Annotated in this window: 129 protein-coding genes, 2 other RNA genes and 1 riboswitch (2 of these 132 cut by a window edge); of the genes, 34 read left to right on the forward strand and 97 right to left on the reverse strand. The window is 40.5% G+C overall.

The features are described 5' to 3' along the window. Positions 1-127: the 5' portion of a DUF420 domain-containing protein gene (locus ACTJJD_RS00230; RefSeq protein ID WP_008346516.1), read on the reverse strand. Its footprint begins 413 nt before the window's first position; only the first 127 of its 540 coding nucleotides appear in the window; it begins with the start codon at positions 125-127; its stop codon lies beyond the left edge, outside the window. Between the two features lie 204 nt (positions 128-331). Here ACTJJD_RS00230 and ACTJJD_RS00235 point away from each other — a divergent pair, with 204 nt between their 5' ends. Beyond that, on the forward strand, positions 332-838 hold the full coding sequence (locus ACTJJD_RS00235; RefSeq protein WP_008346514.1) for a GNAT family N-acetyltransferase: 507 nt from the start codon (positions 332-334) through the stop codon (positions 836-838). Between the two features lie 152 nt (positions 839-990). Here the strand turns inward: ACTJJD_RS00235 and ACTJJD_RS00240 are convergent, their stop codons facing one another. From ACTJJD_RS00240 to ACTJJD_RS00275, 8 genes are all read right to left on the reverse strand, one after another. Continuing rightward, entirely contained in the window at positions 991-1782 is a 792-nt protein-coding gene (locus ACTJJD_RS00240; RefSeq protein ID WP_007500712.1) for a LysM peptidoglycan-binding and 3D domain-containing protein, read from the reverse strand. Positions 1783-2038: 256 nt separating this feature from the next. Further along, complete coding sequence (recQ, locus tag ACTJJD_RS00245) at positions 2039-3820, reverse strand: DNA helicase RecQ (RefSeq protein WP_048002894.1); 1782 nt, start codon at positions 3818-3820, stop codon at positions 2039-2041. A 135-nt stretch (positions 3821-3955) separates the two neighbouring features. Beyond that, a non-coding RNA gene (gene ssrS / locus ACTJJD_RS00250) (6S RNA) lies at positions 3956-4141 on the reverse strand. A gap of 133 nt (positions 4142-4274) precedes the next feature. Then, the gene (locus ACTJJD_RS00255) at positions 4275-4775 is read right to left on the reverse strand and encodes a TraR/DksA family transcriptional regulator (RefSeq protein WP_017359489.1); all 501 of its coding nucleotides are present in this window, start codon (positions 4773-4775) and stop codon (positions 4275-4277) included. 89 nt (positions 4776-4864) lie between these two features. Then, entirely contained in the window at positions 4865-5512 is a 648-nt protein-coding gene (locus tag ACTJJD_RS00260; protein WP_110487746.1) for an SDR family oxidoreductase, read from the reverse strand. A gap of 177 nt (positions 5513-5689) precedes the next feature. Further along, entirely contained in the window at positions 5690-6031 is a 342-nt protein-coding gene (locus ACTJJD_RS00265; RefSeq protein WP_008346505.1) for a PH domain-containing protein, read from the reverse strand. A gap of 260 nt (positions 6032-6291) precedes the next feature. Then, positions 6292-6435 (reverse strand): DUF4025 domain-containing protein, encoded by a 144-nt coding sequence (locus tag ACTJJD_RS00270; protein ID WP_440608013.1) that lies wholly within the window; start codon positions 6433-6435, stop codon positions 6292-6294. 49 nt (positions 6436-6484) lie between these two features. Continuing rightward, complete coding sequence (locus ACTJJD_RS00275) at positions 6485-6697, reverse strand: DUF6501 family protein (protein WP_017367443.1); 213 nt, start codon at positions 6695-6697, stop codon at positions 6485-6487. 209 nt (positions 6698-6906) lie between these two features. Here ACTJJD_RS00275 and ACTJJD_RS00280 point away from each other — a divergent pair, with 209 nt between their 5' ends. The 4 genes from ACTJJD_RS00280 (at position 6907) to ACTJJD_RS00295 (ending at position 12484) form a co-directional block, all read left to right on the forward strand. Beyond that, the gene (locus ACTJJD_RS00280) at positions 6907-8391 is read left to right on the forward strand and encodes an aldehyde dehydrogenase family protein (RefSeq protein ID WP_019743300.1); all 1485 of its coding nucleotides are present in this window, start codon (positions 6907-6909) and stop codon (positions 8389-8391) included. Between the two features lie 299 nt (positions 8392-8690). Continuing rightward, positions 8691-10568 (forward strand): terpene cyclase/mutase family protein, encoded by a 1878-nt coding sequence (locus ACTJJD_RS00285; protein ID WP_440608014.1) that lies wholly within the window; start codon positions 8691-8693, stop codon positions 10566-10568. Then, positions 10561-11382, forward strand: coding sequence for a superoxide dismutase (locus ACTJJD_RS00290; RefSeq protein WP_440608015.1), 822 nt, complete (start codon positions 10561-10563; stop codon positions 11380-11382). The genes ACTJJD_RS00285 and ACTJJD_RS00290 overlap by 8 nt, the downstream gene beginning before the upstream one ends. A 151-nt stretch (positions 11383-11533) precedes the next feature. After that, complete coding sequence (locus ACTJJD_RS00295) at positions 11534-12484, forward strand: bile acid:sodium symporter family protein (RefSeq protein ID WP_440608016.1); 951 nt, start codon at positions 11534-11536, stop codon at positions 12482-12484. A 31-nt stretch (positions 12485-12515) separates the two neighbouring features. On the opposite strand, the gene odhB is transcribed toward ACTJJD_RS00295, so the two are convergent. The 7 genes from odhB to cdaS all read right to left on the reverse strand — a co-directional run bounded on the left by odhB (position 12516) and on the right by cdaS (position 22761). Beyond that, on the reverse strand, positions 12516-13772 hold the full coding sequence (gene odhB, locus ACTJJD_RS00300) for a 2-oxoglutarate dehydrogenase complex dihydrolipoyllysine-residue succinyltransferase (RefSeq protein ID WP_007500721.1): 1257 nt from the start codon (positions 13770-13772) through the stop codon (positions 12516-12518). 14 nt (positions 13773-13786) lie between these two features. After that, positions 13787-16621: a 2-oxoglutarate dehydrogenase E1 component gene (sucA, locus tag ACTJJD_RS00305; RefSeq protein ID WP_017359494.1), complete on the reverse strand. Its 2835-nt coding sequence runs from the start codon at positions 16619-16621 to the stop codon at positions 13787-13789. Positions 16622-16845: 224 nt separating this feature from the next. Next, a complete protein-coding gene (locus tag ACTJJD_RS00310; RefSeq protein ID WP_242730576.1) occupies positions 16846-18762 on the reverse strand; it encodes a vWA domain-containing protein in 1917 nt (638 codons plus the stop codon). A gap of 11 nt (positions 18763-18773) precedes the next feature. After that, the gene (locus ACTJJD_RS00315) at positions 18774-19652 is read right to left on the reverse strand and encodes an ATP-binding protein (protein WP_017359496.1); all 879 of its coding nucleotides are present in this window, start codon (positions 19650-19652) and stop codon (positions 18774-18776) included. A gap of 89 nt (positions 19653-19741) precedes the next feature. Next, a complete protein-coding gene (locus ACTJJD_RS00320; RefSeq protein WP_242730577.1) occupies positions 19742-20320 on the reverse strand; it encodes a superoxide dismutase family protein in 579 nt (192 codons plus the stop codon). 77 nt (positions 20321-20397) lie between these two features. Then, positions 20398-21729 carry a C40 family peptidase gene (locus ACTJJD_RS00325; protein WP_342494162.1) on the reverse strand — a complete coding sequence of 444 codons (1332 nt, stop codon included), beginning with the start codon at positions 21727-21729 and terminating at the stop codon, positions 20398-20400. Positions 21730-22134: 405 nt separating this feature from the next. Continuing rightward, on the reverse strand, positions 22135-22761 hold the full coding sequence (gene cdaS / locus ACTJJD_RS00330) for a sporulation-specific diadenylate cyclase CdaS (protein ID WP_024718575.1): 627 nt from the start codon (positions 22759-22761) through the stop codon (positions 22135-22137). Between the two features lie 81 nt (positions 22762-22842). Between cdaS and ACTJJD_RS00335 the strand changes: the two genes are divergently transcribed. Together ACTJJD_RS00335 and ACTJJD_RS00340 are read left to right on the forward strand one after the other, a co-directional pair. Then, positions 22843-22968, forward strand: coding sequence for a hypothetical protein (locus ACTJJD_RS00335; RefSeq protein ID WP_003215647.1), 126 nt, complete (start codon positions 22843-22845; stop codon positions 22966-22968). 59 nt (positions 22969-23027) lie between these two features. Then, entirely contained in the window at positions 23028-24395 is a 1368-nt protein-coding gene (locus ACTJJD_RS00340; protein WP_019743266.1) for an MATE family efflux transporter, read from the forward strand. A 21-nt stretch (positions 24396-24416) separates the two neighbouring features. On the opposite strand, the gene bshB2 is transcribed toward ACTJJD_RS00340, so the two are convergent. From bshB2 to rarD, 4 genes are all read right to left on the reverse strand, one after another. Then, positions 24417-25082, reverse strand: coding sequence for a bacillithiol biosynthesis deacetylase BshB2 (gene bshB2 / locus ACTJJD_RS00345; RefSeq protein WP_007500738.1), 666 nt, complete (start codon positions 25080-25082; stop codon positions 24417-24419). 17 nt (positions 25083-25099) lie between these two features. Beyond that, on the reverse strand, positions 25100-25450 hold the full coding sequence (locus ACTJJD_RS00350) for a YojF family protein (protein ID WP_008346474.1): 351 nt from the start codon (positions 25448-25450) through the stop codon (positions 25100-25102). Continuing rightward, positions 25447-25728 carry a hypothetical protein gene (locus ACTJJD_RS00355; RefSeq protein WP_008346472.1) on the reverse strand — a complete coding sequence of 94 codons (282 nt, stop codon included), beginning with the start codon at positions 25726-25728 and terminating at the stop codon, positions 25447-25449. Before ACTJJD_RS00355 ends, ACTJJD_RS00350 begins: the two co-directional genes overlap by 4 nt. 78 nt (positions 25729-25806) lie before the next feature. Then, positions 25807-26718: an EamA family transporter RarD gene (gene rarD / locus ACTJJD_RS00360; RefSeq protein WP_039165518.1), complete on the reverse strand. Its 912-nt coding sequence runs from the start codon at positions 26716-26718 to the stop codon at positions 25807-25809. Positions 26719-26804: 86 nt separating this feature from the next. Between rarD and ACTJJD_RS00365 the strand changes: the two genes are divergently transcribed. Further along, positions 26805-27278, forward strand: a complete 474-nt coding sequence (locus tag ACTJJD_RS00365; protein ID WP_326377957.1) for an Hsp20/alpha crystallin family protein — start codon at positions 26805-26807, stop codon at positions 27276-27278. A 40-nt stretch (positions 27279-27318) separates the two neighbouring features. Here the strand turns inward: ACTJJD_RS00365 and ACTJJD_RS00370 are convergent, their stop codons facing one another. Together ACTJJD_RS00370 and ACTJJD_RS00375 are read right to left on the reverse strand one after the other, a co-directional pair. Next, positions 27319-27537, reverse strand: a complete 219-nt coding sequence (locus ACTJJD_RS00370; protein WP_003215921.1) for a hypothetical protein — start codon at positions 27535-27537, stop codon at positions 27319-27321. 75 nt (positions 27538-27612) lie between these two features. After that, positions 27613-27945, reverse strand: coding sequence for a winged helix-turn-helix transcriptional regulator (locus tag ACTJJD_RS00375; protein WP_008346466.1), 333 nt, complete (start codon positions 27943-27945; stop codon positions 27613-27615). Between the two features lie 141 nt (positions 27946-28086). On the opposite strand from ACTJJD_RS00375, the gene ACTJJD_RS00380 reads away from it, so the two are divergent. From ACTJJD_RS00380 to ACTJJD_RS00390, 3 genes are all read left to right on the forward strand, one after another. Continuing rightward, the gene (locus tag ACTJJD_RS00380; protein WP_017359679.1) at positions 28087-28704 is read left to right on the forward strand and encodes a nitroreductase family protein; all 618 of its coding nucleotides are present in this window, start codon (positions 28087-28089) and stop codon (positions 28702-28704) included. A 237-nt stretch (positions 28705-28941) separates the two neighbouring features. After that, complete coding sequence (locus ACTJJD_RS00385; RefSeq protein ID WP_017359680.1) at positions 28942-29160, forward strand: DUF3311 domain-containing protein; 219 nt, start codon at positions 28942-28944, stop codon at positions 29158-29160. After that, the gene (locus tag ACTJJD_RS00390) at positions 29145-30638 is read left to right on the forward strand and encodes a sodium:solute symporter family protein (protein WP_098680955.1); all 1494 of its coding nucleotides are present in this window, start codon (positions 29145-29147) and stop codon (positions 30636-30638) included. Before ACTJJD_RS00385 ends, ACTJJD_RS00390 begins: the two co-directional genes overlap by 16 nt. Positions 30639-30883: 245 nt before the next feature. Here ACTJJD_RS00390 and ACTJJD_RS00395 read toward each other — a convergent pair whose 3' ends face one another. Next, positions 30884-32269 (reverse strand): S41 family peptidase, encoded by a 1386-nt coding sequence (locus tag ACTJJD_RS00395; RefSeq protein ID WP_142155298.1) that lies wholly within the window; start codon positions 32267-32269, stop codon positions 30884-30886. Positions 32270-32420: 151 nt separating this feature from the next. Between ACTJJD_RS00395 and ACTJJD_RS00400 the strand changes: the two genes are divergently transcribed. After that, positions 32421-33119 (forward strand): class I SAM-dependent methyltransferase, encoded by a 699-nt coding sequence (locus ACTJJD_RS00400; protein ID WP_272511633.1) that lies wholly within the window; start codon positions 32421-32423, stop codon positions 33117-33119. A gap of 92 nt (positions 33120-33211) precedes the next feature. Further along, positions 33212-33463: a hypothetical protein gene (locus tag ACTJJD_RS00405; RefSeq protein ID WP_047946638.1), complete on the forward strand. Its 252-nt coding sequence runs from the start codon at positions 33212-33214 to the stop codon at positions 33461-33463. Between the two features lie 49 nt (positions 33464-33512). Here the strand turns inward: ACTJJD_RS00405 and ACTJJD_RS00410 are convergent, their stop codons facing one another. The 5 genes from ACTJJD_RS00410 to ACTJJD_RS00430 form a co-directional block, all read right to left on the reverse strand. Next, on the reverse strand, positions 33513-34343 hold the full coding sequence (locus tag ACTJJD_RS00410) for a M15 family metallopeptidase (protein WP_017367458.1): 831 nt from the start codon (positions 34341-34343) through the stop codon (positions 33513-33515). Positions 34344-34411: 68 nt separating this feature from the next. Next, positions 34412-35107: a purine-nucleoside phosphorylase gene (gene deoD / locus ACTJJD_RS00415; RefSeq protein ID WP_007500754.1), complete on the reverse strand. Its 696-nt coding sequence runs from the start codon at positions 35105-35107 to the stop codon at positions 34412-34414. A 110-nt stretch (positions 35108-35217) separates the two neighbouring features. After that, the gene (locus ACTJJD_RS00420; RefSeq protein WP_007500756.1) at positions 35218-35535 is read right to left on the reverse strand and encodes a YodL domain-containing protein; all 318 of its coding nucleotides are present in this window, start codon (positions 35533-35535) and stop codon (positions 35218-35220) included. Between the two features lie 54 nt (positions 35536-35589). After that, positions 35590-36198: a phosphatase PAP2 family protein gene (locus ACTJJD_RS00425; RefSeq protein WP_052320724.1), complete on the reverse strand. Its 609-nt coding sequence runs from the start codon at positions 36196-36198 to the stop codon at positions 35590-35592. A gap of 51 nt (positions 36199-36249) precedes the next feature. Beyond that, positions 36250-36420, reverse strand: a complete 171-nt coding sequence (locus tag ACTJJD_RS00430) for a YozD family protein (protein WP_008346445.1) — start codon at positions 36418-36420, stop codon at positions 36250-36252. A 119-nt stretch (positions 36421-36539) separates the two neighbouring features. Between ACTJJD_RS00430 and ACTJJD_RS00435 the strand changes: the two genes are divergently transcribed. Continuing rightward, positions 36540-36674, forward strand: a complete 135-nt coding sequence (locus ACTJJD_RS00435) for a hypothetical protein (RefSeq protein ID WP_268745397.1) — start codon at positions 36540-36542, stop codon at positions 36672-36674. Here ACTJJD_RS00435 and ACTJJD_RS00440 read toward each other — a convergent pair. The 7 genes from ACTJJD_RS00440 to cgeC form a co-directional block, all read right to left on the reverse strand. After that, the gene (locus ACTJJD_RS00440) at positions 36671-37351 is read right to left on the reverse strand and encodes a hypothetical protein (protein WP_008346441.1); all 681 of its coding nucleotides are present in this window, start codon (positions 37349-37351) and stop codon (positions 36671-36673) included. The two genes, ACTJJD_RS00435 and ACTJJD_RS00440, sit on opposite strands and share 4 nt — an antisense overlap. 147 nt (positions 37352-37498) lie before the next feature. Next, on the reverse strand, positions 37499-37723 hold the full coding sequence (locus ACTJJD_RS00445) for a YozE family protein (RefSeq protein WP_008346438.1): 225 nt from the start codon (positions 37721-37723) through the stop codon (positions 37499-37501). 79 nt (positions 37724-37802) lie between these two features. Beyond that, on the reverse strand, positions 37803-38084 hold the full coding sequence (locus tag ACTJJD_RS00450) for a YokU family protein (protein ID WP_024718564.1): 282 nt from the start codon (positions 38082-38084) through the stop codon (positions 37803-37805). Positions 38085-38086: 2 nt separating this feature from the next. Then, complete coding sequence (gene ablA, locus ACTJJD_RS00455) at positions 38087-39487, reverse strand: lysine 2,3-aminomutase (protein WP_008346434.1); 1401 nt, start codon at positions 39485-39487, stop codon at positions 38087-38089. A 116-nt stretch (positions 39488-39603) separates the two neighbouring features. Then, positions 39604-40980 (reverse strand): sigma-54 interaction domain-containing protein, encoded by a 1377-nt coding sequence (locus tag ACTJJD_RS00460; RefSeq protein ID WP_024718563.1) that lies wholly within the window; start codon positions 40978-40980, stop codon positions 39604-39606. Between the two features lie 155 nt (positions 40981-41135). Further along, complete coding sequence (locus tag ACTJJD_RS00465) at positions 41136-42431, reverse strand: glycosyltransferase family 2 protein (RefSeq protein ID WP_050827306.1); 1296 nt, start codon at positions 42429-42431, stop codon at positions 41136-41138. 18 nt (positions 42432-42449) lie between these two features. Continuing rightward, entirely contained in the window at positions 42450-42770 is a 321-nt protein-coding gene (gene cgeC / locus ACTJJD_RS00470) for a spore maturation protein CgeC (RefSeq protein WP_050827307.1), read from the reverse strand. A 208-nt stretch (positions 42771-42978) separates the two neighbouring features. Between cgeC and ACTJJD_RS00475 the strand changes: the two genes are divergently transcribed. Next, the gene (locus ACTJJD_RS00475) at positions 42979-43380 is read left to right on the forward strand and encodes a hypothetical protein (RefSeq protein ID WP_007500770.1); all 402 of its coding nucleotides are present in this window, start codon (positions 42979-42981) and stop codon (positions 43378-43380) included. A gap of 183 nt (positions 43381-43563) precedes the next feature. Next, positions 43564-44358 carry a CgeB family protein gene (locus ACTJJD_RS00480; protein ID WP_440600044.1) on the forward strand — a complete coding sequence of 265 codons (795 nt, stop codon included), beginning with the start codon at positions 43564-43566 and terminating at the stop codon, positions 44356-44358. 28 nt (positions 44359-44386) lie between these two features. Here the strand turns inward: ACTJJD_RS00480 and ACTJJD_RS00485 are convergent, their stop codons facing one another. After that, entirely contained in the window at positions 44387-45109 is a 723-nt protein-coding gene (locus ACTJJD_RS00485; protein ID WP_017367462.1) for an acylneuraminate cytidylyltransferase family protein, read from the reverse strand. Positions 45110-45362: 253 nt separating this feature from the next. On the opposite strand from ACTJJD_RS00485, the gene ACTJJD_RS00490 reads away from it, so the two are divergent. Then, on the forward strand, positions 45363-46391 hold the full coding sequence (locus ACTJJD_RS00490; protein WP_050827309.1) for an SDR family NAD(P)-dependent oxidoreductase: 1029 nt from the start codon (positions 45363-45365) through the stop codon (positions 46389-46391). 52 nt (positions 46392-46443) lie between these two features. On the opposite strand, the gene msrB is transcribed toward ACTJJD_RS00490, so the two are convergent. Together msrB and msrA are read right to left on the reverse strand one after the other, a co-directional pair. Then, positions 46444-46875 carry a peptide-methionine (R)-S-oxide reductase MsrB gene (msrB, locus tag ACTJJD_RS00495; protein ID WP_050827310.1) on the reverse strand — a complete coding sequence of 144 codons (432 nt, stop codon included), beginning with the start codon at positions 46873-46875 and terminating at the stop codon, positions 46444-46446. Further along, positions 46875-47408: a peptide-methionine (S)-S-oxide reductase MsrA gene (msrA, locus tag ACTJJD_RS00500; protein ID WP_017367464.1), complete on the reverse strand. Its 534-nt coding sequence runs from the start codon at positions 47406-47408 to the stop codon at positions 46875-46877. The genes msrB and msrA overlap by 1 nt, the downstream gene beginning before the upstream one ends. A 138-nt stretch (positions 47409-47546) precedes the next feature. Between msrA and ACTJJD_RS00505 the strand changes: the two genes are divergently transcribed. From ACTJJD_RS00505 to ACTJJD_RS00515, 3 genes are all read left to right on the forward strand, one after another. Next, the gene (locus ACTJJD_RS00505; protein WP_007500780.1) at positions 47547-47978 is read left to right on the forward strand and encodes a MarR family transcriptional regulator; all 432 of its coding nucleotides are present in this window, start codon (positions 47547-47549) and stop codon (positions 47976-47978) included. A gap of 52 nt (positions 47979-48030) precedes the next feature. Then, positions 48031-48291, forward strand: a complete 261-nt coding sequence (locus ACTJJD_RS00510) for a hypothetical protein (protein ID WP_008346413.1) — start codon at positions 48031-48033, stop codon at positions 48289-48291. Positions 48292-48408: 117 nt separating this feature from the next. Next, positions 48409-49077 carry a DUF4397 domain-containing protein gene (locus ACTJJD_RS00515; protein ID WP_286108367.1) on the forward strand — a complete coding sequence of 223 codons (669 nt, stop codon included), beginning with the start codon at positions 48409-48411 and terminating at the stop codon, positions 49075-49077. Between the two features lie 188 nt (positions 49078-49265). Here ACTJJD_RS00515 and ypmT read toward each other — a convergent pair whose 3' ends face one another. From ypmT to ilvA, 7 genes are all read right to left on the reverse strand, one after another. Continuing rightward, positions 49266-49463 carry a protein YpmT gene (gene ypmT, locus ACTJJD_RS00520; RefSeq protein ID WP_008346409.1) on the reverse strand — a complete coding sequence of 66 codons (198 nt, stop codon included), beginning with the start codon at positions 49461-49463 and terminating at the stop codon, positions 49266-49268. A 24-nt stretch (positions 49464-49487) separates the two neighbouring features. Continuing rightward, positions 49488-50054, reverse strand: coding sequence for a YpmS family protein (locus tag ACTJJD_RS00525; RefSeq protein ID WP_024718556.1), 567 nt, complete (start codon positions 50052-50054; stop codon positions 49488-49490). A gap of 9 nt (positions 50055-50063) precedes the next feature. After that, positions 50064-50825 (reverse strand): SGNH/GDSL hydrolase family protein, encoded by a 762-nt coding sequence (locus ACTJJD_RS00530; RefSeq protein WP_025207511.1) that lies wholly within the window; start codon positions 50823-50825, stop codon positions 50064-50066. Between the two features lie 69 nt (positions 50826-50894). Beyond that, positions 50895-51485 (reverse strand): SCO family protein, encoded by a 591-nt coding sequence (locus ACTJJD_RS00535; protein WP_440608017.1) that lies wholly within the window; start codon positions 51483-51485, stop codon positions 50895-50897. Positions 51486-51507: 22 nt separating this feature from the next. Next, on the reverse strand, positions 51508-52350 hold the full coding sequence (locus ACTJJD_RS00540) for a DegV family protein (RefSeq protein WP_135227108.1): 843 nt from the start codon (positions 52348-52350) through the stop codon (positions 51508-51510). Positions 52351-52534: 184 nt separating this feature from the next. Further along, on the reverse strand, positions 52535-52786 hold the full coding sequence (locus ACTJJD_RS00545; protein WP_008346400.1) for a YpmP family protein: 252 nt from the start codon (positions 52784-52786) through the stop codon (positions 52535-52537). 36 nt (positions 52787-52822) lie between these two features. After that, entirely contained in the window at positions 52823-54091 is a 1269-nt protein-coding gene (gene ilvA / locus ACTJJD_RS00550; RefSeq protein ID WP_008346398.1) for a threonine ammonia-lyase IlvA, read from the reverse strand. A gap of 180 nt (positions 54092-54271) precedes the next feature. On the opposite strand from ilvA, the gene ACTJJD_RS00555 reads away from it, so the two are divergent. Further along, entirely contained in the window at positions 54272-55240 is a 969-nt protein-coding gene (locus tag ACTJJD_RS00555) for a sigma 54-interacting transcriptional regulator (RefSeq protein ID WP_047946650.1), read from the forward strand. A gap of 13 nt (positions 55241-55253) precedes the next feature. Then, entirely contained in the window at positions 55254-55889 is a 636-nt protein-coding gene (trhA, locus tag ACTJJD_RS00560) for a PAQR family membrane homeostasis protein TrhA (protein ID WP_025207512.1), read from the forward strand. 38 nt (positions 55890-55927) lie between these two features. On the opposite strand, the gene ACTJJD_RS00565 is transcribed toward trhA, so the two are convergent. The 12 genes from ACTJJD_RS00565 to ACTJJD_RS00620 all read right to left on the reverse strand — a co-directional run bounded on the left by ACTJJD_RS00565 (position 55928) and on the right by ACTJJD_RS00620 (position 66785). Continuing rightward, on the reverse strand, positions 55928-56551 hold the full coding sequence (locus tag ACTJJD_RS00565; RefSeq protein ID WP_035703293.1) for a lysophospholipid acyltransferase family protein: 624 nt from the start codon (positions 56549-56551) through the stop codon (positions 55928-55930). 19 nt (positions 56552-56570) lie between these two features. After that, positions 56571-57059 (reverse strand): type 3 dihydrofolate reductase, encoded by a 489-nt coding sequence (folA, locus tag ACTJJD_RS00570; protein ID WP_281201271.1) that lies wholly within the window; start codon positions 57057-57059, stop codon positions 56571-56573. Continuing rightward, entirely contained in the window at positions 57056-57850 is a 795-nt protein-coding gene (locus ACTJJD_RS00575) for a thymidylate synthase (protein ID WP_017367468.1), read from the reverse strand. Before ACTJJD_RS00575 ends, folA begins: the two co-directional genes overlap by 4 nt. A 103-nt stretch (positions 57851-57953) precedes the next feature. Next, on the reverse strand, positions 57954-58481 hold the full coding sequence (locus ACTJJD_RS00580; RefSeq protein WP_008346387.1) for a phosphatidylglycerophosphatase A family protein: 528 nt from the start codon (positions 58479-58481) through the stop codon (positions 57954-57956). 18 nt (positions 58482-58499) lie between these two features. Continuing rightward, positions 58500-59117: a YpjP family protein gene (locus ACTJJD_RS00585; RefSeq protein ID WP_007500816.1), complete on the reverse strand. Its 618-nt coding sequence runs from the start codon at positions 59115-59117 to the stop codon at positions 58500-58502. 266 nt (positions 59118-59383) lie between these two features. Then, positions 59384-60181, reverse strand: a complete 798-nt coding sequence (locus ACTJJD_RS00590) for a class I SAM-dependent methyltransferase (RefSeq protein WP_025207514.1) — start codon at positions 60179-60181, stop codon at positions 59384-59386. 65 nt (positions 60182-60246) lie between these two features. Then, entirely contained in the window at positions 60247-60681 is a 435-nt protein-coding gene (locus ACTJJD_RS00595) for a BrxA/BrxB family bacilliredoxin (RefSeq protein WP_008346384.1), read from the reverse strand. Positions 60682-60762: 81 nt separating this feature from the next. Continuing rightward, positions 60763-62439, reverse strand: coding sequence for a dihydroxy-acid dehydratase (gene ilvD, locus ACTJJD_RS00600; protein ID WP_007500822.1), 1677 nt, complete (start codon positions 62437-62439; stop codon positions 60763-60765). 310 nt (positions 62440-62749) lie between these two features. Continuing rightward, the gene (locus ACTJJD_RS00605) at positions 62750-63889 is read right to left on the reverse strand and encodes a conserved virulence factor C family protein (RefSeq protein WP_210552085.1); all 1140 of its coding nucleotides are present in this window, start codon (positions 63887-63889) and stop codon (positions 62750-62752) included. Between the two features lie 30 nt (positions 63890-63919). Further along, entirely contained in the window at positions 63920-64543 is a 624-nt protein-coding gene (locus ACTJJD_RS00610) for an HD domain-containing protein (protein WP_281201273.1), read from the reverse strand. A 2-nt stretch (positions 64544-64545) separates the two neighbouring features. Beyond that, entirely contained in the window at positions 64546-65028 is a 483-nt protein-coding gene (locus ACTJJD_RS00615) for a glutathione peroxidase (protein ID WP_007500827.1), read from the reverse strand. 74 nt (positions 65029-65102) lie between these two features. Then, positions 65103-66785: a formate--tetrahydrofolate ligase gene (locus ACTJJD_RS00620; protein WP_311754226.1), complete on the reverse strand. Its 1683-nt coding sequence runs from the start codon at positions 66783-66785 to the stop codon at positions 65103-65105. Between the two features lie 138 nt (positions 66786-66923). Here ACTJJD_RS00620 and metA point away from each other — a divergent pair, with 138 nt between their 5' ends. Both metA and ACTJJD_RS00630 read left to right on the forward strand, forming a co-directional pair. Next, positions 66924-67832 (forward strand): homoserine O-acetyltransferase MetA, encoded by a 909-nt coding sequence (gene metA / locus ACTJJD_RS00625; RefSeq protein WP_008346374.1) that lies wholly within the window; start codon positions 66924-66926, stop codon positions 67830-67832. Positions 67833-68059: 227 nt separating this feature from the next. Next, the gene (locus ACTJJD_RS00630; protein ID WP_007500831.1) at positions 68060-69211 is read left to right on the forward strand and encodes a diglucosyl diacylglycerol synthase; all 1152 of its coding nucleotides are present in this window, start codon (positions 68060-68062) and stop codon (positions 69209-69211) included. 35 nt (positions 69212-69246) lie between these two features. Here the strand turns inward: ACTJJD_RS00630 and ACTJJD_RS00635 are convergent, their stop codons facing one another. Then, positions 69247-69948 (reverse strand): AIM24 family protein, encoded by a 702-nt coding sequence (locus ACTJJD_RS00635; protein ID WP_216894589.1) that lies wholly within the window; start codon positions 69946-69948, stop codon positions 69247-69249. Positions 69949-70215: 267 nt separating this feature from the next. Between ACTJJD_RS00635 and cspD the strand changes: the two genes are divergently transcribed. Next, positions 70216-70416, forward strand: coding sequence for a cold-shock protein CspD (cspD, locus tag ACTJJD_RS00640; RefSeq protein ID WP_003215784.1), 201 nt, complete (start codon positions 70216-70218; stop codon positions 70414-70416). Between the two features lie 51 nt (positions 70417-70467). Here the strand turns inward: cspD and ACTJJD_RS00645 are convergent, their stop codons facing one another. The 3 genes from ACTJJD_RS00645 to ACTJJD_RS00655 form a co-directional block, all read right to left on the reverse strand. Next, positions 70468-70650 (reverse strand): hypothetical protein, encoded by a 183-nt coding sequence (locus ACTJJD_RS00645; RefSeq protein ID WP_008346368.1) that lies wholly within the window; start codon positions 70648-70650, stop codon positions 70468-70470. Between the two features lie 171 nt (positions 70651-70821). Further along, complete coding sequence (locus ACTJJD_RS00650; RefSeq protein ID WP_008346366.1) at positions 70822-71004, reverse strand: zinc-finger domain-containing protein; 183 nt, start codon at positions 71002-71004, stop codon at positions 70822-70824. A gap of 1 nt (position 71005) precedes the next feature. Next, complete coding sequence (locus ACTJJD_RS00655) at positions 71006-71677, reverse strand: ribonuclease H family protein (RefSeq protein ID WP_440600042.1); 672 nt, start codon at positions 71675-71677, stop codon at positions 71006-71008. Between the two features lie 94 nt (positions 71678-71771). Here ACTJJD_RS00655 and ACTJJD_RS00660 point away from each other — a divergent pair, with 94 nt between their 5' ends. Genes ACTJJD_RS00660 through ACTJJD_RS00670 form a run of 3 tightly spaced genes read left to right on the forward strand, consistent with a single transcriptional unit; the run spans position 71772 to position 73026 of the window. Beyond that, the gene (locus ACTJJD_RS00660) at positions 71772-72461 is read left to right on the forward strand and encodes a queuosine precursor transporter (RefSeq protein ID WP_007500834.1); all 690 of its coding nucleotides are present in this window, start codon (positions 71772-71774) and stop codon (positions 72459-72461) included. 1 nt (position 72462) lies between these two features. Continuing rightward, a complete protein-coding gene (locus tag ACTJJD_RS00665) occupies positions 72463-72858 on the forward strand; it encodes a reverse transcriptase-like protein (protein ID WP_017359712.1) in 396 nt (131 codons plus the stop codon). A 42-nt stretch (positions 72859-72900) separates the two neighbouring features. Next, positions 72901-73026 carry a hypothetical protein gene (locus ACTJJD_RS00670; protein ID WP_008346357.1) on the forward strand — a complete coding sequence of 42 codons (126 nt, stop codon included), beginning with the start codon at positions 72901-72903 and terminating at the stop codon, positions 73024-73026. Positions 73027-73063: 37 nt separating this feature from the next. Here the strand turns inward: ACTJJD_RS00670 and ACTJJD_RS00675 are convergent, their stop codons facing one another. The 7 genes from ACTJJD_RS00675 to ACTJJD_RS00705 form a co-directional block, all read right to left on the reverse strand. After that, positions 73064-73951, reverse strand: a complete 888-nt coding sequence (locus tag ACTJJD_RS00675) for a 5'-3' exonuclease (RefSeq protein ID WP_440600041.1) — start codon at positions 73949-73951, stop codon at positions 73064-73066. A 275-nt stretch (positions 73952-74226) separates the two neighbouring features. Continuing rightward, entirely contained in the window at positions 74227-74490 is a 264-nt protein-coding gene (locus ACTJJD_RS00680; protein ID WP_008346351.1) for a YpbS family protein, read from the reverse strand. Positions 74491-74531: 41 nt separating this feature from the next. Further along, a complete protein-coding gene (locus ACTJJD_RS00685) occupies positions 74532-78125 on the reverse strand; it encodes a dynamin family protein (RefSeq protein ID WP_440608018.1) in 3594 nt (1197 codons plus the stop codon). A gap of 131 nt (positions 78126-78256) precedes the next feature. Beyond that, positions 78257-78364: a Fur-regulated basic protein FbpC gene (gene fbpC / locus ACTJJD_RS00690; protein WP_306172627.1), complete on the reverse strand. Its 108-nt coding sequence runs from the start codon at positions 78362-78364 to the stop codon at positions 78257-78259. A gap of 64 nt (positions 78365-78428) precedes the next feature. Continuing rightward, on the reverse strand, positions 78429-78938 hold the full coding sequence (locus ACTJJD_RS00695; protein ID WP_440608019.1) for an isoprenylcysteine carboxyl methyltransferase family protein: 510 nt from the start codon (positions 78936-78938) through the stop codon (positions 78429-78431). Beyond that, positions 78938-80035 (reverse strand): type III polyketide synthase, encoded by a 1098-nt coding sequence (locus tag ACTJJD_RS00700; protein ID WP_375805743.1) that lies wholly within the window; start codon positions 80033-80035, stop codon positions 78938-78940. The genes ACTJJD_RS00695 and ACTJJD_RS00700 overlap by 1 nt, the downstream gene beginning before the upstream one ends. Before the next feature lie 317 nt (positions 80036-80352). After that, positions 80353-80859 (reverse strand): GrpB family protein, encoded by a 507-nt coding sequence (locus ACTJJD_RS00705; RefSeq protein ID WP_178896910.1) that lies wholly within the window; start codon positions 80857-80859, stop codon positions 80353-80355. A 784-nt stretch (positions 80860-81643) separates the two neighbouring features. On the opposite strand from ACTJJD_RS00705, the gene ACTJJD_RS00710 reads away from it, so the two are divergent. After that, positions 81644-82498 carry a polysaccharide deacetylase family protein gene (locus ACTJJD_RS00710; RefSeq protein WP_440608020.1) on the forward strand — a complete coding sequence of 285 codons (855 nt, stop codon included), beginning with the start codon at positions 81644-81646 and terminating at the stop codon, positions 82496-82498. Positions 82499-82562: 64 nt separating this feature from the next. On the opposite strand, the gene pbuX is transcribed toward ACTJJD_RS00710, so the two are convergent. From pbuX to ACTJJD_RS00770, 12 genes are all read right to left on the reverse strand, one after another. After that, entirely contained in the window at positions 82563-83882 is a 1320-nt protein-coding gene (gene pbuX, locus ACTJJD_RS00715; RefSeq protein ID WP_212360130.1) for a xanthine permease PbuX, read from the reverse strand. Beyond that, the gene (xpt, locus tag ACTJJD_RS00720) at positions 83879-84463 is read right to left on the reverse strand and encodes a xanthine phosphoribosyltransferase (RefSeq protein ID WP_008346333.1); all 585 of its coding nucleotides are present in this window, start codon (positions 84461-84463) and stop codon (positions 83879-83881) included. The genes pbuX and xpt overlap by 4 nt, the downstream gene beginning before the upstream one ends. Positions 84464-84581: 118 nt before the next feature. Further along, positions 84582-84681: riboswitch (purine riboswitch) on the reverse strand. Between the two features lie 341 nt (positions 84682-85022). Beyond that, positions 85023-86528, reverse strand: coding sequence for a carboxypeptidase M32 (locus ACTJJD_RS00725; protein ID WP_440608021.1), 1506 nt, complete (start codon positions 86526-86528; stop codon positions 85023-85025). 127 nt (positions 86529-86655) lie between these two features. Then, complete coding sequence (locus tag ACTJJD_RS00730) at positions 86656-88593, reverse strand: ATP-dependent DNA helicase (protein WP_440608022.1); 1938 nt, start codon at positions 88591-88593, stop codon at positions 86656-86658. Between the two features lie 75 nt (positions 88594-88668). Next, on the reverse strand, positions 88669-88866 hold the full coding sequence (locus ACTJJD_RS00735; protein ID WP_017359721.1) for a hypothetical protein: 198 nt from the start codon (positions 88864-88866) through the stop codon (positions 88669-88671). Positions 88867-88971: 105 nt separating this feature from the next. After that, the gene (locus tag ACTJJD_RS00740; protein ID WP_440608023.1) at positions 88972-90126 is read right to left on the reverse strand and encodes a THUMP domain-containing class I SAM-dependent RNA methyltransferase; all 1155 of its coding nucleotides are present in this window, start codon (positions 90124-90126) and stop codon (positions 88972-88974) included. Between the two features lie 108 nt (positions 90127-90234). Beyond that, an RNA gene (gene rnpB, locus ACTJJD_RS00745) (RNase P RNA component class B) lies at positions 90235-90616 on the reverse strand. A 60-nt stretch (positions 90617-90676) separates the two neighbouring features. After that, positions 90677-90982 (reverse strand): cell division regulator GpsB, encoded by a 306-nt coding sequence (gene gpsB / locus ACTJJD_RS00750; protein ID WP_008344631.1) that lies wholly within the window; start codon positions 90980-90982, stop codon positions 90677-90679. A 75-nt stretch (positions 90983-91057) separates the two neighbouring features. Further along, positions 91058-91600 (reverse strand): DUF1273 domain-containing protein, encoded by a 543-nt coding sequence (locus ACTJJD_RS00755; protein ID WP_235701361.1) that lies wholly within the window; start codon positions 91598-91600, stop codon positions 91058-91060. 49 nt (positions 91601-91649) lie between these two features. Next, a complete protein-coding gene (gene cotD / locus ACTJJD_RS00760) occupies positions 91650-91886 on the reverse strand; it encodes a spore coat protein CotD (protein ID WP_072368252.1) in 237 nt (78 codons plus the stop codon). Between the two features lie 314 nt (positions 91887-92200). Beyond that, positions 92201-93448 carry a ribonuclease H-like domain-containing protein gene (locus ACTJJD_RS00765; RefSeq protein ID WP_440608024.1) on the reverse strand — a complete coding sequence of 416 codons (1248 nt, stop codon included), beginning with the start codon at positions 93446-93448 and terminating at the stop codon, positions 92201-92203. Positions 93449-93472: 24 nt separating this feature from the next. Beyond that, entirely contained in the window at positions 93473-95719 is a 2247-nt protein-coding gene (locus ACTJJD_RS00770; protein WP_440600036.1) for a DEAD/DEAH box helicase, read from the reverse strand. Between the two features lie 160 nt (positions 95720-95879). Here ACTJJD_RS00770 and ACTJJD_RS00775 point away from each other — a divergent pair, with 160 nt between their 5' ends. Further along, on the forward strand, positions 95880-96998 hold the full coding sequence (locus ACTJJD_RS00775) for an NADH-dependent flavin oxidoreductase (RefSeq protein WP_024718533.1): 1119 nt from the start codon (positions 95880-95882) through the stop codon (positions 96996-96998). 48 nt (positions 96999-97046) lie between these two features. On the opposite strand, the gene ACTJJD_RS00780 is transcribed toward ACTJJD_RS00775, so the two are convergent. Next, the gene (locus ACTJJD_RS00780) at positions 97047-97553 is read right to left on the reverse strand and encodes a PTS sugar transporter subunit IIA (RefSeq protein ID WP_008344623.1); all 507 of its coding nucleotides are present in this window, start codon (positions 97551-97553) and stop codon (positions 97047-97049) included. 168 nt (positions 97554-97721) lie between these two features. On the opposite strand from ACTJJD_RS00780, the gene ACTJJD_RS00785 reads away from it, so the two are divergent. Beyond that, on the forward strand, positions 97722-98141 hold the full coding sequence (locus tag ACTJJD_RS00785; RefSeq protein ID WP_007500867.1) for an Hsp20/alpha crystallin family protein: 420 nt from the start codon (positions 97722-97724) through the stop codon (positions 98139-98141). A gap of 21 nt (positions 98142-98162) precedes the next feature. Here the strand turns inward: ACTJJD_RS00785 and ACTJJD_RS00790 are convergent, their stop codons facing one another. The 3 genes from ACTJJD_RS00790 to ACTJJD_RS00800 form a co-directional block, all read right to left on the reverse strand. Then, entirely contained in the window at positions 98163-98615 is a 453-nt protein-coding gene (locus ACTJJD_RS00790) for a YppG family protein (protein ID WP_440600035.1), read from the reverse strand. Positions 98616-98723: 108 nt separating this feature from the next. After that, positions 98724-99104: a YppE family protein gene (locus ACTJJD_RS00795; protein ID WP_225310452.1), complete on the reverse strand. Its 381-nt coding sequence runs from the start codon at positions 99102-99104 to the stop codon at positions 98724-98726. Positions 99105-99153: 49 nt separating this feature from the next. After that, the gene (locus ACTJJD_RS00800; protein ID WP_231131595.1) at positions 99154-99387 is read right to left on the reverse strand and encodes a DUF5446 family protein; all 234 of its coding nucleotides are present in this window, start codon (positions 99385-99387) and stop codon (positions 99154-99156) included. A gap of 196 nt (positions 99388-99583) precedes the next feature. On the opposite strand from ACTJJD_RS00800, the gene sspM reads away from it, so the two are divergent. Continuing rightward, positions 99584-99688: an acid-soluble spore protein SspM gene (gene sspM / locus ACTJJD_RS00805; protein WP_017359731.1), complete on the forward strand. Its 105-nt coding sequence runs from the start codon at positions 99584-99586 to the stop codon at positions 99686-99688. Positions 99689-99711: 23 nt separating this feature from the next. On the opposite strand, the gene ACTJJD_RS00810 is transcribed toward sspM, so the two are convergent. Then, complete coding sequence (locus tag ACTJJD_RS00810) at positions 99712-100668, reverse strand: DUF2515 domain-containing protein (RefSeq protein ID WP_144610237.1); 957 nt, start codon at positions 100666-100668, stop codon at positions 99712-99714. A gap of 46 nt (positions 100669-100714) precedes the next feature. On the opposite strand from ACTJJD_RS00810, the gene recU reads away from it, so the two are divergent. After that, a complete protein-coding gene (gene recU / locus ACTJJD_RS00815) occupies positions 100715-101350 on the forward strand; it encodes a Holliday junction resolvase RecU (protein WP_057079360.1) in 636 nt (211 codons plus the stop codon). A 19-nt stretch (positions 101351-101369) separates the two neighbouring features. Then, positions 101370-104054, forward strand: coding sequence for a PBP1A family penicillin-binding protein (locus tag ACTJJD_RS00820; protein ID WP_242730598.1), 2685 nt, complete (start codon positions 101370-101372; stop codon positions 104052-104054). A 35-nt stretch (positions 104055-104089) separates the two neighbouring features. Here ACTJJD_RS00820 and ACTJJD_RS00825 read toward each other — a convergent pair whose 3' ends face one another. From ACTJJD_RS00825 to ACTJJD_RS00880, 12 genes are all read right to left on the reverse strand, one after another. Beyond that, positions 104090-104599 carry a YpoC family protein gene (locus tag ACTJJD_RS00825; protein WP_025207533.1) on the reverse strand — a complete coding sequence of 170 codons (510 nt, stop codon included), beginning with the start codon at positions 104597-104599 and terminating at the stop codon, positions 104090-104092. After that, positions 104596-105258 (reverse strand): endonuclease III, encoded by a 663-nt coding sequence (nth, locus tag ACTJJD_RS00830; protein ID WP_008344602.1) that lies wholly within the window; start codon positions 105256-105258, stop codon positions 104596-104598. Before nth ends, ACTJJD_RS00825 begins: the two co-directional genes overlap by 4 nt. Positions 105259-105275: 17 nt before the next feature. Beyond that, positions 105276-105980 (reverse strand): DnaD domain-containing protein, encoded by a 705-nt coding sequence (locus ACTJJD_RS00835; protein ID WP_007500879.1) that lies wholly within the window; start codon positions 105978-105980, stop codon positions 105276-105278. 97 nt (positions 105981-106077) lie between these two features. Next, a complete protein-coding gene (asnS, locus tag ACTJJD_RS00840; RefSeq protein ID WP_024718525.1) occupies positions 106078-107370 on the reverse strand; it encodes an asparagine--tRNA ligase in 1293 nt (430 codons plus the stop codon). Between the two features lie 116 nt (positions 107371-107486). Further along, positions 107487-107972, reverse strand: a complete 486-nt coding sequence (gene tseB, locus ACTJJD_RS00845) for a cell wall elongation/penicillin-binding protein regulator TseB (RefSeq protein WP_035391675.1) — start codon at positions 107970-107972, stop codon at positions 107487-107489. A gap of 12 nt (positions 107973-107984) precedes the next feature. Continuing rightward, entirely contained in the window at positions 107985-108155 is a 171-nt protein-coding gene (locus ACTJJD_RS00850) for a YpmA family protein (RefSeq protein WP_008344594.1), read from the reverse strand. Between the two features lie 132 nt (positions 108156-108287). Beyond that, the gene (gene dinG, locus ACTJJD_RS00855; protein ID WP_440608025.1) at positions 108288-111080 is read right to left on the reverse strand and encodes an ATP-dependent DNA helicase DinG; all 2793 of its coding nucleotides are present in this window, start codon (positions 111078-111080) and stop codon (positions 108288-108290) included. A gap of 115 nt (positions 111081-111195) precedes the next feature. After that, positions 111196-111579, reverse strand: coding sequence for an aspartate 1-decarboxylase (gene panD, locus ACTJJD_RS00860; RefSeq protein WP_017359738.1), 384 nt, complete (start codon positions 111577-111579; stop codon positions 111196-111198). Further along, positions 111572-112438: a pantoate--beta-alanine ligase gene (gene panC, locus ACTJJD_RS00865; protein ID WP_440608026.1), complete on the reverse strand. Its 867-nt coding sequence runs from the start codon at positions 112436-112438 to the stop codon at positions 111572-111574. The genes panD and panC overlap by 8 nt, the downstream gene beginning before the upstream one ends. Beyond that, the gene (gene panB, locus ACTJJD_RS00870) at positions 112435-113274 is read right to left on the reverse strand and encodes a 3-methyl-2-oxobutanoate hydroxymethyltransferase (RefSeq protein WP_008344587.1); all 840 of its coding nucleotides are present in this window, start codon (positions 113272-113274) and stop codon (positions 112435-112437) included. Before panB ends, panC begins: the two co-directional genes overlap by 4 nt. A 199-nt stretch (positions 113275-113473) precedes the next feature. Beyond that, positions 113474-114457, reverse strand: coding sequence for a biotin--[acetyl-CoA-carboxylase] ligase (locus tag ACTJJD_RS00875; RefSeq protein WP_272753742.1), 984 nt, complete (start codon positions 114455-114457; stop codon positions 113474-113476). Then, on the reverse strand, positions 114430-115343 hold the 3' portion of the coding sequence (locus ACTJJD_RS00880) for a CCA tRNA nucleotidyltransferase (RefSeq protein WP_440608027.1). Its footprint extends 289 nt past the window's final position; the window shows 914 of its 1203 coding nt (coding positions 290-1203); its start codon lies beyond the right edge, outside the window; its stop codon occupies positions 114430-114432. The genes ACTJJD_RS00875 and ACTJJD_RS00880 overlap by 28 nt, the downstream gene beginning before the upstream one ends.

Below are 115343 nucleotides of genomic sequence, written 5' to 3' on the forward strand. Positions count from 1 at the left end.
TATCCAGATGACTAAATTTATCTGTTTTTGGCATGAAAAATAATAAAGCAATTAAGCCGTTTATGGCAATTGTTAAAAAGACAACAATGCCGGTGAAATTTTTCGGTTTTTGATTCTGTTCGTTCATGTTTGAAAACCTCTCTTTATTAGTTCCGACTAAGAGTATGTTATTTAACTTTCTCTCTAAAGTCAATGAATTCGCTGTCTTCGTCGAATTTTAGACAAACTTGCCGATTGCCTGCCTTCTAGCGGCTTGAAAGATCCACTCACTTCCTTTAGAATGGGAATTTGTGTGGTTTTTATCAACTCTTCTATGAAAGGAGCAATAGACTTGTCAATCTTACAGGAAACAACAAAAGATGTGAAGACATTAGAGCAAGAATTACAGCAGTTGCAGTTCCAAATGTATCGAATGCAAGAAAATATAAAAGATATTTCAAAAAAAGCAAAGATTATTGGCATTGATCAAGCGAAGGAAGATGAATGGATGATCGTCTCTGCAATTGAGAATGCAGATACGTGCAAAATCATGTTAAGCGATTGTGAAAAAGCTTTTCGCGGACAATCTGATTTTTCCTTGATCGCGGAATATCCTGAAGAAGGAAAGATTCACATTGCCGATATTAAAGGCCCGCCTGATAATGGCTATGGATCCATCTGTATGAAGCATTTAAAAGAAATCGCAAGAGAGCAAAACATTCCAGTCATTACTGGGGATCTCGTCAAAAGAGATTGGAACCATGTGGACCGCCTGATTCATTTTTATGAAAAACACCATTTTGATGTCCAAATTAATTGGAAAGAGCAAAGCGGAGAAATTTATTGGGTGGACAGCTAACGACACAAAAACCAGCGTTGAGATGGGCTTATACGCTGGTTTTTGTCGAAAATGCGAATTTTTCAGAAAAATATGTGTATTTCCGGCCAAAAAAAGGTATAATAAAAGCATCAGGCCGCCACCTGATGCTTTCTTCCAAAAACAATAGACTACTAGTTAAGTACTTTCACTTTGACTGATTTTACGCCCCAATTTTTAGCTTGGGATTTGCTTGGTACGTGTACATCAATTTTGTTACCTTTAATTGCGCCGCCAGTATCTGCTGCGATGGCTTCACCGTAGCCTTCAACATAAACCTTACTTCCTAATGGAATGACATTAGGATCTACTGCGATTACTTTTGCATTTGGGTTTTTGTTTAAGTTTACCCCTGTTGCAGTGATACCTGAGATGCCACCATCATTTGCTGTATAAGCCGTAGCCGTTACAGTCATTTCTTTTTGAACACTTTGACTAGCAGAAGATGATTCTGCTTTAGCTGTTTCCTTTTTAGGAGCAGCTTTTTTCGTTGTTTGCTCTTTTTGGACAGGTGCCTGTTTTTGAACAGGTTCTGAGCTTACCGGAGCTGAGCTTTGACCAGCAACACTTAGTGTTGAACCAATCATAATTATATCTGAGTTTAAGTTATTCCAAGACTTAATATCGCTAATTGACACATTGAATTTTTGAGCGATTTTCCAGAGGCTGTCCCCCTTCTGGACTTTGTACTGCTCCTGAGTTTTCTCTTTTGAAGAGATTGTCAATTTATCTCCTACATAGATCATGTCTGTAGATAAATTGTTCCAACCCTTTAGGTCCTTTAGAGACACATCATTTTTTTGAGAGATTCCCCAAAGTGTATCACCTTTCTGTACAGTGATTTCCTTTGCAGAAGCTTGCTGTGCTCCTAATGCTGTTGTTGAGATTGCTGCAACAGCAACCAAGGACATAATAGTCTTCTTCATAAAGTAAATCCTCCCTTGTTAGCTTTTTATGGCGGCTAACGAGTGCTATCGTAACATATGTAAATGTCATTTCAATAACAAAACGATATGTTTTAGATTACAGTTCCTTTACATGAAACATCTCTCTCCATTGGTAAATCAGCCCACTAAATGGCTCAATTCCGCATCATATCAAGGTTTTGTAGGGATGGAAATCATCATGATGAAAACGCGTCCAAATGAAACGAAAAAAATTTATTTTCCTTCTTCAAACTCTTTATTTTTTCTCTTTTTCTATAAATAAACGAATTTCTTCTAAAAAAACATCTCCATATTTCTCTCTTTTTTGTGCACCGACACCTTTAATATTTAAAAGTTCTTCTTCTGTTTTAGGCTCTACTGCTGACATTTCCTTCAATGTTTGATCAGAAAAGACAACAAATGGCGGAACGCCCTGCTCTCTTGCCAACTTCATTCTGACCATTCTTAACTGCTCAAATAATGCACCATTTTCTTGAATAGCCTCTGCCTTAATCGCCTGCTTTTTATAGACGGTCTCCTGCCCCACTAGCACTTTCTTTCCTTTTTGTGTCACTTTTAGTGTTGGAAAAGCTCCTTCAGACATGTGTAAATACTCTTCTGTAATTAAAAATTCAATGAAATCACTGATATGTTGGGCTGAATGCTGTTTCATTAAAGCATAAGTAGGAAGCCGGTCGAAACCAAAATCAAGCACTTTTTTATTTTTAGAGCCGGCTAATACTTGAGCTATCATCATTTTTCCGAATCGTTCGTTCATTCTAACGGTACATGACAAAACCATTTGTGCTTCTCTCGTGACGTCTTCACGCTCTCTCTCGTCTAGACAGTTGCTGCATTTTTGACAAGGGGCACTTGATGATTGGTCAAAGTAATCCATCACAAATTGCTGAAGGCACTGTTCCGTATGACAGTAGTCTACCATTTGTCTCAACTTGAGCAATTCATGCTGATACCGCAATTCATCTTCTGTTGATTGTTCAATGAGAAAGCGCTGCACGCGTACGCCTTGCGGTGAAAACAGCAAAATGCATTCACTTTCAAGCCCGTCTCTCCCGGCACGTCCTGCTTCTTGGTAGTAACTTTCAATATCTCTTGGAATTTGATGATGAATGACAAAACGTACATTAGACTTATTAATCCCCATACCAAATGCAGATGTAGCTACCATTACTTGAATATCATCATTTAAAAAAAGATTTTGCTGTTCTTCTCTGACTTCATCATCTAATCCTCCGTGATAAACACCCGCTTTGATTTTTTGCTTTTTTAGACGATGATAAATTTGATCTGCTTCTTTTCGTGTGGCTGTATAAATAATGCCTGACTCAAGACTGTTTTTCTTCATATATTGTGTGATGAATTGGTCGCTGTTTTGCCCTTTCACCACTTGAAAAGACAAATTTTCTCTAGCAAAACCAGTAAAGATTGTTTCTTCTTCGTCCATGCCCAGTTGCTCACATATATCCTGTTGGACCTTCTTTGTAGCAGTGGCTGTTAATGCTACAATAACAGGCCTTTTTGAAAGCTTGTTTACACATTCTTGTATAAAGCGATAGCTCGGTCTAAAATCATGTCCCCACTCAGATATACAGTGCGCTTCATCAATAGCCATTAAAGGAATCGTCAATCGATCAAGCAGCTGGAAAAAACGTTCATTTTGTAAGCGTTCAGGGGTGATATAAAGCAAATCATACTCCCCCTGTTCACATTTTTTCAGCCTTGTATTCATTTCACCTGCTGAAAGTGTACTATTTAAAAAGGACGATCGTATTCCCATCTCATTTAACGCATCAACCTGATCTTTCATTAAAGAAATAAGCGGAGATACAACGATTGTCGTTCCTTCCATCATAAGAGCAGGAATCTGGTAGCAAACCGATTTCCCTCCGCCTGTCGGCATAATGCAGACCGTATCCTTCCGTTTATTCACAATCGATTCAATGGCTTGTTTTTGTCCTTGTCTAAAAGCATCAAAGCCATAATATTGTTTAAGAAGTGCTGCTGCTTGTTGTAACATCCAATTCCCTCTCCGTCGTTTGTTTTGTCTATTTTAACATACATTTGTACATGCACATTCGGTCTGTTCAAAATCGTCTTTTGGACAAAATAAAAAGCCATTTTCCAAAAATGGAAAATGGCTTGAATCATCCTAGGAAAAGCTGCGGATGCCGTAATCTAAGTAAGAAAGTTTTAAACCACCACTCCTCAAAGTGGGTGTTTGCAGAAACGTTCCTGTCTTCCTCTCGAAGGAGGCGTGACATTCCGGCTTCAATATAAAACTCCCTATTACAGCTTAAAGGTTAAAACTTAATTAACATTACGCGCATCGCAGCCTTTAAACTATATTACACGAAAGTTTATTAAATTTCAAGATATGTTTTTTCTAAAAAAATACTCATGTATACAAGATTTTTGTCCATGTAGACGTAGGAAAACATTATGTTGAGAAAACATAAATTCCTCTCATCATGTTATTTTTCCTCATCTACATCAACATCTTGCTCTTCTTCTAGCCTTTCATACGTATCTGAATGTAATTGATCCATTGTTTCTCTATTTGTTAAATCACGCATTTGCTCAGAGAACGAACGGTCAAATTCATTTGGATCTTGATTGGTTTCTTCATTTTTCTTTGCATCAATTGAATAACGAGTATAGGGTACTGCTTTCAAACGTTCATATGGAATGTCTTTTCCTGTTTTTTCACAAATTCCATATGTTCCGTCTTCCATCCGCTTAAACGCCGCATCAATTTCACCTTCGAGCTGATCGTCGACTTGATCCAGCGTCTGTTCGGTCATGCGATCTAAATAGATGCTTCCGTGATCTGCGATATGGTTTCCAACACCATTTGAAATCTCATTCGATTCGACCAGCATGGATTCTTCTTTCTTTTTTGATCCTTTCACATCTTCTTTTAATTGAATAAGTCTTTCATATAAATCAGTTTTTTGCTCTTTCGTTAAGCTCACGGTCAATCACTCCTTTCTCTTTACCTTCCCGCTCCATGCGAAATGAAAACATCAAAAAAGCCGCCGCCTTTGGCAGCAGCTTTCTTCATTTAAAGATTGCGAAGTGCTTCTTCTACTGGTGTATCACCTTTGATTAAGTCAAAGGCTTTATTTTTCACATTGGATTCCGTTAAGCTTTCCACTAAGACAGTGGCTACATCTTCTCTTGAAATCTCAATGTCACGATCGTCTGGAATATGAGCCGCCGCTTCTATTTTCCCTGTCTTTTCCTCATGCAGCAGTGCTCCTGGCCGCACAATGGTGTAAGAAAGACCAGACTGTTTTAAATGTTCATCGGCTTTTCTTTTCGCTTCATAATAAATTTCCATACTGCCTTGTCCTTTTCCTTGATGAGGATCGTCGGCATTATAAGAACTCAGCATCACAAAATGCTGAATATTTTCTTTTTTGGCTGTATCAACGAGGCGTTTTGCCCCCTCTTGATCAACAGCGATGGTTTTATCTGCACCTGTTTTTGAGCCTGAACCAGCTGCAAAGATGACAGCTTCTGCTTGCTTCACAGCATCTGTCACATCCTTTTCAAGATCACCGATGACAGGCTCTGCCCCAAGTTCTTTTAGCGCATCTGCTTGTTTTTCATCTCGAATGAGAGCAAGCGGCTCATGTCCTTTTTCTTTTAAATATCGAATGACAAGTCTCCCTGTATGTCCGTTTGCTCCAGCAACTAATACTTTCATTGTTCATTCTCCTTTCTGTATCTGTTTCATCTTTATCCTTTTTTGTTGTGATTCAAACACATGAATAGAAAAAAGCCTTCCCCACTGTAGTGGGAAAAGCTTAAGGGATATGCGATAGATAAAAATAAGAACAAAGAATGAGAAAAGTGCATGTGATCTATGTAATCGCATCGTTGATCAGCAAAGATGTTTTGTTAAAATGGCCTGCACGTCACTCAAATCTGTATCTTTAGAAAAATCGAGTTCAAATACTTTTGAGCTTGTAACAAGCAGCATACCAGTGTCCTGATCAAACACGCCAGCTTCTTGAATGGCAAAACTTTCTATTGATCGATACGGCAAGGAGACCCTGACTTTCTTTTTAGAAAATACGCGGTTATCGCCAAAGATCAGTCGTTTATTGGTGAAACAAATTTGGTCGTGACGCAGTCTGTAAACAGCCTCAATTCTTTCTCCTTCAATTAATAAGGATTCGAATTTTTTATGATCATTTTGTTTACTGACAGAAAAAATACCCACGTAAACCCCCTCTTCCTGCATCAAATTCCTTTATGACAAAACGGCCACACGGCTCTGTGGGTACGTTTTATTCTCACTTATAGAATACGCTATAAATCGTCGTTATTCCATTACGAATAGATTAAATTTCATTTAACTTTTTCTTTTTGATCCGATGCTCTTTCCTCTACTTATTTAGACTGTTAAAGCAGGAAAAAAGTTTCAGTTTTTTCAAGAAATCATTCGTTATGAGACCATAAAAAAACAGTGATTATGTAAAATCACTGTTTTAATTCTTTCGGGGTATCAATCGTTCCTTCGGCATACACATCAGAAATCTGCTCAAGCGTAATCGCCATATCAGCATCTTCATTGTCATGCCAAGCATTTTGATGTTTCTGCTCTTCTTGCTGCTGCTTTTTCATCATCATCACCCTTTACTGTTTTTCTTAGTATGAGTGATGACCCTCAAAATCATTCAGCAGAATTGTCTTCGAAATACTCTTTGTAATACCCGCCTACTTTACCCGTATTATCAACGACAAAGAGAAATTCCTCTGTTTCATTTTTCACATCATATGTGTGTCCAACCGTTAATGCCCGGTCAACCATATATTTTTTCGCATTTGTATGTACACATTTTACTTGTTTTACCGTTTCAGCCGTTTGCCAGTTTTGATGGATCATGATTTAAAAACTCCTTTTTTCATCTATACATTTATTGTAGCCAATTTTTCGTGAAATGCAATGAGTGTTATCGATTGCTTTCAAAGATGTCGTGTAATATGATAAATGTATACGTTTACATATGTGTGCGTATAAAAATTGCTTCATGTCCACTTTTTCCACCTAGAACTCGCAGAACAACCCATATCTTTAAGGAGGTTTGTTTATTTATGAGCTCTACAACACTTCAAATCAGTTCAAAACTCGAATCTTTTCTCCAAGGGACGAAAAAACTCTACATTAACGGTCAGTTTGTCACAAGTCATGATAACAAAACATTCTCTACGCCTAACCCTGCCACAGGAGAAACCCTTATTGATGTATATGAAGCAGGTGCAGCCGACATTGATGAGGCAGTAAAAGCTGCTAAAAAGGCGTTCCATGGACCTTGGCGTTCTATGTCTGCAGCCGAACGTGCCCGCTTGATGTTTAAGCTGGCAGATTTAATGGAAGAACACCAAGAAGAACTGGCCCAGCTGGAAACACTTGACAATGGAAAACCAATTAATGAAACAACCAATGCGGATATCCCTCTTGCCATTGAGCACATGCGCTATTATGCAGGGTGGACCACGAAAATGACTGGACAAACCCTTCCTGTCAGCCAGGGATATTTTAATTATACCCGCCATGAGCCTGTTGGCGTTGTGGGACAAATCATTCCTTGGAACTTCCCGCTGCTCATGGCCATGTGGAAAATGGGTGCTGCACTAGCAACAGGCTGCACCATCGTTTTAAAACCAGCCGAACAAACACCGCTATCTGCTTTATATTTAGCTGAATTAGTGGATAAAGCCGGATTCCCAGAAGGCGTGATTAACATCGTTCCTGGATTTGGTGAAACAGCTGGTGAAGCATTAACCGATCACCCTGATGTCAACAAGCTGGCTTTCACTGGATCAACAAGTGTTGGGAAATTGATCATGGAGAAAGCAGCCAAATCCATCAAGCGTGTTACTTTAGAGCTTGGCGGAAAATCGCCGAATATTATTTTACCAGACGCCGATTTAAAGAAAGCCATTCCAGGTGCATTAAACGGCGTGATGTTTAACCAAGGCCAAGTGTGCTGTGCAGGATCAAGGGTCTTTGTGCACCGGAGCCAATATGATGAAGTCGTCGATCAAATGGCTAAATATGCGACATCCTTAAAACAAGGAGCTGGTCTTCATCATGATACCCAGATTGGGCCTCTAGTGAGTAAAGAGCAGCATGAACGTGTGTTAGGTTATATCGAAAAAGGGAAGTCAGAAGGTGCAACAGCCGTAGTCGGTGGTGACTGCCCTTATGAAGCAGGCTATTTCGTCTCCCCTACTGTCTTTAAAGATGTAGAAGATGAAATGACAATCGCAAAAGAAGAGATTTTCGGCCCAGTTCTATCTGCGATTCCTTACGATTCCATTGATGAAGTGGTCGAACGTGCCAATCAATCTGACTATGGGTTAGCGGCAGGACTTTGGACAGAAAACTTAAAGCATGCCCACGATATCGCTGCACGCCTAGAAGCAGGAACCATTTGGGTCAACTGCTATAATGTCTTTGATGCCGCCTCCCCGTTTGGCGGATATAAACAGTCAGGTCTTGGCAGAGAAATGGGATCATATGCCCTTAACAACTATACAGAAGTCAAAAGCGTGTGGATTAATCTGCAAGACTAATCATTTAAGAAAGCCGATGACGATGTCATCGGCTCAGATTGTTGACAAAGGGCTAAAATGAACTTGATTTTAGCTTTTTGTCTTCTTTTCAGCGTGATAGAAAACCTTTGCAGCCCTAGGAAGGACGAGTACTGGCGCGGAGCGAATTTGACATTCGTGAGCACCGGAACGCAGGACTGCGGGTGAATGCGAGGGTTTGTCTACACGCTAAGCCGGTGACGATGTCATCGGCTTTTTTTGTGCTGGCATGTGACAGGCCGACTCCTGAATATAGTGATAAAGGAAAGGAGCATGGCCGAATGCAAGATTTAAAAACGAGAGTCAACGAATATATCGATGAACTGCACATGCAGGTAGAACGCAGACAAAGAGAAGATGGCGCATTTGTTTTCTGCTTTGAAGGACCTATGATGACAAATTCTTTTTTCATTATGCTACTAAAAGCCGTTGGTGACCCTGATCAGCAATTGATCCATCAATTGGCCGAAGCAATACATGCCAAACAAAATGAAGATGGTTCCTTTTCTTTGTATCATGACCAGTCGGGACATCTCACAGCTACAGTACAAGGTTATTGCGGAATGCTCGCATCTGGCAGATTTCAAAAAGACGAGCCTCATATGGAAAAAGCAGCACAATATATTCGCTCAAAAGGTGGCCTAAAGAACGTTCATTTTATGACAAAGTGGATGCTTGCCGTAAATGGCATGCACCCTTGGCCCTACTTCTATGCACCTCTTTCCCTTTTACTCATCCCTACGTCTTTTCCGCTGCACTTCTACCACCTTAGTGCCTATGCAAGGATTCATTTTGTACCCATGATGATCGCACTGAACAAACGGTATACCTCTCATGCTACGTTTCCATCATTAGCCCATCTTGATGAAAACATGTCTAAAAATCCATTTGACTGGTTTATGGCAAGAGAAGAACGTTCGACTGATCACTTCCTCATGTATATGCGGTCATATACAGCCCTCGACAGCCGGCTCGACTTTTTCGGATATGAAGCGGCAAAGCGATACATGTTTGACCGTCTTGAAAAAGATGGGACGCTGTACAGTTACTTAAGTGCAACCATCTTTATGGTCTATGCCCTCATGAGCCTTGGATACTCCCCTGGACATCATCTCATCCAAAAAGCAGTCAGGGGTATGAAAAAGCTCGTCACCTCCTGTCAAGGCAAGATATATGCTGAGAATTCCACCTCGACTGTGTGGGATACAGCGCTTGTCAGTTACGCTTCTCAAAAATCAGGAAGAAAACGAGAAGATCCCATGATCATGAATTCCTTCATCTATTTGCTGGACCGGCAGCAAATGAAGAAAGCGGATTGGGCAGTTCATAACCGGCATGCTGCTCCTGGTGGCTTTGGTTTCTCACATATCAATACGAATAATCCTGATTGTGATGACACGCAAATTGTGTTAAAAGCGATCCCAAAGGAATACACTCCACTTCAGTGGAAACGAGGATATGACTGGCTTCTCTCCATGCAAAACCGTGATGGCGGCTTTTCTGCTTTCGAAAAAAATCAAGATCACTTTCTGCTTCGTCACCTTCCGCTTGAATCTGCGGAGGATGCGGCGATTGACCCGTCAACTCCTGATATTACTGGCCATGTCCTCCATTTGATTGGTTTAGAAGAAAAAGATACTGCTTCACCCACGATTCTCAGGCAAAAAGATCGATGTGTAAAATGGCTCATTGACCACCAGGAGAAAAACGGATCATGGTTTGGCAGATGGGGTGTTTGTTATATTTATGGAACTTGGGCAGCGTTAACAGGACTGAAAGAGGCCGGCATCCCCTCCTCACACCCTGCTGTGCAAAAAGCGTGCCGTTTCCTAAAGCAGATTCAGCTTGAAGATGGCAGTTTCGGAGAATCGTGTAAAAGTGCAGAACTGAAAACCTATGTCCCGCTTCCCTTTGGCACAGTGGTTCAAACCGCATGGGCGACAGAGGCGCTCCTCCAATATGAGAAAGCAAATAACGCAGCCATTTTGAAAGCTGTCTCCTTTTTAGTGAACCATCACCATACTGAAGAAGCCATGTACTATCCAGTCGGCATTGGACTACCAAAACAATTTTACATCACCTATCATACCTACCCATTTGTGTTTCCGATGATGGCTTGTTCTACATTTTTAGAGGAAATGAGGCGTATACATGAATAAAGAAGAATATCGCTCACAGCTCAAAGAGTGGCTTAGCACGATTCAACATGTTTGGCAAGATGATGAAATTCATCGAAAAGTGGAACATTTACGACTCAAAATGGAGGATGACCATTCGAGTGAACAAGAATGGTACGAACTAGCCGAAAGGATTGCAGAAGACATGCAGCCACACGAAGAAGTGCGCGATGTAGCAGCTGGAAATCATCAGTTACCACCACTGCCTTATCGGTATGACGCGCTCGAACCTTATATTTCAAAAGAAATTATGTACTTGCACCATCAAAAGCATCATCAAACTTATGTTGATGGGCTAAATCAAGCTGAACTTGCGCTAAAAAAAGCAAGAAGAACCAATGACTTTACGATGATCAAGCATTGGGAACGTGAGCTTGCCTTTCATGGGGCAGGACATTATTTACATTGTATCTTTTGGTTTTCAATGAGTCCTTCAGGAAAAAGAAAACCTACTGGTCAAATGCTTCGTCTCATTGATCAATCATTTGGCAGCTATGAAGCGTTCAAGTCACATTTTTCAGCTGCTGCCAAACAAGTAGAAGGTGTCGGATGGGCGATCCTTGTATGGTCTCCGCGATCTCAGCGTTTAGACATTTTACAAGCAGAACGCCATCAGTTCCTCTCGCAATGGGACGTCATCCCCCTTCTTGCTCTTGATGTGTGGGAGCATGCCTATTACCTCCAATATCGAAATGAAAAGGCGCAATATGTAGACCGGTGGTGGAATGTCGTTGACTGGCGTGAGCCAGAAGCAAGACTAAAACAGGCTCAACAAGTGAAATGGACACCTTTTTGATCGCATACTCCACATAGTTCATTTACTATGTGGGTTTTTATTAGTTTACATAATAATATTATAAGCACCTGATGCAAAATCATAGGTTGTTTTTTCAGAAAATTCATTTAAAATAGAAAAGATATGAAAAGAAAGAGAGTTGAAAGATAGTATGAACATCCTTTTACACATTAGTCATTTTGCAGGAAGAACATTTGCTATATGGGTCATTGTCTTTGCTTGTCTAGGTTTTACTTTTCCTGCGGCATTTTCTTTGATTGGACCTTATATCCCTTTTTTACTTGGCATTATTATGTTTGGTATGGGGCTGACGCTGTCTTCTGAAGATTTTAAAGAGCTTTTTAGAAAGCCTCTTTATGTATTGATCGGGGTTTTAGCGCAGTATACTCTGATGCCACTCATTGCATTTTTATTGGCCTATGGGTTACATTTGCCTTCTGAAATCGCTGTTGGTGTCATTCTCGTCGGCTGCTGTCCAGGCGGGACTGCATCCAATGTAATGACCTTTTTGGCGAAAGGAAATACGGCCTTATCCGTTGCCGTGACAACGATCTCGACACTACTTGCTCCCATTTTGACCCCTGTTTTCATTTATATCTTTGCAAAATCTTGGTTATCTGTATCACCGGGTGCTTTGTTTTTGTCGATTGTCCAAGTTGTCTTAATTCCGATTATTTTAGGGGTCATCGTCAAATTGTTTTTTAAAAAACAAGTGACGTATGCTGTACAAGCACTCCCACTTGTATCTGTTACTGGCATTGTCGCCATCATTGCAGCTGTTGTCAGCGCAAATAAAGAACAGATTCTGCAATCTGGACTGCTTATTTTTGCCGTTGTTGTTTTACATAATGCTCTTGGTCTATTATTGGGTTACCTCATTGCAAAATGGTGTAAAATGGACATTCCTTCTCAACGAGCAATTTCAATAGAAGTAGGGATGCAAAACTCTGGACTTGGCGCAGCCCTTGCAACCGCACATTTTTCTCCACTTGCCGCCGTTCCCAGTGCCATTTTTAGCGTATGGCATAATTTATCTGGCTCTTGGCTGGCAACATTTTGGTCAAAAAGAGGCTACCCAGAAAATAAAGACCAAAAAAGCTAGTACCCTCATCGGTACTAGCTTTTTCTTTCGATTATCCTTCAAGCAATAGCTGTTCAGGATCTTCAAGTAGATTTTTAATCGTGACAAGGAACCCAACAGCTTCTTTACCATCGACAATACGGTGGTCGTATGAAAGAGCTAAATACATCATTGGACGGTTTTCAAAGCGTTCTTCATCAATTGCAACAGGACGAAGCTGAATTTTATGCATACCTAAAATTCCAACTTGAGGACTGTTTAAAATTGGTGTTGAAAGCAGAGAACCAAATGTTCCTCCGTTTGTGATCGTGAATGATCCACCTTGTAATTCATTGAGCGATAATTTGTTATCTCTTGCTTTTTTCGCAAGATGACCGATTTCTTTTTCAATTCCAGCAAATGATAGTCTGTCTGCATCACGGACAACTGGTACCACAAGCCCTTCATTGGCGGCTACAGCAATACCGATGTCATAGAATTTTTTAATGACAAGCTCATCACCTTGAATTTCTGCGTTGAGAAGTGGATATTTTTTAAGTGCTGCTACCACTGCTTTTGTGAAGAAGGACATGAAGCCCAGTTTCACATCGTTTTGTTCAAGGAAGGCATCTTTGCGACGCTTTCTTAGATCCATGACAGCTGTCATATCGACTTCATTAAATGTTGTCAGCATCGCTGCCGTTTGTTGAACTTCAACTAAACGTTTTGCAATGGTTTGTCTGCGGCGTGACATTTTTTCACGCTCAACTGGTTTCCCTGCTTGATCATTTTGCACCGCAGCATTTGCTTTTGGCGCGGCTTTCGGTGCACTTGCAGGAGCTTCATTCTTTTGGTAAGAAGCTACATCCTGCTTTCGTACCCTGCCCAGCGGATCTGCGGTTGGAATCTCAGATAAGTCTAAACCCTTCTCTCTTGCTAGTTTTCTAGCTGCTGGAGAAGCGATCGTTCTGCCATTACCAGATTTCGGCTCTTCTTTTGCTGCCTCTTCTTTTTGTTCAGCTGCTGGTTCTTCTTTCGAAGCTGGTGCAGAATCTTGCTCAGGTGCTGGAGCTGCGGACTCGCTTCCGCCAGCTTCACCTGCTGCAATCGTTCCGATGACTTCTCCAACTTGGACAGTGTCACCAGAATCTTTCAGTACTTCTTTTAGAACACCAGATTCTTCAGCTGTCAATTCGACATTGACTTTATCTGTTTCAAGTTCTAACAGGTATTCCCCCTGCTCAACATAATCGCCCGGCTGTTTTAGCCATTGAGCAATTGTTCCTTCCGAGATTGATTCCGCTAGTTCAGGTACTTTAATTTCCGCCATTTTTCATTTCCCCCTTAGTTTTTGCGAGTCAAGCTATCAGATACAATTCGTTCTTGTTCTTTTTTATGAACAGTTGGATCACCCTCAGCCGTACTTGAACGTCTTCTGCGGCCGATGTAACGTACTTTTACTTTTTCAGATGCAATTTCACGTAAATATGGCTCAATATATCCCCAAGCGCCCATATTTTGCGGTTCTTCTTGCACCCATACGATTTCTTCTAAGTTTGTCAGTTTTGATAAAATGGCTTTAATATCTTTGGCTGGGAATGGATATAATTGTTCCACTCTCGCAATATGAAGCCAATCTTTTGAGTCTTCCATTTGAGTAAAACGATCACTAATATCGATCGATACCTTCCCGCTCGATAGCACAAGGCGTGTTACTTTTTCATGATCATGCACAAGGCCCGGCTGTTCAAGAACTGGACGGAACTGTCCATCTGTTAGTTCTTGGACTTCGGATAATGTGTTCGGGTTACGAAGCAGACTCTTCGGTGTCATGATGACAAGAGGACGAATCTCTTCACGAAGCAGCATTTTCGCCTGTCTTCTAAGAATATGGAAGTATTGAGCTGCACTTGTCAGGTTCGCAACTGTCCAGTTATTCTCAGCAGCTGATTGCAAGAAGCGTTCTGTTCTTCCACTAGAATGTTCTGGACCTTGTCCTTCATATCCATGTGGCAAGAGCATCACAAGCCCTGACTTTTGTCCCCACTTGGCGCGGCCTGCTGAAATAAATTGATCAAAATACACTTGAGCCGCATTTGCGAAGTCTCCAAATTGAGCTTCCCAAATCACTAATGTTTCAGGAGAATAGACATTATAACCATATTCAAACCCGATGACAGAGCCTTCTGACAGTGGACTATTATGGACTGTAAATGATGCATTTGCATCACTCAGTTCATGAAGAGCAATGAATTCATCTCCCGTTTGACTGTCGTGAAGAACAAGGTTTCTTTGAGCAAATGTGCCTCGCTCAGAATCCTGTCCGGTCATTCGAATCGGCGTACCGTCTTTTAATATAGATGCAAATGCCAGTGCTTCACCAAGTGACCATTCCACTTTGCGATCATCTGTAAACACTTTTGCACGTTTTTCAAGGATCCGCTTTAGCTTACCGAATACTTGGAAGTCTTTCGGCCAGCTAATTAATTCTTCATTCAGCTTTCTTAATACATCAAACTCTACAGATGTATCAACTGCAGGGAAGCCGTTAGATACAGGCTCTGGCAGTTCGATTTCTTGAATCGTATGTTCTTTCTTTGAAGGCACTTTTTTATAAGCTTCTTCAATTTTTGCCGTGACAGCCTGCTCAATTTCTTCTCTTTGTTCTTTTGACAGAAGGCCCTCAGTGACAAGCTTATCTGCGAAGATATTCTTGACCGTTTTGTGCTTTCTGACCGCATCATACAGCATTGGCTGAGTAGTAGATGGCTCATCCATTTCGTTATGGCCATATCTGCGGTAGCCAATCAAGTCAATTAAGAAATCCTTTTTAAAGCGTTTACGGTATTCTACCGCCAGCTGAACAGCTGCTAAACAAGCTTCTGGATCGTCTGCATTGACGTGAACAATTGGAATCTCGAAACCTTTTGCAAGGTCACTAGCGTATTTTGTTGAACGAGATTCATTGCTTTCTGTGGTAAATCCAATCATATTGTTGGCAATGATATGGATCGTTCCTCCCACTTGATAGCCGACTAATTGACTTAAATTTAATGTTTCTGCGACAATTCCTTCACCAGGAAATGCAGCATCCCCATGAATTAAGATGGCTAACGCTTTTTCAACGTCTTGAACTGGATAGCCTTTTTGAGTACGCGATTCTTGAGCTGCACGAGTGCTTCCTTCAATAATCGGGTCAATAAATTCCAAGTGACTTGGGTTATTGGCAAGTGTGACTCTTGCACTCTTTGTATCTTCATCTTTGATTTGGCGGTCAGCACCGAGATGATATTTTACATCCCCTGTCCATCCGTAGCTGATGCCGATAGAGCCTTCTGATGGTACAAGCTCTTTATTAGGCGCATGCTGGAATTCTGAAAAAATGATCTCATATGGCTTTCCTAACACATGTGCTAATACATTTAAACGGCCTCTATGTGCCATTCCAATGTTAATATTTGAAGTCCCTTGTGTAACAGACTCGGATATAATTTCATCAAGTACTGGAACAAGTGCGTCTAATCCTTCAATAGAAAAACGCTTTTGTCCAACAAATGTTTTATGAAGGAACTGCTCAAATTGCTCGACTTCTGTTAATCTTTTGAATACAGAAACTAGTTTATCTGCTGGTTTTTTCTTAAATAATTCGCCAGACTCAATAGATTTAGAGAGCCAATTGCGCTCTTCGAAGTCATGTACGTGATCAAACTCAAATGAAATGGTACGCTTATACGTATTTCTCAAATGGTTAATGGCTTCTATGCCGTTTGAAATGTGTTTAGGTGCATCTGGGCTAATAATTGATATTGGAATATTCTTAACGTCTTCTTCAGTTAAACCGTATTCCTTTAATGGAAACAGCTCTTGTAATTCCTTTTCTTTGCGAAGAGGATTGACGGAAGCATTTAAATGGCCATACGTTCTGATGTCTTCTGCCAGTTTAACGACTGATGCTATCTTTTGGATTTGTTCAGAAGTAACTACGCTATTTTCTTTTTTCCCAATTTCCTCCTTCATTTCACTCGGTGGTGCACCAAGTTCATCAAATATGCCTCTTATGTCTTCATCAACACTAGTAGGATCCTGGACATATTGATCGTAGAGCTCGAGCACGTAGCCGAGGTTCGGACCATGAAATTCTTCCCAACTCAACGGTTGTTTCACATCATTTTGAAACATTTTGAACACTACCCCCAACTTTGATCATCAAGTGATTGAACACTATCTCGATATAACTTCCAGAACACAATGACCAAATTTATGTAATAAAACGCTTCCAATCATATTCTACCACTGTTTCGGATTACTTTCTACATTCTTTGTTCAATTAAAGATAAAAAATTCAAAGAAAAACAAAAAATTTAAATCATTCCGAAAAATATTTTAAAGAAAGGGGCAAAACCTTATGCCCCAATGCTTTTATGCAGCAATTTCTTGAGTAATGGATATAGCACATCTGGCAATGTATCGACATCCGGTACAAAAATGCTGAACTTGCCATACATATCTTGGATCGTTTTCATCTGCGCCTCTTCAATCGGAGAATTGGATAAAAACACATTGATCACTTCAATTCCCTTTTTTCTCGCTTCGAGAACCGCTTCATGTGTATCCACGATCCCATTTTGTTCGTAGCTGAATGCAGCCGGCTCTCCGTCTGAGAAAACAATGAGGAATTTTTGCTCTTCTCTTCGTTTTAAAATCATTTTTGTCATTTGGCGAATCGCATATCCATCCCGGTTATCCTCTTCTGGCTCAAGTGACATAATGGATGGTCCTGCGTCAAATAAGGAATCTTTGAACGATACGACGGTGTTAAAGTAGTTCGGCTGACTTGTTTCAGTTGCGTCATTTGTATCTTCCCAGAACCCTACAATTTGATGAGGTACCTGAACTGATTTTAATGCTTCATGAAACAGAACAATCCCTTTTTTTGTCTCATCCATCTTGTCAAACATACTCGCAGAACAGTCAACTAATAAAGTGAACACAGCATCAATTTGAGAAGATGGCGCTTGTTTTTTATAAAATAGTCGAGGATTGGACTCTGTAAAATAACGAATGAGCTTTTTACTGAGACGTCCTGCATGAAGATCTGTTTTTGGCCATGTTTTTTTATGCTCAAGTGTTTTTTGAATCATTTGTTTTAAGCGTTTCTGATAAGGCTCGATTGCCTTTGCGTGCTGCTTGTACACATCTATTTGCTCTGGTGAAGGAGGTTCTGGTGAAATCATGACTGGAAATGCATATTTGTTTTCTTTTCCATTCTCATGCGCATCTGCCCCGCTTTCTTCTCCTTCTGCCTCTTCTAGTGCTTCAAGCTTTGAATAGTCTTTTCGATGGGTTTGTTTGGCTGAACCTTGAACCGTTCCAAGCGCCTGATCTCCATCGTCACCTTCTCTTGCCGCATCTTTACCGAGATCGCTTTTACCACCGTGTTCTAAATCAAATTGAAGGAAACTTTTAGATGGTGCTTCCGTTTCTCTATGCCATACTTCCATATATTCATTATGGATGTCTTCATCCCCCTCTTTTTCCCGATCAACTTTTATATCCTCACTTAATTTAGGCTTTCTTTTGAGGTCATGGAAAAGCGGTTCTTTTGCCGCTTTTTCATAGTCCAATTCTGGGAAGAAAAAGTATGTGTTCAGCATATCCTTTTCAAGGAGCTCATCGAAGCCTTCTGTCAATTCCTTCACAATGATGGCGATATCAGATGTCGAGCGTGCGTCATATACGCGTTCAAGACTTGACTCAATAAACGGAATCATTGGATCTATCCGCTCATGAAGGGGTGGAATTTCTTCAAGCGGAGATTCGGCTGTCAGCTTCACGTATATCGCACAAAAGAGTGCATCTGTTAAAATACTGCGCTCTTGGTTAATCGTTAATTGTGTTTTAAAGTGACGTCTGTAAAGCTCTCTTCTCCGTTTAAACACCTTTTTTGTTCCTGGGCGGTCACGTTTAATACGCTCTTCAATGCGGACATCTTCAAGCAGCATAAACAATTGTTTGCACACATCAGGAATGGATAATGTGTGGGCATAGCGAATGATGTCTTCAAATACTGTAAGATCGCTATACACTGTCCCTACTGCTCGCAGGAACACATCACTTTTTAGGCCTGCCATCATATCCTCTTGATGACGATCATCCCAAAAATGGCTGATGAAAATTTTCTTTTCAAACGGTTCATAGTATGATTGAACACCGTATTCAAGCTCCACATCATCACTTTTGGCAAGTGTTTTGGCTAAATCCGTTAATTCCATAAATAGAAATGAATCGATTCTGCTGTCATTAAATTTGATGAATTTCAAAAGTCAGAACCTCACTCGAATAATGTTTGAGCGATATTTCTTACCGCTGCTTTTTCCCGGTCATCTTCTAGCTTCTCCACAATTCCTCGTTCAATTGCACGAAGCGGCGGGATATATTGCGCAAGATCACATGTATCTAACAGTGCGCGAATGGATGCGGCTTCTTCACTGACCTGTCCATTGTGTGCTTGGACGATGAGATCTGATGAGAGCTGTACGAATTGATCGATTAACCGCTCATCCTTTAATACGGATTGAGTGTGCAGTACTTCTTTTAAAATGCCGCCGCCAATGTAAGGAACTTCAATGACGACAAAACGGTTTTTCAGCGCTTCATTGAGCGGCACTGTCCCCACATATCCCTCATTGATTGCTGCAATCACGCCAAAACCTTCTTCTGCTCTAACGACTTCACCTGTAAATGGGTTTGTCATCATTTTTCTGTAATCAAGCACACCGTTTAAAATAGGTAGTGTTTCTGGTTTTGCCATGTTGATTTCATCAATATATAAAAGGTGTCCTTTTTTCATTGCTTTTGTAACGGGTCCTTCAATGAATTCTATAGAAGCAACTTGTCCATCATTATGGATGGTTTTATAGCCAATAAGACTTTCTGCATCAAGGTCAACGGAGCAGTTTACACTGTGCATCGGCTGCTGAAAAAACGCGGATAAAGTTTCTGCTAGTTTTGTTTTACCTGATCCCGTCGGTCCTTTTAACAGAACATTTTTTCCTAGGGCAAGTGCAATCATGGCATCTTGAATAATAGACGTATCTTGTGATTCATAGCCGCCTGTTCCGATAAGCGGACGAAATTCTTCTTCGAGAACTTTTCCTTTTGCTTCGATCATTGCTTGAATTTCTTCTGGGAGTGCTGGTTGGTTAAACATATATGATTAATTCCTCTCTTCGATCATTTTCCTCACCAAGTATACTAAAAAAACCTTTATGCACTCAATACATAAAGGTTCGTCTTCTGTTATTTTACCATTTCTTTTGTGATGGCTCCGCAAGCAATGCGTTTCCCTGAGTTGCCAGAAGGGTTGCTTAAGTAATCATCTGCTTCTGCATGGATGATGAAACTTCGCCCGTTTTGATCAACCAATTGATTCGGGCCTCCTTTGACCGTCACATTCGGAACATTCACAACGACGTCAATTTGACCATCTGCCCCTACTTCTAAATTAGGCATATCTCCAGCATGATGCCCCTTTGGGTTGTCGAAGCCATGCTCTCTATGGGTCGGATTATAGTGAGCCCCCGCCGTTTCAAAATCTGGCGTTTCACATATTCCTGTTTCATGAATATGAAAGCCGTGAGGACCTGGTGGCAGTCCTTTCGCTTTCACATGCAGATCCAGCCCATTTTCTGATGATTCTCTTATTTCAATGCTCCCTATTTTTTGCCCGCTTTCGTTTATGAGTGACGTTGTGACTGGTGCTTGTTTAGGTGCGGCAACTTCTCTTGTTTCTTCTGTCGTTTCTTTTTTTGGCGGTGCATGACATGCTGATGCGGTAAAGATCAAACATATCATGATCATCCACACTGACTTTTTCATTTATGACTGCCCCCTTTTGTTATCAGTATGGACAATCACAGCATTGGGCAAACAAAAAAAGCCGAAAATCGGCTTTTTTAGAAGAAACGTTTCGCACCTAGGTACGCTTTTTTCCAATAAGGATTGCTTAAGTTTGAAATTCCTACTCCGCTGTCACTTGCATGAAGGAAATCTCCTCCACCTAGGTATAGTCCCATATGAGAAGGACCTGCTTTGTACGTTGTGAAATAAACAAAATCTCCAACTTGTGGTGTGCTGACAGGCGTCATCATATTCCAGTATCCTGCTGTACTCAATCTAGATACTGATGAAACCTTATTAATGAGATAGTAAACAAAGCCGCTGCAATCAAATCCAGCTGGTGTATTGCCGCCCCATCTGTAAGGAATGCCTGTGAGTTTTTTACCTTCTTGAATCATTGTCGTGATTTTTGCATTCATTGGAACGTCATTTTTATTATTGTTGACCGGTGTTGTTGAACCGTTTGACGTAGAACCATTAGATCCAGTTGAACCGGAAGCTGTTCCGTTGATTTTTAATACTTGTCCAATTCTAAGCACATCACTTTTCAAGCTGTTTGCTGCGCGGATTGATTGAACCTGCACCTTAAACTGATTCGCAATTTTCCATAATGAATCACCTGATTTAACCGTATAAGATGTTGTTTTACTACTTGAAGACTGATTGCTGTTTGAAGGCGTGCTAGGTTGAGCAGGTGCTTTCGGCTGACTTGGTTTTGACGTCACCGTTCCTTTTACCTTCAATACTTGATTTGGATAAATCATATCAGATTTTAGCGAGTTCAATGTTTTAATTTCACCAATCGACATGTTTAACGAATTGGCAATTTTCCAAAGTGAATCGCCTAATTTTACTTTATATGTACTAGATGCTGATGACGAACTATTAGAATTTGTTGATTTGTTACTTGAGCTGGAATTAGATGTTGAGTTTGAATTTGAGGACTGGCTGCCGCTCGTTTTCGTCGTTCCAGACACTTTCAGCTTTTGTCCAGGACGAATGAGGTCACTGTTTAAGCTGTTCAAACTTTTCAAACTTGCAACTGACATTTTGTGATTCTTCGCAATCAGCCATAATGAATCCCCAAGCTTGACTGTATAGCTAGATGTTGTTGAAGCACTTGATTTCGTTGCTTTTGAACCTGTTGATGAGCTGGATTTTGAACTTTTTGCACCAGGAATCTTTAAGCTTTGTCCTGCAAAAATCATCGTCGTTTTTAATTGATTAAGAGATTGAAGTTCCGAAATACTTGTGTTGTACTGTTCGGCAATCTTCCAAAGTGAGTCACCGCTTTTCACCTTGATCGTCTGTGCTTCTGCCGGTGCAGCAATAACAGCTGAGCCTGCGATCGCTGAAACTGTGAGGCCGGTTACTACTTTTTTCTTCATAGATGAATCTCCGCCTTTCATGATTTCGTACCGTAAGACTTATGTACTAGTTTTGAGTTTAGCATTTAATGGTTCTGCTTCTCTTGCACTATTTTATCTTTATTTCTATAATATTACTCGACATGAAGACGTTGGGCAATACTAAATAGGTTTTAGAGCAGCAAACTCAAAATGCTAAAACAAAGCCATATCGTTTCTATCGGCTGTTTGCTGTATTTATAAACAATTTTTAAGGAATTTTTAAGTTGACGTTTAGAAATTTGTCAAAACAAGCACGTTGCTAGTTTCATAGTTCTATTCTACATGACAAATTTTTCTGTATCAAATGACTTTTTACTTAATTGCCTGTTTTTTCTCCTCAATAAAAAAAAGCACCCTTCCCCATGAAGAATGCTGTGTTCATGTTTACTTTCTGATTTCTTGATCTTTTACAGTTAACGGATAGAGGACGCCTTCTTTCGCAAACGACATTTTTCCTGTTTCTTCTGATACCACAAGAACAAGGGCATCAGTCATGCCAGAAAGTCCAATGGCTGCCCGGTGTCTTGTGCCTAGAGAAGGGCTGACTTTTTTCGAGGTGAGCGGTAGGACATTTGCAGCGGAAACAAGCGTATTTTCTTTTACTAAAAGGGCGCCATCATGAAGTGGGTTTCCAGGATAGAAAATGCTTTCTATTAATGATGCGCTAATTTTTGCATGGAGGTTTGTCCCTTTTTGTATATAATCCTCCACCTCATCTCTCCTTTGAATCACAATCAGTGCGCCATGCTTTTGTTTTGATAAGTTCTCAATGGCTAAAGAAAATTGAGCAAAACCTGGTGTGAATTCTTCCATATATGCTTGTAAATAAAACGAGGAAGCCTCTGCATGCATTTCATTAAACTGATCATGCAATGATTCGAGTTCACAAAGAAGGCATTGTTCCGTCTGGTCAAGCGAATCGACGATTTTCCTTGCATCCATCATAATTTGCGTTAAATGAGATTTCATTTCTAACTTAAACATCGCTTCTTCATTTGTGCGATTGATCATCTCACCATGTCCCTCCTTCTTTCGCTTGTGTCATAAAATAACAAATTGTGCACATTCTATTTGTATGGAGGTGAATTCAATATGACCATTCAAAAAGTGATTCAATATGCTTGCAGCATTTTAGGTGTTGTCAGTCTTTCTTTTATTTATGCCCAAATGTTCAAAAAAACGAAGCCCTCAAAGAAAAATAATCCGACGGAGAATTGATTTTTTTACATAGCGTGATATAATTCCTCTCGTTATTTCTGTTCAGAGAGGAACTTATGATGAGAGAAACGAATAGTATTCGAGCAAAGTTGGCACAATTTTTAACCATATTGATTCCGATTTTAATTACACAAGCAGGTCTTTCGCTCATCACATTTTTAGACACGGTGATGTCTGGAAAAGTGAGTGCAGAAGACCTAGCAGGTGTAGCGATCGGTTCGAGCATTTGGACACCTGTTTATACTGGTCTCGCTGGCATTTTAATGGCTGTTACCCCTATTGTGGCTCAGCTGATGGGTGGCGGCCGCAGGGAAGACGTTCCTCGTGCAGTCTTCCAGGCCATTTATTTATCTTTTCTTTTAAGTATCGTGGTGATTGTTATTGGATCGTTGTGTGTTCCTTTTATTTTAGGGAGACTTGGGCTTGAACCATCCGTAGAAACTATTGCCCGTCATTTTCTCAGCTTCCTTGCTATTGGGATCATCCCGCTTTTTGGTTATTCAGTCATGAGATCGTTCATTGATGCATTAGGAAAAACACGTGTGACGATGTTCATTACGTTAACCGCACTTCCTATTAATTTTGTTTTAAATTATCTCTTTATTTTTGGAAACTTTGGGTTTCCAAAGCTTGGCGGTGCAGGGGCTGGTCTTGCATCTGCGCTGACGTATTGGGCGATTTTCATCATGAGTATTTGTATTGTCATCAAAGCCGAACCGTTTGCATCCTTTCGGTTGTTTCAGACATTACCTCGTTTTAACGTCTCCCGAATGGGTCAAATACTGAAAATCGGTATCCCTATTGGGTTTGCGATCTTTTTTGAAACAAGTATTTTTGCAGCTGTCACGCTCTTAATGGGTCACTTTGATACCGTGACAATCGCCAGTCACCAAGCAGCGATGAACTTTGCTTCTATTTTATATATCCTGCCGCTTAGTATCTCAATGGCTTTAACGATTGTTGTAGGTTTTGAAGCCGGTGCCATGCGGTATAAAGACGCAAAAAGCTACAGCTATATTGGCATTGCAACAGCTGTTTTGTTCTCATTATGTACTGCAGCACTCATCTTGTTATTTAGACCTGAGATCGCTGGTTTATATACAACTGAATCAGCTGTTTTACAAATGACACAGCACTTTTTGATGTATGCGATCTTTTTCCAGCTGTCTGATGCGATCGCTGCACCCATTCAAGGGGCTCTGCGCGGCTATAAAGATGTGAATTACACACTGATTGCTGCGTTTGTCTCTTACTGGGTCATCGGCCTTCCAGCTGGCTACTTGATTGGCACGTATACCTCATTTGGAGCGTTTGGTTATTGGGTTGGGCTGATTACTGGGCTTGCCGCAGGTGCCATCGTCCTATTTGTTCGTCTTAGGTTGATTGAAAGACGTATGCATTCTGATACAACAGGAAAAGGCAGCTGACTTCAGTCAGCTGCCTTTCATTTAGTCATTCCATTGATACGTCCAGAAAATTTCTTCATCAAACCATTTTTGAACGACTGGTTCTTTGTTTTTCAGCTTTTGTTCAAGCTCTCTTAGCATGCCTTCTGTTTGTGTTCTATGCGCTCTTAGTGCATTTAATTTGATATCGGCTACATCCGTAATATCAATCACAATATCGGCATTTCCTAGCACTTCTTCTCGATTTTTCGTAATGGCCATGCAGTATGTGACAGGACGGTCTTCTTTTTTCTTGCGGTATAGAGCACGAATGACCGCTTCACCTGTCGCATCATGATCAGGGTGTACGCCATGACCTGGATAAAACGTGACAATAAGAGTTGGTTTCACTTCATCAATTATGCGTTCCATCACATCCGCTAAATACTCATCATCTTCAAATTCCAACGTTTTATCTCGAAGACCAAGCATTCGCAAGTCTGTGACATCCATTTCTTTACATGCATTGATTAATTCCTGTTTTCTTAATTCAGGAAGTGTCTCACGGTTAGCATAAGTTGGACTTCCCATATTTCTTCCCATTTCTCCAAGTGTCCCGCATGCATACGTCACTGGAATTCCACGTTTTCTGCTTTGCGCGATGAGCCCTGCGACCCCGAAGGATTCATCGTCGGGGTGAGGCAGCATCACAAGTACATGTTCGTTCATCACTGTTCCCCTCTCTCCTACACCTGAAATGGTGTTTCACTAATTTGTAATGAGATCGCTAGTTTTCCGTCTGGCAGGTGTCCTGCTAACAGCAGGCGACCTTGTTCATCAAACACGTAATCGGTTAAACCTTCTGCGTAAATCCAGCCATCTTCTGTTTTCATTCCGACACGGTATGGACCTTGTCCTTTTATTTTTGCCTGTGAATAGACGACTTTTGCGTTGCGGATATACGCCACGACCGTCATATTTTGCTCATTCACATGAGCTGAATAAGAACCAGTTGTCGTTTCAAGATGAACGAAGACTGGCCGATTTAAAAACGATTCAAGATGTGCTGTGACATCTTCCGTTTGAATTGGTTTCATGAGTGGTTCCTTCCTTCATTTTGAATTAGTTCTCGCAGCTTTTTCGTATGTAAGCTGATCAGCTGTAGTTGATGACCCTGTTCAATCGTGCTTTCTAAAATTCTTTCCACAGCGAGTACATACTTTTGATGCAATGACTTTCTTGCGCGAGGATGGGTGCGTGCATCAAGCAAATCATCTCGTATCGCCTCGTGTAATGAAGTCATATCCACTACATCAAGCTGCCGATTTTTCCATAAAGATTGATAAGCGTGTGCAAGCTCATCGACTGATGACATGTGATCACCTCTACAGTTTTGGTAACAACTTATTATGACATGATCCGCCTGCAAAAAAAAGCAAACTGCTTCGTCTCTTTAATGAGAATTCGCTGTTTTTTTCATTCGCAGTTGAGAGGTTGTAAATAGTAAAATCGCCACCCAAATACAGAGGAATGTCACGATTTTTGCTGCAGATAAGTGTTCGTGATACACAAATAGCCCCAAAAAGAGTGTAATGGTCGGTGCAATATACTGCAAAATACCAACTTGGTATAAAGGAATTCTTTTGGCTCCTTCAGAAAATAAAAGAAGCGGTACAGCTGTAAAGACACCTGCAAAAAATAATAGCCCAAGAGAGCCGAAGCTGCTCGGATTCATCGTGACAACAGGTTCTTTTAAGAAGAAGAATAAGTAAACAAGCGCAGCTGGTGCAAGAAGCAGTGTTTCAATGGTTAATCCAATGGCACTCGTAAAACTCATTCTTTTTTTAATCAGTCCATAAAACCCAAAACTAAAAGCCAATACGAAAGCCACGACAGGAAATGAGCCGTACTGAACAGTTGAGATGATGACCCCAGCTGCAGCAATGAGAATGGCGGTGGTTTGCATTTTATTCAGTCGTTCTTTTAAGAAAATGATGCCTAGTAAAACTGATACAAGCGGATTAATATAATACCCTAAACTCGCTTCCAGCATAAGATCGTGATTTACAGCCCAAATGTATACATACCAGTTGACCGAAATTAAAATAGCCGATAAAAGTAATGAAAAAAGTGCTTTTCCATCTATCATCAGACCTTTCACAGTCTGCATCGCTGGACGGACTTGCTTTAAATATAAAAGAATACCGCACATAAAAATAAAGGACCATACGATTCTGTGCGCTAAAATTTCGCCTGACGAAATATGCTCCATCAGTTTCCAATATAATGGGAACAATCCCCATAATGTAAAAGATGCAGCCGTATATAAGACACCTTTTGATTGTTGTTCGTTCAATCTAACCATTCCTTTCTAAACCTATCGTATATTATAGCACGCACATCACTTTATGGGCATATACTAATTCAGGGCATTTAGAAAGGATGATTTGCATGTTTGACTGGAACCGATTATTTCCTTTTCAAAAGCAATTTTCAAAAGAAGCGTTAAAAAATTCAGATCCTAAAGACGTTGAGCAATATGTCAATCAAGTCATGGAAAGTGTTTTCGGCTCCAATTATTCTGCTCAATTCCCCTTTCAGGATCCGCTGTCTCAGCAGCAGAAAACAAGAGAGACAGACGATAAAAAAAAGAAAGAGTCGAATGTTGAAGTATTTGAGACGACAGATCACGTGTTTGTCAAAATAGAGCTCGATCGTCCGAACACGGAAAAGGTAAAAATCAAACATACAGCCAATCTGCTGTTTATTGATCATTTTCCTGAAGAGAATAAACAAAAGAAGGTTGTCCTGCCTGCTGCTGTGAAAAGAAAAGGAACGAAGGCTTCGTATCAAGATGGTATTTTAGAAATTATGTTTTTAAAGCATGATGATCCAGGCATTTCTGAAATTGATATTCCATTATAAAAAGCCTGCTTTGAAATGGAAGCAGGCTTACTCTTTTTTCTTAATAATATGGTGGATATCCGCCGCCATAAGGTGGTGGAACAGGCGGTGGTGGTGGCGGGTAATATGGACGAGGATAATTAAAAATCGCACTTCCTAGAAATCCGCCAAGCAGTCCGCCGACTAAAGGAGCGCCAAAACCAAAAAACAAAGGGACTCTAGATTCATATGGCGGAATGCCAGGGGCACCGCCTCGAAAATACGGAGTATGAGGGTACATGCTTTTCTCCTCCTTTGTCATGTGCCTAACATCAGCATATTCATTAGGAGACAAAACGTTTGGGCAAACCTAAAACTAGGCTTGCTCCTTTTTTACATGAGATCCAGCATACTCCCCTGCCCAGCGCGATACTTCTCCGAACACACCATGTAATGCACTCCCTTTTTCGGTTAGACAATAGATGACTTTGACTGGCGTTTCAGGAAGTACAGTGCGCTTTATGATTCCTTCTTGCTCAAGCTCTTTTAAGCGTTCTGCGAGCATTTTTTGACTGATGGATGGAATAATGTCCGTCAGGTCTTTAAACCGCTTCGGACCGTCAAGCAATACATGAATGATGAGACCATTCCACCTTTTGCCAAGAAGCAAAAAAGCTTGCTGAATGTTTGGACATAATTGAAATTCCATATATTTCAGCCTTTCTTTTCATAATCGTTTGACAAACTAACGGTATACAATTTAAAATATATCTCTAGTTACAATAAGTAAGTTTCTCACTTTTTTATTTATTGTACCATACTATTTGCAAAAACGGGAGGAAATATCCATATGGCGAGCGATCAAAAAACGATTGACATTTTAAAAGAAAGAGCTTCAGTAAAAGAGTATGATACAACTCATGAAATGACAAAAGAAGAGTTAACAGAGCTTCTTGATATCACAACAAAAGCACCATCTGCTTGGAACCTTCAGCATTGGCATTTCACTGTGTTCCATAGTGCTGAATCAAAAGCAAAGCTTCTTCCAATTGCTTACAACCAAAAACAAGTCTCTCAAGCATCAGCTGTGATTGCTGTGCTAGGTGACCTTGAAGCCAATCTAAAGGGTGAAAAAATCTACAGTGAGCTAGCAGAACAAGGCTTCATCACAGAAGATATTAAAGAAACACTGATGACGCAAATCAATGGTGCTTACCAAAGCGAGCAATATGCACGTGAAGCTGCGTATTCAAACGCTTCGTTAGCTGCTATGCAGTTAATGATTGCGGCGAAAGCAATGGGATATGATACATGCGCAATGGGCGGTTTCAGCAAAGAAGCGTACGTGAAAGAATTCAATGTGAGTGGTCGATACGAACCAGTGATGTTGATTTCTGTCGGGAAAGCAGCAAAAGAAGCTCACAAAAGCAATCGTTTTGACATCGAAGAAGTATCTGATTTCCTATAAAAAACGGCACAGTCTCAGCGTCATGCTGGGGCTTTTTTATTTGCTCTAAATATTATTTTTCCATACTTATTTTCAAGTCTTCCTTTCTCATTCTTCAGTATTTACCTCTTTTTAAAAATGAAAGCGTTATATTAGTATGATATTCATAAAAATGATTGTTTTTTCTGAAAATGGTCTTGTGATCTAATCTGACAACTGCTATTATTATGAAATTACAAAATATTAGAGGAGGAAAACATGAACAAAAAACTGATACTGGCGCTACTTATTGCGATTCCATTCATTGGACAGCTTGCACTGCTCCCCTTTGTGAATCGTATTCATCCATTTGTCATCGGGCTGCCTTTTTTCCACTTCTGGCTCTTACTATGGATTGTACTCACACCCGTTTGCACATTTATCATTTACAGGATGCAACATTCAAATGGAGGAACTGACGAATGCAAGGAAACTTAACAGCTTTATTGATAACTGCAAGTATCATTTTCATCGTCGTGGTCATCGGTTTTGCCGCTGGTCGTGATAAATCATCAAGACAATCAGTCGAAGAATGGTCTGTTGGCGGGAGAAAATTTGGCGGGCTTCTCGTCTGGTTCCTTGTTGGCGCAGACTTATATACTGCTTATACCTTTTTAGGGCTCACAAGTACAGCTTATACAGCGGGAAGTGTTGCTTTTTTCGCTATCCCCTATTCAGTTCTTGCTTATTTTATTGCGTATTTCTTCTTACCAAAACTTTGGACGGTTGCAAAAAATCACAAGCTGACAACACTTGCTGATTATGCACGTGAGCGATTTGACAGTAAACTGTTATCTAGTTTGATTGCCATTGTTGGTGTACTCATGCTCATTCCATACATTTGTCTTCAGCTAAGCGGGATTCAAGATACGTTAACTGTCGCTGGAACGAGTTATATTAATGTGAATGCAGTTGTTATGATTTCATTTATTTTAGTTGCACTTTATACATTTTTCAGTGGTATTAAAGGTCCTACATATACAGCCATTATTAAAGATATTCTTGTTTGGGTGATCATGCTCTTTATGGTCGTTTCCCTCCCGATTATTCATTTTAACGGCTGGACACCAATGATGAATACGTTAGCTAAGGAGGCCCCACAGCTTCTGACGATTCCTGAAAGCGGCCCTAAAGGCATTTTGTGGTTTATTACCGCATCAGGTGTTTCTGCACTCGCATTATTTATGTGGGCTCATGCAGCAACTGGTGTTTTCACAGCCAAAAGCGCAGATGCCATCCGTAAAAACAGTATGTTTTTACCTCTTTACAACATTGTATTGATTTTGGTCATCTTCCTTGGCTTCATTGCCTTTTTAGTCTTACCGGAAGATACAAATCCAAGATTTGCTCTTCTTCATTTAATTCAGACGTCATATGGCGGCGTGATGCAGGGGCTTGCGTATTCAACGATTGCACTTGCTTCTCTCATTCCATGTTCGATCATGGCCATTGGGGCGTCGAATTTATTTGCCAATAATTTGTACCGTGATTTAATCCATCCAAATGTGTCACCTAAACGGTTAACGATCATTACACGTTCGATGGTATTTATCGTGATCGGGCTTGCTCTTTTATTCGGTATGCTGTTCCCGACTGCGCTTGTCACGCTTCAGCTGATCGGTGTTTCTGGAATGGTTCAAATTTTCCCAGCCATTGCCATCAGCTTGTTCTGGAAAAAACAATCGAGAGAAGCAACGATCGCAGGGCTCATCGTAGGAATTATCGTTACCTTTACAGCGAATATGACACAAATGACATTCGGCCTTTATGAAGGCTTTCTCGGCTTACTAGCAAACGTTGTGGTCATCTTGATATTGAATCCATTCTTCCAGAAGAATGTCGCATCTAATTCTGTGACAAGTGATTTGTTTGAAAAGAATGGGAAAACAACGGAACCTGTGGCTAACAAAGCGTAACACAAGAAAAAAGCAGTCCCCTGATAAGGACTGCTTCAGCGTGTAGACAAACCCTCGCATTCTTTGTCAGTCCTGCGTGCTGGTGCTCACGAATGTCAAATTCGCTCCGCTCCAGTACTCGTCCTTCCTAGACTTCAAAGGTTTTCTATCACGCTGAGCTGAAAAGAAGACAAAGGGCTAAAATAAAGTTCATTTTAGCCCTTTGTCAACAATTTGAAGCAGTCCCCTGATGAGGACTGCTTTTTCTATTTCATTTCTTTTTTCAACACTTCAATGGCTTTTTTCATTTGCGTGTCATTTTTCTTGAGCTTATCTTGGATGTTTGTCATCAGTACCGTCGTTGTGTCCCCTGTCAGAATACCATCAGCCTTTAGATCGTGATCTGATTGGAAACTTTTCACGATCGACTGGAATGCTTGATCATATTCTCCATTGGCTTTTGCTTTGTAGCCAAGCGCTTGGAACATTTTTTGAGCTGCTTTGACTTCATCTCCATGATCATTCAGTTGATATGTCTTTTTCGGACTTAAGTATGGCAGCTTCGCATAACTCGGCAGAGATGCTTTTACCTGTGGCTCAATTCCTTTTTTGTGAATCCAAGACCCGTCTGGTGTCAGCCACTTGGCAATGGTTAATTTCACACTAGAGCCATCATTGTAGCTTTGCGCATTCTGAACAGTTCCTTTACCAAATGTCTTTTCTCCAACAAGTTGAATGCTAGAGGATTGGTGTAGAGCCGCCGCCATAATTTCAGCAGCACTAGCTGAACCACCGTTTACAAGGACAACTGCCGGCTGATGAACTTTACGTTCTTTTTCCGCTTTGTACACTTGTTTCTTCCCTTTTTCCTCAACTTGCATAATGACTTTTCCTTTATCGATAAAGTCATTGCTCATTTCAATCGCTTCTGTCATAATGCCGCCTGGATTATCTCTCAGATCAATGACAAAACCTTTTGCCCCTTTTTTCTCGAGGTCATCAATCGCTTTATCCAATTCTTTAGACGTGGTTTCAGCAAAAGAAGTGATTTGGATTTCGCCTATTTTATCTTTTGTTAGTTTTGCATACACCGTTTCAAGCGGAATGGTATCTCTTGTGATCGTGACATCCACATTTCCAACACCTTGTCTGTTCAAATGCAGTTTGACATCCGTTCCTTTTTTCCCTCTGATAAGAGAAACGGCTTTATTCACTGACATGCCTTTTGTACTTTTACCATCCACTTTTAAAATACGATCATGAGGTTTCAAACCAGCTTTTTCAGCAGGAGAGCCTTTAATCGGTGCGACAATTAAAATTTGTCCATCCTTCTCTTCTACTTGTGCACCAATTCCTTCAAATGAAGATGAAATCGTGTTGTTAAATCCTTCGGCTTCCTCCTGATCCATATATGTAGAGTATGGATCATCAAGTGATGCAATCATTCCTTGAATCGCACCGTCTACTAGTTTTTGATCATCCGTTTTTTCGTAATACTCGTTTTTTACCTTCGTATATGCAGCCATGAGTTTACTAAACTTCTCATCTCCTGAAACGCTGACAGCACCTTGTTTTGTCATAACAAATGTAATCGCTGAGGAAAGCGCTGCTGTCACCAGAATGGCTATCACGAACTTGAATTGTTTTTTCAAAAAAACACCACCTTTATCTCCTTTCATTATTATCAAGGACGATTCTTCATCCGTCAACCAAAGGATCAAACTTCTATTTGAAAAGATAAGCCATTTCGCCCTGCAATGCATAATCTTTAGAGAGAAACATGATAAGGAAAGAAGGGATTCCATGAGTGACTATGTAGAAATGCTTGCCTATTTTGGTGTATCAGGTGCCCATCCTGGTGGAATTGAGCTAACAAAAACGATGATTGAGCAACTCAACTTGACGTCTGAAGATCGTATACTGGATGTTGGATGCGGCACAGGACAAACAGCCGCATATTTAGGACATTTAGGTTATGAAGTAGAGGCGATTGATACACACCCTTTGATGATTGAAAAAGCCAATCTGCGATTCGAGCGGGAACAACTACCTTTCCGTGCACAGCAAGCATCGATCGAACACCTGCCATTTGCGGATGACTCGTTCTCTCTACTGATCAGTGAATCTGTTTTAAGCTTCACCCATTTACCTGCTGCGCTTGCTGAGATGAAACGGGTACTTGCTCCTGGAAAACAATTGATCGCTAATGAGGCTGTGTTAAAAGTGCCGCTTACCTCAAAAGACCAGGCAGCCATTCGGGAGTTTTATGGGTTTCACTCCCTCTTTTCATTTTCTGAATGGCAAAAGCAGTTAGCGTCCGCAGGATTCCGTGAGATTCGGATTCTCTCATTCGATGAGCACATGGTGCAAGAGGAGCCGACCGAAATGGAATTATCAGATCAAATACCACCTTCTCTTTATGATACATTGCAGACACACTATGACCTGATTCAAACACACCGAGAACATCTGAGTCACCTTGTATTTGAATGTACAGTATAAAATGAGCGAATCTCCTATATGTTTTGTCCAAACTCTATGAAGTCTTTCGCATAGGATAAGAGTGAAAAGAGTTTGTCATAAGGAGGAAAAACATGGAGCGCTACTACAAACTTTGTCAGCAGCATATGGGGAAAGTAGCTAGAATTACTGATCGAAATGGCAGAGTACATGTTGGACGTATTGAGCGGGTGACAAACCGCAAAGTTTATATTCGTCCAGTCGGCGGGTCCCGCGGGGGCTTTGGTTATGGATATTACGGAGGTTATTATGGCTGGGGTGCAGCTTATGGCATCGGTCTCGGTTTTATTACCGGCTTCGCTTTAGCAGGTTTGTTCTTTTTTTAAAACGGCGTATAAAAGAAGGCCTCCCAGCTTCGGGAGGCCTTTTATTTGTTTATATTTTCTTCACTTTGTTCATGTATTCTTCGAATGTTAAATCATGATCATGCATCGCTTTTGCAGCTTCTTTCCCTACATAGCGCAGGTGCCACGGCTCATATTCATATTTCGTGATGTCTTCTTTCCCTTTTGGATAACGGATGATAAAGCCATATTTGTAAGCATTTTTGGCTACCCATTTACCATCAGGTGTTTCACCAAATTTTTCAGAGATTTCAAAGCCGGCACTTTTTGAGGAAATATCCATGGCAAGACCTGTTTGATGCTCACTTTCGCCTGGTAAGGCTACGGCTTCTTGGGCTTTTTCTTTCCCTTTTAGTTTCACTTCACTATCAAAAATGACTTTTTGACGATCATAGGAACGATAGCCAGATACTGCAGCAAGCTCAAAGTTTTCCTTTTTAGCACCTTTGAATAACTTCGCAAGTGCCTCCGCTGCTTCTTTTCGAATATATCGTTTTTCTATATCCTCTGAAAAAGAGAATTCCACTTTTGGTACAACGAGATCAGAAGGTTTATAGGTTCCTGGCAGTGCATATTCTTTGTTCACTAAAGCAAGCACATTTTCAGGGTTTTGAATGGTCTTCAGTCCGCTCACTACCTTGATGTCATTGAAATATTCACTCTTTAACGTCAGCTCTTGATTAGATGAATCTGCCGTATCGTTTGAGTTTTGCTGGGGTGATGAACTTGCTGCGTTCTTTTGTTCGTTTGTTTTGTTAGATTCAGTGGTACCGCTTTTCTGATCCAGCAACTGGCAGCCTGATAATGCGGCCGTCAAACCAAGAATCGATGCGATTGAGAGTATTTTATAGCTTTTCTTCATGACATACCTTCCTTTTGCTCTACTAAAAAAATAAAGATGCGCTACATCGTAGCACACCCTTTATACTATTATAAAACAGAATCTAGTGCAATTAAGATCATTTCGTCAAATGTCGTTTGACGCTCTTCAGCAGTTGTTTCTTCTCCTGTTAGGACATGATCACTCACTGTCAGAATCGACAACGCTTTTCTGCCAAATTTTGCAGCAAGCGTATAAAGAGCCGTTGTCTCCATTTCGATCGCTAGAATTCCATATTGGTCCATCAGCTCAAGTGGTTTTTCATTATAAAACTGGTCTGCTGTAAATACATTCCCAACACGCACAGCTACATTTTTCGCTTCTGCTGTGTCGTAGGCTTTTTTCAGTAAACCAAAATCAGCACATGGTGCGTAATCAATCGGTCCAAATGCCACACGATTCATTTGAGAATCTGTTGATGATGTTTGAGCTAAGATGACGTCACGTACATTGACATCTTTTTTGATCGCTCCGCAAGAACCAACACGGATTAAGTTTTGAACATCATAGCTTTGGATCAGCTCATTCACATAGATCGAAATAGACGGTACGCCCATTCCAGTACCTTGTACAGAAATGCGTTTTCCTTTATATGTTCCAGTATAACCATACATGCCGCGCACTTCGTTATAGCACACAACATCTTCTAAATATGTATCTGCAATATATTTCGCACGAAGCGGATCGCCTGGCAGCAATACCGTTTCTGCAATTTGTCCTTTTTCTGCTCCAATATGTACACTCATTTTTTAGCCTCCACTTACGTTTAACATGTGTTTAGTCCCATTTATTATAAACGATTGAGATCAAAAAAGAAAATACCAGCTGAAAGTAAAGCTGGCATCGTCGTTTATATTTAACTCATCGTCATTAGGCGTTCACTGCGTTTCCATCCTGCCGGAAAGAGCTGGTAGTAGCACTTCCCTTTTTTCTGGTCATCAATCACAACGATATCTCCTGTTGTGATAAACCGTGCATTGTAATCATTAGGGACTGTATCTTGTACATTAAATGTCGAGAATGCTTTTTCTAGTACATCAAGGTGTGTCCTGCCGCCAATCTTTGTCCGGTATACAGGTTGATGCCCGCTTTCTGCACCATATTCAGGTGTTTGATAAATGGTTAAGTGATAAGCTGAAGGTTTCTTTTGAAAAAATCTCAACGTCAATTGCATTCAAATCCCTCCCCTTTTATATAAAATTGGCTGGGATCTATGAATTTCCTTCTTCTATTTTTGTCGAATGACGGACAATTTTTCGTCAATCTTTTTACATATGAGAAATAAAGCTAGTCCTATCGCAAAGCCCCCTGCTACATCAGTGACATAATGAACACCGATATACATCCTGCTGATACCGATCATCAGCACACAACACCCTGTCACCATGTAGACTGCTTTTTGTCTCTTTTTCAGCCACGGAACCATTTCAATGAATAGATAGGCGATAAATGGATAGATCGTTGCTGCATTCATAGAATGACCGCTCGGAAAGCTATAATAGGTCTCATTCACTAGATGATCAAAGGCTGGACGCTCTCTAGCAAACAGTCCTTTCAGTTCATGATTGACCGTTTTTTCTGCTATATATAGTAGAAAAAGCAGCATAATAGAGTGGTAGCGTTTATACATAAACAGCACCACGCTAAAGATGAGCATGATTGGGACAAGCAGCGCACTGATACCAAAGTCAGTCAAAGTCAGCATGACATCATTTAAAAAAGGAAGTCTGATGTTTTCAAACGATAAGATGATCTGGTTGTCCAACTCCTGGAACATGCCAGACACCATAAGCGCTGCGATGGCGCCAAACAAAAGGAAAAAAATGATGACATACACGCGAAACAATTCCCCTCCCTTTCTACTCAGAATCTCTTCAAAGTATAGTGCCTACCGCGCCTCTTCTTCAACTATCATTGCTTTCCTCAGCATATATTCAAATGTAATATCGGCAAGCTCAAACGTTTCCAGCTCAGATGGTATGTACCCTCTTTTGACCAGCTCCGTGTAGAAGAATTCTGCAATTTCCTCTGTATCAATCACCAAATCTGCTTCTTTCATTGCTTTCCGCCTCCTTTTTTATGATGTATGAACACTGCCTTATTTTTATTACAGTTTGTCATAATGGCTTATTCCATACATATAAATGCAGTAAACGAAAAGAAAAGGGGCATGAGGCAATGAAATGGTTAAACATTTTAGATGGACATACTTTTGATCAGGTGATGGGCCGTATCTTGAGGGGTTGGTTTTATGTGATTGCTTTTTTCTGTGTTCCTTACTTTTTATTCGTGTTAGGACAAGTCTTCTTTTAACCAAAATGCTCGTTTAAACTTTCCAAAATAAAGTCCATCATATCCTTATATTCTGGGTCTTTGAAAAATTCATAGAGAATTTTATAATCATTGTAAATATCAAGAAGCTCATCCACTATAGATACAGCTAGAAATTCTAGTGATGCTTCGCTTTCTTGTTTCTCTTCTAACTGTAATAGAGCGGTTTGCACCATATCTTCCTCTATTTCTTTTGAGGTTTCTCCAACGTAATGCACAAAAAGAAGCTGATGAACAAACTGATCCATCTCATATTTCCTTAGGACAAGCGTCAAGTCTTCTTCTTCTGTTTCCAGCCATTCTCCGTCTTTTAACCTTGTCAGTTCATAAATGACATCTTCCCAGCCATCTTCAAGGTAGCGCCATATCTCAGTCCGATGGCCAATGATTTTAAATAGCTCTTTCCCGTAATCCTTTACATATACAACATCGCCAATGAGGAACTCATATTCAATGTCCAGCTTTTCTGTATCTACAATCACCCCGTCGTACTCATCGTAAAGCTGAAGTGATGTTTCAAAATAAAGCACCTCATTATGATTGACCTCATATAGATAATGTTGGTCAATTTGATGGACTTTTGTTATCGTTCCAACTGTGCCGTACATGACAACGACGACAATATCCCCTACTTTATATTTTGGTGCTTTCGCCTTCATTCTGTCTCCCCCTTGCCCGACTTTTGGTCTTAACGTATCGTATGCCGGCGCAAGGAATTCTGCATGGGCAACCACACCATGCAAAACGCCATTTTATTTCTTCATGAAAAAACCGCTTCTTCCATACGGAACAAGCGGTTGTGTGTGTTATTTTTTTTTGACTTCTACTTCGTATTGCTCAAAAGCCTCATCAAATGTCGTCATGGAGCTTAAATAGTCCCCATTTAACTCTAAATAGGCACATAGCTCATGATAATCAGTGGATGCTTTAGGAAAGCTGTGATCTTCATAAGCAGCATTTGCAAAATGACTGATGTCATCCTTCGGTTTTGGATGTCTGTACTTCATTAAATAATGGTAAAACGACTTCACCTGTTTTTCCCTCCGCGACACTCTATTTTGTTGTTATATTATACAGGAATTTGATGACTTGTATAGGCGGAGGTACAACTTATGAAGAAAAATCAAAGTAATTACGCTTTAATAACCGCTCCATGCTCATTAATTCTTCATATGAGATTTTTTCTGGAAGCTTTGTTTGATCGACTAAAATTAATTGATCTTCTATCTCTTTTACTGTCTCATCCTTCTGATACGTCATCCCGCAATGCGTGCAAGAAATCGAAGGCGTTTCCAAAATCTCAATCGATTGTGTGCCCGTGATGAGTTCCCAATAGACTGTGGTCTGTCCTGCGTTCGCTTTCTTCTCCTCACACCAATCACATGTCAGCAACGTTATTTCTCCTCCTTTACGGTTTGTTCTTTTTTGAGCTGGGCTTGATATTTCTTCTCTTTTAATTCATCTCGTTTTTCACGTTTGTTTTTGAGCGTATCATGTTCAGGATTCGTTTCATAAGACTCTCTTCGTTTCATTCGGCTTAAATTTTCAGGCGTAAAGGATCTTGCTTCGTCCTCAAATAGAGCTGTTATGCCAATGGCGGGTTCTTTCTTTTCTTCATAGATTTCATTAAAATACGCATCTGCTTGGCCGGCGACGTAATGTTCCGGCTCTGGATAAGAGGTGATCACACCTTCAAAGTTACGCAGGACCACTTTCTCTGGGCTTTGAGATAATAAATAATTTGGCTGTAAGGTGATCTTACCTCCTCCGCCTGGTGCATCTACAACAAAGCTTGGCACAGCATAACCACTCGTATGTCCTCTTAAGCCTTCAATGATTTCAAGGCCTTTTGAAACAGGTGTTCTAAAGTGGCCGATCCCCTCAGATAAATCACATTGATAAATATAATAAGGTCTGACGCGAATCATGACGAGATCATGCATCAGCTTCTTCATAATTGGAACACTGTCGTTAATTCCTGCTAGGATCACCGCCTGATTACCAACAGGGACGCCAGCATTGACAAGTCGCTCACACGCTTCTTTCGCTTCTTTTGTGATTTCAATGCTTGTATTAAAGTGAGTGTTCAACCAAACAGGATGATATTTTTTTAAAATCTCACACAATTCATCTGTAATTCGCTGCGGAAACACGACCGGTGCACGTGTTCCAATTCGAATGATTTCAACGTGAGGAATGTCTCGTAAGTTTTTCAAAATGTATTCAAGCACTTGATCATTAATTAACAGCCCGTCACCGCCTGAAATTAACACATCCCGCACTTCAGGGGTTTCTCTAATATATCCAATGGCGGCATCTAATTGCTTTTTCGGCACACCCATCCCGATCTGACCAGAAAAACGCCTTCTCGTACAATAGCGGCAGTACATGGAGCACTGATTTGTGACAAGAAACAGCACACGATCTGGGTAGCGGTGCGTTAAACCTGGAACAGGTGAATCCTCATCTTCATGGAGCGGATCTTCGAGGTCATATTTTGTTTTATGAAGCTCTTCTGCAATCGGTACAGACTGCATACGGATTGGGCATCTTGGATCGTCTGGATTCATCAGTGAGGCATAGTAGGGTGTAATGTTGAGTGGAATGGTCTTCGTGGAAATCTTCACCCCTTCTTTTTCCTCTTCTGTTAAGTTCACGACTTTTTCTAAATCTTCAAGCGTTTTGACCGTATGCGTCAGCTGCCAAATCCAGTCGTTCCACTTTTCCTCGGGTACGTCCTTCCAAAGTTCGATGTCCTTCCAATGTCGCGCAGGTTGATACAGTTTTTGATTCATATCCATTCCCCCTATCAGCATTCACTTTATACTATGCAAGTTATGTGCCAACATGGGAAAATGCCCCTATTCTTTACAAAAGGAGCTTTTCCGTCACATTCACATGTTTGAAGTGCCTACTTTTCGGCATCTGTATATTTTTTTAGTTTATACTGCAATGTTTGTCGAGGAATTTTTAAAGCGGCTGCCGTTTGCTTAATATTCCCTGCGTGCTGTCTTAAAGCTTCTTGAATCAGCGTTTGTTCAAATGACGTCACTTGACTTTTTAATGAGGACTCTGGCGGATGACTTTCTATCTGATGCGTCCGCAAATGGGCAGGGAGATATGCTGGGGTGATTTCTTCTGCTTCCTTTGGCATCATCAAGACGGCATGCTCGATCGTATGTTTTAATTCTCTGACATTCCCTGGCCACTGATGGGCCATAAATACTTGGACGGTTTCTTCAGAAAGGCGGTTGACGTTTTTAGAAAATTGCTGATGATACGTTTGAATAAAGTGGCGGGATAACAGCTGGATATCATGCTTCCTTGTGCGAAGCGGCGGGATATGAAATGATGACACATGCAGTCTATAAAATAAGTCTTCTCTTAACATTTGTTTTTTAACGGCTTCAAATGGGTCGATATTGAGGGCAGTAATCACTCTGACATTTACTTGAACCGCCTTTGCATCACCTATCCGGCGGACAACACCATCCTCTAACACACGCAGTAATTTTGTTTGAAGCGTAAGCGGCATCGCTTGCAGCTCATCAAGAAAAAGCGTACCGCCATCTGCTAACTCAAACAGCCCCTTGCGATCTATTGCGCCCGTATAACTTCCTTTGACAGACCCGAATAAAAGACTTTCAAGCAGCGATTCTGGAAGAGCAGCGCAGTTTTGCGGGATAAAGACTTGATCTTTCCGATCAGATGCATGAACAATCGCTTGTACGAGTACCTCTTTTCCTGTCCCAGTTTCCCCGAAGACCATAACCGATGAAGGATATGCAGCAGCTTTTTTCGCTTTCTCCAGCATCTCTTTTAAGTGTGGATCATTTGTTAAAAATGAAGAAAAATCGAGCATTTGAGTGGTCTCTGCGGCACCATCCGTTCGTTTTTTTTGATCTAAACGATTCGAAAGCGCCGACAGCTTCGACACATCCTTCGCTACTTCTACCGCCCCAATTAACTTGCTGCCTTCCATAATGGGCAGTGTGGTGTTGACGGTCTCAATTTTTTCTCCATTTTTATTCAAATAGGTTTGCAACGAATGATAAATGGGTTTTCCTGTTCTAAGTACATGCATGAGTGTACTTGTCTTTTCAGTTAATGAAGGATACACATCCAGTATGTACTTGCCAATCACCTCTTCTTTCGCTAAACAGTCGAACTTCGCTGCATTATGATTATAAAAGATGGTGACCCCTTGATCGTCTACAACGTGAATCGCTTCATCGATGGCTTCTAAAATTAATTCAAACCAATCCGCTCTTTCGACAACCTTCCCCACTATTTCCCCCTCACTTTCTATGCCGAAAATCCGGCACTGTATTGCCCAATTTTCAGCGGCTTGATGATGTTCAACGTGTTCCCCTATCCTTTTCACGTTTCGCTTTTTCCTGTCGATCTCCTGCTTTTTTCGTCAATTCTAAAAAAGCACCCCTCTTAGGAGGAGTGCTTTCGCCCTGACGTTTGATAAAGAGACAAGTCAAATTCCTGAAGTGACTCCATATACAGCGGCACAATTGGCTTTCCTTCTTGAAAAAATGTAAACTGAGAAGGTTGTAGTTTGATTGGCTGATGGTAAAACGCAAATATTTTCACTACCTCAGGGACAATTCGGCAAAAGGTATCATGCACAAATAAATAGACATCTTGTTTCCATTTAAACAGCCGTCTATTTGGCGGGCTGAATATAGGAGATACTTGAATGATCTTGCCATCCTTAAACGTCTCCAGCTGCTGTTTTGTGACCGTGTATATCTCCTTTTGATGAAACTGAAAATATTGCACATCACGTCTTGAAGCAAACCGTCTTTTTGTCTGATGTTCAATATAATAAAATGTTCTGCCGTTATCTGCGGTGACGACTGTATAATTCGGGACTGTCAGCGGCTCGTTCATTTCATATTTCATCGTACATAAGGAAGGAACACGAATTGCACGCCTGTTCTTTTCATTCACCCAACGCTTGTCAATGCGATGAAGATATCCGTGAGCGATTTGATAATAATCGCCTTCTCTTTCAATCACAGCTCCGTCAATTAAATCGTAGGGCATACTCGCAAACATATGATGGAATGATTGTGGCGTTTTATATGTGGTATCTAGTACTTCTTGTAATGGAAAGAACGCAGCAAAATGATTCAGTCTCATCCAAAACACAGAGTCAGCATGATGCCAATGTTTTGGTTCGTCGGCCCAGTATTGTCCGTATTTTTCATGAATAAGCGAAAGCAGCCGGCTTCTATGCATAACAGAGCAATGGTCGACTTGAAAGGATGCATGCTCCAACACTTGATCTGCTTCTCGAACGAAGCTCGCCGTTTCCACCAAATGCTGATTCACATGCACGACACGCTGCGAGGAATAGACGATATCTATGTGAGGCTTCGATTGAAAAACCTCGACCATTTTCTCTAAACGATCTTTTCTGTAGACTGTATCATCAGTTACATAACAAACCAGCTCACCTGTTATACGTGTTAATGCTTCATTAATTAGCGTTGCATAACGTACAGTCTTCAGCCGGTTTGCAGGATGAATTTGATGAGAATACAATTGAATGCGCTTATCCACTAAATAAGGCTGCATCTTTTGGATCGTTTCTTGTTCAGAGCCATCATCCATGATCAAAAGCTCCCAATGCTGATACGTTTGTTCTACCACACTCTTTAGCACACGTTCAATGAAATCAGGTTTGTTGTAGCTTGTTAATATCACTGATACTTTCATGACCATTATCCTTTTTTAAATAGATTAAAAAGCCCCCCAGCTGACAATGTTCACATAAGGAACACTTACTCTTAGCTGATTTGTCGCATTTTTAAAGACTGCTACTGAGTCAAACAATTGTACGACAACCACGTTTTGCAGCACATCTCCATTGACTAAATGAACACGCGGCAGCGGAATGCCGAGCTCAAGCCACGGGCGCAGCAATTCTTTAATCTCTGACGCATTCCCTTCCTCACTTTCCTCTAAAAGATGAAGAAGAAGTATTATCAACACAACTTCAAGTATTCCTTCTGTTTCTAGTAATTCTTCGTTCCAGCCATTTAATAGTTGTTCAAATTCCATTCAGATTCCCTCTTTCTTCTCGTTTGATCTTTACTAGAGTATGAGGATCACTTCATTTAGCATCAGCATTTGAAAACATTTTTCAAAAATGTGTGAAGTCATTAAATGAAAAAAAGAACAAGGAATGAGCATTATGCTTATACCAAAAAAAGAGAACGGCATATACATAGTGGTGTGTTTGAATGGATGAAGAAAGGATGGGGAAAACATGAGCGAAAAGCGTGCCGAATTAAAAAAAGAGCTATTAAAGCTGTTTTTCAAACCGCTTAGTCATGCGTTAACAGTTAATCTCGAAGAAGGAGGAGTTCAAGTGGAAGAAAAATTGAACGATTTATTTAGTGAGGTAGCTGCTGAAGCATCACCTTCAGATTCTGCTACAACACTCGACGTATCTCAACCAGCAAGATGGATTTTCGCAAGACTTGCACCTGGAACAGTCATTAGCATTGTCATGGACTCAGGTGACTTAATCGGACCCGTTCAATTCGTATCATTCGATGCTTCAACAGGTGTTGTTTTCGTCACACAAGAAAGCTCTGTGACACCTACAGGCTCTGCAACGACTCTATTAGATGTAGATAAAGTAGAAAGTGTTACGTTCACATCTTAATGTGAGAGGGCCATCATGAAGCTTCTTTATATCAGCTCTGGCTACGGTGGAATCTATCGGATGTTCGATCAATGGATAGAAGATAGCTTCATTGATTCCCCCTTTTCATGCGTCAAGGTGGAAAGGGAAACTCTACCCGCTCATATGCACAAAATCCGGACATTTTCTCCGGATTTTGTTTTCATGATGATCGGTGATCATATTCCAACAGAACTGCTTCATCAATTCAAACAAGAAAAGGTCCCCGTTGTACTGTGGATGACAGAAGACCCTTTTTATATAGATGTGTCAGCTGCATGCGTAAGTGATGCACAGCTGATCTTAACGATTGACGAAGGTGCTTTGTCATTTTACAAACAACTAGGCACTAATCACACGCACTACTTTCCCATTCCGACCAATACACACGTATTTCAGAAAAAAGAATCACCACATGAGTCGTGCATCTATGACATTGCACTCATTGGCTACCCTTATCCAAACCGCATCAAAGCCATCAATACACTCTTACATCAAAACAAATGGCGCATTCTCGTAGCAGGAAAAGAGTGGCATCGCGTGTTGAATAAATCACGCAGACGATATCGTGATCTCTCACTGATGACCCACTGGCTGAGTCCCGAGCAGATGGCAGACATCTATCAAACATCAGCCATTGTTCTGAATCCGCACAGGCCCGCGCAATTTGCCTATAATCAAAACAAAGCCAATGTTCAAAATATGAGCCTCAACAACAGAGCATTTGATATCGCTGCAAGCGGAGGCTTTCAGTTGACAGATCTACAACCGTCACAGGCATTTTCAAGCTTCGCTTTTTACACACATGAAAACGATTTGATTAAAAAGGTCGAGCACTATGTAACAAACCCTCAACAAAGACAATCGGTTGCAGAGAACAATTACGAGCAAGTCGTTCGCTGGAACACATTTGATACGCTGCCTTACAGACTTTATGAAATAGTCAAAAGCGCCCTATGACCGGGCGCTTTTTTTAATTGCCATCATCTTATGCCGTTCCTTCTGCATCTTGTCGAGCCAATAAAATCTTCTCTGCCTTTTTCCGATCTTCCTCACTTTTTACAACAAGCGATTGCGCATGATCCATCATATATGCACCAACAGATCCTTCTAAAAAGGAATGAATGCATTCTTTTGCATATGGAACATGAAACGCATAGACAGCTCCATTTAAACGTCCATACGTATAAGGGTGCTCCTGAGTTGGTACAAAAAAATAATGATTGTCCTTATACAGGCTGGCTTCATTGGTGTCATGAAGTGTCCAAGTTTCATTTGGATTTTCTAATGCCTCTGTAAAAGAAGCCGCACAATCATATCCCCCCTCTACTAGAAGCTGCAAGCAGTTCTCAATATCTGCCGTCTGCCTTAGTGGTGATGCTGGATGCAAATACAAAACAATATCAAACGTCTTTCCCTCTCGTTCTAAATAAGCAAGCGCATGCTTCACAGCTACTAAAGAAGGTGTTTGTTCTGTCACATGTGTGCTTGGCAGTTCAATCACATTTGCTCCGTAGTGAGATGAAATGATTTGAGTATTCACATCCTCTGAAGATACGATGACTTCATCTAATTCAATCATTTGTAATAGTGGCTGAATGGTCCAATAGATCAGCGGCCGCTCCGCCAATACGCGAATGTGTTCAGCATGATGTCCCTGCTTGCTGCTAAAAGCTGGTATCATGGCTAAAATACGATTTCCCCTATACATGTATGATCTTCTCCCCTCGCGCAGCTCAGTATCAGTGAATAAATTCTGAGAGCTGAACTGATCGCCGTACTGAAGTCTTCAGGTGCCTCGCTATTCTACTTAATCTTCTATCTCTACATATTCTATTAAGTCGTCAAGCAGATGGTTATAATTGGTTCACCTAATTTATGCATGAAGTGGTTCTTTTCCTCAAACGTCTTCCTCTCTTTCACATATGATGCAAAGTAGAGAAATGAGAGTTGGGGGATTAGATATGTCCAAACAAATAGAAACGAGTTTGAAGACCTTTTTTCGTGACAAAATCATCTTGGTCACAGGCGGTACGGGTTCGATTGGCCGGCAGATTGTGAAAAAATTAACAGCATGCTCTCCTAAAAAGGTCATTGTCTTCAGTAAAGATGACAGTAAACAATACATGATGAAAAATGAATATGCGGCAAATCCAGAGGTTGTATTTGCACTTGGAGATGTGAGGGATGCCAGCCGCGTCAGGCAGCTTGTCAAAGGGGTAGATATCATCTTCCATGCAGCTGCACTCAAACAAGTACCCACCTGCGAAGATAATCCGTTTGAAGCTGTCCAAACCAACATCATCGGCGGACAACATGTCATTGAAGCAGCACTTGAACATGAAGTCAGTCATGTTGTCAACATTTCAACTGACAAAGCGGTTTCTCCGACAAATGCCATGGGAGCTACAAAATTAATTTCAGAAAAATTGTTTTTTCAAGCGAATGAAAGTATTTCAAATCAGAAAACGAGGTTTTGCTCTGTCCGGTTTGGCAATGTGCTTGGATCAAGGGGTTCCGTCATCCCCATCATGCTTCAACAGTTGTTAAATGAACAACCTCTAACTGTAACTGATCCTAAGATGACACGCTTTTTTATGTCTATCGAAGAAGCTGTATCTCTCACGCTTGAAGCAGCTATCATGATGAAAGGCGGCGAAACATTCATCCTCAAGATGGAGTCATTACAGCTGGCTGATCTATTGAAAGCATTTCATGAATATGCCGGTCTGATCAATGTTCCTTCTCCTGATATTCTCGTTGTCGGAAAAAGACCTGGAGAAAAACTTCACGAGGAGCTCACATTCCCTCACGAGGCAGATGCACTGTTTGAACATGAACAATTTTATGCCATTTTACCAAGACCACATCTTCACCCTCATTTTCAAAAAGTTCATTTGACCCATTACACATCAAACGAAGCACCGCTCATTACAAAAGAGAAGCTGTTTCACATCATTGAACAATTACATCATACCCATCATAAAAAATAAAAAAATCGTCACACGGAAGCAGCTGACTTCCATGTGACGATTTTTAAATCAATTATTGAAAGATGTGTTTCAAATGACCATAGCCTTCTTTTTCAAGATCATCCTTCGGGATAAACTTTAAAGCGGCAGAATTAATACAATACCTTAGACCGTTTGGCCCTGGGCCGTCAGGGAATACATGACCAAGGTGAGAGTCGGCCGTCTTGCTGCGAACTTCAGTCCGCACCATGCCATGGCTCGTATCTACTTTCTCTTCTACCTCTTGATCTTCAATCGGTTTTGTAAAACTTGGCCAGCCGCAATGGGCATCAAATTTATCTAAAGAAGAAAACAATGGTTTGCCTGAAATGATATCTACATATATGCCCTCTTCCTTATGATCCCAAAATTCATTTTGAAATGGCGGCTCAGTGCCATTATTTTGCGTCACTTCGTACTGCATTCGGTTTAATTCTTTGATGCGCTGCTCTTTTTCGTTAACCATTATTTATCACTCCAATGAGATTGAATAAAACCTGCTCTGCCCGAACCGACATGGTATCGTTCGTAGTGCATTTTGTTCTTTTTATAATAATGCTGATGATATTCCTCAGCAGGATAAAAAGGACCAGCCTCTAAAATTTCTGTCACGATTGGCTTTTGGAAAATTCCGCTTTGGCTCAGCTGCTCTTTTGATGTTTCTGCAAGTTGCCTTTGTTTTTCATTGTGGACATAAATCCCTGTACGGTAGGACTCTCCTCTATCACCAAATTGTCCTCCATCATCTGTTGGGTCTATTTGCTGCCAATATAGTTCTAATAGCTTCTCATACGGAAAAACGTCTGGATCAAAGGTAATTTGAACGGCTTCTCTATGGCCTGTCGTATTTGTACATACTTCCTCATAGGTTGGATTCACTGTATGTCCGCCAGTATACCCTGATTCAACTTTGATAATGCCTGGCTGTTCATCAAAAGGTTTAACCATACACCAGAAACAGCCTCCAGCAAATGTGGCTAATTCTTGTTTTTCAGACATATTAGTGCCCCCTTCATTTAAAAAATGGTATCATCATATTATAACATGATAAAAAATAATGAAAATGATACGACTTGTATACCTAAAAACAAAAGAAAGCATTCTGTCGTATCTTAAAATATAATGGGGGTTTAATGATTGGAACAAAGAAAACAAATGATGTATGAAATGGATACTTTACTGAGAACCGTATTTAAGCAAATACGTTATGAAATTAACAGCTTGCTTGAAAACGAATTATCTCGGAATGAATTTCTCATTTTAAATCTGCTGCGTGAACAAGGCGCAAAAAAAGTAACGGAATTCGCCTCAATTCTCGGTGTATCAGCAAGCCATATTACAGCTGTAACCGACACACTTGTAGAAAAAGGCTGGATCACTCGTATCCGTTCAAAAGAGGATCGACGCATCATCAAAATTCACTTAACCGATAAGGGTAAGGAAATTACTGAGCATTTTGAGAAAAAGAAAACAGAATACTTCATGGAACGATTTGAATCATTTGATGATGAAGAACTGAAAACGATGATCAAATTATTTAAAAAGCTGGATAAAAGTCAAAAGGATTAAGCATAGATTTTAGCGTGGAGGACATGCTACGGATAAAAAGGTGGAATGAACCATGACAAGTCCATATCTTTGTCCGAACTGCAAGACCAACAGAACGCGTTTTAATCTCATCGAGCAGCATTCAGAACCCGTGAAACTTGATCCAGCAACTGGAGCCATTGTCGAAACATATGAAGGAGATCAGCTTTCTCCTTTTCACATGAACTATCAAGGACCGAAAATCAAAGTCCAGTGCGGCGTTTGCGGATTAATTGAGGATGAAAAAACGTTCATTAAGCTGGCTGAATATCATCAATATTCATCTCCTTCTTAATACGAGAGCCTGACACTTTTTGTCAGGCTTTTTTCTATGTTTCTTTTGCCTATACAGATCGTCCCTTTCTTGCATACGCTACAAAAAACACATTGCAGAGAAAGAAGGGATAAAGACGTGCAGCAGCTCTACGAGATGAATCAATTTCAATATCGTCCATTAGCTACCTTCCCCCCATACCATCCGAGAAACACCATTTCCAAAGCTGTTATTCGATTATTTCACGCTGCACCGGATTTAAGTGAGCTTGCTGTATTTGTAAATCAGCAGCCAATCCAAAAAAAGCTGCCATACGGTCAGCTGTCTGCTTATATGGAATGGGATGAGGGTGTTTATGAGATAGAAGTATTCAAGCTGGCTACAAAAGAAAGAATTCTTTCTTCTCGTATGATGATTAATGGAAACGAGACTTACACGCTATGTATCACGGGAGCTCGTACCGGCTTTGCGCTGCTCACAGAAAAGCAAGACTCGCTGATTAAGCAAGATGAGCTATCAGCACTCACGTTTATCCAGCTGTCACCAGACCTCCCTTTCATTGATATATATGAACGAGATCAAGGCATGTTATCAAAGGAGCTCGGATATGTGAACGGCACCCAAACCCACCACTTCTCTCCGAATAAGTATCACTTTGAATTAAAAGCTGCCGGTACTCAAAGTGTACTGCTTGATATTCCGAAAGTTCACCTGCAAACAAAGCGGGCCTATCTTATTTTACTTCATGGATTTGCAAACGGAGAGCCAGAGCTAATGGCAAAAGTCGTCTTGTCTCACCAAATGTAAAAAGAGCCTTTCCAAATGGAAAAGGCTCTTAGCGTGTAGACAAACCCTCGCATTCGGTGTCAGTCCTGCGTGCCGGTGCTCACGAATGTCACATTCACTCTGCGCCGGTACTCGTCCTTCCTAGAATGCAAAGATTTTCAATCACGCTGAAAATAAGATAAATAGCCTTTCCAAATGGAAAAGGCTATTTACGAGACATCTTCAGCTTTTTCTTGTTTTTGAAAATCAAAAGCAAGAATCATGGTACCTAAAAATAATGCACAATAGGCGATATTTAAGTAAAACTGGTCGATATTTTCTGCTTTTAAATGAGAGGCAGCTGTCATGCCAAAGTATGCAGCAAATAAGAGCGACAGTAAACTAAAATATTGATAGACTCGCTTCATAGTTTCACTCCTGACTTACACGTTCTATTGCTTTGGATGATAATATGAGAATTCAATTTCATCATTCTCAAGATCAATTTTGTTCGCTTTGACATACATATCATTCGTCAGCGGCATTTCTGAAAGGCGCACTTCCACCGTTTTTTGGTCTGGTTTCACATGAACGAAATCAGGCAGTTCATAGAATTGACCCATGTAGCTTAAAACAAAACTGATTGGGATGCTTAATTGTCCAATTGAAAAGTCATCTACTTTCAGCAGAACATCCCCATTATCTTCAACAGATGGTGTAAATGATACATTTGCATTAATCGTTGAAGAAAAAGCTTTGATTGCACCTGTTACTTTCACATCTTGGTCAATCGCAACATGAAAGTCGGGCATATCGCTTGATCCTTGGTTTTTCAAATAATCATTGACAAAGCTGGTAAGCGACTCTTTTGAACTAGAAATGTTAAAAGCATACTCGCTGTTCACTTCTTTTTTCGAAGCGGATTGATCGCTCGGCAGCAGCATAAAAATACCGCATACAAGAACAATCAATAGATTAATTGACAGTAAAATAAAAAATAAACTCTTCCATTTTTTCATCTTTTCACCCTATTCCTTCGGCAGTCCTTCTTTTTTCACTTCTGAGAATAAACGATTTGCCATAAGAGAGTACCCCTTTTGGTTTGGGTGGAAATCATCATCTGCCAGTAATTTTTCATCTTGATCATCTTCAAATAAATCTGCTACATCGATCATATCAGCATTGCCGTCTTTTTTTAGTTCTTTTTCGGCAGCAGCATTCCAGTCTTTGACGACCTCATCAATATCTCTCAGCTCAGACAAGCTGAATTTAAAAGGATTGTACATACTGACATACATGATCTTTGCATGGTCATTATGCTCTCTTAATTGAGCAAGAATGGTCTTAAAACGCTCTTCAAAAGGACCTTGCTCTTTTTGAAAAGGAGCAAATGTCAAGTTGAGCACATTTTGACGGACGACATGCATTAAGTCATTTCCGCCGATCGTAAAGAAAATATAATCAGCGTCTTTCAGTCCATCCTGCACTTTTTTTTCTTTTAATCTTTTTAATAAATCTACCGTTCTACTGCCTTTAATGGCATAGTTTTTTAATGTAACAGACTGTACACCGTCCACCGCTTCTATCTTGTCACGGGTGATGCCGGCATACCCTTTTTTATTTTGATCTCCGATTCCTTCTGTTAAGGAATCTCCAACCGCTGCAATTGTAATATGTTCTTTTACGTTTTGTGTGTCTTCTAGTTTATCCTTTATGCCAGCCTCTTGCGCGGAACATGCAGAAAGAACAAAAGCTAGAGACATCACAATCAAAATCAAACGAGCCTTCAAACGATGATGTCCCTCCTTTTTCTGATTAAAAAAGTGTATCATGTTTTCGCTCATTTGAACATCCTTATGCTAGCTTCGATTCAGTGTTTTGATGTCCTTGATGATTTCATCATATGGCGTATTTTGAACACCATCATAGTTTTTCATCACTTTTCCTTCTTGATCAACGAGGAAAAACAGAGATTGATGTATCACTTGGTCTTCGTCTTCAGGTTTTTTCACAATCGTCTTAAAGCTTTTCATTGCAAATTTTTCAATCGCTGACTGCGAGTAACCAGTGAGAAAATCCCAATTTTTAAAGGATAATGGATATGCTTTTGCAAATTCCTTTAGCTTTTTCGGTGAATCCACCTCTGGGTCGACGCTAAATGAAATGATGTGCGCATCCAATTTTTCTTCTTTTAACCGTTTTTGTAGCTCTGTCATATGTGCCGTCATCGGCGGGCAAATCGTTTCACAGCTTGTGAAAATAAAATCTGCCACCCAGACTTTCTCCTTTAAATCGTCGAGCGACACCTTTTGACCATCCTGGTTTTGATACTCAAACGGCTGGATTTGATAATTTAATGCATCCTTGATTTGTCCATTTGAACATGAGACTAAAAGAAGCACGCTTATGATCGTAAGCGCACCAAATAAGGCTCCCCTTTTTGTATACATGACAATTACATCCCCTTTTCAATCAATCGGTATAAAAAGTAAAGCCTATAGCGCCCTTACCAGTATGACAGGAAATAATCGGAGTTGTATAAGCAATGTCAACTAGTGCATCAGGTGTGTGATCAAGCAGTGCTGCTTTAAGCTTTTCTGCAAGTTCTAATGCGTCTGCATGTGCAATCCCAATTGCCTGAACGGTTTTCCCTTTCACCGCCTGTACATACTGTTTTGTCAAATAGCGGACAAGAGCGGAGTAACTTCTCACATTCGCTTCTGGTGTGTATATGCCGTCTGTTAAGCTGGCAATTGGTTTAATATGAAGAAGTGAACCGATCAGCGCCTTTCCTCTTCCAATTCGTCCACCTTTCACGAGATTTTCTAATGTATCGATTGTGACAAATAGCTTTGTTTTAAGACGAATTTTGTCCATTTCTTTGAGGATGTCATCACGGCTTGCCCCTTTGTTTGCAAGCTCTGCTGCTTTGGTGACTTGAAACCCTAAACCATAGGAAATAAAATTCGAATCAATGACAGTGATATTCCCGTCTACCATTTTAGAAGCGCTTTCAGCAGTTTGAACCGTACCACTCATCCCACCAGTTAAATGGATACTAATGACTTCGCTTCCATCTGCCGTCAGTTTTTCATATAATTCGACGAATTGACCGATCGCAGGTTGAGACGTTTTCGGCAGTTCCTCAGCGGCCTCCATTTTTTCAATAAATTCATCTGGCTGTATGTTCACTCGGTCAATATAATCAACCCCAGAAATGGAGATATTGAGCGGAATGACATGAATGGAAAGATCATTGATTTTTTCTTGCGGAAGGTCCACAGTTGAATCTGTTACAATTTTAATTTGTTTCACTATCGTCTCATCCTTGCTGTCTTAGTCTTTACTTAAGATATTACCTTATTTCCTTCAATCTTCAAAACAACTGTCAGAACGTTTTTGAAATTGTCACATTTTCTTCTTTTCATGTAAAAAATCCTTGCCAAACTGAGCAGGCGCACTTGAAGCGGCCTTTTACTCCTTTGACAAAGATTCTTATTTACGCATTGTGTTTCAATGTAGGCTCTTGATAGATCTGTTCATATGTGCTCCACTTGACGTTACGTTTCACATCCTCCCTGAAAGAGTACACATGCCTCTTTCCCTTAGATACATAGACTTTTTTCAAGAAAGCTTCAAGTCTAAAGGTGAGCATGAAACCATAGGATTCATCTCCCTTTAAAACAGGGACTTCTGTTACCTTGATCTGAGCTCCATCCATCCGTCTAAAACATATTGTTTTGAGCAGCACAAACGATCAATCCTCTTTTCCAATTATCTGTTAAGCCTAAATAAATAGGTGGAATAAATCTTGATCTTTATTCACTTCAACATAGTGAAAGCCTTTTTTATTCATTCGGTCAATCAGCGCTGCATAGTCATCTCTTTCTTTCAATTCGATACCAACAAGCGCAGGTCCTTTGCTTCGGTTATTCTTTTTCGTATATTCAAAGCGTGAGATATCATCATTTGGCCCTAACACTTCATCTAAAAATTCCCTGAGAGCACCTGCTCTTTGCGGAAAATTAACGATGAAATAATGCTGGAGCCCTTCATAAATCATGGAGCGTTCCTTGATTTCTTGCATTCGGCCAATGTCATTATTGCCTCCGCTAACAATACAAACGACATTTTTCCCTTTAATCTCCTCACGATGTGCATCTAAAGCCGCGATCGGTAACGCACCCGCTGGCTCAGCTACAATTGCACATTGATTATACAGCTCTAAAATGGTTGTACATACTTTTCCTTCTGGTACAAGACTAATCTTATCGACAACAGACTGAAGCGACGTAAACGTCTTTTCGCCAATCCGCTGAACCGCTGCTCCATCTACAAACTTATCGATTGAATCAAGTGTGACAACCTCCCCTTTCTCGTGGGAAGCATGAAGTGAGGCGGCACCAAGCGGCTCGACTGCAATAATTTCTGTTTCTGGTGCGATATTTTTCATATACGTGCCAACGCCAGATAACAAACCTCCGCCCCCAACACTTGCAAATAAAAAGTGAGGCTCCACTTCGATATCATTTAATATTTCTACAGCAGTTGTTCCTTGTCCTGCCATGACATCTAAATCATCAAACGGATGGATAAATTCCCGCTTTTCCTTATCTCCGCATTTGACTGCTTCATGATACGAATCATCAAAGGTATCTCCGGTTAAGATAATGTCAACATATTCTTTTCCGAACAGCTCCACTTGAGATACTTTTTGCCTTGGTGTGGTAGCAGGCATAAAGATTTTCCCGTGGATACCTAAATATTTGCAAGAATAGGCAACGCCTTGTGCGTGATTTCCTGCACTGGCACAAACAATGCCATTTTCTAGTTTTTCTTTTGGCAACTGGCTCATTTTATTAAAAGCGCCTCTTAATTTAAAAGAACGAACAACTTGCAAGTCCTCTCTTTTTAAGTAGACATTACATTCATATCGTTCAGAAAGTCGCTCATTTTTTTGAAGTGGTGTATGAATCACTACATCCTTCAAATTTTGATGGGCTTTTAAGATGTCTTTCACTTGAATTAGCGTGTTTTCTTTGAGCAACGGTTTCATGTACAAGATCCTTTCTCTTTAACCTTATTTAATTTGTCATTATAACATGAATATTCAAAAAATAAACCAATAGATCATGGATCGGAGATAAATTTCATGAACTTTTTCGTTTTTCTATACATTTGTTCTAATTGGGTGTTATAATAAAACCAATTAGAACCAAAAGAAAGGAATCGCTCGATGACCACACATCCGTTTGCCAATATATATGGAGAACACCAAGATATAAAACACGCCATTCATTTGGCAAAACAATTCACGAAAAACGATCAGCCTGTGTTGATCACAGGTGAAATTGGAACAGGCAAATCACGCTTTGCACAAGAAATGGCCCATTCATTTGCTGCGCAGGCTTCGATGAAATATATCTATTGCCCCATTGTAGATGAAGTGACTTTGCAGGAAGCATTTACTCATGCGGCAAATCATGTGCTTTATTTAGACGAAGTCAGCGCATTTAGTATTCCTATGCAGCATCAGGTCATTCGTTTTCTCGAAGATTCTCCTGCAACAAAAATCATTGCTTCTTCGTCTTTATCATTAGAGGCGATGAGCGTTTCGTCCAGTTTTTTACCTGAGCTGTTTTATCGGCTCAATGTGCTTCATATCCCTCTCCCGCCTTTGGAAGATCGAAAAACAGATATTCCTATTTTAACTGCTGCTTTCTTTCGAGAACTGAACATGACGCCTGACATCGACTCAAGTGTGTGGGAAGTCTTACAGCAATATTCGTTTGAAGGGAATGTCCAGGAGCTCAAAAATATCGTTCATTATGCAGCCGCGATTCTCGAAGGGCAAACAGTTTTCTTGCATCACTTGCCACCTTTTGTATTATTACCTCAACAAACAGCTGGTAAAGGAAAAAAAGAAGAACACCAGCTCACGCTTATGGAGAAACAAGAATTTGTTTTCTTACTCGAAGCCATTAAGTCTCTAAATGAAAAAGGAGAAGCAGCCAGCAGACGTATCTTGTCTGAGTTAAGCAAACAAGGCGACATCCCGCTGACCCCTCAGCAAGTCAGGAGTCGATTAGATGATCTTGAGAAAAAAGCCTATGTGACGAAAGGGAAAGGCAGAGCTGGAACGAAGATTACACTTGAAGGTCTCTCATTTCTGAAGTCGCTTGATGGTTATATACCGGTTCAATAAAGGAGGACATCCATTGTTTACTGTAAAAGAAGAAATTGCCAACGCAATTACACATGGCATTGGCGTCATTTTATCCATTCCCGCCATTGTTTTTCTCGTTTTATTCGCTGTTCAATACGGTACTGTCACTGACATTATTAGCTTTTCGATATTTGGCGCGTCGATGCTGCTGCTTTATTTAAGCTCTACTTTGCTTCATAGCATTCGGCACAAAAAAACAAAAGATATATTTGAAATCCTTGACCACTCTGCGATTTATGTATTGATTGCTGGTACATATACGCCATTTTTGCTTGGCCCATTAAAAGGCGCACTGGGCTATACTCTTCTTGCAATCGTATGGGCGCTTGCTGCAGGCGGTATCGTTTTTAAAATCTTTTTCGTCAAACGGTTTATCATTGTATCCACCCTTGTTTATTTATTAATGGGCTGGATGATTATCATCGCAATTAAACCTCTGTACATTCAATTAACAGGAGCTGGATTCAGCCTCTTACTATTAGGCGGTATTTTGTATTCAGTCGGAACGATCTTTTATATTTGGCGGAAAATTCCCTATCATCATGCGATTTGGCACAGCTTTGTTCTCGGCGGAAGTGCATCCATGTTCTTCTGCATTCTATTTTATTGCGTCAACATCCCAGCATGATCAAAAAACCAGCATCCGAATGTGGATGCTGGTTTTTTCTATGCGCGCTTTTGTGCGTAATCACTCATCTTGACCGGTGCTTTGATATGGATATCGACATTAACTGGACGAAGTCTTTTGACGATCTTCCCTGTTAAAAGACGGTCTGTGCCGCTTGTTTCAACCGGAACAAGTGAGCAGTTACATTCTTCAGCAAGCGTTTCTGCCATGACACGATACTGTTCAGAAAGCAACAGACTCTGGCCAGATAGAACTCTTTCTCTAGCTTCTTCTAATAACGCCTCATCAGATTGATTCTGCTTGATCACCGCCATCTTCTTCAACCATTGTTTTAAGATGGGATAGCGAAACAGATGCGGTTTTGCCATAAAAGCAAATGGCTTCTCTAAGTGACCAATCAGCAATGTCGTCGTCACTGGATGATGTGCTTCTGTGACATAAATAACAGGACCATCTGGCAGCTTTTTTTGCTGATGAATGGTCATGACCGATCCTGATTGATCAATACACCCTCTGGCAAACCTTTTTGCATGCTCATGGATGAGATGCATTCGTTTCGTATAGGAAATGCGTGGATCCGTTAATTCATGATCATACAAATGCCTTATACTTTTAAAAAAGGATACAACAACATAAATCGTTAAAAACCAATAACGAAACAACCGTACTCCTCCTACTCACTTATCCTTCTTTTCTGTCATAGACGACAAATTCATAATTGTAGGGGTTCTTTTCGTCACGTTGGCCTTTTTCACGTGATACAACCGTCCAATTCTCTTCATCGTAATAAGGGAAGAAACGGTCGCCTTCAAATGAATGATGAATGTGCGTGATATATAGACGATCTGCGTATGGCATCATTTCCTCATACAGCTTAGACCCGCCAATGATCAATAATTCTTCCTCGGTCTTCGCAATGTTTAAAATATCATCGATTGAATGAACTACCTCGCATCCTTCAGCTTGAAAAGAAGAACTTGTGGTTAACACGATATTCCGGCGGTTAGGCAGTGCTCGTCCAATTGATTCAAACGTTTTTCTGCCCATGACAATGGTATGGCCACTTGTGACTTTTTTAAAATACGCTAAATCAGCGGGTAAATGCCAAGGCATTTGATTATCTTTGCCAATGACTCTGTCTTTTCCTGTCGCCACTATCATGGAAATCATACACTGACTTCTCCTTTAATATGCGGATGTGGATCATAGTTCTCGAGCACAAAATCATCAAACGTAAAATCAAAAATACTTTTGACATCTCTAGTGATGCGAAGCTGCGGAAGTGTGCGCTCCTCACGCTCTAACTGCATTTTGACCTGCGGAAGATGATTTTGATAAATATGAGCATCTCCTAGCGTATGAATAAACTCTCCTGGCTCAAGGTTTGTCACTTTGGCAATCATCATCGTTAGAAGTGCATACGAAGCAATATTAAAAGGCACACCTAAAAAGATATCTGCCGAACGTTGATAGAGCTGGCACGATAATTTACCGTTTGATACGTAAAATTGAAACAAGCAATGACAAGGAGGCAGCGCCATCTGATCAATTTCTCCTGGATTCCACGCACTGACAATCAATCTTCTCGAATTAGGATGATTCTCAATATCATGGATCAGCTTGCTGATCTGATCCACTGTCTCTCCGTCTCCGCTCGCCCATGATCTCCACTGCGCACCATACACACGCCCTAGCTCTCCATTTTCATCTGCCCATTCATTCCAAATACGGACACCATTTTCTTGAAGATATTTGACATTTGTATCACCTTTTAAAAACCACAGTAACTCATGAATGATTGATTTCAGGTGTAATTTCTTTGTTGTTAATAGAGGAAATCCTTCCTGTAAATCAAATCTCATTTGGTAACCGAACGTGCTGATAGTGCCTGTTCCTGTTCTGTCACCTTTTTCATCCCCGTGCTGTAATACATGACGGCATAACTCTTTGTATTGTTTCATTTTTTTCATCCTTTATTTATGTTCTTGTTGTAGTTTACCTTATTTCTGCTTTTGTTGAAACCAAAAAAACATGTCTGCAAGATGAGCAGACATGTTTTTCTTTTTATGCTTGATTCACTCGATCCTGCTCTTCGTCCTTAATATCTTGGTGAGAGTGAGCTATGCGACTTGCGGCGGCGGCGGCAAGCGCAGCGACAAGGTCATCAAGGAAGGTGTGTACTTCACCAGGACGACCTTCATCTAATTCTCTAATAATACCAAATTTCTCTTTGTCTAGATAACCGAAGTTGGTCAAACCGATTGATCCATATACATTGACAATGGAAAGCGGAATAATCTCATCAATTCCATATAGCGGTTCATCTGTTTCAACTAAATGCTGCAAAGGTTCTGGCAAAAGCTTTTTTTCTGCCAGCTGATCAAGAGCAAGTCCTGTCAAAACTGCGTGGACAATTTCCCTTTTATTCAGCACTTTTTCAACATTTTCAATGCAGACACTAAGTGGAAGATTTGGGTTGTATTTCTCTTGGAGTTTCAGCACAATGTGTGCAATATCTTCTATTTTCACTCCACGCTCGTTTAACATCTGTTTTGTAATGCGAACCATTTCGTTCATTGTATACTTTTTCAATTGGCATGACATCTCCTTCTAGTGGCTCATCCAGCTCGGCGGGGTGTTTTTATCCCAGTAAATATTACCGAGTTCATGATGCGTCTGGAATCCATCTTCTGCTGTATGGTAGTGAAAATTAAACCAATATCCGCTGTGAGGCGGCTGATCTCTCCTGACATGAAAACGAAGCAAATCTTCTCCAGTCTTTCTATTATAAATGTGGAAGATTTTTTCCCCATTTCCGCTTGAAGGTTGATCAGTTAAAACAACATCTTGAAATTTTTCGTCATCTTTGAAATTTGTTAAAAAGTCGGTTAACACTTGTTCAATTTTTGGTTGAATCTCTTCTCTATACTCGTCCTCAATGACAGGTGTGATTTTACGACCAAATTTGAGAAAGGATTGGTTTTCTGCACTTGATAGAACCTCTTGCTTATATTGCTCAAAGGGGTCTACCCGCTCTTTGTTGTCTTCTTGCGATAATTCCCAGCTGCGCGTATCATCTGATGTATCATAAACTGCTGTATAAGGTGCTTTATCAGATGAAGAAAGTTCAGATGGCTTGTCTGTCATCAAAGCCGATGGAGGAGAGATTAAACCAAAAGTCGCAATCGTAAAGAGTGCAACAAGCGTTTTTCTCATCCACATTTTCATGATATCTAATTCCTTCCATAAGTTATCATACTGCTATTCTAGCATATAATGAATTTTCAGTCATTCAATTTGGTCATTGAGTTGAGACTTTCTTTTTCATGATAAAACGTTTACAATGACAGTAACGACGACTAAAATTTGGGAGGAATGGATATGCTTGAAGGGTTTTTCATCACAGCTTCCTTGCTGACGTTATTTTATTTTGTCTATATGGAGATCACCGATTAAAAGCCCTGAAATAGGGCTTTTTTAATTGTTAAGAGTGATTAAAGTTTTGTTGATTTGTCTTCTTCTATTGAGATATATCCGTAATGGAATTGGGCGGTTTTACGTTTCATCACCTGAAATTGATAGGAATCAGTGGTAAATCGTGTGCTTTTCCAATGATCTTTTAAAACCACTCTTTTTCTAGCCACTCTCATTGCTTCTTTCACAGCGGTTTCATGGTCAAAATGATGCTCAGCTGCATGACGAAGCGGCATCATACTAGCAGACTCTTGTATGGTTTCTTCGAACATTGGGTCAAAATAGACGATATCATAGGATCGATCAGGGAGCTTCTTTAACTGCTCAATACTATCCCCGCTGATAACAGATATCCGTTTCATCGCTTCGTCTGCCTCTCTCACACCCGTTTCCCATGTGATGAGTCCTTCTCGAACAAGCAATGCCGTCATCGGATTTTTTTCAATACCGGCCACTTTTCCATTGGTTCCTGTAGTGCAGCTTGCGGTAATCGCATCAGATCCTAAGCCAAGCGTACAATCTAAAAAGGAATCGCCCGGCTTTAATTGTGCTGCTTCTATTAATGGATCTTTTTCCCCTCGCAGAACCCGCTTCACCCTAAACATCGCTGAGCTTGGATGGAAAAAGAACTTTTCACCATTTGGCTGATACCATTCAAATCGTTCTTTCCCAACAACGAGTACATCCCCCCGCTTGATCGCAAGCTGTTTGACAGATTGTTTGCGCCGCTCGATATACTCACCATGCAAGTCCTTTGCGAGGGCCTTTGCCGTTTCAATTGTTTGTTCATTTGCTCTAAAGCTTGTTGTAATGAGCATGACGTTCCTCCATCATAATCAAGAAAAAATGCCCTGATGGATCACAGGACATTTCAACATTTGTATTAGCAATGTTTTTCAAATGCAGATAAGACGTTCTTCATAATATCTTCCATTTCATGACCTTCAATTTCGTCACGCGGGATAAAGTGAACAAGTTCATTTCCTTTTAAAAGTGCCATAGATGGAGAAGATGGCTCCTCACCTGTGAAGTATTCTCTCATTTTAGCCGTTGCTTCCCGGTCCTGACCAGCAAAGACCGTCACCATTCGATCTGGTGCTTTTTCTGCTTTCATGACAGCTTGAGTAGCAGCAGGGCGTGCTAAACCGGCAGCACATCCGCATACGGAATTGACGACAACAAATGTTGTTCCTTCTGCTTCCTGCATCGTTTTTTCTACTTCTTCTTCAGTCGTCAACTCTTGAAACCCTGCACTTGTTAGTTCTTGGCGCATTGGTACGACGAGCTGACGCATATATTCTTCATATGCCATTGACATAAAAAAGCCCCCTCTATAATCCTTATGTTGTGAATAAAGGATACTATAGAGAGAGCCAATTTTCAAATGATCAATTTCACATTAAATTTTCATGATTCCGCCTGTATTGGCTGATGTCACAAGTTTTGAGTATCTGGCAAGGTAACCTGTTTTTACTTTTGGCTCAAAGCCTTTCCAGTTTGCTTTTCTTTTTTCCCATTCTTCTTCCGGGACATCTACGCTTAAAATGCGTTTTTCGATATCAACAACGACATGATCACCATTTTCAACAAAGGCAAGCGGGCCGCCTTCTGCTGCCTCTGGAGAGACGTGTCCAATAGACAATCCGCGAGAAGCACCGGAGAATCGTCCGTCTGTAATTAAAGCAACCTTTGGACCAAGTCCCATTCCAACAATTTGTGAAGTTGGTGCTAGCATTTCAGGCATACCTGGACCGCCTTTAGGTCCTTCATAACGAATAATGACAACATGTCCTGCTTCTACTTTTCGATTAATGATTCCTTCAAGTGCTTCCTCTTGGGATTCAAATACGATCGCAGGTCCTTCATGACGTGTGATGCCGTCTTGTACACCGCCTGTTTTAATGATCGCTCCATCTGGCGCAAGGTTTCCAAATAAAACGGCTAAACCGCCCTTTTCAGTAAATGGCTTGTCAATTGGATAAATGACGTTATAATCTTTTACCTCATGACCTGCAATATTCTCGCCTAACGTTTTCGCTGTGACGGTCATGGTATCTAAATGAAGAGCCCCCTCTTTTTTGGACAATTCATTTAGTGCAGCGGTCACTCCGCCAGCTTCATGTAAATCTTCAATATAAACATCTGAAGCTGGAGCAAGTTTCGATAAATGAGGCACACGTTCTGCGACTTCATTGATACGCTCAAGTGAATATTCAACGCCTGCTTCATTTGCAATCGCCAATGTATGAAGAACTGTATTGGTTGAACCACCAAGTGCCATATCTAAAGCAAATGCGTTATCAATCGCTTTTTCAGTGACAATATCACGTGGTTTAATGTCTTTTTTGATTAGCTCCATCAATTGTTTTGCTGACTTCTTCGCAAATTCTCTTCGTTCTGGTGAAGTCGCCAGAATGGTTCCATTTCCAGGAAGAGCAATCCCTAGCGCCTCTGCTAAACAGTTCATTGAGTTTGCTGTAAACATACCAGAGCAAGATCCGCATGTTGGACAGCCAAATTGCTCTAATTCGTTTAATTCCTCTTCATTAATTTTCCCTGATTGGTATGCGCCTACGCCTTCAAAGACAGAAGAAAGAGAAATTTTTCTGCCATCACTTGTTCTCCCAGCTTCCATCGGTCCACCACTGACAAATACAGTTGGGATATTCACACGCATGGCAGCCATCATCATACCTGGCGTGATTTTATCACAGTTTGGAATACAAACCATGCCATCAAACCAGTGTGCAGACACCACGGTCTCTACTGAATCAGCAATGATTTCACGGCTTGGCAATGAATATCTCATCCCAATATGCCCCATCGCAATACCATCATCTACCCCAATTGTATTGAATTCAAATGGAACACCGCCAGCTTCACGAATGGCTTCTTTCACAATTTTTCCGAATTCCTGAAGATGGACATGCCCTGGGACAATATCAATATAGGAATTACATACGGCAATAAACGGTTTGCCAAAATCCTCATCTTTTACCCCAGCTGCTCTTAGTAAGCTTCGGTGAGGTGCTCTGTCAATTCCTTGTTTAATCATATTACTGCGAAGTTCTGCCATCTGTTTAAAAAGCCTCCTATACTACTAGTCTTGTTGACTGTATGATTTTGAGTTCATTTTATTTTACAAATTTTCTGTTTATTTAGCCACCTATAATAGATAGTGACTGATTTCTCTGCTGAAGCAAGTGCTCAGCAAGGATTGTGTCATAAAATCTGACCTCCAATATTCTATATTGGTACTACTATATAGAGTTTTTTCTCATATTTCAACAATATTCAAAATAATTTTTCTAAAAAAATTTTTCTGCCAATAAAAAAGCCATTTTCAGAAAACAAGCTGCCTTTTATTGGCAGCCTACTCGTCTTTCTTATGATTCTGATGCATTTTTTCTACTTTCTGTCATTTGCTTCCACACAGAGCCTTTTGCTTCTTCTCCGTGCTCAATTCGTTCGATGGCCATTTTTACTTGAAGACTGACTTCAAATTCAGGGTCCTGCTCCGCTTCTTTTAAAGCTTCTAGTGCTGTTTCGTCACCTTCTTCATAAAGGAACATGGCCGCACGCCAGCGGACAAGCTTACTTGGGTCCTTTAAGGCTTGGATCATCGCTTCAATCGCACTAGGATCACCAAGATCCGAAATACAATCTCCTGCAGTTCTTCTAACTGTCACTGTTTTATCTTCAAGCCCTTTATACAAAATAGGCAAAATGGCTGGATCTTCAATCATGCCAGCATTCACAACAGCTTGTCTGCGAATCGATGTTTTTGGGTCCTCCATCGCTTTCATTAAAACAGGTATATCTTTTTTCTCTGGCTGCATTTGCTCTAAATGAGCAAAACGTTTCTTCCAATCTTCATCGCGCAGCATCTCTTCTGTCACATCATATGCTTTTCGGTTCACTTGTTTATCTACAGCCTCTTGACCTTCCTTCACTGCCTCTGTTAAACGGGATAAACGCTCGTCGTCATATGCAGCTTGCAGCTCTTCTGTGACTTCTTGACCGATATCAGCAAATTCTCCAAAACGTACGCCATGTTCTTTCCACACACGTTCAAATACAACATTATCTGAACTGCTTCTTAGCTTTAAAATCGCTGCCTGGAAACGTTCAGGCATTCCAAATCGTTCTTCTCTTTCACCGTCTGTCAGCTTCACCTGCATCGGAATCCCATTAAACATTTGAACATGCACTTTGACTTCTCCAAATGTGTCATCACCTGACTGCGATTCTCCCTGAAGACCTTCAGTTTCTTGTCCAAAGGCTTCTCTGACTTGCTGTAAAATACCTTGCCAATCAAATTTCGCATTACGCTCAACCGCTAAGAAATCGGCTACATGGTAAACACCTTTTACACCTTCAATGGTTAAAATGCGCTTGATCATCTCTGGCGCTTCGTCTTTTTGATCTTTTTTGTAGTTATTGCTTTTACCGCCTGCAAGCGCTTCTGTCAAAATGACTTTCATTGTATTCGGGCTTGGCGTTGGTTCTATGGCAGTTATTTTCATCTATACATCCTCCTTACACACATAAAGACCCTACTCATCTGTAAGGCCGCATTCTTCTTTCCATGTCTTGATAAATAGACACATAAACTCATGCCGCTCATGAGCCAGCTGCTTTCCAGCACGTGTGTTCATCAAGTCTTTTAATTGAAGCAGCTTTTCTTGCATATGCAAAAGTACTGTGCCTTGGTGAGCACCCTCTGTATAGTGAGGCTCCCCTTTTGCACCTGCATATGTAAACACCCTTGCAATCCCAGTTGCACCTATCGCATCTAGCCGATCTGCATCTTGAACAATGGTCCCTTCTAATGTCACTGGCTTATGCTGCATATGCCGGTGACGAAAAGACATCGTTGTAATAATATCCATGATATAGCGAATATCTCGCGTGTCCACTTCCCACAAAAGGAGCTGCTGCTTGAGATCATGCGGTGAAAGCTTCCATTCACTAGACAGCTTGTCATCAATGACATCATGGACAATCGCTGCCATTTCAATGACAAAAAGCGACCCGCCCTCCTGTTGTGCAATATGGACGGCAAGCTGGCGCACACGATTGATATGAGCTTCATCGTGTCCAGTCGGTTCATTCTTTAGCTGTTTTGAAACAAAGGAGGCAGCTGCCTCCAATTGTTCTTGCTGCTTACTCGAATACATGCTTATTTCTCCAAAAGAGCGATAATGGAGCTTTCTAATTCTTTTGGTGGTGTTTTAGGAGAGAATCGTTCAGTCACTTCTCCGTTTTGGTCAACGATAAATTTTGTAAAATTCCATTTCACCGTTTTTGTACCAAGCACACCTTTCGCATGACTCGTTAAGTATTTGAAAAGCGGATGCGCATTGTCACCATTGACATCTACTTTTGCAAACATCGGGAAGGTCACACCATAGTTCAACGAACAGAATTCTTGAATTGCTTCTTCCCCTTCTGGCTCTTGATTCATAAATTGATTGCACGGAAATCCTAAAATTTCAAGGCCCTTTTCATGATATTGATCGTATAACTCTTGTAATTGTTTAAATTGAGGGGTCAGTCCACATTTGCTCGCTGTGTTAACGATGATCAGTACTTTCCCTTTGTAATCTGCCATTGATTTTTCCTGACCGTTAATGGTCTTGACCTGAATATCATAAATTGACATCTCATAGCCTCCTAGGATTCACTTTTTCCTATCGTAACATGCTTCTTTTAGAAAATCGCTTTTTATGCTTCCTGCTAAAAGAGTCCAGTCACACTGCCGTCTTCTAATAAATCCATCTCAAGTGCCGCAGGTTTTTTAGGGAGACCTGGCATGGTCAGAATGCTTCCCGTTAGTGCAACGATAAAACCTGCTCCTACAGATGGTTTTAACTCTCGAATCGTAACGGTAAAGCCTTTTGGTCTGCCGATTAAAGCCGGATCATCCGATAGTGAATATTGCGTTTTTGCCATACAAACCGGCAAATGGGCCCAGCCATTTTTCTCAATTGCAGCTAGCTGCTTTCTTGCTTTTGATGTAAGGTTGACGCCGTCTGCACCATAAACCACTTTGGCGACTTTTGACAACTTTTCTTCAATGGAATCTTGCTCCTCATATAAATAAGAAAAGCTGTTTTCATTCTTTTCAATGAGTGTCGTGAGCTCTTCGGCAAGTGCTGTACCGCCAGCTCCTCCTTCTTCCCATACATTGACGGCTTTGACTGGATGTCCATTCGTTTCGCACCAGTTTTCTATTGCTTGAATTTCTTCTTTTGTATCGGTAATAAAACGGTTCACTGCAACGATGTATGGTAGACCGAAGGCTTGCACTGTTTCAATATGCTTCTCTAAATTATGTATACCTTCTAATACAGCCTGTGCATTTGCTTCCTTGAGCTCTGTTTTCTGCATTCCGCCATGCATTTTAAGCGCCCTGACAGTTGCTACAATGACAACAGCGCCTGGTTTAAAATCACCGGCTCTTGTTTTGATGTGAAGAAATTTTTCCGCGCCGAGGTCTGCACCAAATCCCGCTTCTGTTACAACGTAATCTGCTAGTTTTGCCGCCATTTTTGTGGCAATTAAACTATTGCATCCATGTGCAATATTGGCAAAGGGACCACCATGAACAAGGGCTGGAGTTCCTTCAATCGTTTGAACAAGGTTTGGTTTCAGCGCATCTTTTAAAAGCAAGGTTAATACGCCTTCATATCCTAGATTTCCAACTGTGACCGGTTCACCTTCTTGATTGTAGGCAACAACAATAGAAGAAAGACGTTTTTTTAGATCGTTTAAGTCGTCTGCTAAACAGAGGATGGCCATCATTTCGGATGCAACCGTAATATCAAACCCATCTTCTCTAGGGTACCCATTTAATTGACCGCCAAGTCCTACGACCACTTGTCTTAGAGCACGATCGTTTAAATCTAACACTCGTTTCCATACAATTCGGCGTGCGTCGATCCCAAGCTCATTTCCGTGATGGATATGATTATCAATAAAAGCAGATAAAGCGTTATGTGCAGATGTAATCGCATGAAAATCCCCTGTGAAATGAAGATTGATTTCTTCCATAGGCAACACCTGTGAATATCCGCCGCCAGCTGCACCGCCTTTAATACCCATTGTGGGACCTAGTGAAGGTTCACGCATGGCAATGATCGCTTTTTTCCCAATTTTCTCGAAGGCTTGACCTAGGCCAACTGTTACGGTGGACTTCCCCTCACCTGCTGGCGTTGGGTTGATCGAAGTCACAAGAATCACATTTCCTTCTTTTTGTTCCTTTAAACGGTCAAAAATAGTCAAAGATATTTTCGCTTTTGTGAAACCATAGCATTCTAATTCTTCGTCATGTATTTGTAATTTTGCTGCGATGTCTTGAATCGGTCTCAGCTTTGCCTTTTGGGCAATGTCAATATCTGATAAATGCTTTGTGATCATGATTAATGGCCTCCTTTTTTGACAGAAACAGCTTTCTTTTTTGCTCTATTTTTCATTGTAACATAATTGAAACATTGAAATATCGCCAGAAAGTTCCTATAATGAAGTGAAATTAGCTTTGGTTCAGGGGGTGGCGAGTTGCCTATTAACATACCAGTTCATCTGCCGGCAAAACAAATACTAGAGAGCGAAAACATTTTCGTCATGGATGAGACAAGGGCATTCAAACAAGATATCCGTCCTTTGAATATCGTGATCTTAAATTTAATGCCAAAAAAAATACAAACTGAAACGCAGCTGCTGAGAATGCTCGGAAATTCTCCTTTGCAAGTGTATTTTACATTTTTGATTCCAAGTACACATACACCGAAGAATACATCGAGAGAGCATCTAGATGAATTTTATACGACCTTTGACTCGATTCGTCATAAAAAATTTGATGGCATGATCATTACAGGTGCACCAATTGAGCATTTAGCTTTCGAAGAAGTTTCCTATTGGAAAGAACTGCAGGACATTTTGGACTGGAGTAAAACGAATGTGACGTCTACTCTCCATATATGCTGGGGGGCACAGGCTGGTCTTTATCATCATTATGGCATTGAAAAAATCAAGCTTCCAGAGAAAAAATTCGGTGTTTTTGAGCATCTTGTCAAAGAGAAAAAAGAAAGATTAGTAAGAGGTTTCGATGAAGTATACTATGTCCCACATTCTAGGCATACAGATATTAATACAGAACAATTAAAAAACACGCCGAATCTAAAAGTATTGAGCACGTCTGAGGAAGCTGGTGTTTGTTTAATTGTTTCAGATGATGATAAACAAGTATTTTTAACTGGACATCCTGAATACGATACAGATACATTGAAGCAGGAATATGAAAGAGATTTGTTGAAACATGATACAGTCAAAAAACCCGTCCACTATTTTATAGAAGATGGAGACACATTAGTCCCAGTGAACCGCTGGAAAGCCCATGCCACTTTGCTGTTTATGAATTGGCTTAATTACTATGTTTATCAAGAAACACCATATGTGTGGGAATAAAATAGACTGTAGTCTGATGATAAATGCTTAAAATGTGTTAAAATACAAATGGCTCTGTCTTCCATTATCAATTTAGTCTGTTTGTTTTTTAAAATTAGTTTAATTCTTTCGTAACGAATGATATGCTCTCGCTGTTTATATGTTATCTTTATGTATATGTAGACCTATGAGATTTATAGTTTCGTACGAAGTTTTGTTGTTGTTGATTACATTTGAGGTGAATATTCTTGAATACCAATAAAAAAATATTAATCTTGACCGCAAATTATGGAAATGGACATATGCAGGTTGCAAAAACACTGTATGATGAATGCAAATCCCAAGGGTTTGAACATGTGATAGTTTCTAATTTGTATCAAGAATCAAATCCCATTGTGTCCGAAGTGACTCAATATTTATATTTAAAGAGCTTCTCCATTGGGAAACAATTTTATCGCTTGTTTTATTACGGTGTAGATAAAATTTACAATAAACGCAAATTTAACATTTATTTAAAGATGGGAAATAAGCGTCTTGATGAATTAATTCAATTACACAATCCGGATATCATCATCATTACATTCCCGATGATTGTTGTACCTGAATACCGAAACAAAACAGGTAAAGTCATTCCAACATTTAATGTGATGACAGACTTTTGTCTTCATAAAATTTGGGTACATGAAAACATTGACCGATACTATGTTGCAACCGATTATGTGAAACAAAAGCTAGTAGAAATCGGCACACATCCAAGCGATGTCAAGGTAACAGGCATTCCGATTAGACCACAATTTGAAGTAGACGTGCCTAAATCGATCATCTATAAAAAATATGGATTATCATCAGACAAAAAAGTCCTTCTCATTATGGCGGGTGCCCATGGTGTACTAAAAAATGTGAAGGAACTGTGTGAAGCACTACTTCTTGACAGTGAAGTACAAATTGTTGTTGTGTGCGGTAAGAATGCAGCGCTGAAGCAATCGCTTAGCGAACTTGAACAAGCACACCCAAATCAATTGAAGGCGCTTGGATATGTGGAACAAATTGATGAATTGTTCAGAGTAACGGACTGTATGATTACAAAACCGGGCGGAATTACATTAACAGAAGCAACAGCAATTGGTGTCCCAGTTATTCTTTACAAACCTGTTCCAGGACAAGAAAAAGAAAATGCTCTTTTCTTTGAAGATTACGGTGCTGCCATTGTCATCAACAGACACGAAGACATTTTAGAATCTGTCACCAACTTGTTGCAAGACGAAGAAAAATTAGAATCCATGAAACAAAACATCAAAAAATTACACTTAAAACAGTCTTCTCAAACCATTTTAGAAGATATCGTCGAACAATCAGATCTGATCATGAGCAACAAATCGTATGCTCAAGCATTATCATAAAAAGGTGTCCGTCAATGACGGACACCTTTTTTCTTTTAACCTTGATTCCCATTCGTTGTATACACTTCTTCAAACGGCTGCACGACAACAAAGCCGCTTCCGCTAAACTTCATTTGAATGGACTCTCCGCTTCCCCTGCCAATAAACGTTTTGAACGATACATCTGTCACAAATTCAGTCTGCAAATCTCCTGACCATGCGACCGTCGCATTCGGATCTGTATAAACAGAATCACCTGGCTGAACAATCAGCGTCAGCGGTTCGTAATGACTTGTGATTGCCACAAGACCTGGTCCTTCAAGTTTGACATTAAATAATCCGCCTGCAAGCATGCCAGACACCTTTTTCATTAATTTAATATCCCACCGAACAGACGGTTCAAATGCGAGCAAGTCGTTTCCATTAACGAAAATAGACTCCCCTTGACCCAATCGAAGAATCGAGATTTTTTTCCCTTGGTCTGCTACATATAATTTCCCATCACCTGTGGCCTTCATCAAAGAAGTTCCTTCTCCTGATAACATTTTTTTGAACATCTTTGACACACCGTGTTCAAACACACCTTCACGTTCAAACTTTATTTTCCCGCGATATGAAACCATAGAGCCTGTTTTTGCCCAAATGGTATCCGTTAAATTAATTTCTAACAATCTTGGTGTTTCAAGTTCAAAGACCCCTTCCCCTTTGTCTTCTTGCTGCGTATTCTGAACAAACTCCTCAATTGTGTAACGATTCATGACGCACCTCTTTCTGTATTTTTACTATATACGGACAAGTTATACGTTAGGTTTCATGAGATTAGGACGTTTTATAGATAAATGTCATTCACTAAAAAAACAAAAAAATCAAACATTCTGCTCAAAATTTGGCTTGCCTGCTTGACGCTTTACTTTTGATGGTGTATAGTGGAACCATCATTTAACAACTTCTTAAGTCGTTAGGTGATGAAAAATTTTTTTTAGTATGCCGAAAGGTGTGCTACAGTACTAGGAGGAAAAAGCAATATGCAAAACGGTAAAGTAAAATGGTTCAATAATGAAAAAGGTTTCGGCTTCATTGAAGTTGAAGGCGGAGACGACGTATTCGTTCACTTCACAGCTATCGAAGGTGACGGTTACAAATCTCTAGAAGAAGGACAAGAAGTTTCTTTTGAAATCGTTGAAGGTAATCGTGGACCTCAAGCTGCAAACGTAACAAAAATCTAATCAACTCAATCAATGATGAAACGACAAAATAAAGAGAGGCGTATGCCTCTCTTATTTGATTTTCAGCTGAATTTCAATCGCTAAAATATTTTGCTTTAATCTTTGTTCAATTTCAGAGATATCTTTTTCGAGAAAAGGTCTTCCCTTCTTTGCTACATCTACCAGTTGCTCTAGATCACTGTACACCTCTTGAAATGTCCGATGTAATACCGTTTCAAAATCCTTATTATCCATGCCGGCCTTCCCCTTTTCCTCTATTATCCGTCACTTAGTCAAAAAGTAACTCAACCAAAACTTTCTATAGTTATATCGGCTCATTTTTCAGAATATGTTCTTTTTTTACACATTCTATTCGTTTTTTTTCGTGAACGCGTGATACATCTAGGGGAAAACCGGAGTGTACGCTTATTTTTTGAGTAATTCATTCCCGTATTGTTTGATCTTCTCTCCTACCGTGCATTGCTGTATACAAAAGGAGTGCGCGTATTTTTTGCCAAATTCTTTACGAAAGTGCTTCTTAATCAAGCAATCTGAACAATACGTGTCTTGAAGATCTGTTAATTCTTTTACTGCTGTTTTTTTATCCACTTTATTCAGCTCCGTCTGCTTCTAATTTCAACTTACTTTCGATAGGGACGTCTGCAAGTATCTGTCTGGCAAGCTGATCTGCTTCTGCATTTTGTTTACGATCGATGACTTCATATGTTGGCGTGAGCTTCAGCTCTTTGATCGCAGCCTCAATTCGGTCGAGCCATTTGTTATGTATATCATCATAACAAGGCCATTCCCCTTTGAGCTGATTCATCACAACAAGAGAATCTCCTCTAATCGTTACAGAGTTTCTGCTGGCTCCCAGTTCTTTTAAAGCTTTTACCGCTTCAAATAAAGCCGCATACTCTGCCTCATTGTTCGTGGTGCTCTGAAAAGGCTGATTCTTCCTTAACCGGTATGCATCCTGTCCGAGCTGATAATACACGACAATTCCAAGCCCAGCATCACCTGTTTCTTTGCGAAAACTCGCATCAAAATAGACCTGAAGCTGATCGGGTTCAAGCCTAAGTTCTTCGTTTAGCTTTTCAAGTTCTTTCATCGACCACATCGCACCCTTTTCATCTTCAAATGATAGAAGTGACTGCGGTTCTTTTTTGTCTATATGTTTTGCTAAAAGCAAGGCTTTTTTGAGCTCCATCCAATCTTCTTGGAAAAAAGCAATGGACCCAATCGATTTCACTTTCATTGTATAGTGTGCTCTTAGTTTCATTGATCACATCGCCTTCCCGTACTTTTAAGGTAAACGTTCGTTATGCTATAATCAAAAAGTTACATTTTACATTTAGAAAGGAAGTTCATGTCACTTGTTTAATGAAGGTATTTGGATCTTATTTGCGATCATTAATTTTATCATTGTTCTTCTATTTTATAAAGGATTTGGCAAGATGGGGCTTTTCGTCTGGATTGGTTTTGCAACAGTTGCTGCCAATTTACAAGTGGTCAAAACCGTTGAATTATTTGGCTTAACGGCAACACTTGGCAACATTTTATACGGCAGTGTGTTCTTTGCAACGGACGTCCTCAATGAAAAATATGGACAAACCGAAGCGAAAAAAGCTGTCTGGATTGGCTTTGCCACCCTTTTAACATTAACTGTTGTCATGCAGGAGGCTTTGCTTTTCCATCCCGCTCCATCTGACATTTCCCAATCATCATTAGAAACGATATTCGGCTTTATGCCAAGGGTCGCTCTTGGTAGTCTTGCTGCTTATATCATCAGTCAAATGTTAGATGTTTATGTATATTCGTTTATTCGCCGGATATTTCCTTCAGATGGTGCGCTCTGGCTGCGAAATGCGGGGAGTACAATGATTAGCCAGCTACTTGATACACTCGTTTTCACAACCATTGCCTTTCTTGGGACCTACCCATTCCATATATGGATCGAAATTTTCATCACGACTTATGTGATTAAATTTATCGTCGCTGCCATTGGCACACCTTATGCCTATGCGGCGAAAAAAATGGTTCCGATTGATGAAAGGGGGAAATAAATTGCCAGCTGAAATATATATTGACGGTGCTAGTGCCGGAAACCCAGGTCCATCTGGCATCGGCATTTTCTTGAAATATGACGGAAAAGCTGAGTCTTTCTCCATTCCTCTTGGCATCATGAGCAATCATGAAGCAGAGTTTTCCGCGCTCATTGAAGGCATGAAAATTTGCGTAGAAAAAGGATTACGGACCGTTTCATTCCGCACTGATTCACAAGTAGTAGATCGTGCAGCCAATGCAGGATTTGCTAAAAATCCATCTTTTCGTCATTTTATCGAAGAAATGCTGCAGCTTCAAAGCGAATTTGATTTATTTTTCATTAAGTGGATTCCGAGCAAGGAAAATCAAGTGGCTGATCAGCTCGCTAGAAAAGCGATTCACCTTTCAAAAGGATGAATCGCTTTTCTTTTGGTTATGCTAATGTGTGAGGTGATACAATTGGATAAAGAGAACAGAGGCCGTGTCACAAACGGAACGACTCCTCAAGGTGATGCGCAAACAAAGGATAAACAGCCAATATCGCAATTAGAAAATAAGGCGAAAAAAAGCAACACAAAGGGCTAAAATGAACTTGATTTTAGCCCTTTCTTTTTTTCTAACCTCAACTGATTCCTAATTGACTTAAGCGGTTAACCATTGGTTCGATCCCTTTAATTTGATGCAAGCGAAGCATTGCCGCTGCCCGCTCTGGGTCCATTTTTATTTTTGTTTCGTCAATCGGACAGCTGAGTGGTACATCACATTTAATTTCTGCCAGTATACGAGAAAGCTTCAGATCTTCTAAACCTGCTTGCATTTTCTTTTGCTGAGCTGCCGTTAATGCATGAACATTTTCTAACAGTCGATCAATCGTTTGATACGTTTGAATAAATTTCAATGCTGTTTTTTCGCCGATTCCTTTTACACCAGGGTAATTATCGCTAGCATCACCCATCAGCGCTTTTATATCAATCAGCGCCTTTGGAGAAATGCCCATTTCCTCTTCAAAAATGGCTTTTGTATAATGCTTATAATTCCCGATGCCTTTTTGCATTAAAGCCACGTTCACTTGTTCATTCAAGATCTGCAGCAAATCTTTATCTCCTGTTAAGACGGTCACATGTGCTTCGTTTTGATAGATTGATGCAAGCGTTCCAATACAATCATCTGCTTCAAAACCTGTCACACCAATGTTCATGATCCCCAGTTCTGCTGTTGCCTCTTTTGCTAAATCAAACTGCGGGATAAGCTCAACAGGCGCCTCGCCTCGATTGGCTTTATAATCTTGAAACAATTCGTTCCGGTATGTCTGGCTTCCCATATCCCAGCAGCAAACGATATGAGTCGGCTCAAATGTTTGGACAGCTGTTAACAAATGCTTCAAATAACCATTCACTCCATTTGTCGGTACACCACGATCATTTATCATAAAATTGCGATGGACAGCCGTCGCATAAAACGACCTAAAAAGAAGGGCCATTCCATCTACAAGTAATACGTGTTTATTCATTCATCTAAACTCCCTTTTTATAAACAATACTCCTATTCTATCATAGAACATCGAAACGAACATAAAAAAGGCGCCTTCTTCTTTTTGATAAAGAAGAGGCAGCCCGATTACTTTTTACCATATTGCATTTTTTTCGTTTCCGCTTCTGCGTAGGATGGCATGCCTTTTTCCTTCGGCATGCGCTCCTCCTGCTGCTTTACGTTTTGCTTTTTTGCCATGATCATTCCCCTTTCTGGTTCATTTGTTAAGATGACCAAAAATGAGAAAGTTACTCTTTACTTCTGTTTACGCTGGGTGTATTCCTCCACCATCTCAATCGTGACATGTTTACGAAGCGGAACAATTCCGCCTCGGGCAAGCTCATTCATTTTAGACGTAATGGCATTGATCTCATCTGTTGAAAATGGTTCATTGTGTTCACATTTTTTCACAGCCGATTCAATCGCCTGCTCTCTTTTTTGTTCAAGTGCAAGAAAAGATTGGATGTGGGCATGTTGTTTCTGTGAATGTGCAGAAATTTCTTCGTGTACGCTCGTCATCGTCTATCAACTGCTTTCTTTTTTATATAGTCTATCATGAATCATCTCGTTTTCAACTGGTTCTTCCATTCATTTGTTTGTTCATAAACTTGTTCAATGACCGCCTGTTTTTCAGCATCTGTTGTAAGGCTCGTCATAAATGTCTGTTTTTGCTCATTGAGCTGTTGGAGAGCATCTTGTTCGTACCTTTCCGTATAGGTCTTCACTAGCTTTTCATATCTGCTCAGCAACTCTTCTTTTTCGTTATCTGCCCAACGTGTTGTCATTTGATGTAGAACATCTCGAATGGCTTCAATAAACGTAGCCTTTTCATTTTGTTCAAAAAAGGCTTTCGCTGATTTTTGTTTCTTTAAAAGCGGCTCAAATGGTGTAATCTCTGCTTCGACTTCAATTTGTTTTAGCTCAGCATTTTTCTCCTCAGGGGCTGACAGGCTAAGAGAAAAGTAAGGATCTTCCGCACATGCAGCCTGCATCCCTTTTTCCCACTCCTCCTGGAAATAATGGTGGATAAACGATTCCATTCGGATATCAAGTGCCTTGAGCTCCTGCACAAATTCAAATTCATACTCCTTTAACGCTTTCTCAAGTGCCTTTTTTAACTGCTGACCAAAATTCCCTTGAGATATGCCAGGATAAAAAGCCGACTTTAATAGATCATTCGCAAATAATGAAAGCCGCTGTACAATATGATAGAGCTGTTCATGCACGTCTTTTTTTACGCTTTCGGTCACAAGCTTAGACCGTTTCACGTCTTGCATTTTTTCGAGAATGGCTTCATAGGATGTCTTGATGTTTTTCTTTTCAGCTTCTTTCTCATCTTCTGATTGATGCAAGGTCGCACGTAGTCTATCGACCGTTGTACATAATGTATTAGCTTCAAAATGCAAAAGTTCAATGGCATCTTTCGTTAATTCTTCCTCAATAAAATAGTCGAGCTGTTTTCTCAGTGTTGCATATTGATTATAAGATGTCGGCTCTTTCCCTTCGATCTCTTCCTTACTAGACACATGATGCAGGTTTGGATTGCGGATGCCTTCTTTTGTGAGCTCGCTTCGTACATAGTCAAATACGGTTTCAAGCTCTGCTTGATCCTTAGCCAAATCAGCCGCATTGATGATAAAGAACATTTTATCCATGCTAAAGGAATCTTTTACGAGTCCAAGCTTCCTTAAAAATGAGCGATCAGCTTTTGAGAAAGAATGCTGATAATACGTTAAATAAAGAAGGGCGTCTGCATCCTTCATATACTGGAAGGCGATTTCTGTATGACGCTTATTCATACTGCTTGCACCTGGTGTATCGACAATCGTCAGCCCTTTATCTGTCAGAGGTGTGCTTAAATACACCGTCACTTCCTTCACCACACAAGAAACAGATTCTTCCGCTACATAAGGCTTTAATTCTTGAAGTGTGACATGTAAATTGGTTTGGTTGTCAATGTCATCATGAAACTTGGCATAGGCTTGTAGAAAATGTTCTACAATGATTCGGTGATCCTGTTCGAGCTGGCGTTTTTTCAGCACTCTTTCCAGCTTTGCCTTAAACGAATCTCCTTTTTCTGTTGTGATCGAAAATCCAAGAATCTGATCGAGTTCCTCTAGAATGTCCTGCTTGGTTTTAAACACCACTTTGACACTTTCATGAGGATGATCTTCCGTAGGTCGTGTCAGTTTGTTAATTGTTGCAGTTGTTGGCGTAGGAGATGATGGTAACACCTTCCGTCCAACAAGCGCATTGGCAAAAGAAGATTTTCCAGAACTAAAAGCGCCAAATAAAGCGAGTGTAAATTCTTTTGCTTGCAGCCGTTCTGTTCGTTTTTCAAAGGAATCTCTTTGAGACTTTAGAATATCTAAAGGCGATAAAATGCGGGAAAGCTCTTTAAATTGTGCAATCGATTGTGCTGTTGTTAAATGCTGCGATTGGCGGTATTGATCACGCTCTGTCCGTTCAGCAGCTTGATCGCCCTCTTCAACATGAATTGATGCGCGATTCTTCTCCAGCTGGTCGTGCTGCATCCATTGCTTTTTCGCATAAAACCAGTCGCCTGGGATATGCTCATCCGTTCCGTTTTGCCAAATATCCCATAAATGCTGAATATCCTGTCTTATTTGTTCATTTTTTTCGTTATACCCCTCAAGGCTCTGAAGCTCTTGTTTCGCTTGCTCCCATTTTTCCTCTTGCTTCTCCTGTTCATTCTTGAGCTGGTCTTTCAAGGTTTCAATCATCTGTTCAATCAATTGAAGCGCTTGCTGTTTCGCCTGTCTTTTCAATGCTTCACCAGCATCTTTCGCATATTGAAGAACATATTCGTTAGAAAAAGTTGCCCCTTGGTGAATGACCTTTTCAAGCAAGGATTCTTCAATAGGTGTCTCAAATGCCATGGCTTTGTCTAATAACGCTTCGCCAAGCTGATGCTGTTTTATTTCTTTTTTGAGGAGCTCGGCAATGTGCCAGTCAACTTCCGCTTTCATTCTCTTTTTTACATCTGCTAAGAAATCATTTGCCCGCTTTTCCTTTTCCTGCTCGGTTTTATTTTTGGCAAAAAGTAAACCCACTTTAAAGCCAGGTGCTTTCGATTCGATATAGTCACTTGCAAGCTCTCGCATCTTAAATGGCGTGAGGTTTGCATTTTTTAAGATGTTCTCTACTTCAGAAGACACTTCATCTTCTACCTGCTTTGCACCATTTTCAATAAATCGGCGTTTCTCTTCTAGTTCTTTCACTTCATTCCTTTTTTCTTGCAGCTGCTTATCAAGGTCCTCTTCATGCAGTTCTTCTTTTAACGAGTCTATATGTTCTTTTAAAACATGTTCGATTTTCTGCTCTGTATAGGCTCGAAGTGATGCTTTAGGCATGGTTTGTAATTCTTGTAGTTTCTTCACTAAACGGATCATTTCGTTTTTTGGGTGTGCCTCATCCGTCACAGAAGTAAAATATAGATGTTCTTCTTCAATGCCTTCTTTTAAAAGCATCTCAACGACTTGTTTTTTGTAGTTTTCAAAAGTTGTCTCTTGTTCATCATGCCGATCCACTTGATTGACGATGAAATAAAGATTAGGCACTTTCTCTTTAATCGAGCGAATGAAGCGAATGTTTTCTTCAGAATGGACATGGTTATAATGAACGACATAAAAAAGAGCATCCGCTTGATGAAGAATAGAAGCAGCGGATAAAAAGTGCGCATGATCCGTTGAATCAATTCCCGGCGTATCAATGAGTGCCACTTTTTCTTCAAGTCCACTATAATCACCGCTAATTTCCACCATCTCAATTTGTTCCCCATCTTTACAAAAACGCTGCACCGCTTCTTTATCATAAGAACCGCCCATTTTTGCGAAACGTCCATCAGACGTATGGAGCTGAACTTCACTGACCCCTTTCCTGACAACAACCAAGTTTGCACTCGTTGGAATTGGGCTTGTGGGCAGGATGTGATCATGAAGAAGATGATTCACTAGTGATGACTTACCAGCAGAATAGTGGCCGGTAAATGCGATATATACTTCTTCTTCAGCTTCCTTTTTCATAATAGATGCAAGTTTGGCTGCGCGCTCGTGATCATCCCTTTTCAGAAGGCTTTGATATAAAGCACCTGTAGTTTGAACGAGCGAATCTCGAATAGACAAGTCTTTCATGACGATAAACCCCTTTGTTTTTAGAAAAGTCAGTTATGTATGTGTACCATTTTACACAAAATAAAGAGATTTTTCTTCTGATCTGAGGAAATAAAAAAATCTGCTGCCCGATCAGTCACAAAGGACTGCAATCAGGAAGCAGATTTTTTTGAAACACCTTTTAATACGAAGCCAATCAATAAGCTGTATACACAGACCGTACCGAGTAAGAAAATCATTGTCATGTGATCACCGTCCATCCTTCATGATTGAGAATGTTTATCATTAATGAAAGTGTAGCACAATTGATAATGATTTTCAATATTAATTTAATAAATACTGATTCAGTGCTTTTTCTTCTGTTTGTATTCTGACCATCATCATCCATCCATTTAAACACGTAAACAAAATGGCAGTAATAAATGCGTTAAATAGCAGCGGAATGAACATCAGTTCAATCGCCACCACCACATAGTTAGGATGCTTTAACCAGCGATACGGCCCCTTTTTCACAATCATCGCATTTGGAACGACTAAGATTTTTGTATTCCAATACGTCCCAAGTGAACATAGTGCCCAGTACCGAATCACCTGGGTAGCAAGAAGGAACACAAGCAGCAATAGGAAAAAACGAGACGGTTGAAGATGCAGCAGCCATGTCTCTCCAATAAGCGAGAGGAAAAAAGCTGCATGCATAGCGACCATATAAGGATAATGGCTTGCACCAAATTCAATCGCTCCGAGCGCCTTCACCTTCTTTTCATTTCTTTTCGCCACAAGCACTTCAATGAGGCGCTGACAAATGAAAATGCCAATCACTATCCTGAAAATCATCACGAGAGCCCCTCCCATTTCATGAGCAATAATTCTGACGAAAAGCCTGGACCAAGTGCTCCGCAAAGCCCCACCTGTCCTGCATCTAGTGACTGATGTTCAAGAAAATGCTTCATGACATATAAAACGGTGGCAGAGGACATGTTTCCATGCTGTTTCAGAACCTCTTTTGAAGAAAATAGCTGATGCTCTTGTAAAGATAGGCTTTCAAGATAGGCATCAATCACTTTTTTTCCTCCAGGGTGAGCAAGAAAAACGGATACATCCTCTGTTGAAAACCCTAGCTGATGTAAAAATTGATCCACTTGCTCTTTTAACCACCCAGAAATGATGGACGGAATATCACGTGAGAAGATGACCCGAAATCCGTCGGCGGTAAAATCCCATCCCATCACATCTTCAGAATCTTTCATGGTCACTGACTGCGTGCCAAGCACTTTAGGTACTGTTTTTAACCGTGTATACTTAGAGACAGCCTTTTCTCCAGTTAAAAGAACGGCCGCAGTCCCGTCACCGAACAGCGAGGTTCCAATTAAATTGCTTTTTGATTGATCTTGCGGCTGAAAAGTGAGGCTGCAAAGCTCGCAGGCAACAACGAGCACTTTCGCTTCTGGATACGCCCTGATGTATTCATAAGCTCGGGATAAGCCTGCCGCCCCGCCCCCGCATCCTAACCCCCAAATTGGCACTCGTTTCGTATAAGGAGAAAATGGAAGAACATTCATCAGCTTTGCATCAAGACTTGGCGTTGATAACCCTGTACTGGAGATGAAAAACAAAGCATCAATCTCATCAAAAGGAACTGGCTTTGTAAGAAATGCTGTTTCATGCAGACAGTGAAAAACGGCTTCTTTCGCATGTGCCAATGCTTTTTCGACATAGAGATTATTTTTCTCTTCAAAAGAGTGATGTTCTTGATACCAATCAATAGGCTGGACAAACTGCCTGCTCTCTATTTCGCCATTATTAAAAGCTTTTAATAGCCGATCAATATCTTTAAACGATCGTTTAAATTGAGACCTTGCAAATTGAGCAGCTGCTTGCTGATCCACATGATGTTTTGGCAGACTTGTTCCAACTGAAAGAATGTATGCCATCGGCTTCACCTCTTTTTTCGGTTAATATCCCCAATCAAAAAAAGGATATACATGCCAAAACGACACAATTCAGTCAAAATATTTTCCTCCGTCTAACTTTTTGTCTTGACGACAATTGATAAATATTGGATAATATAGGTGAAAACATGATGTAGTTTTCCTCCTTCACAGGTTCGTTCCAAGCCAAGCGAACCTGCTTTTTTTATGCAATTTATGTTCAAAAATAATGGTGATTTAATGAAAAAAAAGAACTCCGTTAATTGGGAGTTCCTCTGTGAATGACCTCTCTTATGAACATCTAAAGAGCAAACCCTCACCTAAACCTTTTCAAGGATTGACTTAATAAAATCAGTTTTTTCATGAGCGTATTTGTGTTTGTCATTTCCATGTAATCTTGATAATTTAAGTTTAAGCTGTTGGTACTCACTTCTAGCTTGCTCATTATTTCTCAAGTAATCTCTGAAATTTAACTGTTCAAGTAAATACTTATTATGTCTTTGGTACATATGGATTTGATGTGTTCGTGGTTCTCCTTTATTAAAGTAGTGTCTTTCAGGTAATACGTTTGTTCCTTTATATGAGTAACCGAGTCCTTCCAACGCTATTACACATTTTTCTCCATCAAAAAAATGTTCTATTTCAATTGCAATATCAATAATTGGCTTAGCGCTTAAACCTTTTACTGCTGTACTTCCAATATGGTGTACATTGATTATGTATGGACCAATATCACCTATTATCTTTCGCTTTTCACTTTCAAATTCTTTTGTCCACTCAATAGACCAAGGAACTAAAAAGACTTCCCCTCTTGGTAATCCTAACATTTACTTATCCCACCTAAAATTTTAATCAACCAAGTTTATCATAGGTCTCATGTAGAGAGCAGGCAGATTTCAATAATCATCCTATTCGTTTAGATCTATTTCTTGGTTGATGTCATTCAATACGATTCTTAACCATTCACTCTCATCTTAGTTTTATATCTAAAGAACAAAAATGATTATTAATAGAGTTATTTAACATAGCTTTATGCAAAAAAACACCTCTCAAATGAGAAGTGCAGACCGTAGACAAACCCCACCTTTACTTCAAGTAAAAGTGCTGTATGAAAGGAATAAGCAAATGACTTTTCACGTACACCTTTTACATAGTAGCCAATCTCTGATTCAGTTGTACTGACTTTGCTTTCTTTTGTTTCATCTTTATTTTGTAGGGTAAGAGCTTTTCTCTATGTATTTCGCGTTTGATAGCCTCTATCTCCAATATCCACATGAGCATCCTTTTTTCAATGAAATCGTCATTTTACAACACTTTCATACGGAATCTCCTTTCACTTCGCATTAATGGTTAAATCTGTTGCTATCTTAGCGTATAAATACCAACGTTTCGATCATTATTCAGAATTATTCATTTAAACATAGATGGATCACCTTTTTTCTGATCAATACAAATAAATAACCATAAAATGCTAATTTATTTGATGATTATATATAAAAAGGTGTTTTTTTCCTGTATACTTAATCAATATGAACACCATGAAAAACAGTGAAAAAAGACAGAATCCACTACATGATTCGGCACAAAATTTAATTGACTGGAGTGATTGTCATGAAAAAGGTGTCCAAAAAACAGACACCCTACAACACGATATTTCTCTCGAAGATAATTGGTTTAGTGCTTCTTACACTGTTTCTCGTTTTTATCTGGGATATGTCTAAACCCCATTTGCAGGCGACAAATGGGCAAGCAAAAATTGTTACTAGCAGTGACTTCCGAGACACAAGTATCAGTCTGAAAGCAAAAGATCATTCTACAAGAACATTGGATCAACAATTTAGGACCAATCCAAACCAACAGACAACGAATAAAACGGTCTTTTTAACATTTGATGATGGCCCTTCTGCTACATCAAATCAGCTGTTAAATGTCTTAAAAGCACATCAAGTGAAGGCGACATTCTTCATGCTTGGACCGCAAATCCAAGCTCACCAAGCAGCGGTGAAAAGACTTTATCAAGAAGGACATCAATTAGGGCTTCATGGCATGACGCATGATATAAACCGCTTTTATCAGAACAGTGAGTCTCCCGCAAATGAAATGAGAGAAGCTCAGCTCATTCTTGCTTCTGTTACAGGCGTTTACACCCGTCTTGTGAGAACACCTTATGGCAGTGTTCCAAATTTAACATATGATCAAAAAGTACGTTTAAACCAAAATGGCTTTATTTACTGGGATTGGACGATTGATAGCCTTGACTGGAGATATAAAAACTCACAATATGTTCCAGAGGTATTGAATCAACTGCAAATGTTTGAGAAAAATAAACCATGGGAACCAAAAGTTATTTTAATGCATGATCAACCCTCTACCACGAACTATTTAGATAGCCTGATTACACAACTAAAAGCAAGGGGCTATACATTTGCAGTCATTAACGAAACAATGCCGCCGGTACAACATTAATAGCGCTAATCACAACAAGCCCGTATCCAAAGGATGCGGGCTTTCAGCTCTCCAAGAGAAGTGTTCACATAACAGATTGCTTAGGTTCTTCCATTAGCTCCTGCTCTGTTTCTTTTTTAAAAGGAATCATGTGATAAATAATATGAAGCAAAATAGCGGTAAAGCTTCCGGCGACAATTCCGTTACTTGTTAACAATTTAATCGATTCTGGCAAATGCTCAAACATTTGCGGTACCACCGTTACTCCGAGCCCGATGCCAACTGAACATGCGACAATGAGTAAGTTTTCCTGTTTTGCAAAATCGACGCGTGAGAGCATTTTAATCCCATACGCAATGACCATGCCAAACATGGCGACCATCGCACCGCCTAGAACGGATTTTGGAATAATCGTTGTAAATGCCGCGATTTTAGGAAAAAGGCCAAATACCATTAATAATACCCCTGTCACCACAATGACCTGATTTTTCTTCACACCTGTTAATTGGATCAATCCAACGTTTTGGGAGTAGGCTGTGTATGGAAAAGCGTTGAAGATACCGCCTAATAAGACGGCAATTCCCTCTGCACGATATCCCTTTGCTAAATCCTTCTCTTTTAATGAACGATTCGTTAAATCTCCGAGCGCAAAGTATACACCCGTTGATTCGACTAATGACACAATGGCAACTAATGTCATTGTCATGATTGGTGCAAATTCAAAAGTAGGCAACCCAAAGTAAAAAGGCTCAATGAGGCGGAAAACTTGTGCATTCGCCACTTCTGCCGTCTCCACCTTCCCTAAGAAAGCAGCAACTGCTGTCCCAAGTAGAATGCCGATTAAGATGGCAATGGCTTTCATGAATCCCTTTGTAAATCGATAGAGAAGGACAATAATAAACAATACAAGAAAAGCAAGTCCAAGATTCTCAAAAGAACCATAGTCTGCACTTCCTTCACCACCTGCCATATTGTTCATGGCTACCGGAATTAAGGTAATTCCAATGATCGTGACGACGGAACCTGTGACAACGGGCGGGAAGAATTTCACAAGCTTCCCAAAGAAAAATGAAAGAGCAATGACAATACATCCTGCGGCGATAATACTTCCATATATAGATGAAATTCCATATTTAGAGCCAATCGCAATCATAGGAGAGACCGCAGTAAATGTACAGCCTAGTACAACAGGCAAACCGATGCCAAAAAAGCGGTTTTTCCATACTTGAAGCAGTGTGGCGGCACCGCACATGAAAATATCTGCCGAAATTAAGTACGTCAGCTGGGCTGGCGTGAGCCCAAGCGCATCTCCAACAATGAGCGGGACAAGAACCGCACCTGCATACATCGCTAGTACATGCTGTATCCCTAGCGAAAGGGTTTTGGCTTTTTTAGCAGCACTCATGATTGTACCTCGCGTACAAACGTGACTTTTCCTTCCTCGAGCGATTCGATACGTGCGAGTGACTCGACTCTATAGCCCATTTGCACAAGCTCTTTTCTTCCAGGCTGGAATGATTTCTCGATAACAATTCCAAAACCAGCTACTTTTGCTTTCGCTTGCTTTGCGATTGCAGCTAGTCCCTTAGCGGCTTCTCCATTTGCTAAAAAGTCGTCGATGATTAACACACAATCATCCTCACTAAGGTGCGTGTTAGAGACAGCGATCGTACTTTCTACTTTTTTGGTAAAAGAATACACACTTGCTGTCAAAAGGTTATCCGTTAAAGTCAGTGATTGCCGCTTTCGGGCAAAAACAACTGGCACATGAAGGGCAAGCCCAGCCATGACAGCAGGTGCAATACCAGAAGATTCGATTGTGATAATTTTAGTAATTCCATCATGCTTAAATAATCTAGCAAACTCTTGACCGATCTCATGCATTAACACAGGGTCAATTTGATGATTTAAAAAAGCATCTACCTTTAGCACTTGATTTGACAGAACGATTCCTTCGTTCTCGATCTTTTGACGTAACAATTCCATCATTCTTCCTCCCAGCATATTAGCAACTTTCATTTTTTTGCATAAAAAAAGCATTGCTGTCCATTAAGGAGCAAGCAATGCGAAAACGATCCACGGGATCTTCAGCTCATACAAAAGCTGTTTCATTTTGCTCACTCATAGTCGGACGGTATCGGTGTCCGGTAGAAACTTGCGTGCCTTCATCACGCGATTATATGAGTGTTTCATAGTGTTCAAATTATAACAAGATTTCAGACGCTTGGAAAGCACTTTTCTAGAAAAATACCGAACTTAAATAATCATTAAGCTTTAAACGTTCGTTTTTAGAATATTCAACCAGCAAAAAAGCACCCTTCTGATTAAAGGGTGCCTCAGATTGTTGACAAAGGGCTAAAATGAACTTTATTTTAGCCCTTTGTCTTCTTTTCAGCGTGATAGAAAACCTTTGCAGTCTAGGAAGGGCGAGCACCGGAGCAGAGCGAATTTAACATTCGTGAGCACCGGCGCGCAGACCCTGACAACGAATGCGAGGGTTTGTCTACACGCTGAAGCACCCTTCTGATCAAAGGGTGCCTTTCATTTATGATAAATATAGTTTCGTGTACTTATCTGTTAAATAATCAATTAAGTATTGAACATTTAATTCTTCACCAGTTGCGTCTTGAATGATTTCAGATGGCTTTTTCCGTTTTCCATGCTTGTGGACATGTTCCGTTAGCCATTCTTTTATCGGTGCAAAAGACCCATTTTGAATCAGTTCATCAAAATTCGGTAAATCTTTGATCATTTGCTGCTTTAATTGCGCCGCATACATATAACCAAGTGCATATGAAGGGAAATAACCAAAACTACCATCAGACCAGTGAACATCCTGCAAAATACCATGCGCATCGTTAGGCGGCGTAATGCCAAGATATGCTTTATATTTTTCATTCCATAACGCTGGCAGATCTTCAACTGCTACTTCTTCATTGAAAATGGCTTTTTCAATTTCATAGCGAATAATAATGTGAAGTGGATACGTGAGTTCATCTGCTTCAATTCGAATGTAAGTCGGCTTCGATTCATTCACCGCATGCACAAATTCTTCTAAAGTGACATCTTTAAATTGTTCAGGAGATGCTTCTTGCAGTTTTTGATAATACGTTTTCCAGAAATCTTCATGTCTGCCGATAAAGTTCTCAAAGAAAAGAGACTGTGATTCATGAATACCCATTGATGTGCCGTCACATAAGAGCGTTCCGCTCAGTGCCTCATCAATATTTTGTTCATAAATGGCGTGGCCGCATTCGTGAATGGTGCCAAAGATCGCCATGCGAAAATCGTGCTCATCATAACGCGTCGTCACACGTACATCCCCTCTGCTTAATGTCACAGCAAATGGATGAACCGTTGTATCAAGTCGTCCTGCGTCAAAGTCATACCCTAACTCTTTTAAGAAAAAGAGACTCAGCTCTTTTTGTTTGTCGATCGGGAAGCTTTTCGATAAAAACGAAGTATCCGGTTTATTTGGCGAAGCTTCTATTTTTTTCACGAGAGGAACGATGGCGTCTCGAAGTGCACCGAATTTTTGATCGAGTTGTTCAACCGTCATATCCGGCTCGTAATTATTGAGCAGCACATCATATGGTGTTTTTTTCACGCCCCAGTACTGAATGAAACGCTTGTTAAAATCAATCAGCTGTTTTAAATAGGGTGCAAAGAGTGAAAAATCTGATTTCTCCCTTGCTTCTACCCAAACATGTTCAGCTTTTGATTGAAGAATGGAGTATTCTTTAAATTCTTCTTTTGGAATTTTACTGTTTTCATCATATTCTTTTTGCGATAATTCGAGTGCCTTCTGCGTGTCTTTTGACAGCTTTTCTTTCTCTTTATTTAATGCATCAAGAAGATCTCTCATTTCATCAGAAGTCTTCATATTAAAGATATCGCTGGATAATTGACCGATGGTTTCTGCTCTGAAATCAGCGCTTTTTTTAGGCGCTTGTGTTCGAGAGTCCCAATAAAGTAAATGAAGCGCCTCTGTATAATGGGCGATTTTTCCTAGTAATTGATAAAACGCTTTCTCTTTTGATTCAAGACTCATGCGTTCGTTCCCCCAATCAATAAAATATGTATGTACGTTTCAAGGCTACTTCAATAAATGTTCTTTTGTCAATGAAAAAGGAGGATACGCTGCTCGTATCCTCCTTTTGTTGAATCATTTTCTATTATTAAGAGATCACTGGCCTCACTGGAAGAACGGATTCAATTTTACTTTGTAGCTCAATATCTTTCTGACTGCCAAAGTAAATATGAATGCTGCCAGCATCTTGGCTTGTCCGAATCAGTCTCCCAATGCCCTGCCTTAGACGAAGCAGCATGTACGGAAGGTCCACTTCAGTAAATGCATCTTTCGCTTCATTCCGTTTTGCTTCAAATACTGGGTCATGCGGTGGATATGGAAGTCCCCAAATGACCACATTTGTTAGAGAATGTCCTGGAATATCCAGCCCTTCCCACAGGTGAACGGAACATAACACAGATGTTTCATCCGCTTGGAACTTTTGAACAATGGTACTGATCTCCTCGTCTCCTTCAAAATACACATGGAAAGGCAGTGATTCATTTGATGCATCGAGCTGCTTTCTAAATACATGCAGTTCATCAAATGAAGGGAATAAAATAAGAGATCGACCGCCATTTTCTTTTACCTGAGCCAGCACGTGCTGACCTTTTACATCTGACTCTGTCATTGGCTGCTGAATTCCGTGGAAATACATTTGCATTTGCTCCTCATAATCATACGGCGAAGCCACACTCATAGATAAGTAATCTTTGATCCCAAGGCTTTCAGCTAAATAATCAAATGATTGGTTTTCAGACAATGTTGCAGACGAGAAAATATAAGGGATTTTTTGCGAAAATACCTTTTCACCGAGCACTTCTGCTACCGTTTTTGGCATGACGACAAAGGTTGTATCTAATTCCTGCTTCTCCAGCCAGCTAATGGCATTTTTCTGATAAAGCGACAGAGAATACGCCATCTGTTCAATGTACTCTTCCACAACAGACAATTCATATTGATCAATTGTGTACATCTCTGATTCAAATACGAGCGCTTCTCCAATCTTCTCAAGCAAATCACATAATTCACTTGCTGAACACTTCACCTCATCTACACGACCAATTTCAAGACGGTGTGATCCTTTGATTTCTTTGGCATTCGTTTTTAAGAGGTAAAAGAATTGATCGTTTGTTGCAAGTGCATCTTCAACAAGTTCTGCAAACTCTTCACGAATGTCATTTTGCAAAAGACGCTCTAAAAACGTCTCTAGTGTTGATTGCTTCACTCGGTATGTTAGCGCTTTTTGTGCTGCAAACTCAAGAAGATGTCCTTCATCAAATACAACAGAGCTATGCTCAGGAAGGAGCGGCAGCTGTCCTTCACGTTTACGTGACTCCTTTGTCCATACATGCTCCATGTAAAAGTCATGAGAACAAATGATGAGGTCTGTGGCTTTTCGGTAATGGTCTCTTGATAAATTCAAGCCACAGCGGTGCCGCATGTCGCACGTTAAGCAGTCCTGAAAAGAGTCATAACCAATTCTTGACCACTCATCATTTGTTAATTCTGGATACTCTTTTCGATCACCGTACGGATAAAATGTCTGCATCCCATGAGATTCATGAACAAATGAAGGAAGCGATTCATAAATGTCGAGCCACTTCTCATCATCTTCACGTTGCATCGTTTTCTCTAGTTTCTTTAAACACAAATATTGATCATGCGATTTACTTAATCTCGCATCTATTTGAATATCAAGGTGATTGGCAATTTTATAGATATCACCTTCTTGTTTGACGAGCTGTTCAATTAACGTTTCGTCTGCACATGCAATGATCGCAGGTTTCCCTGTATATCTTGCATATGTGACCGCAAATAAAAGATAAACGATTGTTTTGCCTGTGCCTACCCCAGCTTCGGCAAACATCACACTTTTTTCTTTAAAGGCTCTTTCTAACTGAAAAGCCATGAATATTTGTTCATCTCGAAGATCAAAGCCCTTTTCTGGCAAGATGTCATAAAACACATCACCAATCCAGTTGCCCAGTTCTTCGTAAAAATTATGTTCTTTTGTTAATGAAAAAGGCAAACGAGACGCTGTCACCTGCTTCAACCCCCAACTTTTGAATCATTCAGACATTCAATAGTACCATTTATGCTGGGGTATGACAATCTTTTTTTAAGAGCGCAGGCGATGTTGGTAGCTTTCCTTCATTAAAAATGCGTGCTCTGAATGGTCTATGTAGTTTTGAGCCATTGCTAAGTTCTCGATGGCTGCCGTAAGTTTAGCAGATTGTCCTGTTTCAATCCCTTCTATTTCTCGGGCTGTTGAAGCGAGTGCTTTTTGAATTAACTGAAATTGATCATAATGAATCATGAAGACACCTCTTTTTTTAAAATCAAGTTCAGTTTATTCCGTCCCGTGACGACTTATACCTTTTTAGCATAAAAAATCCACACCTTCTCGTGGTGTGGATTTTTGTTACGATTCAGTTGTTTGCTTTCTAGGCCTGCGTTTTCCCCAGTATTGATAATAGTCTGTTTTAATAAATCCATTAAACAGTTTTCTCTTTTTCGTCGCTTTTCTTCCGAAACACTCTTCGAATTTTTCATGTGACGTTAAAATGTAAATGGACCACGTATCTAGGTTTTTCAATGCTTCGCCCATGCCTCGATACATTTTTTCCACAGCTGGCTTATCGCTGAGACGTTCACCGTAAGGCGGATTTCCGACAATTACACCATACTCTTCTTTTGTTTGAAAGTCCTTCACTTGCATTTGCTTAAATTGAATCAGTTCACTAAGTCCAGCTTCTTCTGCGTTCAGTTTCGCAATCTCTACCATACGATGATCGATATCGCTCGCGATAATGTGAAGCGGCTGATCATAGTTCGCCTTTTCTTCTACTTCAAGGCGTGCTTTGTTCCAAACGTCCTCACCGATCCATTTCCATGATTCAGATGCGAACTCACGGTTAAATCCAGGGGCAATGTTTTGTCCAATCATCGCTGCTTCAATAGCAATTGTTCCTGATCCGCAAAAAGGATCGACAAACGGACGGTCAGGTGTCCAGTTCGTTAGTAAGACAAGCGCCGCTGCAAGGGTTTCTTTAATCGGCGCGCCTCCTTGATCTGCACGGTATCCACGTTTATGAAGACCCACACCAGACGTATCAAGCGTCAGCAATACTTTATCTTTTAAAAGCGCTACCTCGATTTTGTATTCAGGGCCTGTCTCTTCTAGCCATTCAGACTGTATGTTGTAAGATGATCTAAGTTTTTGCGCGATAGCCTTTTTGACGATGCGCTGACAATCCGGCACACTGGCAAGCTGAGATTTAACAGATTTACCAATGACAGGGAATGTACTATTTTTCGGTAAAAATGCGGCCCAGTCAATGGCTTTTGTCTGCTCAAAAAGCTCGTCGAATGTTCTAGCCGAAAATTCAGCAACTTGGACCTTGATCCGGTCTGCTGTACGCAGCCATAGATTTGCACGGCAAATGGCAAGTGCATCTCCTTGAAAAATGACTTTTCCGTTATCTACGGTGCACTCATATCCGAGGTCTCTTACTTCTTTTGCAACAATCGCTTCAATTCCCATTGGCGCTGTTGCGATGAGTGTATAGGTTTTCATTTGTTTATCACCTGTTTTCTCGTTCTTTTCTTAATCAAGATAAAAGCTCTCCATATGTAGAAATAGGAGAGCTTTGATTTCATCATGTTTATGATAACGGATATAACGTTCTGTAAGCCATGTTTTGTTCCATCGTACTGCAAACGGCAAAAGCCTCGTACTCAGGTGGTAATCATCTATCTACAGAATTCTCTGTCCTTCTCTCCGTTTGGTTCCTTTGAGAAAGTTCCCCTACCAAGTTTGGGTTTCTCGCTCGAGGGGTTTACCGCGTTCCACTCTCACCATTTCTAGTGAGACTTCGTCACTGTGGCACTTTCAAGGATACTTTGCCATATCCTAAAAGGACGTAGGCATTTTTCCTGCCGTCAGCCTTTCCCAGGCTGCCCTGGCTTATCTTTTCGCCAGGCACGAACACTACGGGCATCTCAGCACCGTGCGAGCATGGACTTTCCTCTGCAATGTCAAAGCATTACAGCGATTACCCGAACGTTAATCAACATGCGTTATTATAAACGACAATGTCATCTGACACAAGCTTTTTTGGTATTACTCAATCATAAAGTTTGCTGCCGAAAACGTGTTTCTCAAGATTAGATAGTCTTTTTAAAATATCAAAGTTTGTTGTATTGGACTGTGCAGGCTGTCTTTTCCCTTGCTCAACCGCTTCTTCAAGCTGTTTTGACAAGTGAAGGTTTTCTTGTTGGAGTTTTTCAATTTCTTGATGGAATGTCTCATAGTCTTTAATGACCATATCTAGAAATTTATCGACTTCTTCTTGTTTATACCCTCGGACACCTGTTTTAAATTCTTTTTCTAAAATTTCTTTCGCAGAAAGCTTTACTTTATCAGCAAGCATCTTTTTCACCTCATATCGTGAATTCATAGTATATTTTTTCAGAAATACGTGACGTTGTCAAATTTTCTCTTGCTTTTAGTCAAAAAACGGATCTTCCGCCTCAACCTGTGCTCTTAAATCATCCATTGTGATATACATAATTGGGTAGTCGGTATAGGTTTCAGCTTCTTTGATCATATATTTTGGCGAGCCTTCATGCTCAGGATCATATAAGACGAGAAGACCGTCCGTTTTTTCAATAAAAAAGCGGTTCTTTTGTTTAAATTGTGCCGGACTTTCATACGGTCTATGCGTGACACTTTCTACAAAATCAGCTTGTGCAAGAACGCCTTCATACAGCTCTTTATTTTGTTCATTCCAGCGCTCTTCCTGTTCATAAAATGGTGTAATGACAGCAAGTTTTAAATCTGGAAACTTCTCTTGAAGCTCAAAGACCACTTCAGCTGTCCATATTTCTGCCCCTAACTGACCTGAAATGAGCACCCATTCCAGCCCGTCTTCAATGAGTGCCGTCAGCCTTTTCCGAAGTTCCGCTTTTATGTATTGAAGTGCAGGCTCGTCTTGTTTGAAGATCCCAAGCTCAAATGGCTTGTACCCTGTGACAGCAATAATTTTCATTTTTTCACCTGCTTTTAAAAAAAGGGACTTATAAAAGTCCCATTTCACTTTATCTGTTACAGCAAGGTCCACCGCAGTTAAAGTGTTGATGTGTTGCCGGGTCCACCTGAGAAAACGTATGCGGGAAGTAGTGAACATGTTGGAAATTTTGGTGATGAACATTTGTTACATGCTGCGGGTGGATGTGCGGCACAATTGTAGTTGACTCACTGTGCGTACAGCAGTGATTCGTTGGATGTACAATTGGCTGTGTAACATTTGGATTGCAATGATGATGATGGTACATGTAGCATTCCCCTCTCCTTGATTTTCTTACATTAACAATGTATGAATCAAGAGGTGTACATGTACTAATGCATTAACCTATTTTAAAAGTTTGCAAGAAAAACATCTTTATAGTTTGAAAACACAAACGCGACCAATATGACAACAAGAAAAAACAAGTAGAAAAGACCCTTATACATGCTCTACGCTCCTCATTCAATATCTAACGTTATTTTACAGGATTCGTGACTTTTCTACAATAAAAGTGCTAAACAATTTTTATTTTCGGCCGAGAGCCGAACGTTGTCATTTTTTGCGCTTTCCCAGGCAATAATTTCATTGCCCAGCTTTTCTTAAGAGGCGGTTTTCTCGCTTGTCAAGTTCCACAATGTCTCGTTCACTTAAAGACGATTGTGATAACAATGTTTGGGTAATGGAAAGGGCTGCTTTTGGATCTTTTTGACGGTGTTCTTCATACTTTGCAAGCTCTACACCCGCTTTTAATCTTAAATGAACATCACTTGATTCAAATAGACGTCTCCATATGCATGCCGCTTCATCCCATTGTTTTAATCGCTTGTACTGTAACGATAGATCATAAGCTGCTTGATCCGCATGCTCAAACGCTGCTCCCGTTAATTCTTGCAGGTGCTTTGTTGCTTCCTGCACATCACGGTGAGCAAGATGCCACTTAGCTAATGCATATTTCTCATCGTCTTCCTTCACCGCATCTTTGGATAAGATTTTTTTAGACAAATGAATGTAGAGACTGATTAACGATAAGACATCAAGTTCATTGTGAGTCAAAATTCCTTCAATCAGTTTCGGGTTTTGTTCCTTTAAAAAGTGAAAATAGATCATTGGTGCGAGGAACCCCGGTGTATCTCCCTCTCGATTGACGTGCAGTTCCTCTTTTTCTACAACCGAAAGAGCCATACGCTCATATTTATGTTTCCACAATCTCCTTGACCCATGCAGAAGGTCAAAATGACCAAATTCAGGTAGAGCAGGTATTTGATCGCGTAATAATGTATGCCTCGTTTTGACTTGAGGCCAGTCAAATGATTTTCCATTATATGTCACAAGTGATTCGACATCCACCTCACTAAGAAAGCTTTTGTAAAGTGCCGCTTCATTTCCTGGATTCGTGAGCAGATGTTGTTTTACCACCACTTTATCTGAATAAACTCTCGCATGCCCAAGCAAAAAAATCATATTTCCCGTTCCGCCAGATAGTCCTGTTGTTTCTGTATCGAAGAAAAATAGCTCGTGAGGCTTGTAGCCTTTTGCAGAAAGAGAATGCTGAATCTCACTTTTGTTCCATGCACTCACCATCTCCGGCAGTTCTGCAAATGAATATCGCCCATGCTGATGGTCAAGTGGATAGGTCACTTCCCGAATGAGGCAGAAAGAGTCTTCAAAGTAGTAAGGAGCTGCACCTAATTCCCACCACTCTTTTAGAAATGGAATCGTTTCAGCCGTCACAGTGTGCGTTTGTCCCTTTTTTACTGCCCCACGCTTTTCATCTGACTGATTGTGCGACAGGTGTTTTTTCATTCTGTTTAATTTTCCTTTTAATGACATGAGTAGGTCTATTCCTCCTTTCCCTTAAAATCCTGCCATCAATTGAATGATCCTGCTTTTTCCATTGATCTCTTTCATTTCCATGCCAATACAAGATGGGCAGCCGTTCTCGCAGCTGCATCGCTCAATCAGCTGAGTGGCTGCACGGGCAATTTCATCAAAGCGAGCCTGGACCTCTTTACTTAAACCGATTCCACCTGGGTAATGATCATATAAAAATACGGTCGGTTTCCCAGTATGGGCTGCCTTTATTTGAGAAATGACATGAATGTCTGAACGGTCACACATGACAAACGCCGGAACAATATGCTGAAGAACATTGGCAATACCGAGCAAGAGCTGTTCAAGTGTTTTTTCTTCAATTGTCCGCTCTGCTTCATGTAATTCAAACCAAGCAGCACTCGTATGAATTTCTTCTTCAGGTAAGTGAATCGGGCCGGAACCAATATTTTCCCCGGTTGATAATCGAATTTTTTTGAAAATGGTCGGCATTGCATTGACGGTCACATCACCGTAGTGAACAGATACCGCTTCCTTCTCTGTTGTCTGATCAATTTCAAGCACCTTGAGCTGAACCGCTAAATTCGCATCTGTATAGTATTCTACATCGACTTGTTTCACATAAGCCTTAAGATGCTCATAATCTAGCTTTTCCACTTGATACTGAACCCCTTCATGTAAATAAATCGCTTCATCATGAAGTAAGGTCATCGCACTGAATCGATCCATCTCTCCAATAATTCGAACGTTCGCTACATCGGATTGATCGACAATGACGACATTTTCCTGACTTGCAGATCTCAGACTGATGCCATGAGCCGGGAACGATTGATCTGACCAATAATAACGGTTCCCGCTGAAATGAAGAACCCCTTCTTCATGTAAGTATTGCAAGATTTCTTCTACTTCCATACCGCCAAACTGTTCATCTTCTCGAAACGGTAACTCGTAGGACGCACATTTTAGATGATCGACTAGGATGATAAGGTTCTCAGGATTGATTCTTGCCGATTCAGGTGGTCTGTTAAAGAAGTATTCAGGGTGTCTGACAATATATTGGTCAAGTGGCGATGAGCTTGCGACCATGATAATGAGTGCTTCCTCATGACGCCTTCCAGCTCGTCCTGCCTGCTGCCACGTACTCGCTACACTGCCAGGATATCCGGTCATAATACAGACTTTTAGCTGACCAATATCTACTCCTAATTCTAGTGCGTTTGTGCTGACAACACCGAGAATGTCTCCTTCCCTTAAACCTTTTTCAATCATGCGCCGCTCTTTCGGCAAATAGCCCCCGCGATAACCACGGATCGATTTAGGACCAATTTCTTTTTTCACTAGTTCTTGAATATGACTTAGGATGACTTCAACTCTTACCCTACTTCTAGCAAAAACAATCGTTTGAATTTTTTCTTTTAAAAATGTTTTAGCGAGCTGATTCACAACAGTGGCCGCACTTTGTCTAATATTTAATGGCTTATTGACGACTGGCGGGTTGTAAAAGACAAAATTCTTTTTACCGCTAGGTGCTCCGTTTCGTTCAATTAGATGCACCTTGCTTCCGGTCAGCTGCTCTGCAAGCTCTTTCGGATTCGCTATGGTCGCTGAAGTACAAATAAAGGTCGGGTCACTTCCATAAAATGCACAAATTCGCTTTAGTCTGCGAATGACATTGGCGACATGACTGCCAAACACGCCTCGATATGTATGAAGCTCATCAATGACAATATACTTTAAGTTCTCAAATAAACTGACCCATTTCGTATGGTGAGGCAAAATCGCTGAATGCAGCATATCTGGATTTGTGATGACAATATGTCCTGCCTGTCTGACGCGCTGGCGAATCGCTGGGGAGGTGTCCCCGTCATAGGTTTCACTGTGAATTGGAACATCCATCTCATGAATGATTTCGTTTAATTCACTTTTTTGATCTTGCGCAAGTGCTTTTGTTGGAAATAAATAGAGGGAGCGGCTTGTCTGATCTTCTGCGATCGACTGAAGAACTGGCAGATTGTAGCAAAGCGTTTTACCTGAAGCTGTAGGTGTCACAGTCACCACATTCTCACCATCCATCACACGTTCAAAGGCTTCCTTTTGATGAATGTACAGTTCGCTCACACCTCTTTTTTCAAGCGCCACTTTGAGCCTGTCATTTACTCTTTCAGGAATTGGAGAAGTCAGTGCAGGCTTCGCTTCAATTTCATGCCAATGCTCGACCTGTTCGTCTTTTTTTAAATCTTCTATGAGTTCGTTCATTGTTTTCTTCTTCATCTGGTATCCACCTCTCATTCTAGTGTACCGAATATTTGTTTGCATGACTAGGCGGCAATTTTTTGATGCACCGCTTGTGAGCAAATATTTTGATGTGTTGTAACAATATCTATTACACTTCTATAGTGAAATGATTTTATCAAGGAAGAAGATGATCAGATTGAAAAACGAATTTAAGCCTTTATTTGAACCTTTTACATTCCCAGGGGGTGCCTCTATTGATGGCCGTTTAGTCGTTGCACCAATGACACACTTCGGTTCTCATGAGGATGGCACGATCTCAAAGGAAGAAATTGATTTTATTACCGCTAGATCAAGCGAAATGGGCATGGTCATCACCGCATGTGCAAACGTGACGCCAGATGGTAAGGCGTTTGAAGGACAGCCTTCTATTGCAAGAGATGAAGATATACCTGGCCTTCAAAAGCTTGCTTCTGCGATTCAAGCGAAAGGAACAAAAGCCATTATGCAAATTCATCATGGCGGCTCTCAGGCTCTCCCTCATTTAGTCCCAAACGGTGATGTCGTTGCGCCAAGTGATGTATTTAAAGATGGAAAACAAATTGCGAGAGCTTTGACAGAAGAAGAAATTCCTCACATCATCGACTCATTTAAAGAAGCAGCAAGGCGCGCAATCCAAGCGGGATTTGATGGGATCGAAATCCATGGAGCGAACGGATATTTATTACAGCAATTCTACTCCCCGCATAGTAATCAGCGTACAGATCAATGGGGCGGAAGCGAAGAAAAGCGTCTCGCATTTCCAATTGCAGTAGTAGATGCAGTGAAAGAAGCAATCAAAGAGCATGTAACAAAACCATTTATCTTTGGGTATCGATTATCACCTGAAGAACCAGAAACACCTGGTTTAACCATGACAGAAACATTTACTTTAGTGGACGTACTTAAGACAAAAAACCTTGATTACTTGCATATTTCTTTAATGGAGATTGACGCTAAAGCAAGACGTGGTGCTGATACAAGTAAGACGCGGATGGAATTATTAAAAGAGCGCTGTGGTGACACGCTTCCACTCATCGGCGTCGGCAGCGTCATTACAGCTGAGGATGCACTGAATGCATACAATCAAGGGATTCCACTCATTGCTGTTGCAAGAGAAGTCATTGTTGATCCCGATTGGGCAGTAAAGATTAAAGAAGGCAGAGAAAACGAGATTGAAACCGTCATTAAACGCAGTCAAAAAGACAAGTACATGATTCCAGAGGGTTTATGGACTGTCATGGAAGCAAGTAAAGGCTGGGTTCCAATGGAGGATTAATGTCCTCAATCAAAAAACTACCCTATCAACTCAGGGTAGTTTTTTGGATTATTTCATTTTCACTGTAAAAAGCTTGGACGTCTGCTTTTCTACAGAGCCCTTAGGTTCTTTGTCAAGATGTTCTACTAAATCACCATTCATGATGACAATTGGTGTCACTGTGCTTGCCGCTTTTTCTTCAATCAGCGCTAAATCACACGTAATGAGAGGATCACCTGCTTTCACTTTATCCCCTTCTTTTATGTGTGCTTCAAAGCCTTCACCATTTAATCCAACCGTTTCAAGTCCGATATGAATCAGAAGCTCAAGCCCCGAGAGTGTTCGAATCCCAATTGCATGTTTTGTATGGAAGAGTTGAATAATTTCACCATCTACTGGTGACACAATGGTGCCGTTTTTTGGTTTTACAGCTACGCCGTCTCCCATCATCTTTTGAGAAAAAACGGGATCTGGTACATCGGTCATATCCATTAACTCTCCATCCACTGGAGAATAAATGACTTCTTCCTTTACATCATCTTGGTTTTTTCCGAAACCGAATAATTTTTTCAGCAATGTTCATTTGCTCCCTTCAAGCTTTGCTTCTAGATCTATTCAGCGTATAAATCTTCACGCCCATACACCTTGCTTCATTCAACACTATTTAATCATAATTTTTTCCTCTCATCAATTGATAACCGCCTGAGCCCCTTTTGCATAGGCTGTAGATGAGAGGTGATTCAAATGAAACATGAAAGTGAAAAGAAACACGAGTTGTTAGCAAATGAAGACATTCTATATGAAGCGATTGAACAATTTTTTGCATCATCGCCATTTCATGACATTTTAAATAGTGCAGAGGCGCTGATGACCACGAGCCATTCACTTGCATCCATTACAACCGATGTGACAGAAGATGATCAATATGTATATATTGAGATTCGATTTCCAGACCATTTTGTCGAAGGTGATATCGCACTAGAAGTGAAAGCGCAATATTTACACTTATCGGTACAGGAAAAAATCAAAACAGACACGACTTCCTCCTATTCGAGCTTTACCAAAACCATTTTAATGCCTGCAAAAATAGATGAAACCAATATGAAGAGCGTTTGGAAAGATCAATCACTTCGTGTGACTGCGCCAAAACAAACAACCCAATAGATGTATATCTATTGGGTTTTGCTATGCTTTAAAAATACTAGTAAATCCTTTCGCCAATGAGCCCACTTGATTCATTGTACTCATCATTTGTCCAGCAGTATCAAACATTTTATTAAAATCGTATTGCCCATTCGTTTTTTTAAATTGTGACAGCACACTTTTAAATTGAGATGATTGCTGTTTTTGCGGCCTTGGCAAAGGATAAGGATTCATAGGCTGCTGCATAGGCATCATGCCCGGCGGCTGCATTTGCGGCTGATTCATTGCTTCAGGCTGCGGCTGATAAGGCTGGAAGTTTTCCTGATATCCAAAAGGCGGCTGATAGCCTGCAGCCGGCGGCTGGTTCATTTCACCTTGATATGGGGGCATGAAATATTCTGGAGGCTGCGGAGGCTGCTGCATATCTGGATACGGAAAAGGCCGTTGCTGAAATTGATTCATTTCATAAGATGGCTGGTTTGAATAAGGGAACACGTATCTCGCTCCTCTCGCTCTGAAAACATATTGAAGTCAATGATATATTATGTTCAGGTAGCAGAAGATGTGCCTACAGCAGCCATAAGAAAAACGCAGGCTGTTTCATCAGCTGCGTTTGTTGATTTCTTCTATTAAAAGATTCAGTGTATAAATCACTGATTCAACTAAATTTTTCACACGAGGTGCATGCTGTTTGCCAAAATAAGATTGCAGCACAACCTCTTTTCCATTTTCTTGGACGGCTTCAAGCTGTTCTTGATGTAAGTATCTAGGTTTGGCCTGATGAATAAATGAGGTAGCAGCAGTAAGCCACTCTTCCATTTGCTGATCAAATTTGACAACGGCCGGTTGAATATCGTTGTAAAAATCATAAACTGGGTATTCCTCTTCTGCCTTTCCCTTTAGGTACTGCTCGTATGCTTCTTCGATCCATGTGATCAACTCTTGTGTATGTTTAAGTAATGTTTGATTATCCAAAGTGTTCACCTCTATGAACCATCCTATCAAACGTTTACTTATTGCTCAAATAGAAAAGCTATCCGGCGTGATATGCGGGTCTTGCCGCCAGCTTATACTCTGCTGCATGAATTTTCAATTCACATTCCTTCACTTCAGATTCAAGACGGTCAATGATTTGTTCTTGCTCCTCTACGGCAGCGTTTTTTGTTTTTTTGACAGCTAAAGACAGTTCTTCTTCCACCGCATCAATCTTTCGCTCAATTTCCTCTAACAACTGCATAATGGATTCTTTTGATACAAATTCGCTCATCATCAGATTCCTCCTTTATCATCTCTCGTTACATTCTCTTTTCTTTTACTCCCTCCTTCATACATGACAAAACTAGAACTAAATCGCCAATCTAAGTGAAGATAAGCGCAATTTCTTCCATTTCGACACGTGCTTGTCCTTCTTTGTATGATCGCGTCCGATTGTGTAAATTCTAAGGACAAAGGAGGTAGATATCATGAAAAAGCAGCAAGCACCAAAAGAGCAAAAAACAAAAGGGAAAGAAAACAGTACAGATCAGCTTGATAAAAAGCTCGGCGGCCCTAACCGTCCATCCACGTAAAAAAAGCAGGTACCCCCTGCTTTTTATTTATGCAAAAAATAGTGTTCTAATGAGAAAAGAAAACGAAGCTGCCTTTTTTTATGAAAATACCAGTCGGTCAGCTCAATTTGTTTTGGTAAACGCTCTGCTTCAAACAAGGATGGACTCAATTTCTTTTGAAACCAATCTTCCCTTTGATCGTCTAATGAATGTGTCATGACTGGATACACCGTTCTGAGGAAAGGGCTTGACCTTCGCGCAATCCCTAAAAACGGTTCAAAATCAAATCGAGATCCCGTATGCGGCACAGTATGCAAAAAATGATAAAAATCCGAAAACAAATCGGCTCGAAACAATAGTTTTGCTAGTTTTTTCCCTAACGTAATGCGCTCTTTTACTTGGGAAAACTTTCGTATGGTTAAGCCGTACAAATGCCCGTCTACTGTCGGAAAAACGACGGTTTGAAAATGTGCCCACTCGCTGAAAAGATATTGAATCGAGTGAAAAACATTCTTTTTCAGGAGAGGATTTTGTATAATAGGAGATTGTATAGTATATTGTTCATTTATGATGAGTGCATGCAGCAATCGCTCTGTGTCACGCTTTTGCCAAAATCGTTCCCACTCAGCGCTCATAAAACGAGACACACCGAAATTGGGCAGCAGATGAAATAAAGGTTTGCGGCACCTTTTTGACCATTCATACAAGAGAAGCTGCGGGTAAGCATCTGAAAAGATCAGCCAATTCGCTCTTTCATATGCTGTAAAGAACAGATGCCCTTGCTGATCCGTTAAACCCGGATGGAAGAGCTCGCCTTTTAAATCTGTCATCGACCATCCAGCATTTCTTGAGACAAAAGAAGCAAGCAGAGACCATTTCATCTCTGGATGACGGTCATAAAAGCGCTTGTACGCATTTGTCCTTGTCAGGTTGTCCTTATTTTTCGCTTTCGTTTCATGTAAAATATGCTGGGTAATCATGTGCTCTTGTTGTGACAACATGGTGATCTCTCCAATACAAAATGCATTAAAAGGAGGCTGAAACTTGATGATTCGGTATCCTAACGGAAAATCGTATCAGCCCATTCAACAAATTGGGACAAAAAAAAGAATCAGCGGCGAATCATCTTATAGTAACCGCGGGATGATGCTTGAAGCTGACTTAAATGAAACGAACCAGTACTATTTGGTCAACGGGATCGCAGTCATTCATAAAAAGCCTACCCCTGTTCAAATTGTCAATGTGGATTATCCAAAAAGAAGCGCTGCTGTCATTAAAGAAGCCTATTTTAAACAATCCTCCACAACAGACTACAACGGGGTATACAAAGGGCGTTATATCGATTTTGAAGCAAAGGAAACCAAAAGCACCACCTCGTTTCCACTCAAAAATTTCCACGACCATCAAATTGAGCATATGAAACAGGTTGAAAAGCAAGGCGGTATTTGTTTTGTTATTATATCCGCATTTGGTTCCGTTTATTATTTGTCCGCTACTGACCTCTTCTTCTTTTGGGAGCGGCAGCAGCAAAACGGCCGAAAATCCATTAGCAAAGATGAATTAATGGAAGCAGGTCACCTCATGACACTTGGATATTCGCCAAGAATTGATTATATTAAAGTAGTGGAGACACTTCATTTTTCGGATGACAGCAAGCAACATTTACGTTCGAAAAAGGTTTAACACGAAAGGTTGAGATGTGATGTCTGATCAATTTACAAGTCGTGAACAGCGACGTAAAGCAAGTCAAGAAAACAATAAGAAGCAAAAGAACAAAAAAGGCAAAAAGAAAGCAGGTCTATTTAAAAAAATATTTTTATCTTTACTCGTGATCGGTCTTCTTTGTTTAGTAGCCGGAATCACAACTTTTGCCGTTTTTGCATCAAGCGCTCCTTCTATTGATGATAGCAAGCTAAAAACGCCGTATTCTTCAAAACTTTACGATAAAGACAAAAAAGTCTTTGCAGAAGTCGGGGCGGAAAAAAGAACGTATGTCTCGATTAAAGATATACCCGACGTGGTAAAAGATGCGTTTATTGCAACTGAAGATGCACGTTTTTATAAACACCACGGGATTGATCCTATCCGTATTGGCGGTGCTCTTGTCGCAAACGTCGAGGACGGTTTTGGAGCAGAAGGTGGAAGTACGATTACACAGCAGGTTGTGAAGAACTCCCTGCTTAACAATCAAAAGACGTTAAAACGTAAAGTACAGGAAGTGTGGCTCTCGATTCAGCTTGAGCAAAAATACTCTAAAGATGAAATTTTAGAAATGTATTTAAACCGTATTTTCTTCTCTCCTTATGCTTATGGTGTTGGGAAAGCGGCTGAACAATTTTTCGGAGTGACAGATTTAAATAAACTAACTGTTGCACAGGCTGCCACACTTGCAGGTATGCCGCAAAGTCCTTCTGCCTATAACCCAGTGAAACATCCAGAGGCAGCGGAAAAACGTCGTAATATCGTTTTAGGCCTAATGAAAAAACAAGGCTATATTTCAGAAAAAGATTATGAGGAAGCAAAAGCAACACCTGTCAGCAAAACAGTTGTTTCAGCTGATAAATATAAGAGTCAAAACTCAAGTAAGTACTCTGCTTATATTGAAGAAGTCATGGAAGAAGTACAGAAAAAAGCCAAAGTAGATGTATCAACAGATGGATTAAAAATCTATACTTCTCTTGATCGAAAAGCACAGGATCATCTGGATGACATCATCAATGGGGATTCAGCCGGATTTACGAAAGGTATGCAAGCTGGAGTCACCCTGCTAGATACAAAAAATGGTGAAATTCGTGCCATTGGCGGTGGTCGTGATGTACCAGCCGGCGGCTTTAACTATGCCACTGATGCAAAACGCCAGCCGGGATCTACAATCAAACCAATTTTAGATTACGGTCCTGTAATTGAAAACAAAAAATGGTCAACATATCAGCAAATTGATGATGCGCCTTATACGTACTCTAACGGTACACCAATTAACAACTTTGACAGAAGACACTTAGGGAAAATGTCGATGAGAAGTGCTTTGGCACAATCACGAAACATCCCTGCTTTAAAAGCTTTCCAAGAAGCTGGTACAGATAATGCTGTTCAATTCGCCAATAACTTAGGTTTGGACTTACCTTCTGACATTCCTGAGTCTTACTCAATCGGCGGATTTGACGAAGGTGTCTCTTCTCTTAAAATGGCTGGTGCATTTAGTGCATTCGGTAACAACGGATACTATAATGAACCGCATGCTGTAACGTCTGTTGAATTTAATGACGGAACGAAGCTTGACTTAACGCCAGACTCAAAAGCAGCCATGAGTGATTACACTGCATTTATGATCACAGATATGCTGAAAACTGCTGTACAATCTGGAACAGGTACACTCGCACAAGTACCGAATGTTCAAGTAGCTGGTAAAACAGGTACAACCAACTTTACACAAGATGATATTAATAAATACAACATCCCTTCTGGCGGTGCGAAAGATTCATGGTTTGTCGGTTACACGCCGCAATACACAGCAGCTGTGTGGACTGGAATCGGCAACTCAAAAGATGCGGACGGCAAAATGTGGCTTACGGATTATGAACAACGTGTTGCCAAAGTTGTCTTCCAGAAATTAATTTCTCAAATTGATGATGGAAGCGGCTCATTTGAAAAACCAGATAGTGTCGTTGAAGCAACGGTTGAAAAAGGATCAGATCCAGCGAAGTTAGCTGGACCAAACACACCAAGTGATAAGAAGACAACGGAATACTTCGTCAAAGGAACTGTCCCAACAAAAGTTTCTGACACATATGAAAAGAAAGAAGCTGACAAACCATCTGACTTAAAAGCGGTGTATGATGAAGAGAAAAAATCGATTACACTCACTTGGGGTTATGATGACGATGCAGATGCAACATTTAATGTAAAGCAAGCGGTCGATGATGGCGGCTATAAAGACATTCAAAACAGCTCTTCTAAAGAAGCCGTCATCTCTGATGTGAAGCCAGGATCCACCTATAAATTCCAAGTGACAGCGACTGTAGACGATGTCACAAGTAAAGCGGCTTCTACCTTCCTCACCATTAAAGATGACGAAGAAGAGGAAGAAAAAGCAGATGATGAGAACAAAGAAGAAGAGCCACAGCAACCTGATGATGAGCAGACAGATCAAACTGATGATAATCAAAACCAAGGTGGCACTGATGAGCAGAAGCCTGATGATAAAAAAGATCAAGGCGGAAATACCGAAAACGGCAATGGTGGTTCAAGTGATGGCTCAGACAGTACAAATGGAAACAGCAACTCACAGAGCGATGCCAATAAAGATAAAAAGAAAGACGACGAGAAAGCCAATTCTCAAAGCTCAAATACTCAGTCAAATTCTACTTCTCGCAAAGAAGACGAATAACAAAAAAGCACTTGCCCTATGTGGCAAGTGCTTTTTTAACGATTTTGTTTAAGCTTTCTGAGTGCTTCGTATTTTCCATACTGCTTTTTGAGCTCTGTGTATAACTCGTCCAATTGAATAAAGCAATGATATTGGGTAGGTTTAAGCAAAATAAACTCTAATCGTTCTGTCCAGTTAATGGGGGCTACTGGAAACGTCTGTTGTTTGATTTCCTCCCAATCAATGGTTTGAAGCTTCTCTCCTTTGATCCAGTAAAACATTGCAATCATACTGACAATGCCTTGCAGCATATCATCCTCTTCACACCGAGATTTTCTCGTTTGAAAGCGAGGAAGCATGTTGTCTTTTAATTCATTCCACAGATCAAACATCAAAGGAACAAATTCTTCCGTTTTCTGCCACGGTTGCTCATCTAGTAAAGGTTCTGAAGATAGATCAAATGCGAGTGGATTGTTTCTTAATATATCCTTCTTTTCGCCGCTTACCTCTACCTTTTTCTCTTTTAGCTTTTCGACATATGAGGTGAAAACAGCTGCTCCGCTCATGCCAGCTTCACCAGCCCTTTTTTCAGCCTCTTCTGCCCTTCTCTACACATATCAAGAAGTGGACAAGATTCACACTGTGGCCGCTGCGCCTTACAGTGATATCTACCAAAAAAGATGAGACGATGATGGGTCACGGACCAATCCTCTTTTGGCACCTTCTTCATTAAGGTTTGCTCTACCTCAAGAACAGAATCCTTCCAGCGGCAAATCCCAAGTCGTTTGCTGACACGCTCAACATGTGTATCTACTGCAATGGCGGGAATTCCAAAAGCGACAGACACAACGACATTTGCTGTTTTCCGCCCAACCCCTGGGAGCTTGATTAGCTCATCTCGATCTCTTGGCACTTCACCGCCATAATCTTCAATCAGCATTTGGCTTAATTTTTGAATGTTTTTTGCCTTATTACGATAAAGACCGATCGAACGAATATCCTGCTGCAACTCTTCAAGCGGCACACTTAAATAGTCTTCTGGTGTTTTATATTTTTGAAATAGATGTTTGGTCACTTTGTTCACTAGAACATCTGTACATTGCGCTGAAAGTGCGACAGCAATCACTAGTTCAAATGGATTGGAATGAACAAGCTCACACTCAGCCTCTGGAAACATATCTCCTATAATATCTAAACATTCATTGATTTGTTTTTTTGATAACATGCCTTCTCCTTTATTGGTTATTGTTCCAGCCAATTATAAAAAGGAACTTGTCTTTTATATGAAGATGTTTCTTCTTTTGAAGGTGGGGCTTTTTGCTGCGAACGGAAATGCTGGCTATGCTCTTTCGCTTCTTCCGCTGTTTTCAGCCCTTTCTTTTTCCACTCAAACAATATTCGATCGATATAGCGAAAATTTAATTTTCCTGATAAAACGGCTTCTCTTAGAGCAAGACGAATCATCTCAGCATCATGATGGTCTTGGTCCATCCAGATCGAGAGTGTTTCCCCTTCAAGAGGAGAAAGTGGTCTGCCAAACTCATCTTCAAATAGCGCATATAAAGATTTTTCAGCCTGCACATGATTCTTTTGCAGGTCTTTCGCCTGTTTTGCTTCTAAAAAGTCATACAGCACACCCCATAAGGGTTCTACCGAGTACCGGTCATGCTGAATACCAGACCTGTCTTCAAACGGCTGGATCGAAATAAACCCTTTTTGAATCAAATACTGCACCATATAAGCACATTCTTCGGCCGAAATGGTCATACCATGTGAAAGCTCTTCAAATGTCTGAAAAAAGACGCCTTGTTCTTCATTCATTTTAATCTTTAACATGACCATCATTTGTGATTCATTCAGTCCTAATTGCTCATAATGGGCAATCAGCAAATTAGGCAAACTGGTCGAACCCATTTTCTGCATATCTATAAATTGCTGCCTTTTCATCGGATACACCTCTTCACTTTCAGTATATCACGTTTTCTCATACGTGCTGTCCTTAAGACGTTTGAAAAAGCCTCCATATGTTGGAGGCTTTCACGTCTTAAGGATATAAACGGTTTAATAATCTTGGGAATGGAATTGTTTCACGCACATGCGGCGCTCCGCTAATCCAAGCAACTGTTCGTTCAAGTCCAAGACCAAAACCTGAATGTGGTACAGAACCATACTGTCTTAATTCTGTGTACCATTTGTACGTTTCTTGATCTAACCCATGTTCTTTTAGTCTTGCTTCAAGCAGATCTAAATCATGAACACGTTCAGAACCACCGATAATCTCTCCATAGCCTTCTGGCGCAATTAAATCTGCACAAAGGACGACATCATCACGGTCTGGTGCAGGCTGCATATAAAATGGTTTTAATGAGGTTGGGTAATGAGTGATAAAGACTGGTTTATCATAGCTTTCGGCGATCGCTGTTTCATGCGGCGCACCGAAGTCATCTCCCCATTCAATGTCATCAAATCCTTTATCCTGCAAGAATTTAATCGCTTCATCATATGTGATGCGCGGGAATGGTGCTTTGATGTTTTCTAATTTTGCTGTATCACGGCCAAGTGTGTGCAGTTCTACTTTACAATTTTCAAGTACACTTTGAACAACGTGAGACACATAATTTTCTTGGTACTCAAGGTTTTCATTAAATTCAACAAATGCCATCTCAGGCTCGATCATCCAGAACTCGATTAAATGACGTTTTGTTTTCGATTTTTCTGCTCTAAATGTTGGACCGAATGAGAATACTTTTCCGAGTGCCATCGCAGCAGCTTCCATGTAAAGCTGTCCACTTTGAGAAAGGTACGCATCTTCATCAAAATATTTAGTAGCAAACAGCTCTGTTGTTCCTTCAGGAGCACTTCCTGTTAAGATTGGCGGATCCACTTTCACGAAGCCTTCTTGATGGAAAAACTCATATGTAGCACGAATAATTTCATTACGGATTTTCATAATGGCATGCTGTTTTTTAGAACGCAGCCATAAATGACGGTGATCCATTAAGAATTCTGTTCCATGTTCTTTTGGTGTAATTGGGTAATCTGTTGCTTCGTGAATCACTTCAATGGATTTCACTTGTAATTCAAAACCAAGTGGTGAACGTTCGTCTTTTGTTACTTGTCCTGTGACATAGACCGATGTCTCTTGTGTCACTGATTTCGCAAGCTTAAAGACTTCCTCTTCCACCTCTGCTTTTACAACGACTCCTTGAATAAAGCCTGTCCCGTCGCGAAGCTGCAAGAATGCAATTTTCCCGCTTGAACGTTTATTGGCAATCCATGCGCCGATTGTTACTTCTTCATCGACGTGTTTGAACACTTGATTAATAGTTGTTTTCAACATATTTCCCTCCAAAGCCAGAAAGAAACTCACCTTGTTAAATAGGTGTGATTCTTTTTTCATACATTTTATTATAACCGTTCTAAATCAGCATGGTCAACGCAAGACAGAAGAAACTACGGTGTTAAATTTTTTTCCACTCGTCCTGTCGTAAAATCAACATAGCTGAAACTATATTGGTTGTTCTCATTTAAGTACGTTACTTCCCAAAGGAGGACGTCACCTTCTCGTGCTAATTGAACATTTTTTAGCTTAGAAATGGTGTTCTCCTTTTGAACGGCTTGTACTGCTTGGTTTGAAGTAATGCCTTCTTTTGCTTTTTTAGCAATGACTTTTTCTTTTTTGCTGGCAGGTACCCACACATAGATCGCTTCGTTTTGTTTGTTTTTACCTTCCACAATAAATTGCTTTTCTTTCCCAACAAAGGTATCCACTTGCTCTACTTGTTCTATTGATGCTTGCTTTTTTGCTCGTTCAATCGCTGCCTCATGACCTTCTTCTTTTTGTCCCATGGCAATTTGATAAATCCACGAAAAGCTAATGATGCCAATGAGTAAAACGAGCGCAGCAACGGATGAAATAATCCAAACTATTTTTTTCATGTCAAGCTTCCCCTATGTGCGATATATGGTAAATATCGCTTGATTTTGATCTTCTTGATCTAATGCTAATCCAAACATAAGATCTTCCCTTTTAAGCGTTCTGTTCAGCAAATCGACGATTTTGTATAGGTCTTCTGAATGCTTAATTTGAACAGTTGAAAGTACCTCTATTTTACTTTCCACTTCTAATTCCTCCTCGGTACGTAAATATTGTTAGTCATACTTTTCAATGTGAGAACCGATACTATTTTTACAACGGAACATAAAAAGCCGTTACGATAAATTAACTCCAAACCCACACCAGTGAAAGGCCGCTTATGACAGCGGCTTTTCGTTGTTAAGCTTTTCTATATACGCCTCAAGCGACTCTTTGGACATCTCGTGAACTGGCGCATGATGAAGTGATTCTAAAAATAGTTTTCCATACGAAGCGGTTTTCACTCGGCGGTCTAAAATCAGCAATGTTCCGATGTCTTTTTCCGAGCGCAGCAAGCGGCCTGCTCCTTGCTTAAAAGTTAACACAGCTTCCGGGAGAGCGACGGCTTTAAAGGGATTCTTCCCCTGTTTTTTTGCCGCTTCACATTTTGCTTCAATGAGCGGTGAATCGGGTGGTCGGAAAGGAAGCCTTGCCATAATGACGGTCGTTAGCTCTGAGCCAGGAAAATCCACACCTTCCCAGAAACTCCCTGTTCCTAGCAAGATGGCCTGCTTAGCCAATTTGAACATTTTTGTCAATTTTACAGGGCTCCCGCCTGTCAAACCTTGAGCAAACAATGCCGATTGCATACCTTCTGATTTCAGCTCTTCATACACTGCTTTTAACATCTCATGTGAATTAAATAACACCAATATTTTCGCTTGATCCTGCTTTTCCATGATCTTAATATATTTTGCAGCTTGCTTCACATATTCGCGTTCATCACGGTTTGTGATCGGCGGCATGTCAGCAGGTACAACGACCTTAAGCTGTTTTTCAAGTTCAAAAGGTGAATCAATTTGGACAAGGTGTGGGTAAAAATCTTGCAGGCCAAAACGTTCCAAGCAATAATCAAAGCGTTGATTGATGGTAAGCGTCCCTGATGTGAGGACAACGCTTTTTTTGTTCATGAAGAACCGATCAGCTAGCAACTCCCCTGTATCTAGCGGCTGCGCGTGCATAAAGACAGCATTCTTGGCACCCTTTGCATCAATCTCAATCCAAACGGTTTCATCATTGTTTGGTTCAAAGATAAACCGGTACAGCGTACTGCAGAATGTCTGCATAAACGACATCACTTGATCGTATTCTTCTGCTTCAAATGCAAAGTGTTCTATGAACTGATCACTTTTGTGAAGCAACTCATTTTTTTGCTGCTCATACAGTTTCTCACAAGCAATCAATAACGAACAAAGCTTACTCGCTGATTCTTTAATTCGGACCCACTGAGCATGTTTTGAATGATGACGGACTCTATGAATGAGACGATTGATGTCCGCTTTTGGTTTTGTCCTTTTGACAAAAGAATGAACGGTACTAAAAAATGCGTCACTTTCCATCTGAAGCTGCTGAAGATACTCGTCCATTTCAATAAAGGTGTCAGTTGATAAACCTGCCCCATGAAATCTCTTTTTCAATTTCTTAAGCAGCCCGCCATGCAAAGAGCCAAGCTGGGTTAATTTCGCATGAAGCTGGATATAAGACGCACTGTCACCTAGCGTTTCATTGGCTGTTTTTTCAAATTGGTGGGCCTCATCAATCACATAGACATCTGCATGCTGAAAGATAGAAGCTCCTTCTGTTTGAGATAAAAGCAGACGGTGATTCGTCAAAATTAAATCAGCTGTTTGAGCCTTTCGTTTAGCCCGTTCATAAAAACAATGTTCTTTAAAACGGCGTTTTTTCGATGTAAATGGCATGTGCACACAAGAGATACGGTCTTTTATATTTGCAGCTCCTGACGGTAAATTCAGTTCAGACAAATCACCTGTTTCAGTGACAAGAAGCCACATTAAAATTTGCGCTTTTGTTAAGACAACATCATAGTTATCATCTTCCTCATGCAGGACATGCTCAAACTTATCTAAACAAATATAATGTGCACGCCCTTTAAACACACAGGCGGCTGGCTCAAATGGGAGCAATTGCTTGAGTAGCGGAACATCGCGCTGAAGCATTTGCTGCTGCAGTAAAATAGAATATGTACTGATAATGACAGGTTTTCCTGATTTCTTTGCTTCTAAAGCAGCTGGTATAAGATAAGCGAGTGTTTTCCCGATTCCTGGCGCCGCTTCAATTAACGCATAAGCTCTTTCATTGAACGCATCTCTTACTTTGTTCATCATCGTGAGCTGGCCTTCTCTTACTTCATAGCCTTCTAATGTTTGAGGAAGCTTCTCTTTTATCTCTTCAAACAGTTGCTCGTCGTCACCGCCTACTGCATATGTCGATTCAGTGATAGGATTGGTCACATCTTTCACAGCAAAAGATCCTACTTCTACAAGCGAATCATCCTGACTCGTGTGATTGGTTTCAAGCTGCTTAATTAAAAGTCCTATATCACTTAGAAGATAAGAGGATAATCTGCGCAGCTGTTTTAACACATTTGGCGGTGTATTCCTTAATTGATGTAATAAGGTTAAAAATAACATAGCAGTAACTTCCGCATCACTATCCGCCCTGTGCGGGTGGTCATGTGGAAGCATGAGCTCTTCGCTTAATTCAGTTAACTTATAACCTTCAAGCTCAGGATAAAGAATTCTAGAAATTTCAACCGTATCAATCGCTAGCACATCCAGCTCATTTTTCCCGCATGCTTTTAGTTCATCGTTTAAAAAGTTCAAATCAAAATGAACATTGTGCGCAACAAAATAAGCGCCCTGTATGAGATCATACACCTCTTGGGCAATGTCCTCAAAAAACACCGCGTCATCAACCATGTGCTGTTTAATACCTGTCAGCTGTTCAATAAATCCAGGAATCGTTTTCCCTGGGTTCACATATTTTGAATACCGTTCGACAATTTGTCCATTTTCAATGACCACCGCAGCAATTTGAATGATTTTATCACCTTTTTTTGGTGAATTCCCGGTGGTTTCAATATCAACGACAACAAACCTTTGATCGGTCATAAAATGGACACCTCAATTCCTCGTTCCACTCATAGTGAAACACACTCTGGGCAATATAGCTGAAACAGAACAGCTTCCTTTTGATGAAACTGTTCTGTTTACATGTTAGCGTGCGTTATAAAATCGTTCTCGCAGGCTCTTGCCCAATCATTTGTTCAATTTGATTTTGTTTATTTAACACGACCACTTTAGGTGTGTGCGATTTCGCTTCTTCCTCTGACAACATCCCATAAGCGATAATAATGACTTCATCTCCTGGCTGAACTAATCTTGCTGCCGCACCATTTAAACAAATGACACCGCTCTTTCTTTCTCCAGGGATGATATATGTTTCAAGTCTAGCACCATTGTGATTATTGACAATTTGCACTTTCTCATTTGCCATCATGCCTGCCGCATCAAGCAAATCTTCGTCGATGGTAATACTACCTACATAGTGTAAGTTTGCTTCAGTCACTGTCGCTTTATGAAGTTTCGAGGTCATAAAAGTTCTATACATGTTTTTCACCGCTTTCAGGAACATGGAAAATCACATTATCAATCAGTCTTGCCCGGGAGAACTTCACAGCAATGGCAATGATGACTTGGCCCGTTAAGTGCTGAAGGGGTTCAAGCTCTGGGTAGGAGTAAATGTCAATATAATCGATTTCCCCACTCGTTTGAAGAATCTCCTCTTCCACTAATTGATAAATACGATTTACATCATGTTCACCATTTTCTACAGCTGTCTGTCCTTTTTTTAATGCCCGGTATAAAGCAGGTGCTTCTTGCCTTTCTGTTTCAGACAAATACACGTTTCTTGAACTTTTCGCTAAACCGTCTTCTTCTCGAACAGTAGGAACAGACACAAGGCGAAGATCAAAAAAGAAATCCTTGATCATCGCATCGATAACAGCGACTTGCTGCGCATCCTTTAGACCAAAGTATACATTGGTTGGTGCGACAAGGTGAAACAGCTTTGTCAGTACCGTGACAACGCCGTCGAAGTGTCCTGGGCGTTTCTTCCCGCATAAGACGTCTGTACGCTTTTGAACAGTCATCGTAATCGACGGCTCATCTTTGTACATTTCCTTCACTTCAGGTGTAAATAATATATCTACTCCAGCTTCTTCAGCAAGATGCTGGTCTCTTTCCATATCTCTTGGATAGGATTCAAAGTCTTCATTCGGTCCAAATTGCAATGGATTAACAAAGATGCTCATCACCACAATGTCATTTTGATCTCTTGCTTCTTTTGCAAGCGTAAGATGTCCTTCATGGAGGAAACCCATTGTAGGGACAAATCCAATGGAATGCTGCTTCTTTTGATGCTGCTTGATCATGTCTTTTAGTTCATGAATATGGGAGACAACCTTCATTCCTTGATCCCCCCATATAAACCATCAAGGACTTCTTCTTTCATATGAAAGGTATGAGCATCCTCTGGGAATGTGCGTGCTTTTACTTCTTTTGTATATTGTATGAGCGCTTCTTCTAATACAGCATCGATTTGCGCGTATTGTTTCACAAATTTAGGTGTTCTAGACACGCCGTACCCTACCACATCATGGTAAACAAGAACTTGTCCATCTGCTTCAGCCCCTGCCCCAATTCCGATCACAGGAATCTTTAGCATGTCAGTAATCCGTTTTGTCAGTTCACCAGGTACACACTCTAACACAAGAGCGATGGCGCCTGCTTCCTCACATTTCAGACTATCTTCAATCAATTTCTGTGCACTCTCTTTGTCTTTTCCTTGCACTTTATAGCCGCCAAGGACACCGACTGATTGAGGGGTGAGCCCTAAATGGCTTACAACAGGAATGCCGCCTCTTGTAAGTGCTTGAATGGATTCAAATACTCCGTCTCCACCTTCAAGCTTTAAGGCATCAGCACCGCTTTCTTGCATAATGCGTGCTGCATTTTTCATCGTTTCTTCTAATGAATAATGATAAGACATAAATGGCATATCCGTCACAACAAATGTGTCTTTTGCGCCTCTTTTGACTGCTTTTGTGTGATGAATCATATCATCCATCGTCACTTGCACTGTGGAATCAAGTCCAAGGACAACCATCCCAAGTGAGTCACCAACTAAGATCATGTCGACTTCCGCTTTTTCCGCTTGCTTTGCAGCTGGATAGTCGTATGCTGTCAGCATCACGATAGGTTCGTTTTGTTCTTTCATTTTGAAAAAATCTAACTTTGTCTTCATTTGTTCCTCCTCATTCTGGAGAGGAGATGGCTTGTCTGATCTCACACGCTTTTCTCTCTCATGTGCAGACGAATCATCCCTCTGTCCAAGTCCCTTAGGATCAAGGCAGAAATTTATCGAATTTTTCTTCCTAACAGGTACAGTTCTTTTTCAGATACTGCCCACACGAAGTATATCAAAAATGTGCCGGGTGTTCCACTTAAGTTGACTTGATCTCAATGTCAGCGGAGTAGATGTTTTGGATTCTGCCCTCCGTTTCGAGTAAGAGAACGCCTTCATCATTAATCCCAAGCGCCGTTCCAGCATATTGTCCATTGACGGTGCGTGCGATGATACGTTTTCCAATGGTCATCGCATACGATTCCCATAATTGTTTGATCGGAGCAAAACCATATGTCATATATTCATCATACCTTTTTTCAAAGGTGGACATGATGGTTTGAATCAGTGCCGCTCTGTCTACCTTTTCACCCAGCTCCATTTGCAAACTCGTCGCAACATCCTTTAATTCTTCAGGAAAATCATTTGCCGTCTGATTCACGTTAATGCCTGGGCCAATAATGACTGCGTGAACTTGGTCAGCTTCTGCTTTTAATTCAGTCAAAATACCAACGACCTTTTTTCCGTTTAGCAAAATATCGTTTGGCCATTTGATCGATGGACTGAGACCCGTTTGCTGCGCTATGGCTTCAGCGATGGCGACAGATGCTAAAAGCGTCATTTGCGGCGCTTTGTGCAGCGGTATTTCCGGCCGGAGAATCAAACTCATCCAAATGCCTGTCCCATTTGGTGAGTGCCACGTTCTTTGAAGGCGTCCTTTTCCGTTTGTCTGATGATCGCTGACAACAAGCGAGCCGTGCGGGGCTCCTTTATTGACGAGGTCATGGGCAATGAGCTGAGTTGAGGCGACTTCTTCTTGAAAATAAATATGCCTACCAAACAGCTCTGTTTCCAAACCAAACAGAATTTCGTCTTCACTAATTTTGTCCGGTTTACGAAGCAGCCGGTATCCTTTTCTTCTGACCGCTTCGACCTCATATCCCTCTTTTCGCAAATCCTCTATATGCTTCCATACTGCCGTTCGGGAGCAGCCAAGCTCATCACATATTTGCTGGCTTGAGACAAAATCTTGCTCAGATGCTGTAAATAGTTCAATTAATCGTTTTCTAATCGCTGATCGCACGCTATGAGCCACTCCTCTATGGCTTCTTTTCGGTTTTCAAGCTGGTTTTGCAAAACGGCTTTTTTCACAGAAGCAAGCTCTTCTGCAATCCATTTACCAGCTGGCTTTTGCCGAAAGGCCATCAAATCTTTTCCTGACACTGCAAGGTCTTGAAGCTGTTTAATCGGTAGCGCATCATATGAACGTTTCGCCGCCTCCAGCTCATCAAAGAAAATGCGACGCTCATGTTTGAGCTGCGTGATTTTCATACTAGAAAGCAGGACATGTTCACCAGCTTCAAACATTTTTTCCGCATCCCAGTCACAATCAACATATTTGCTAATGGCAACGGCTTCTTTTAAAAGTTTCGTTGATAACTTCCATTCTTTTAAAAAGGACACCGCCTCCGCCTCATCTAGACCAAGTAAATGGATAAAGGCTCCCCACACCTCATCTAACCCATCCAATAAATAATACGGGAAAGCTTGGAACGTTTCATTCAGCTGAGCCTTTTTGAGGCCGGGCAATTCTTCATACAATTTGGTGGAGATGAGCACCTTGATGGCTTGCTCACAGTAGCGGCCTTTTAAAAGTTTTTCCATTTCGATTTTTTTGCGTTCAACAGAGATGTTGGCAAGCAGATGTTTATCTTTTTTCATTGCTTCTTCCGTCTCTTTAGAAAGCTCAAACCCGAGCTGGCTTAAAAACCGCACCGCTCTCATCATCCGAAGCGCGTCTTCTTGAAAGCGGCACGCAGGATCTCCAACCGTTTGAATTCGTCTCCGCTTAATATCCCGCTTGCCGCCTACATGGTCAATGATGTCACCATGGATATCCATGGCTACTGCATTGATCGTTAAATCTCTTCTTAAAAGATCTTCTTTTAATGATGAAATAAACGCCACTT

It is taken from the genome of Bacillus sp. 22446 (genome assembly GCF_052044955.1).
GTDB lineage: Bacteria > Bacillota > Bacilli > Bacillales > Bacillaceae > Bacillus > Bacillus altitudinis.

Excerpts from the sequence above, each read along its gene's own strand:
- ACTJJD_RS00240 (WP_007500712.1), bottom strand. The coding sequence starts at position 1,782 with ATGAAGAAGACTATTATGTCCTTGGTTGCTGTTGCAGCAATCTCAACA.
- recQ (WP_048002894.1), bottom strand. The coding sequence starts at position 3,820 with ATGTTACAACAAGCAGCAGCACTTCTTAAACAATATTATGGCTTTGAT.
- ACTJJD_RS00260 (WP_110487746.1), bottom strand. The coding sequence starts at position 5,512 with ATGAAAGTATTAGTTGCTGGAGCAAACGGACATACAGGGAGACTTGTC.
- ACTJJD_RS00270 (WP_440608013.1), bottom strand. The coding sequence starts at position 6,435 with ATGAAAAAGCAGCAGCAAGAAGAGCAGAAACATCAAAATGCTTGGCAT.
- ACTJJD_RS00275 (WP_017367443.1), bottom strand. The coding sequence starts at position 6,697 with ATGATCCATCAAAACTGGCAAACGGCTGAAACGGTAAAACAAGTAAAA.
- ACTJJD_RS00280 (WP_019743300.1), top strand. The coding sequence starts at position 6,907 with ATGAGCTCTACAACACTTCAAATCAGTTCAAAACTCGAATCTTTTCTC.
- ACTJJD_RS00285 (WP_440608014.1), top strand. The coding sequence starts at position 8,691 with ATGCAAGATTTAAAAACGAGAGTCAACGAATATATCGATGAACTGCAC.
- ACTJJD_RS00290 (WP_440608015.1), top strand. The coding sequence starts at position 10,561 with ATGAATAAAGAAGAATATCGCTCACAGCTCAAAGAGTGGCTTAGCACG.
- ACTJJD_RS00295 (WP_440608016.1), top strand. The coding sequence starts at position 11,534 with ATGAACATCCTTTTACACATTAGTCATTTTGCAGGAAGAACATTTGCT.
- odhB (WP_007500721.1), bottom strand. The coding sequence starts at position 13,772 with ATGGCGGAAATTAAAGTACCTGAACTAGCGGAATCAATCTCGGAAGGA.
- sucA (WP_017359494.1), bottom strand. The coding sequence starts at position 16,621 with ATGTTTCAAAATGATGTGAAACAACCGTTGAGTTGGGAAGAATTTCAT.
- ACTJJD_RS00315 (WP_017359496.1), bottom strand. The coding sequence starts at position 19,652 with ATGTTTAACCAACCAGCACTCCCAGAAGAAATTCAAGCAATGATCGAA.
- ACTJJD_RS00320 (WP_242730577.1), bottom strand. The coding sequence starts at position 20,320 with ATGAAAAAGTCAGTGTGGATGATCATGATATGTTTGATCTTTACCGCA.
- ACTJJD_RS00325 (WP_342494162.1), bottom strand. The coding sequence starts at position 21,729 with ATGAAGAAAAAAGTAGTAACCGGCCTCACAGTTTCAGCGATCGCAGGC.
- cdaS (WP_024718575.1), bottom strand. The coding sequence starts at position 22,761 with ATGATCAATCGCACAAATGAAGAAGCGATGTTTAAGTTAGAAATGAAA.
- ACTJJD_RS00335 (WP_003215647.1), top strand. The coding sequence starts at position 22,843 with ATGACCATTCAAAAAGTGATTCAATATGCTTGCAGCATTTTAGGTGTT.
- ACTJJD_RS00340 (WP_019743266.1), top strand. The coding sequence starts at position 23,028 with ATGAGAGAAACGAATAGTATTCGAGCAAAGTTGGCACAATTTTTAACC.
- bshB2 (WP_007500738.1), bottom strand. The coding sequence starts at position 25,082 with ATGAACGAACATGTACTTGTGATGCTGCCTCACCCCGACGATGAATCC.
- ACTJJD_RS00350 (WP_008346474.1), bottom strand. The coding sequence starts at position 25,450 with ATGAAACCAATTCAAACGGAAGATGTCACAGCACATCTTGAATCGTTT.
- ACTJJD_RS00355 (WP_008346472.1), bottom strand. The coding sequence starts at position 25,728 with ATGTCATCAGTCGATGAGCTTGCACACGCTTATCAATCTTTATGGAAA.
- rarD (WP_039165518.1), bottom strand. The coding sequence starts at position 26,718 with ATGGTTAGATTGAACGAACAACAATCAAAAGGTGTCTTATATACGGCT.
- ACTJJD_RS00365 (WP_326377957.1), top strand. The coding sequence starts at position 26,805 with ATGTTTGACTGGAACCGATTATTTCCTTTTCAAAAGCAATTTTCAAAA.
- ACTJJD_RS00370 (WP_003215921.1), bottom strand. The coding sequence starts at position 27,537 with ATGTACCCTCATACTCCGTATTTTCGAGGCGGTGCCCCTGGCATTCCG.
- ACTJJD_RS00375 (WP_008346466.1), bottom strand. The coding sequence starts at position 27,945 with ATGGAATTTCAATTATGTCCAAACATTCAGCAAGCTTTTTTGCTTCTT.
- ACTJJD_RS00380 (WP_017359679.1), top strand. The coding sequence starts at position 28,087 with ATGGCGAGCGATCAAAAAACGATTGACATTTTAAAAGAAAGAGCTTCA.
- ACTJJD_RS00385 (WP_017359680.1), top strand. The coding sequence starts at position 28,942 with ATGAACAAAAAACTGATACTGGCGCTACTTATTGCGATTCCATTCATT.
- ACTJJD_RS00390 (WP_098680955.1), top strand. The coding sequence starts at position 29,145 with ATGCAAGGAAACTTAACAGCTTTATTGATAACTGCAAGTATCATTTTC.
- ACTJJD_RS00400 (WP_272511633.1), top strand. The coding sequence starts at position 32,421 with ATGAGTGACTATGTAGAAATGCTTGCCTATTTTGGTGTATCAGGTGCC.
- ACTJJD_RS00405 (WP_047946638.1), top strand. The coding sequence starts at position 33,212 with ATGGAGCGCTACTACAAACTTTGTCAGCAGCATATGGGGAAAGTAGCT.
- ACTJJD_RS00410 (WP_017367458.1), bottom strand. The coding sequence starts at position 34,343 with ATGAAGAAAAGCTATAAAATACTCTCAATCGCATCGATTCTTGGTTTG.
- deoD (WP_007500754.1), bottom strand. The coding sequence starts at position 35,107 with ATGAGTGTACATATTGGAGCAGAAAAAGGACAAATTGCAGAAACGGTA.
- ACTJJD_RS00420 (WP_007500756.1), bottom strand. The coding sequence starts at position 35,535 with ATGCAATTGACGTTGAGATTTTTTCAAAAGAAACCTTCAGCTTATCAC.
- ACTJJD_RS00430 (WP_008346445.1), bottom strand. The coding sequence starts at position 36,420 with ATGAAAGAAGCAGATTTGGTGATTGATACAGAGGAAATTGCAGAATTC.
- ACTJJD_RS00435 (WP_268745397.1), top strand. The coding sequence starts at position 36,540 with ATGAAATGGTTAAACATTTTAGATGGACATACTTTTGATCAGGTGATG.
- ACTJJD_RS00440 (WP_008346441.1), bottom strand. The coding sequence starts at position 37,351 with ATGAAGGCGAAAGCACCAAAATATAAAGTAGGGGATATTGTCGTCGTT.
- ablA (WP_008346434.1), bottom strand. The coding sequence starts at position 39,487 with ATGAATCAAAAACTGTATCAACCTGCGCGACATTGGAAGGACATCGAA.
- ACTJJD_RS00465 (WP_050827306.1), bottom strand. The coding sequence starts at position 42,431 with ATGGTCATGAAAGTATCAGTGATATTAACAAGCTACAACAAACCTGAT.
- cgeC (WP_050827307.1), bottom strand. The coding sequence starts at position 42,770 with ATGGAATTTGAACAACTATTAAATGGCTGGAACGAAGAATTACTAGAA.
- ACTJJD_RS00475 (WP_007500770.1), top strand. The coding sequence starts at position 42,979 with ATGAGCGAAAAGCGTGCCGAATTAAAAAAAGAGCTATTAAAGCTGTTT.
- ACTJJD_RS00480 (WP_440600044.1), top strand. The coding sequence starts at position 43,564 with ATGATGATCGGTGATCATATTCCAACAGAACTGCTTCATCAATTCAAA.
- ACTJJD_RS00485 (WP_017367462.1), bottom strand. The coding sequence starts at position 45,109 with ATGTATAGGGGAAATCGTATTTTAGCCATGATACCAGCTTTTAGCAGC.
- ACTJJD_RS00490 (WP_050827309.1), top strand. The coding sequence starts at position 45,363 with ATGTCCAAACAAATAGAAACGAGTTTGAAGACCTTTTTTCGTGACAAA.
- msrB (WP_050827310.1), bottom strand. The coding sequence starts at position 46,875 with ATGGTTAACGAAAAAGAGCAGCGCATCAAAGAATTAAACCGAATGCAG.
- msrA (WP_017367464.1), bottom strand. The coding sequence starts at position 47,408 with ATGTCTGAAAAACAAGAATTAGCCACATTTGCTGGAGGCTGTTTCTGG.
- ACTJJD_RS00510 (WP_008346413.1), top strand. The coding sequence starts at position 48,031 with ATGACAAGTCCATATCTTTGTCCGAACTGCAAGACCAACAGAACGCGT.
- ypmT (WP_008346409.1), bottom strand. The coding sequence starts at position 49,463 with ATGAAGCGAGTCTATCAATATTTTAGTTTACTGTCGCTCTTATTTGCT.
- ACTJJD_RS00525 (WP_024718556.1), bottom strand. The coding sequence starts at position 50,054 with ATGAAAAAATGGAAGAGTTTATTTTTTATTTTACTGTCAATTAATCTA.
- ACTJJD_RS00535 (WP_440608017.1), bottom strand. The coding sequence starts at position 51,485 with ATGTATACAAAAAGGGGAGCCTTATTTGGTGCGCTTACGATCATAAGC.
- ilvA (WP_008346398.1), bottom strand. The coding sequence starts at position 54,091 with ATGAAACCGTTGCTCAAAGAAAACACGCTAATTCAAGTGAAAGACATC.
- ACTJJD_RS00555 (WP_047946650.1), top strand. The coding sequence starts at position 54,272 with ATGACCACACATCCGTTTGCCAATATATATGGAGAACACCAAGATATA.
- folA (WP_281201271.1), bottom strand. The coding sequence starts at position 57,059 with ATGATTTCCATGATAGTGGCGACAGGAAAAGACAGAGTCATTGGCAAA.
- ACTJJD_RS00575 (WP_017367468.1), bottom strand. The coding sequence starts at position 57,850 with ATGAAACAATACAAAGAGTTATGCCGTCATGTATTACAGCACGGGGAT.
- ACTJJD_RS00585 (WP_007500816.1), bottom strand. The coding sequence starts at position 59,117 with ATGAAAATGTGGATGAGAAAAACGCTTGTTGCACTCTTTACGATTGCG.
- ACTJJD_RS00590 (WP_025207514.1), bottom strand. The coding sequence starts at position 60,181 with ATGCTCATTACAACAAGCTTTAGAGCAAATGAACAAACAATTGAAACG.
- ACTJJD_RS00595 (WP_008346384.1), bottom strand. The coding sequence starts at position 60,681 with ATGTCAATGGCATATGAAGAATATATGCGTCAGCTCGTCGTACCAATG.
- ilvD (WP_007500822.1), bottom strand. The coding sequence starts at position 62,439 with ATGGCAGAACTTCGCAGTAATATGATTAAACAAGGAATTGACAGAGCA.
- ACTJJD_RS00605 (WP_210552085.1), bottom strand. The coding sequence starts at position 63,889 with ATGAAAATAACTGCCATAGAACCAACGCCAAGCCCGAATACAATGAAA.
- ACTJJD_RS00610 (WP_281201273.1), bottom strand. The coding sequence starts at position 64,543 with ATGTATTCGAGTAAGCAGCAAGAACAATTGGAGGCAGCTGCCTCCTTT.
- ACTJJD_RS00615 (WP_007500827.1), bottom strand. The coding sequence starts at position 65,028 with ATGTCAATTTATGATATTCAGGTCAAGACCATTAACGGTCAGGAAAAA.
- ACTJJD_RS00620 (WP_311754226.1), bottom strand. The coding sequence starts at position 66,785 with ATGATCACAAAGCATTTATCAGATATTGACATTGCCCAAAAGGCAAAG.
- ACTJJD_RS00635 (WP_216894589.1), bottom strand. The coding sequence starts at position 69,948 with ATGAATCGTTACACAATTGAGGAGTTTGTTCAGAATACGCAGCAAGAA.
- cspD (WP_003215784.1), top strand. The coding sequence starts at position 70,216 with ATGCAAAACGGTAAAGTAAAATGGTTCAATAATGAAAAAGGTTTCGGC.
- ACTJJD_RS00645 (WP_008346368.1), bottom strand. The coding sequence starts at position 70,650 with ATGGATAATAAGGATTTTGAAACGGTATTACATCGGACATTTCAAGAG.
- ACTJJD_RS00655 (WP_440600042.1), bottom strand. The coding sequence starts at position 71,677 with ATGAAACTAAGAGCACACTATACAATGAAAGTGAAATCGATTGGGTCC.
- ACTJJD_RS00675 (WP_440600041.1), bottom strand. The coding sequence starts at position 73,951 with ATGAATAAACACGTATTACTTGTAGATGGAATGGCCCTTCTTTTTAGG.
- ACTJJD_RS00680 (WP_008346351.1), bottom strand. The coding sequence starts at position 74,490 with ATGACGAGCGTACACGAAGAAATTTCTGCACATTCACAGAAACAACAT.
- ACTJJD_RS00685 (WP_440608018.1), bottom strand. The coding sequence starts at position 78,125 with ATGAAAGACTTGTCTATTCGAGATTCGCTCGTTCAAACTACAGGTGCT.
- fbpC (WP_306172627.1), bottom strand. The coding sequence starts at position 78,364 with ATGGACGGTGATCACATGACAATGATTTTCTTACTCGGTACGGTCTGT.
- ACTJJD_RS00695 (WP_440608019.1), bottom strand. The coding sequence starts at position 78,938 with ATGATTTTCAGGATAGTGATTGGCATTTTCATTTGTCAGCGCCTCATT.
- ACTJJD_RS00700 (WP_375805743.1), bottom strand. The coding sequence starts at position 80,035 with ATGGCATACATTCTTTCAGTTGGAACAAGTCTGCCAAAACATCATGTG.
- ACTJJD_RS00705 (WP_178896910.1), bottom strand. The coding sequence starts at position 80,859 with ATGTTAGGATTACCAAGAGGGGAAGTCTTTTTAGTTCCTTGGTCTATT.
- ACTJJD_RS00710 (WP_440608020.1), top strand. The coding sequence starts at position 81,644 with ATGAAAAAGGTGTCCAAAAAACAGACACCCTACAACACGATATTTCTC.
- pbuX (WP_212360130.1), bottom strand. The coding sequence starts at position 83,882 with ATGAGTGCTGCTAAAAAAGCCAAAACCCTTTCGCTAGGGATACAGCAT.
- xpt (WP_008346333.1), bottom strand. The coding sequence starts at position 84,463 with ATGGAATTGTTACGTCAAAAGATCGAGAACGAAGGAATCGTTCTGTCA.
- ACTJJD_RS00725 (WP_440608021.1), bottom strand. The coding sequence starts at position 86,528 with ATGAGTCTTGAATCAAAAGAGAAAGCGTTTTATCAATTACTAGGAAAA.
- ACTJJD_RS00735 (WP_017359721.1), bottom strand. The coding sequence starts at position 88,866 with ATGATTCATTATGATCAATTTCAGTTAATTCAAAAAGCACTCGCTTCA.
- ACTJJD_RS00740 (WP_440608023.1), bottom strand. The coding sequence starts at position 90,126 with ATGAAAACCTATACACTCATCGCAACAGCGCCAATGGGAATTGAAGCG.
- gpsB (WP_008344631.1), bottom strand. The coding sequence starts at position 90,982 with ATGCTTGCTGATAAAGTAAAGCTTTCTGCGAAAGAAATTTTAGAAAAA.
- ACTJJD_RS00755 (WP_235701361.1), bottom strand. The coding sequence starts at position 91,600 with ATGAAAATTATTGCTGTCACAGGGTACAAGCCATTTGAGCTTGGGATC.
- cotD (WP_072368252.1), bottom strand. The coding sequence starts at position 91,886 with ATGTACCATCATCATCATTGCAATCCAAATGTTACACAGCCAATTGTA.
- ACTJJD_RS00765 (WP_440608024.1), bottom strand. The coding sequence starts at position 93,448 with ATGTCATTAAAAGGAAAATTAAACAGAATGAAAAAACACCTGTCGCAC.
- ACTJJD_RS00770 (WP_440600036.1), bottom strand. The coding sequence starts at position 95,719 with ATGAAGAAGAAAACAATGAACGAACTCATAGAAGATTTAAAAAAAGAC.
- ACTJJD_RS00785 (WP_007500867.1), top strand. The coding sequence starts at position 97,722 with ATGAAACATGAAAGTGAAAAGAAACACGAGTTGTTAGCAAATGAAGAC.
- ACTJJD_RS00800 (WP_231131595.1), bottom strand. The coding sequence starts at position 99,387 with ATGAGCGAATTTGTATCAAAAGAATCCATTATGCAGTTGTTAGAGGAA.
- sspM (WP_017359731.1), top strand. The coding sequence starts at position 99,584 with ATGAAAAAGCAGCAAGCACCAAAAGAGCAAAAAACAAAAGGGAAAGAA.
- ACTJJD_RS00810 (WP_144610237.1), bottom strand. The coding sequence starts at position 100,668 with ATGTTGTCACAACAAGAGCACATGATTACCCAGCATATTTTACATGAA.
- recU (WP_057079360.1), top strand. The coding sequence starts at position 100,715 with ATGATTCGGTATCCTAACGGAAAATCGTATCAGCCCATTCAACAAATT.
- ACTJJD_RS00820 (WP_242730598.1), top strand. The coding sequence starts at position 101,370 with ATGTCTGATCAATTTACAAGTCGTGAACAGCGACGTAAAGCAAGTCAA.
- ACTJJD_RS00825 (WP_025207533.1), bottom strand. The coding sequence starts at position 104,599 with ATGAGCGGAGCAGCTGTTTTCACCTCATATGTCGAAAAGCTAAAAGAG.
- nth (WP_008344602.1), bottom strand. The coding sequence starts at position 105,258 with ATGTTATCAAAAAAACAAATCAATGAATGTTTAGATATTATAGGAGAT.
- ACTJJD_RS00835 (WP_007500879.1), bottom strand. The coding sequence starts at position 105,980 with ATGAAAAGGCAGCAATTTATAGATATGCAGAAAATGGGTTCGACCAGT.
- tseB (WP_035391675.1), bottom strand. The coding sequence starts at position 107,972 with ATGAAAAAAATAGTTTGGATTATTTCATCCGTTGCTGCGCTCGTTTTA.
- dinG (WP_440608025.1), bottom strand. The coding sequence starts at position 111,080 with ATGACCGATCAAAGGTTTGTTGTCGTTGATATTGAAACCACCGGGAAT.
- panD (WP_017359738.1), bottom strand. The coding sequence starts at position 111,579 with ATGTATAGAACTTTTATGACCTCGAAACTTCATAAAGCGACAGTGACT.
- panC (WP_440608026.1), bottom strand. The coding sequence starts at position 112,438 with ATGAAGGTTGTCTCCCATATTCATGAACTAAAAGACATGATCAAGCAG.
- panB (WP_008344587.1), bottom strand. The coding sequence starts at position 113,274 with ATGAAGACAAAGTTAGATTTTTTCAAAATGAAAGAACAAAACGAACCT.